Annotated in this window: 111 protein-coding genes, 2 tRNA genes and 2 pseudogenes (3 of these 115 only partly in view); 48 read left to right on the top strand and 67 right to left on the bottom strand. The window is 61.3% G+C overall.

Annotated elements, in window-relative coordinates:
• Positions 1-225: the end of a Crp/Fnr family transcriptional regulator gene (locus tag AC4GYV_RS10075; protein ID WP_491100577.1), read on the top strand. Its footprint begins 573 nt before the window's first position; only the last 225 of its 798 coding nucleotides appear in the window; the start codon falls outside the window, past its left edge; its stop codon occupies positions 223-225.
• A gap of 26 nt (positions 226-251) precedes the next feature.
• Here the strand turns inward: AC4GYV_RS10075 and AC4GYV_RS10070 are convergent, their stop codons facing one another.
• Positions 252-488: a DUF6894 family protein gene (locus AC4GYV_RS10070; protein WP_491100576.1), complete on the bottom strand. Its 237-nt coding sequence runs from the start codon at positions 486-488 to the stop codon at positions 252-254.
• 578 nt (positions 489-1,066) lie between these two features.
• On the opposite strand from AC4GYV_RS10070, the gene AC4GYV_RS10065 reads away from it, so the two are divergent.
• From AC4GYV_RS10065 to AC4GYV_RS10055, 3 genes are all read left to right on the top strand, one after another.
• Positions 1,067-1,369: an immunity protein TriTu family protein gene (locus AC4GYV_RS10065; protein WP_491100575.1), complete on the top strand. Its 303-nt coding sequence runs from the start codon at positions 1,067-1,069 to the stop codon at positions 1,367-1,369.
• A gap of 59 nt (positions 1,370-1,428) precedes the next feature.
• Entirely contained in the window at positions 1,429-1,680 is a 252-nt protein-coding gene (locus tag AC4GYV_RS10060; RefSeq protein ID WP_491100574.1) for a hypothetical protein, read from the top strand.
• 100 nt (positions 1,681-1,780) lie between these two features.
• Positions 1,781-2,032 carry a hypothetical protein gene (locus tag AC4GYV_RS10055; RefSeq protein WP_491100573.1) on the top strand — a complete coding sequence of 84 codons (252 nt, stop codon included), beginning with the start codon at positions 1,781-1,783 and terminating at the stop codon, positions 2,030-2,032.
• A gap of 34 nt (positions 2,033-2,066) precedes the next feature.
• Here AC4GYV_RS10055 and AC4GYV_RS10050 read toward each other — a convergent pair whose 3' ends face one another.
• On the bottom strand, positions 2,067-2,291 hold the full coding sequence (locus AC4GYV_RS10050; RefSeq protein WP_491100572.1) for a hypothetical protein: 225 nt from the start codon (positions 2,289-2,291) through the stop codon (positions 2,067-2,069).
• 1,117 nt (positions 2,292-3,408) lie between these two features.
• Between AC4GYV_RS10050 and AC4GYV_RS10045 the strand changes: the two genes are divergently transcribed.
• From AC4GYV_RS10045 to AC4GYV_RS10035, 3 genes are all read left to right on the top strand, one after another.
• Positions 3,409-3,600: a hypothetical protein gene (locus AC4GYV_RS10045; RefSeq protein ID WP_491100571.1), complete on the top strand. Its 192-nt coding sequence runs from the start codon at positions 3,409-3,411 to the stop codon at positions 3,598-3,600.
• 111 nt (positions 3,601-3,711) lie between these two features.
• The gene (locus AC4GYV_RS10040) at positions 3,712-3,885 is read left to right on the top strand and encodes a hypothetical protein (RefSeq protein ID WP_491100570.1); all 174 of its coding nucleotides are present in this window, start codon (positions 3,712-3,714) and stop codon (positions 3,883-3,885) included.
• 89 nt (positions 3,886-3,974) lie between these two features.
• Entirely contained in the window at positions 3,975-4,121 is a 147-nt protein-coding gene (locus tag AC4GYV_RS10035; protein ID WP_491100569.1) for a hypothetical protein, read from the top strand.
• A gap of 384 nt (positions 4,122-4,505) precedes the next feature.
• On the opposite strand, the gene AC4GYV_RS10030 is transcribed toward AC4GYV_RS10035, so the two are convergent.
• Entirely contained in the window at positions 4,506-5,567 is a 1,062-nt protein-coding gene (locus AC4GYV_RS10030; protein WP_491100568.1) for an amidohydrolase family protein, read from the bottom strand.
• Positions 5,568-5,701: 134 nt separating this feature from the next.
• On the opposite strand from AC4GYV_RS10030, the gene AC4GYV_RS10025 reads away from it, so the two are divergent.
• On the top strand, positions 5,702-5,968 hold the full coding sequence (locus AC4GYV_RS10025; protein WP_491100567.1) for a hypothetical protein: 267 nt from the start codon (positions 5,702-5,704) through the stop codon (positions 5,966-5,968).
• Between the two features lie 478 nt (positions 5,969-6,446).
• On the opposite strand, the gene AC4GYV_RS10020 is transcribed toward AC4GYV_RS10025, so the two are convergent.
• Complete coding sequence (locus AC4GYV_RS10020) at positions 6,447-6,593, bottom strand: hypothetical protein (RefSeq protein ID WP_491100566.1); 147 nt, start codon at positions 6,591-6,593, stop codon at positions 6,447-6,449.
• A 312-nt stretch (positions 6,594-6,905) separates the two neighbouring features.
• Here AC4GYV_RS10020 and AC4GYV_RS10015 point away from each other — a divergent pair, with 312 nt between their 5' ends.
• Entirely contained in the window at positions 6,906-7,457 is a 552-nt protein-coding gene (locus AC4GYV_RS10015) for a hypothetical protein (RefSeq protein ID WP_491100565.1), read from the top strand.
• Between the two features lie 146 nt (positions 7,458-7,603).
• On the opposite strand, the gene AC4GYV_RS10010 is transcribed toward AC4GYV_RS10015, so the two are convergent.
• Positions 7,604-7,780 (bottom strand): hypothetical protein, encoded by a 177-nt coding sequence (locus tag AC4GYV_RS10010; protein ID WP_491100564.1) that lies wholly within the window; start codon positions 7,778-7,780, stop codon positions 7,604-7,606.
• A 526-nt stretch (positions 7,781-8,306) separates the two neighbouring features.
• On the opposite strand from AC4GYV_RS10010, the gene AC4GYV_RS10005 reads away from it, so the two are divergent.
• A complete protein-coding gene (locus AC4GYV_RS10005; protein ID WP_491100563.1) occupies positions 8,307-8,801 on the top strand; it encodes a DUF3833 family protein in 495 nt (164 codons plus the stop codon).
• A gap of 369 nt (positions 8,802-9,170) precedes the next feature.
• Complete coding sequence (locus tag AC4GYV_RS10000; RefSeq protein WP_491100562.1) at positions 9,171-9,383, top strand: hypothetical protein; 213 nt, start codon at positions 9,171-9,173, stop codon at positions 9,381-9,383.
• A gap of 178 nt (positions 9,384-9,561) precedes the next feature.
• Here the strand turns inward: AC4GYV_RS10000 and AC4GYV_RS09995 are convergent, their stop codons facing one another.
• Positions 9,562-9,834 (bottom strand): UrcA family protein, encoded by a 273-nt coding sequence (locus AC4GYV_RS09995; protein WP_491101584.1) that lies wholly within the window; start codon positions 9,832-9,834, stop codon positions 9,562-9,564.
• 226 nt (positions 9,835-10,060) lie between these two features.
• Between AC4GYV_RS09995 and AC4GYV_RS09990 the strand changes: the two genes are divergently transcribed.
• Entirely contained in the window at positions 10,061-10,393 is a 333-nt protein-coding gene (locus AC4GYV_RS09990; protein ID WP_491100561.1) for a hypothetical protein, read from the top strand.
• Between the two features lie 315 nt (positions 10,394-10,708).
• Here AC4GYV_RS09990 and AC4GYV_RS09985 read toward each other — a convergent pair whose 3' ends face one another.
• The 7 genes and pseudogenes from AC4GYV_RS09985 to AC4GYV_RS09955 form a co-directional block, all read right to left on the bottom strand.
• Positions 10,709-10,915 carry a cold-shock protein gene (locus tag AC4GYV_RS09985; protein ID WP_491100560.1) on the bottom strand — a complete coding sequence of 69 codons (207 nt, stop codon included), beginning with the start codon at positions 10,913-10,915 and terminating at the stop codon, positions 10,709-10,711.
• A gap of 742 nt (positions 10,916-11,657) precedes the next feature.
• Positions 11,658-12,506 carry a fatty acid desaturase gene (locus AC4GYV_RS09980; protein WP_491101583.1) on the bottom strand — a complete coding sequence of 283 codons (849 nt, stop codon included), beginning with the start codon at positions 12,504-12,506 and terminating at the stop codon, positions 11,658-11,660.
• A gap of 33 nt (positions 12,507-12,539) precedes the next feature.
• A pseudogene (locus tag AC4GYV_RS09975) lies at positions 12,540-12,692 on the bottom strand (hypothetical protein); the annotation flags it as partial.
• Complete coding sequence (locus tag AC4GYV_RS09970) at positions 12,664-12,855, bottom strand: hypothetical protein (protein ID WP_491100559.1); 192 nt, start codon at positions 12,853-12,855, stop codon at positions 12,664-12,666. The pseudogene AC4GYV_RS09975 and the gene AC4GYV_RS09970, both read right to left, overlap by 29 nt.
• Positions 12,856-12,885: 30 nt before the next feature.
• Positions 12,886-13,086: a hypothetical protein gene (locus tag AC4GYV_RS09965; RefSeq protein ID WP_491100558.1), complete on the bottom strand. Its 201-nt coding sequence runs from the start codon at positions 13,084-13,086 to the stop codon at positions 12,886-12,888.
• A 1,861-nt stretch (positions 13,087-14,947) separates the two neighbouring features.
• Complete coding sequence (locus tag AC4GYV_RS09960) at positions 14,948-15,178, bottom strand: hypothetical protein (RefSeq protein WP_491100557.1); 231 nt, start codon at positions 15,176-15,178, stop codon at positions 14,948-14,950.
• A complete protein-coding gene (locus tag AC4GYV_RS09955) occupies positions 15,178-15,396 on the bottom strand; it encodes a hypothetical protein (protein WP_491100556.1) in 219 nt (72 codons plus the stop codon). The genes AC4GYV_RS09960 and AC4GYV_RS09955 overlap by 1 nt, the downstream gene beginning before the upstream one ends.
• Before the next feature lie 619 nt (positions 15,397-16,015).
• Between AC4GYV_RS09955 and AC4GYV_RS09950 the strand changes: the two genes are divergently transcribed.
• On the top strand, positions 16,016-16,282 hold the full coding sequence (locus AC4GYV_RS09950; RefSeq protein WP_491100555.1) for a hypothetical protein: 267 nt from the start codon (positions 16,016-16,018) through the stop codon (positions 16,280-16,282).
• Between the two features lie 2,395 nt (positions 16,283-18,677).
• Here the strand turns inward: AC4GYV_RS09950 and AC4GYV_RS09945 are convergent.
• Positions 18,678-19,199, bottom strand: coding sequence for a hypothetical protein (locus tag AC4GYV_RS09945; RefSeq protein WP_491100554.1), 522 nt, complete (start codon positions 19,197-19,199; stop codon positions 18,678-18,680).
• A 265-nt stretch (positions 19,200-19,464) separates the two neighbouring features.
• Here AC4GYV_RS09945 and AC4GYV_RS09940 point away from each other — a divergent pair, with 265 nt between their 5' ends.
• On the top strand, positions 19,465-20,532 hold the full coding sequence (locus tag AC4GYV_RS09940) for an extracellular catalytic domain type 1 short-chain-length polyhydroxyalkanoate depolymerase (RefSeq protein WP_491101582.1): 1,068 nt from the start codon (positions 19,465-19,467) through the stop codon (positions 20,530-20,532).
• Between the two features lie 57 nt (positions 20,533-20,589).
• Here AC4GYV_RS09940 and AC4GYV_RS09935 read toward each other — a convergent pair whose 3' ends face one another.
• The 3 genes from AC4GYV_RS09935 to AC4GYV_RS09925 form a co-directional block, all read right to left on the bottom strand.
• Positions 20,590-20,958, bottom strand: a complete 369-nt coding sequence (locus AC4GYV_RS09935; protein ID WP_491100553.1) for a response regulator — start codon at positions 20,956-20,958, stop codon at positions 20,590-20,592.
• Entirely contained in the window at positions 20,955-22,472 is a 1,518-nt protein-coding gene (locus AC4GYV_RS09930; protein WP_491100552.1) for a sensor histidine kinase, read from the bottom strand. The genes AC4GYV_RS09935 and AC4GYV_RS09930 overlap by 4 nt, the downstream gene beginning before the upstream one ends.
• A 400-nt stretch (positions 22,473-22,872) precedes the next feature.
• A tRNA-Gln gene (locus AC4GYV_RS09925) sits at positions 22,873-22,946 on the bottom strand.
• A gap of 157 nt (positions 22,947-23,103) precedes the next feature.
• On the opposite strand from AC4GYV_RS09925, the gene AC4GYV_RS09920 reads away from it, so the two are divergent.
• Positions 23,104-24,162 carry a Ppx/GppA phosphatase family protein gene (locus AC4GYV_RS09920; protein WP_491100551.1) on the top strand — a complete coding sequence of 353 codons (1,059 nt, stop codon included), beginning with the start codon at positions 23,104-23,106 and terminating at the stop codon, positions 24,160-24,162.
• The gene (locus tag AC4GYV_RS09915; protein ID WP_491101581.1) at positions 24,150-24,800 is read left to right on the top strand and encodes an RlmE family RNA methyltransferase; all 651 of its coding nucleotides are present in this window, start codon (positions 24,150-24,152) and stop codon (positions 24,798-24,800) included. Before AC4GYV_RS09920 ends, AC4GYV_RS09915 begins: the two co-directional genes overlap by 13 nt.
• Here the strand turns inward: AC4GYV_RS09915 and AC4GYV_RS09910 are convergent.
• The 4 genes from AC4GYV_RS09910 to AC4GYV_RS09895 all read right to left on the bottom strand — a co-directional run bounded on the left by AC4GYV_RS09910 (position 24,797) and on the right by AC4GYV_RS09895 (position 29,931).
• Complete coding sequence (locus tag AC4GYV_RS09910) at positions 24,797-25,225, bottom strand: SET domain-containing protein (protein WP_491100550.1); 429 nt, start codon at positions 25,223-25,225, stop codon at positions 24,797-24,799. The two genes, AC4GYV_RS09915 and AC4GYV_RS09910, sit on opposite strands and share 4 nt — an antisense overlap.
• Before the next feature lie 65 nt (positions 25,226-25,290).
• Entirely contained in the window at positions 25,291-26,016 is a 726-nt protein-coding gene (locus AC4GYV_RS09905) for a DsbA family protein (protein ID WP_491100549.1), read from the bottom strand.
• A complete protein-coding gene (locus tag AC4GYV_RS09900; protein ID WP_491100548.1) occupies positions 26,016-27,395 on the bottom strand; it encodes a M48 family metalloprotease in 1,380 nt (459 codons plus the stop codon). Before AC4GYV_RS09900 ends, AC4GYV_RS09905 begins: the two co-directional genes overlap by 1 nt.
• Positions 27,396-27,462: 67 nt before the next feature.
• Complete coding sequence (locus AC4GYV_RS09895) at positions 27,463-29,931, bottom strand: Rne/Rng family ribonuclease (protein WP_491100547.1); 2,469 nt, start codon at positions 29,929-29,931, stop codon at positions 27,463-27,465.
• Positions 29,932-29,981: 50 nt separating this feature from the next.
• Between AC4GYV_RS09895 and AC4GYV_RS09890 the strand changes: the two genes are divergently transcribed.
• The 5 genes from AC4GYV_RS09890 (at position 29,982) to AC4GYV_RS09870 (ending at position 35,785) form a co-directional block, all read left to right on the top strand.
• A complete protein-coding gene (locus tag AC4GYV_RS09890; RefSeq protein ID WP_491100546.1) occupies positions 29,982-30,152 on the top strand; it encodes a hypothetical protein in 171 nt (56 codons plus the stop codon).
• 227 nt (positions 30,153-30,379) lie between these two features.
• Positions 30,380-31,258, top strand: a complete 879-nt coding sequence (locus tag AC4GYV_RS09885) for an N-acetylmuramoyl-L-alanine amidase family protein (protein WP_491100545.1) — start codon at positions 30,380-30,382, stop codon at positions 31,256-31,258.
• Positions 31,259-31,300: 42 nt separating this feature from the next.
• The gene (locus tag AC4GYV_RS09880; RefSeq protein ID WP_491100544.1) at positions 31,301-33,922 is read left to right on the top strand and encodes a penicillin-binding protein 1A; all 2,622 of its coding nucleotides are present in this window, start codon (positions 31,301-31,303) and stop codon (positions 33,920-33,922) included.
• Positions 33,923-33,963: 41 nt separating this feature from the next.
• Complete coding sequence (gene prfB, locus AC4GYV_RS09875; RefSeq protein WP_491100543.1) at positions 33,964-35,091, top strand: peptide chain release factor 2; 1,128 nt, start codon at positions 33,964-33,966, stop codon at positions 35,089-35,091.
• Positions 35,081-35,785: a methyltransferase domain-containing protein gene (locus AC4GYV_RS09870; RefSeq protein ID WP_491100542.1), complete on the top strand. Its 705-nt coding sequence runs from the start codon at positions 35,081-35,083 to the stop codon at positions 35,783-35,785. The genes prfB and AC4GYV_RS09870 overlap by 11 nt, the downstream gene beginning before the upstream one ends.
• Here AC4GYV_RS09870 and AC4GYV_RS09865 read toward each other — a convergent pair.
• Complete coding sequence (locus tag AC4GYV_RS09865; RefSeq protein ID WP_491100541.1) at positions 35,777-36,181, bottom strand: JAB domain-containing protein; 405 nt, start codon at positions 36,179-36,181, stop codon at positions 35,777-35,779. The genes AC4GYV_RS09870 and AC4GYV_RS09865 overlap by 9 nt on opposite strands.
• Positions 36,182-36,296: 115 nt before the next feature.
• On the opposite strand from AC4GYV_RS09865, the gene AC4GYV_RS09860 reads away from it, so the two are divergent.
• From AC4GYV_RS09860 to AC4GYV_RS09850, 3 genes are all read left to right on the top strand, one after another.
• On the top strand, positions 36,297-37,091 hold the full coding sequence (locus tag AC4GYV_RS09860; protein WP_491100540.1) for a thymidylate synthase: 795 nt from the start codon (positions 36,297-36,299) through the stop codon (positions 37,089-37,091).
• Positions 37,092-37,169: 78 nt separating this feature from the next.
• Positions 37,170-37,313, top strand: coding sequence for an entericidin A/B family lipoprotein (locus AC4GYV_RS09855; protein WP_491100539.1), 144 nt, complete (start codon positions 37,170-37,172; stop codon positions 37,311-37,313).
• Positions 37,314-37,376: 63 nt separating this feature from the next.
• Positions 37,377-37,517, top strand: coding sequence for an entericidin A/B family lipoprotein (locus AC4GYV_RS09850; RefSeq protein WP_491100538.1), 141 nt, complete (start codon positions 37,377-37,379; stop codon positions 37,515-37,517).
• A gap of 80 nt (positions 37,518-37,597) precedes the next feature.
• Here AC4GYV_RS09850 and rpoC read toward each other — a convergent pair whose 3' ends face one another.
• From rpoC to AC4GYV_RS09835, 3 genes are all read right to left on the bottom strand, one after another.
• Positions 37,598-41,869 (bottom strand): DNA-directed RNA polymerase subunit beta', encoded by a 4,272-nt coding sequence (gene rpoC, locus AC4GYV_RS09845; protein WP_491100537.1) that lies wholly within the window; start codon positions 41,867-41,869, stop codon positions 37,598-37,600.
• A 52-nt stretch (positions 41,870-41,921) separates the two neighbouring features.
• On the bottom strand, positions 41,922-46,094 hold the full coding sequence (gene rpoB / locus AC4GYV_RS09840) for a DNA-directed RNA polymerase subunit beta (protein ID WP_491100536.1): 4,173 nt from the start codon (positions 46,092-46,094) through the stop codon (positions 41,922-41,924).
• A 312-nt stretch (positions 46,095-46,406) separates the two neighbouring features.
• Positions 46,407-48,746, bottom strand: a complete 2,340-nt coding sequence (locus tag AC4GYV_RS09835; RefSeq protein ID WP_491100535.1) for a TonB-dependent receptor — start codon at positions 48,744-48,746, stop codon at positions 46,407-46,409.
• Between the two features lie 124 nt (positions 48,747-48,870).
• Here AC4GYV_RS09835 and AC4GYV_RS09830 point away from each other — a divergent pair, with 124 nt between their 5' ends.
• Positions 48,871-49,509, top strand: coding sequence for a TetR/AcrR family transcriptional regulator (locus tag AC4GYV_RS09830; RefSeq protein ID WP_491100534.1), 639 nt, complete (start codon positions 48,871-48,873; stop codon positions 49,507-49,509).
• The gene (locus AC4GYV_RS09825; protein ID WP_491100533.1) at positions 49,506-50,384 is read left to right on the top strand and encodes an alpha/beta fold hydrolase; all 879 of its coding nucleotides are present in this window, start codon (positions 49,506-49,508) and stop codon (positions 50,382-50,384) included. Before AC4GYV_RS09830 ends, AC4GYV_RS09825 begins: the two co-directional genes overlap by 4 nt.
• Before the next feature lie 11 nt (positions 50,385-50,395).
• Here the strand turns inward: AC4GYV_RS09825 and AC4GYV_RS09820 are convergent, their stop codons facing one another.
• From AC4GYV_RS09820 to AC4GYV_RS09780, 9 genes are all read right to left on the bottom strand, one after another.
• The gene (locus AC4GYV_RS09820; protein WP_491100532.1) at positions 50,396-51,205 is read right to left on the bottom strand and encodes a L,D-transpeptidase family protein; all 810 of its coding nucleotides are present in this window, start codon (positions 51,203-51,205) and stop codon (positions 50,396-50,398) included.
• 202 nt (positions 51,206-51,407) lie between these two features.
• Positions 51,408-51,791: a 50S ribosomal protein L7/L12 gene (rplL, locus tag AC4GYV_RS09815; protein ID WP_491100531.1), complete on the bottom strand. Its 384-nt coding sequence runs from the start codon at positions 51,789-51,791 to the stop codon at positions 51,408-51,410.
• 59 nt (positions 51,792-51,850) lie between these two features.
• Positions 51,851-52,363 carry a 50S ribosomal protein L10 gene (gene rplJ / locus AC4GYV_RS09810; protein ID WP_491100530.1) on the bottom strand — a complete coding sequence of 171 codons (513 nt, stop codon included), beginning with the start codon at positions 52,361-52,363 and terminating at the stop codon, positions 51,851-51,853.
• A gap of 277 nt (positions 52,364-52,640) precedes the next feature.
• On the bottom strand, positions 52,641-53,450 hold the full coding sequence (locus tag AC4GYV_RS09805; protein ID WP_491100529.1) for a hypothetical protein: 810 nt from the start codon (positions 53,448-53,450) through the stop codon (positions 52,641-52,643).
• 78 nt (positions 53,451-53,528) lie between these two features.
• Positions 53,529-56,186 carry a M1 family metallopeptidase gene (locus AC4GYV_RS09800; RefSeq protein ID WP_491100528.1) on the bottom strand — a complete coding sequence of 886 codons (2,658 nt, stop codon included), beginning with the start codon at positions 56,184-56,186 and terminating at the stop codon, positions 53,529-53,531.
• Positions 56,187-56,389: 203 nt separating this feature from the next.
• Complete coding sequence (locus AC4GYV_RS09795) at positions 56,390-57,304, bottom strand: outer membrane protein (RefSeq protein WP_491100527.1); 915 nt, start codon at positions 57,302-57,304, stop codon at positions 56,390-56,392.
• 257 nt (positions 57,305-57,561) lie between these two features.
• Positions 57,562-58,257 carry a 50S ribosomal protein L1 gene (rplA, locus tag AC4GYV_RS09790; protein ID WP_491100526.1) on the bottom strand — a complete coding sequence of 232 codons (696 nt, stop codon included), beginning with the start codon at positions 58,255-58,257 and terminating at the stop codon, positions 57,562-57,564.
• Between the two features lie 3 nt (positions 58,258-58,260).
• Positions 58,261-58,692: a 50S ribosomal protein L11 gene (gene rplK / locus AC4GYV_RS09785; RefSeq protein WP_491100525.1), complete on the bottom strand. Its 432-nt coding sequence runs from the start codon at positions 58,690-58,692 to the stop codon at positions 58,261-58,263.
• Positions 58,693-58,873: 181 nt separating this feature from the next.
• Positions 58,874-59,740: a helix-turn-helix transcriptional regulator gene (locus AC4GYV_RS09780; protein WP_491100524.1), complete on the bottom strand. Its 867-nt coding sequence runs from the start codon at positions 59,738-59,740 to the stop codon at positions 58,874-58,876.
• Between the two features lie 618 nt (positions 59,741-60,358).
• Here AC4GYV_RS09780 and AC4GYV_RS09775 point away from each other — a divergent pair.
• From AC4GYV_RS09775 to AC4GYV_RS09760, 4 genes are read left to right on the top strand one after another with little or no spacing between them, the layout of a single operon-like run.
• The gene (locus AC4GYV_RS09775) at positions 60,359-67,960 is read left to right on the top strand and encodes a TonB-dependent receptor domain-containing protein (RefSeq protein WP_491100523.1); all 7,602 of its coding nucleotides are present in this window, start codon (positions 60,359-60,361) and stop codon (positions 67,958-67,960) included.
• A 53-nt stretch (positions 67,961-68,013) separates the two neighbouring features.
• Complete coding sequence (locus AC4GYV_RS09770; RefSeq protein WP_491100522.1) at positions 68,014-70,050, top strand: alpha/beta hydrolase family protein; 2,037 nt, start codon at positions 68,014-68,016, stop codon at positions 70,048-70,050.
• Positions 70,028-70,570 carry an energy transducer TonB gene (locus AC4GYV_RS09765; RefSeq protein ID WP_491100521.1) on the top strand — a complete coding sequence of 181 codons (543 nt, stop codon included), beginning with the start codon at positions 70,028-70,030 and terminating at the stop codon, positions 70,568-70,570. Before AC4GYV_RS09770 ends, AC4GYV_RS09765 begins: the two co-directional genes overlap by 23 nt.
• Complete coding sequence (locus AC4GYV_RS09760; protein WP_491100520.1) at positions 70,563-71,756, top strand: TIGR03032 family protein; 1,194 nt, start codon at positions 70,563-70,565, stop codon at positions 71,754-71,756. The genes AC4GYV_RS09765 and AC4GYV_RS09760 overlap by 8 nt, the downstream gene beginning before the upstream one ends.
• Before the next feature lie 14 nt (positions 71,757-71,770).
• On the opposite strand, the gene AC4GYV_RS09755 is transcribed toward AC4GYV_RS09760, so the two are convergent.
• The 8 genes from AC4GYV_RS09755 to AC4GYV_RS09720 form a co-directional block, all read right to left on the bottom strand.
• Positions 71,771-73,183, bottom strand: coding sequence for a TolC family protein (locus tag AC4GYV_RS09755; protein ID WP_491100519.1), 1,413 nt, complete (start codon positions 73,181-73,183; stop codon positions 71,771-71,773).
• A 116-nt stretch (positions 73,184-73,299) separates the two neighbouring features.
• The gene (locus tag AC4GYV_RS09750; protein WP_491100518.1) at positions 73,300-74,289 is read right to left on the bottom strand and encodes an HAD family hydrolase; all 990 of its coding nucleotides are present in this window, start codon (positions 74,287-74,289) and stop codon (positions 73,300-73,302) included.
• Between the two features lie 145 nt (positions 74,290-74,434).
• On the bottom strand, positions 74,435-74,935 hold the full coding sequence (locus tag AC4GYV_RS09745; protein ID WP_491100517.1) for a hypothetical protein: 501 nt from the start codon (positions 74,933-74,935) through the stop codon (positions 74,435-74,437).
• Between the two features lie 105 nt (positions 74,936-75,040).
• Positions 75,041-75,571 (bottom strand): hypothetical protein, encoded by a 531-nt coding sequence (locus tag AC4GYV_RS09740; protein ID WP_491100516.1) that lies wholly within the window; start codon positions 75,569-75,571, stop codon positions 75,041-75,043.
• An 85-nt stretch (positions 75,572-75,656) separates the two neighbouring features.
• Positions 75,657-76,175 carry a hypothetical protein gene (locus AC4GYV_RS09735; RefSeq protein ID WP_491100515.1) on the bottom strand — a complete coding sequence of 173 codons (519 nt, stop codon included), beginning with the start codon at positions 76,173-76,175 and terminating at the stop codon, positions 75,657-75,659.
• Positions 76,176-76,240: 65 nt separating this feature from the next.
• A complete protein-coding gene (locus tag AC4GYV_RS09730) occupies positions 76,241-76,603 on the bottom strand; it encodes a hypothetical protein (RefSeq protein ID WP_491100514.1) in 363 nt (120 codons plus the stop codon).
• Positions 76,604-76,654: 51 nt separating this feature from the next.
• Positions 76,655-76,957: a hypothetical protein gene (locus AC4GYV_RS09725; RefSeq protein ID WP_491100513.1), complete on the bottom strand. Its 303-nt coding sequence runs from the start codon at positions 76,955-76,957 to the stop codon at positions 76,655-76,657.
• Between the two features lie 54 nt (positions 76,958-77,011).
• Entirely contained in the window at positions 77,012-78,055 is a 1,044-nt protein-coding gene (locus tag AC4GYV_RS09720) for a rod shape-determining protein (RefSeq protein ID WP_491101580.1), read from the bottom strand.
• 287 nt (positions 78,056-78,342) lie between these two features.
• Between AC4GYV_RS09720 and AC4GYV_RS09715 the strand changes: the two genes are divergently transcribed.
• The gene (locus tag AC4GYV_RS09715; RefSeq protein ID WP_491100512.1) at positions 78,343-78,588 is read left to right on the top strand and encodes a hypothetical protein; all 246 of its coding nucleotides are present in this window, start codon (positions 78,343-78,345) and stop codon (positions 78,586-78,588) included.
• A gap of 161 nt (positions 78,589-78,749) precedes the next feature.
• Here AC4GYV_RS09715 and nusG read toward each other — a convergent pair whose 3' ends face one another.
• Together nusG and secE are read right to left on the bottom strand one after the other, a co-directional pair.
• Positions 78,750-79,289: a transcription termination/antitermination protein NusG gene (nusG, locus tag AC4GYV_RS09710; RefSeq protein WP_491100511.1), complete on the bottom strand. Its 540-nt coding sequence runs from the start codon at positions 79,287-79,289 to the stop codon at positions 78,750-78,752.
• A 23-nt stretch (positions 79,290-79,312) separates the two neighbouring features.
• On the bottom strand, positions 79,313-79,510 hold the full coding sequence (gene secE / locus AC4GYV_RS09705) for a preprotein translocase subunit SecE (protein ID WP_491100510.1): 198 nt from the start codon (positions 79,508-79,510) through the stop codon (positions 79,313-79,315).
• A gap of 140 nt (positions 79,511-79,650) precedes the next feature.
• Between secE and AC4GYV_RS09700 the strand changes: the two genes are divergently transcribed.
• Positions 79,651-79,726 (top strand) — tRNA-Trp (locus tag AC4GYV_RS09700).
• 5 nt (positions 79,727-79,731) lie between these two features.
• Here the strand turns inward: AC4GYV_RS09700 and AC4GYV_RS09695 are convergent.
• The 3 genes from AC4GYV_RS09695 to AC4GYV_RS09685 form a co-directional block, all read right to left on the bottom strand.
• On the bottom strand, positions 79,732-81,693 hold the full coding sequence (locus AC4GYV_RS09695) for a CocE/NonD family hydrolase (RefSeq protein ID WP_491100509.1): 1,962 nt from the start codon (positions 81,691-81,693) through the stop codon (positions 79,732-79,734).
• Between the two features lie 63 nt (positions 81,694-81,756).
• Entirely contained in the window at positions 81,757-82,140 is a 384-nt protein-coding gene (locus tag AC4GYV_RS09690; protein ID WP_491100508.1) for a hypothetical protein, read from the bottom strand.
• A gap of 111 nt (positions 82,141-82,251) precedes the next feature.
• A complete protein-coding gene (locus AC4GYV_RS09685) occupies positions 82,252-83,193 on the bottom strand; it encodes a LysR family transcriptional regulator (RefSeq protein ID WP_491100507.1) in 942 nt (313 codons plus the stop codon).
• Positions 83,194-83,360: 167 nt separating this feature from the next.
• On the opposite strand from AC4GYV_RS09685, the gene AC4GYV_RS09680 reads away from it, so the two are divergent.
• A complete protein-coding gene (locus AC4GYV_RS09680) occupies positions 83,361-84,188 on the top strand; it encodes a DODA-type extradiol aromatic ring-opening family dioxygenase (protein ID WP_491100506.1) in 828 nt (275 codons plus the stop codon).
• A gap of 2 nt (positions 84,189-84,190) precedes the next feature.
• Here AC4GYV_RS09680 and AC4GYV_RS09675 read toward each other — a convergent pair whose 3' ends face one another.
• The 5 genes from AC4GYV_RS09675 to AC4GYV_RS09655 form a co-directional block, all read right to left on the bottom strand.
• Positions 84,191-84,454, bottom strand: coding sequence for a YdeI/OmpD-associated family protein (locus AC4GYV_RS09675; protein ID WP_491100505.1), 264 nt, complete (start codon positions 84,452-84,454; stop codon positions 84,191-84,193).
• A gap of 56 nt (positions 84,455-84,510) precedes the next feature.
• Positions 84,511-84,726: a hypothetical protein gene (locus AC4GYV_RS09670; RefSeq protein WP_491100504.1), complete on the bottom strand. Its 216-nt coding sequence runs from the start codon at positions 84,724-84,726 to the stop codon at positions 84,511-84,513.
• A 134-nt stretch (positions 84,727-84,860) separates the two neighbouring features.
• Positions 84,861-85,418, bottom strand: a complete 558-nt coding sequence (locus AC4GYV_RS09665; RefSeq protein WP_491100503.1) for a hypothetical protein — start codon at positions 85,416-85,418, stop codon at positions 84,861-84,863.
• Between the two features lie 67 nt (positions 85,419-85,485).
• A complete protein-coding gene (locus AC4GYV_RS09660; protein ID WP_491100502.1) occupies positions 85,486-86,142 on the bottom strand; it encodes a hypothetical protein in 657 nt (218 codons plus the stop codon).
• A 281-nt stretch (positions 86,143-86,423) separates the two neighbouring features.
• Complete coding sequence (locus tag AC4GYV_RS09655) at positions 86,424-87,098, bottom strand: hypothetical protein (protein ID WP_491100501.1); 675 nt, start codon at positions 87,096-87,098, stop codon at positions 86,424-86,426.
• A gap of 267 nt (positions 87,099-87,365) precedes the next feature.
• Between AC4GYV_RS09655 and AC4GYV_RS09650 the strand changes: the two genes are divergently transcribed.
• The 5 genes from AC4GYV_RS09650 to AC4GYV_RS09630 all read left to right on the top strand — a co-directional run bounded on the left by AC4GYV_RS09650 (position 87,366) and on the right by AC4GYV_RS09630 (position 91,731).
• Positions 87,366-88,169: a 2'-5' RNA ligase family protein gene (locus AC4GYV_RS09650; protein ID WP_491100500.1), complete on the top strand. Its 804-nt coding sequence runs from the start codon at positions 87,366-87,368 to the stop codon at positions 88,167-88,169.
• Positions 88,170-88,339: 170 nt separating this feature from the next.
• On the top strand, positions 88,340-88,633 hold the full coding sequence (locus tag AC4GYV_RS09645; RefSeq protein WP_491100499.1) for a hypothetical protein: 294 nt from the start codon (positions 88,340-88,342) through the stop codon (positions 88,631-88,633).
• A gap of 77 nt (positions 88,634-88,710) precedes the next feature.
• On the top strand, positions 88,711-89,193 hold the full coding sequence (locus AC4GYV_RS09640) for an SRPBCC family protein (protein WP_491100498.1): 483 nt from the start codon (positions 88,711-88,713) through the stop codon (positions 89,191-89,193).
• A 243-nt stretch (positions 89,194-89,436) separates the two neighbouring features.
• Positions 89,437-90,708: a DUF1214 domain-containing protein gene (locus AC4GYV_RS09635; RefSeq protein ID WP_491100497.1), complete on the top strand. Its 1,272-nt coding sequence runs from the start codon at positions 89,437-89,439 to the stop codon at positions 90,706-90,708.
• 12 nt (positions 90,709-90,720) lie between these two features.
• Entirely contained in the window at positions 90,721-91,731 is a 1,011-nt protein-coding gene (locus tag AC4GYV_RS09630) for a DUF1214 domain-containing protein (RefSeq protein WP_491100496.1), read from the top strand.
• On the opposite strand, the gene AC4GYV_RS09625 is transcribed toward AC4GYV_RS09630, so the two are convergent.
• On the bottom strand, positions 91,716-92,237 hold the full coding sequence (locus tag AC4GYV_RS09625; protein WP_491100495.1) for a hypothetical protein: 522 nt from the start codon (positions 92,235-92,237) through the stop codon (positions 91,716-91,718). The genes AC4GYV_RS09630 and AC4GYV_RS09625 overlap by 16 nt on opposite strands.
• A gap of 230 nt (positions 92,238-92,467) precedes the next feature.
• Between AC4GYV_RS09625 and AC4GYV_RS09620 the strand changes: the two genes are divergently transcribed.
• On the top strand, positions 92,468-92,947 hold the full coding sequence (locus AC4GYV_RS09620) for a hypothetical protein (RefSeq protein ID WP_491100494.1): 480 nt from the start codon (positions 92,468-92,470) through the stop codon (positions 92,945-92,947).
• 7 nt (positions 92,948-92,954) lie between these two features.
• On the opposite strand, the gene AC4GYV_RS09615 is transcribed toward AC4GYV_RS09620, so the two are convergent.
• The 3 genes from AC4GYV_RS09615 to AC4GYV_RS09605 all read right to left on the bottom strand — a co-directional run bounded on the left by AC4GYV_RS09615 (position 92,955) and on the right by AC4GYV_RS09605 (position 95,851).
• Positions 92,955-93,446, bottom strand: a complete 492-nt coding sequence (locus AC4GYV_RS09615; RefSeq protein WP_491100493.1) for a L,D-transpeptidase family protein — start codon at positions 93,444-93,446, stop codon at positions 92,955-92,957.
• A 130-nt stretch (positions 93,447-93,576) separates the two neighbouring features.
• On the bottom strand, positions 93,577-94,482 hold the full coding sequence (locus AC4GYV_RS09610) for a hypothetical protein (RefSeq protein ID WP_491100492.1): 906 nt from the start codon (positions 94,480-94,482) through the stop codon (positions 93,577-93,579).
• A 121-nt stretch (positions 94,483-94,603) separates the two neighbouring features.
• Positions 94,604-95,851: an ArsB/NhaD family transporter gene (locus AC4GYV_RS09605; protein WP_491100491.1), complete on the bottom strand. Its 1,248-nt coding sequence runs from the start codon at positions 95,849-95,851 to the stop codon at positions 94,604-94,606.
• A gap of 241 nt (positions 95,852-96,092) precedes the next feature.
• Here AC4GYV_RS09605 and AC4GYV_RS09600 point away from each other — a divergent pair, with 241 nt between their 5' ends.
• Positions 96,093-96,620, top strand: a complete 528-nt coding sequence (locus AC4GYV_RS09600) for a PEPxxWA-CTERM sorting domain-containing protein (protein WP_491100490.1) — start codon at positions 96,093-96,095, stop codon at positions 96,618-96,620.
• Between the two features lie 17 nt (positions 96,621-96,637).
• Here AC4GYV_RS09600 and AC4GYV_RS09595 read toward each other — a convergent pair whose 3' ends face one another.
• Entirely contained in the window at positions 96,638-98,290 is a 1,653-nt protein-coding gene (locus AC4GYV_RS09595; protein WP_491100489.1) for a SulP family inorganic anion transporter, read from the bottom strand.
• Positions 98,291-98,486: 196 nt separating this feature from the next.
• Here AC4GYV_RS09595 and AC4GYV_RS09590 point away from each other — a divergent pair, with 196 nt between their 5' ends.
• Entirely contained in the window at positions 98,487-98,675 is a 189-nt protein-coding gene (locus AC4GYV_RS09590) for a hypothetical protein (protein ID WP_491100488.1), read from the top strand.
• A gap of 32 nt (positions 98,676-98,707) precedes the next feature.
• Here the strand turns inward: AC4GYV_RS09590 and AC4GYV_RS09585 are convergent, their stop codons facing one another.
• Entirely contained in the window at positions 98,708-99,100 is a 393-nt protein-coding gene (locus tag AC4GYV_RS09585; RefSeq protein ID WP_491100487.1) for a DUF2541 family protein, read from the bottom strand.
• A gap of 108 nt (positions 99,101-99,208) precedes the next feature.
• Here AC4GYV_RS09585 and AC4GYV_RS09580 point away from each other — a divergent pair, with 108 nt between their 5' ends.
• Entirely contained in the window at positions 99,209-99,868 is a 660-nt protein-coding gene (locus tag AC4GYV_RS09580) for a glutathione S-transferase family protein (protein ID WP_491100486.1), read from the top strand.
• On the opposite strand, the gene AC4GYV_RS09575 is transcribed toward AC4GYV_RS09580, so the two are convergent.
• Positions 99,858-100,196, bottom strand: a complete 339-nt coding sequence (locus AC4GYV_RS09575) for a hypothetical protein (protein WP_491100485.1) — start codon at positions 100,194-100,196, stop codon at positions 99,858-99,860. The two genes, AC4GYV_RS09580 and AC4GYV_RS09575, sit on opposite strands and share 11 nt — an antisense overlap.
• 233 nt (positions 100,197-100,429) lie before the next feature.
• Between AC4GYV_RS09575 and AC4GYV_RS09570 the strand changes: the two genes are divergently transcribed.
• On the top strand, positions 100,430-100,651 hold the full coding sequence (locus tag AC4GYV_RS09570; protein WP_491100484.1) for a hypothetical protein: 222 nt from the start codon (positions 100,430-100,432) through the stop codon (positions 100,649-100,651).
• Between the two features lie 4 nt (positions 100,652-100,655).
• Here AC4GYV_RS09570 and AC4GYV_RS09565 read toward each other — a convergent pair whose 3' ends face one another.
• The 7 genes from AC4GYV_RS09565 to AC4GYV_RS09535 form a co-directional block, all read right to left on the bottom strand.
• Entirely contained in the window at positions 100,656-103,811 is a 3,156-nt protein-coding gene (locus AC4GYV_RS09565) for an efflux RND transporter permease subunit (protein WP_491100483.1), read from the bottom strand.
• Between the two features lie 6 nt (positions 103,812-103,817).
• Positions 103,818-105,023 carry an efflux RND transporter periplasmic adaptor subunit gene (locus tag AC4GYV_RS09560; protein WP_491100482.1) on the bottom strand — a complete coding sequence of 402 codons (1,206 nt, stop codon included), beginning with the start codon at positions 105,021-105,023 and terminating at the stop codon, positions 103,818-103,820.
• Positions 105,024-105,177: 154 nt separating this feature from the next.
• Positions 105,178-105,984 (bottom strand): COG4705 family protein, encoded by an 807-nt coding sequence (locus AC4GYV_RS09555; RefSeq protein WP_491100481.1) that lies wholly within the window; start codon positions 105,982-105,984, stop codon positions 105,178-105,180.
• Between the two features lie 25 nt (positions 105,985-106,009).
• Positions 106,010-106,336 (bottom strand): DUF2218 domain-containing protein, encoded by a 327-nt coding sequence (locus AC4GYV_RS09550; protein WP_491100480.1) that lies wholly within the window; start codon positions 106,334-106,336, stop codon positions 106,010-106,012.
• A gap of 62 nt (positions 106,337-106,398) precedes the next feature.
• Positions 106,399-106,665, bottom strand: coding sequence for a PilZ domain-containing protein (locus AC4GYV_RS09545; RefSeq protein ID WP_491100479.1), 267 nt, complete (start codon positions 106,663-106,665; stop codon positions 106,399-106,401).
• 91 nt (positions 106,666-106,756) lie between these two features.
• Positions 106,757-107,089 carry a UrcA family protein gene (locus tag AC4GYV_RS09540; RefSeq protein WP_491100478.1) on the bottom strand — a complete coding sequence of 111 codons (333 nt, stop codon included), beginning with the start codon at positions 107,087-107,089 and terminating at the stop codon, positions 106,757-106,759.
• 107 nt (positions 107,090-107,196) lie between these two features.
• On the bottom strand, positions 107,197-108,963 hold the full coding sequence (locus AC4GYV_RS09535; protein WP_491100477.1) for a fatty acyl-AMP ligase: 1,767 nt from the start codon (positions 108,961-108,963) through the stop codon (positions 107,197-107,199).
• A gap of 92 nt (positions 108,964-109,055) precedes the next feature.
• Here AC4GYV_RS09535 and AC4GYV_RS09530 point away from each other — a divergent pair, with 92 nt between their 5' ends.
• The 4 genes from AC4GYV_RS09530 (at position 109,056) to AC4GYV_RS09515 (ending at position 111,181) form a co-directional block, all read left to right on the top strand.
• Positions 109,056-109,622: a regulatory protein RecX gene (locus AC4GYV_RS09530; RefSeq protein ID WP_491100476.1), complete on the top strand. Its 567-nt coding sequence runs from the start codon at positions 109,056-109,058 to the stop codon at positions 109,620-109,622.
• 88 nt (positions 109,623-109,710) lie between these two features.
• The gene (locus AC4GYV_RS09525; protein ID WP_491100475.1) at positions 109,711-110,265 is read left to right on the top strand and encodes a cold-shock protein; all 555 of its coding nucleotides are present in this window, start codon (positions 109,711-109,713) and stop codon (positions 110,263-110,265) included.
• A gap of 89 nt (positions 110,266-110,354) precedes the next feature.
• Complete coding sequence (locus AC4GYV_RS09520) at positions 110,355-110,744, top strand: DUF192 domain-containing protein (protein WP_491100474.1); 390 nt, start codon at positions 110,355-110,357, stop codon at positions 110,742-110,744.
• A 53-nt stretch (positions 110,745-110,797) separates the two neighbouring features.
• Positions 110,798-111,181 carry an NADH:ubiquinone oxidoreductase subunit NDUFA12 gene (locus tag AC4GYV_RS09515; RefSeq protein ID WP_491100472.1) on the top strand — a complete coding sequence of 128 codons (384 nt, stop codon included), beginning with the start codon at positions 110,798-110,800 and terminating at the stop codon, positions 111,179-111,181.
• Here the strand turns inward: AC4GYV_RS09515 and AC4GYV_RS09510 are convergent.
• A protein-coding gene (locus tag AC4GYV_RS09510; RefSeq protein ID WP_491101623.1) for a hypothetical protein crosses the window boundary here: on the bottom strand, positions 111,157-111,336 show its 3' portion. The gene runs 66 nt beyond the window's last position; the window shows 180 of its 246 coding nt (coding positions 67-246); the start codon falls outside the window, past its right edge; its stop codon occupies positions 111,157-111,159. The two genes, AC4GYV_RS09515 and AC4GYV_RS09510, sit on opposite strands and share 25 nt — an antisense overlap.
• A pseudogene (locus AC4GYV_RS09505) lies at positions 111,331-111,336 on the top strand (DUF2155 domain-containing protein); its annotated part runs 228 nt beyond the window's last position; the annotation flags it as partial. The gene AC4GYV_RS09510 and the pseudogene AC4GYV_RS09505 sit on opposite strands and share 72 nt — an antisense overlap.

Genomic DNA, 111,336 nt, shown 5'->3' with positions numbered 1-111,336 from the left:
GTTCATGTAAACCGCTCGATCCAGGAACTCAGGCGAACGGGCCTAATCCTTTTTGAGAAGCGCAGGCTGACGATTCCTGATTTGCTTGCCCTTCAAGGAATTGGGCTATTCAACCCTGACTATCTGCACATCAGGCGCCTCGATCGCCATACAGATATCGGCCGTCAGACGCGACGAACCTGGAGCGGTGACCCGGCTGAAATGAGGCGGCCTGAGACAATCTAATCGGTGAGCTGTCAGTTTGCCGAAGTTCAGTCCTGAACCTTGACTACGTCGCCGAAACGGATGGTGCTGATCGAGCGATTGTCCTCGGCACAAACGACGATGCGATGGCTAAGGACAAGGTGACCTTCCCGCACACTTTGAGCGGCCATTTCTCGCGCTGCGGTTGTTCCCCTTCGAACGGCCTCGGCATCATCGCTGAGTTCAAGGCCCTCACAGTCCCAAAAACTTTCATCGTCGAAGAGGTGAAAATAGAACGTGCGCATGAGGCATCAACGAATGTAGCGCTCCGATGGGTCCTATGGCTGATGGAGAAGCATGGAAATGAAGGGCATCTGCTCTTTTCTTGCTGTGGCCGTTGGCGGTGTCCGGTTTTCAGCCATTGTGGACACTGGTGTAGCGTCTGCTCCCGATGCAGCCGACGTTAAGAACCATTGCCAACCTTTAGTGCGGGGTCACTTACTCTTCAGCGTACGGTGACGGACTGTCAGGCCAGCGCGGGCAAAATGTCGGCGTTCCTGCACCGAATGGTTCGCTCATCCCAACCAGTCGATCTCTCTCCCAGATCTCACATCTACAGCCTTCACCAAAGTCGGCCGAGAGCTTCGCTGCATCTTGGTCGTCGCGTGCCTCGATCCATTGGGCGTCGGTAACGCAGCCGCCGGGTTCGAGCTTGAAGAGGCGATAAGTATGCATTCACCCTGCCTATAGAGCGATGACTGGTCACAGGTGCCGTTAATTTATGCGCGTTAGCCTCGGGTGAGGCAGTGCAGTTAACGGGAAGCTCACCGAATGTCCGTTTTCGACCCATTGCGGACGTTAGGCCCCCGTGAGACACGAGCCCATGTTCGCATTTGATGATTGGGCTGAGTGGCTAAGGTCGAAAGGCCACGACCTTAGTAGCGACGGCCTCGTGACCGAGTTTAACGATGGAAGGCCCTCCGGAGGCTCCAATCCATCCTTCGGGCTTGTTGTGGAAACGCCCGGACTACTTGGGAGCATTAGCTTCTGGCAGATCGGGCTGTGTGACTTCCTGGTCATCGACATGGATGAGCGGGAACTGGCGCGAGAGTTCATGCGCGACGCGAATGACGAGACCGTCCCGCTGCTCTTCGAAGAGTTCGTTTCGTTTTTTGGTCGAAGTTGAGCCGGAACGTGCGCTTTCGACCCGTTGCCGACATTGACCGCTAGCGTCATGTTCGAGCTATGACGGCATACAATCGGCTGCGTCGTTTCGTTGATCGCGACCTCGCGACGCAAGCGGGTCGCCCCGGCACGTTCGTAGTGCTCATTGCGATCCTGCCCTTCTTGGGCGTCCCCCTCATTGGGAACTGGTGGTGGATCCCAGCCACACTGTTCTTGGCTGCGTGGCTCGGCTTCGTCGTCTACCGCTTTTGGTGGGTTTTAAGAACGGGGCTCACCGACGCTGATCGGACGGATTGGGTCGAGCCAGAGTAACGTCCGCTTTCCACCCAAATGCGACGTTAGCGTTGCGTATGTTTCGACCCGTTGCGGACGCGAGAAACCAGGTTAGTTTACCCATGAAAGGGGAATAGCCTTGAGCACTGCACCGCAGACTAGAGGAGACGTGGCGCTGCTCGTGTTCCTCGTGGGCTTGTTGGTGGCATGGCTGCTCTGGGACGAGTTTTCCGAGCCGGGACAGCTGCTGTGGAACGTCATGTTGGCCGCTTTTCTAGTCGCACTCGTGATCGCAGCGTTCCTTGGCGTGCGTTATCTGCGGAAGAACCGCATCGAGGTTGGTGAGGCGCGGTTCTCTTCGAAAAACTGCGCAGATCGATCCGAGGGCTAAGGTCCGCTTCCCACCCAAAGCAGACCGTGGCGGCTTAGAGCTCTTCCACCCTAATCGGAACTTCCGCGTCGCCGTGTTCACGGTCCGGCCAGTTTCCCCAAATGACCTTGGCCTCGAACGCACGGCCATTTGCTGTGACAGTGAGTACGTCGCCAACGACTGGCGGAGGACCATCAAACCTGTTTTCGTCCGACGGTAGCTCGCGCTCCGTCAGCAGCTCTCCGTTTTTGAGCAGGATGCGCTTGACCCAGGAAGGCATGACGAGAGCCTATCGGCCCTAATGTCCGCTTTCCACCCATTGCAGACATTTTGGCGGGTCGCCCGAGCGTTCGCTTAGCTCACGTTCACGGCTCGCACACTGAGCACAAGCCGCTATCGCTGTATTCCAGAGCCATCATGAAGGACTTAGCGGATCCGAGGTTTTCAAATGGCGGGGACCAATATCCGTTAGCTTGGCCTTGCCCTCGCGAGCTGCCTTGGCCCTGGCGGCAGTACTCGCACCATTCTTCGTGAATACGCACCCTTCTCGCTTGTGGAATTACCTTCACAAAGTACGTCATCCAGGCTCCCAACCAAGGACGTATCACGTGCGCCACAGTAAGGTCCGGCGACCCGACCACCGGGAGGACAGCCGGGCCACCATTTAGGCTCCCTACCCTGGAAGGGGTGCATGAAGGCGAGCCCATCACGCTTATAAAGCGTCGGTGGGAAGCTCTCGATTAGGGAAATTCTGTAAGGTGTGAAGACGCCGATTAGGCGCGAAAGAACGCGAACAAAAATAGCATCGGTAGGACTGACGTGACGATGAGACCCGTCAAGCTCGCGCCGACACTCAGCCACGCAGCTCCAACGCCGAAGCCCAGAGTGACCGATCCGACGAAGAACGCCGCCTTCTGGATGTGGCGCCGACCTTCAGGCCGCTGCCAGAAGTGAACGGCGCGTAGCAGATGTATGTCTGAGACTTCGGAGTGGCATCGAAGATCGCCTTCAGAAACGCTGGCTACGAGCGGCTTGAACCTAGGCGACATCTGCCAGACCTTAGGCGGGGAAGCGATGCTCTACGCCTGAGTGCCCGCAGTCGCCATTCGTAGGTGTCCGTAGGTGAAACTTCGGAGACTTCGGAATGTAACGGCCCGACGCCGGGGGCCCCGGACGCCGAGCCGGAGACTGTCCCAAGTGGGGCAGCCTCAAAGTGGCAAGTACGAAGTGTCCAAGGCTCGTCAATCCGATCAGTATTAAGGAATTTGCACCAGACTTAAGAGTTTGACGCCTGACGCTTCATGTATGCTTTCGACCCATTGCGGACATTAGCGCCCGGCTTCGATTTCGATCCAGAAGTGTCGTATAAGCGGTCTCGGCAGCTGGGCCGAAAAGCAATGGCAGACTACCGAATCTATTGCTTGGACGCCGACGGAAGTATCGGTCTGGCGGATTGGATCGAGGCGAGCAGCGACGACGAAGCCATCGAAAAGGCCCGCGCGTTGAAGGCAGACGCGCACAAGTGTGAGTTGTGGTTGAAGAACCGACTGATTGGAACGCTCACGCCGGCGGGCTGGCAGGCGCGCTAGGCCGCATTGAGTCGAAAGCAGACATTCGCCCAAGGGCTTAGGTGCTCGAGAGCGCGTTCCTAACCTAAGTGGGATTTCGCAACGAACGTCATCTGAGAGCATTGGTCTCGCATGTTCACGCGCAGGGATCAGTGTACCGCTCTCGCCCGCATATTCCGCAGGCTCGCTGAATCCGAAAGCGACAGCGTGATGGTCGCTGTCTGCCTAGACTTAGCACACCAATACGAGGCCGAAGCGCGCCTTTCCGCACCCGTCATCAATAACGATCAAGCGCGGGCGACCTAACGTCCGGTTTGGTCGAAAGTGGACCCTTTGAAGACCGTATGGACTTCATAGTGTACTATTGCTATAATACACTAATGAGGAGCACGGCAATGCTTGAAAATCCAGTCCACAAGCGAGCGGCGATCGGTGCAGCAATCGGCGCGGTCGTGGCCATCCCGCTACCATTCGTGGGTCCGATCATTGGAGCACTTGTTGGCGGTGGTATTGGCTATTTCACGGCGGACAAGAAAGCCTGAGCTGATTCCGTCCATCCGGCGATAACCGCAATGGGTCGCGACCCGCCCATTTGGCATCGACGACCTACGAGTAACTGATGGGGACATTGGAGCGGTCGCCGACCAAACGAGTCGCTTGCCGTGATTACAAGACTGCCCAGCGTTGAAAGAGTATTGAGCCCGTGCTGGCTAGCAACTCTGCTCTATGCGCGCCGCTTCTCTCGAGCGCAGCACACGCCAGGCGCTTAGATTCCTCAAGAGATGCGTCCATCAGCTCGGTGCTGACGAGTTTGCCGTTGGAATAAAGGTTGAGGCGGTAGTCCATGCCCGCACTCTAAGACGAACCGGTTAAGAAGCTAAGCTGCCAATGCCTGCTTTGGGTCGAAGGCGGATATTGAGAAGGGACTAGCGAGACTTCCGGATATACGGCGCTTCGTTCCTACACAGCTCCGACCACTCCGCGTCGGTCAGAGGCAGCTTCTTTCGCATCAACGCATAATAAGGCGCTATCGGGCCGATCGCCGGCCAATCGCTGCCCACGACAAATCGGTCCAAACCAATTTTGCGCATCAAGCCGACGAACACCTTTAGCTGCGCGTCACTGCTTCCCAACGCTTTCGCGGTTTCGTCCGGCAAGACGACGCCAGAAATATCGAAGACCAGGTTTTCAGTGCCCGGCGCTTTGCGCACAATCGCGTCGCCAAACGCAGAGAGGGAGTCGATCGTTGCAGTGTCCGCACCGCCGTACCCGCCGCCATGCGCGATCTGCACCGGAAGGGTGCCCGCCTCTGGGAGCACCTTCGCAATGAACGTCTCAACCTCCGTTTTGGGAAATGGTCCTCCACCACGCAGGTGAATAGCCAATGGCAAACCCACCCGACGCACCTGAGCGACGAACTTCCGCAGCGTATCGACCTGCTCCGGGGAGCTTGCGTGGAACCCTGCTGCTCCGAGATGGAGCTTGACCCCACTGACGCCGGGCTTGCCTTTCCAGTAAGCCAATTCGTCAAGGGCATTCGGGTCGAGTGGGTTGATGTCGATGAACGCGATGAAGCGTCCTCGCGATGCCAGCGCAGTGTCGACGACAAAACGGTTCTCTGCTCGCAGCTCGCGCGCTTCTGTCGCCGTGTCCGAAACCTTGCCCCCGGTCAGGAATAGATGGCCGGACGAGATCAGAACCGCTCGTTTAACCCCTGCGTCATCGAGCATGCGGAGGACGGTGGTGGGAGTGGGCTTGCTGAAAACGTCAGTCGATAGGTGCTCGAAGATGCTCGGATCCAGCTTGTTTAGCTGCTCGACGTAAGCGCTAAGCGCAGGGCTGCCGAGGTGGAAGTGATGGTCCACGGTTGGCGCGACTACTTGGGAGTCCTGCGACGGCATTTGCGCTTCCGCGTGCGACGCCAATACCAAGGCAGCGACCAATTCCACCGCCAAGCTGGTCCACCAACCTAGGTTTCTCCGATGCATGCCCACCCCAATCAATCGCGCGGGAAGCTGGCATTGAACTCTAGTGTCCGCAATGGGTCGGAAGCGGACGTTCGCTTAGGTTCTCGATGGCCCACTCCGGCCAGTCGTTCGTTGAGGGCTTGACGGAGACAAGCATGATGCCGGGCAAGCCGCGAACGAGCGGTGACAATACGTTCTTTGACGTCTCCATAGACGGGAAGAGCCGACGCGTGTCGGTCTCTCGGAAAGCAATCGAAGACTTTCTGCACCTGTCGAAAGAGCAGGGCGCCGACATGACCGCGGACGACCGCCGGCACTTCGTTCAATTCCACCTAAGCTGGGTAATCGCGGCAGCGCGTCGGAAGCTTGCAACGACTTACCCGCTTGCCGACCTGATCATCATTGGTGCGGGTGAGATGTGACGTTGGCGGCAATACAGCCTGCGCCGGGCCTCCTGGGCACCTGACAAGAAAAGCGCAGACCTATGCCGCGAGGACTAGGCTGCTCTTTTCCGCTAAGCGCCGACCCAGGGGGGGGGAGTGCCGACGCGGATACCGAACCGGCCAAGGGGCGTGGAGTTCCGTTGTCGCCGAGCGACCTCAGCATAAGTGCGCCGGGCACGACACGTGGCGCGTGTGAGCATGCCCAATAGCCGTAGGAACACAGACCTAACGGCGAATGTTTCTGATGACATGAAACCCACCTCCCAGATCAATCGTGTGCTGCTTCAGCGATGCCGTGAGCGCTTGGCGCGAATGGAAAAGATGCTGCAGCGTCGTTACGCGATTGCCGCGCCCGCTATCGATTGACGGTCTTTCACTGCGTGAGGTGATCTACTCCGGAGTGGCTAATGTCTGAAATTAATCGAAAGTCTCGCGGATCGAGTAGTCTGGCCTTGGCTCAGGCCGAAGCCGCCAGCCGCTTCGCCGCGGCGATTGCGTCCTTAGCATTTGAATAGCGGTACCCACCCCAATCAAAAACGGTCAGCTGCATCGGCGTGATGCCATATCGCTTCAGTTCAGATTGAAGGTCGTCGCGCGACAGCATTTCGGGCGAACGGACCGGACCGCCTTCGATTTCCCAGCGATTTGTCGAGCCCTCGGAGGCGGGAACGGTGGGGGGTCATGACTGGTCTCCTGCTGTAGGCGGGAGCGCGTTGGTCTCTCAACCGCTGGCGCTTACGAGAGCGGAACCAGCGATGAATCCAAAATGGGTGTCAAACCGGCCGAATGCCAGGTCTGCGTGGGAAGACGCCAAGCTTCGATCTTGTTGTTTTAGGTTCATGCGTCTTAACCCCGTAGTGCGCGTTTGATGGTCGAGCTCCCCCGCGTTTCCGGGCGAGACCATAAGGAATTTCCCATGAAAATCCGTGCTTACTATCTCGCCGCTGCCGCGGCGATCGGCGCTCTTGCGGTTCCGGCCGCGGCGCAGAGCGCTTATCCCTACGACTACCAGCAGCAGGTCCCTCAGCCATACCCGGGCCAGCCCGGCTACGGCTATCAGCAGACCTATCCCGGCTATCCCCAGCAGGGCTATGCGCAGAACCCGGTTCAGCAGATTGTCGATGGCCTGCTCGGCAATCGCTACAACGTGACCGACCGCCAGGCCGTATCCCAGTGCGCCTCCGCGGCGATGACCCAGACTGCGGCGCAAAATGCGAACGGCTACAATCGCGGCTATGGCTACCATGGTGCGATGCGCGTGTCCTCGATCACTGAAGTCCAGCGCCGCAACAACGGCCTGCGCGTTTCTGGAACGATGAGCTCTGATTACGCCGGCCAGTACGGTAATTCGTACGGCTATCAGAACCGCAACTACCCCGCCGCCAGCGTCAGCTTCCGTTGTAACGTCGATTATCGCGGTGCCGTGACCAACATCCGGATCGGCCGCAACGTGGCGTACGGCCGCTAAGAAGAACCGATCGGGGCGGTCGCGCCAGCGTGCGATCGCCCTGTCGACGGCCCGAAGGGGACCTCTCCAATGTCCGCAATGGATCGAACGCTGAAGGAAAGCTGAAGTTAGAGCGGGGGGCGACTTCGTGCGATCGCCGCACTTTCTTATGCGGGCAGGTACCGAAAGATCCGCCGTTCGAGGTTTTCCAGCTCCTGCTGCAAAGCCTTCAATTTCGCGGGGTCCTTCTCTGCTTCGGAGAGCAAGCTGATCTGGATCGCGATGTGATCGCGTTCATCGTTCAAACTATCGAGAACGGCGTCAGTCCTCAGCAGCCTATCCATTGAGCCTCCATGTCTGAGACTCAGATGGGCCTTAGGTAGTCTGATTACATCACGTCCTTTATTCGTCCGCGCTTAAAGTCCGCTTTGGGTCGAAAGCAGACGCGAGCTCCATCCACATCCGACATTAGCAAGCCCGGCTGGATAGGAGTAAGAATGTCGGTATCGCCGACAGTGGCCTTCAGCGAGTCGGTGGCAGAGAGACCAGGCGTCGTGCTCCCGCTGTTCAAGGAGCATGGCTATGCCTCCAAAAGATCTCTCGTTTGGGAGCCCCGGGGCCCTGAGTACTGATGGGCCAACTGACGCTGTTGACATGATCCTCGTGTCTTTGGGCAAGAATCTCGACGCTGCCAGTTTCGGCGGTGAAGAGTTAGAAATCACTCAGGAGCTGCGTCGGCTCATGAACGAAATCCGAGTCAACCTGCGATAATCGGAGTGGCCGTTGGAGGTCCTAGAGTTAGCCGGGGGCTTAGGTCCGATAAGGGTCGGAAGCGGACATCGGGGCGTTAATTCAGCGATGGCTGTGTCATTGCATCTCACGATTGGATTGACGCTCTCAATTGCGGCAAGCGGATGCGGCACAGCCCACAAGCCTCCTTTAGCCCCCGCCGAAGCGCTCGATCCCATCGCTTTCTTTACGGGTCGGACTCACGGCCAAGGCCGGTTGGATAAGCTATTTAGCGACGCAACGAGTGTGACCGTCGACAGTATCGGGCGAAAGCAGGGTGAAACGCTCATTCTCGACCAGACAATTCGAGAAGGCGAGAAACCAAAGCGCGTGCGTCGCTGGACGATGCGTTTAGTTGGACCAAACCGGTATTCAGGAACTTTGACCGACGCAACCAGCCCGGTGGACGTCACAGTCGCCGGCTCAAGCGCTTATGTCAGCTACAAGATGAAAGGCGGCCTGCGCGTGCGGCAACGGCTTTCACTTCAGGGTGACGGAGAGATAATTCTGAATCACCTCGAGGTTCGCAAATTTGGAGCGCGTGTGGCTTCGCTCAACGAAACGATCCGCAAGTGAAGACCCACACCGCTAGTTCGGCAGTCCATCACTACAAAATAGGGGGTAAGGGCTAGATGGCATTCTCGCGCGCCTGGGGGAAAGTATTGTCTTGGATGGTTAGTCTTAAAGGTCGGCCAGGGCCTGAGAGAATCAAGCCTCAGTCAGGCCCGCTCACGACCCACTCTCACGACGCGGAAGATGTTCAAACGAAGCTTCCGCAAAATACTGTCGTTGGCTGTCGTGATCGAGCTGCCGCCGATTTACAGGACGCGGCAATCTCGACCAATCGAAACGAGCGCAAACGGCTTAGATTAAGCGCAAAGCGATGGACTCGTCGCGGGGACATGTTGGAGCGCATAGTGAAAAGCTTTCGGAAGCGAGCGTCGCTTGACGAAGCTTCAAGGCAATATCGACGCGATCGAAACCTCAACGGATCTTGACCAGATGTCCATGGCCCAACCCTACGGCGAAGGTTCTAATCGCATGAAACCCGCCACCCAGATCAGTCGTGTGCTGCTTCAACGGTGTCGCGATCGCTTGGCGGAAATGAAGAAGGTGCTCCAGCGTCGTGACGGGATTGCCGTTCCAGCCAACGACTGACGGAGGCTGGAATCGACATGGCCGTGCCGACGAGAGAGTATATGTCTGCTTTCGACCCCAACGGACATTCGGTGAACTGCATTGTGCGCGGTAAGGATCGCCTCGCCCTTGATATGACACTAAGGAAGCTAGTGGCCCCCGTTTCAGGGGGCCACCGTAGCGCGGCTGGGGAGGGGCGCTACTTCGCGAGAGTGATTGTGATCACTCCCGCGGCAATTGAAGAGTTGCTTGCCGACGCAATTTCGTGCGCTCGCTGAACGGCCTGTGCGACCTGCGGATCGGCCTGGCTCCATGCAGAGGCCTGGCACTTGCGGGTCTCTACATTCGGTAGAAAGCTAAAAGTGCCGCCACCAGTCGTTTCCAAACAAAGGCTATTGATTGCACCGCCGAGACGTCGATTGAGAGCCGACTTGCCGGTCAACGAAGCTAGGTCGAGATCTGCGTAGTTGATGTGCCTCGTCCACGATATGAATGCTTACGGTTCTTCTCACGTTCACCTGGTTCGCGATGAGGTCAGGCGGGGGCGTCTGATCGGATCAGCCAATGTCCGACTTCCACCCAGATGCGACCTTAGCAGCTCAGGTCTGATTTCGACCCATTCCTGCCATTGGCCGGCCCACTCGTTCTATTTGTGCTACACATGATGCGCCGAATCGCCCCTCGACAGGAGGAGCGCTGTGAAAAACACCACCAAGCAGACGATAACGGTGAATGGTGATCTGGAATTCACCGTCACGCCGTCGAAATTCGAGCCAAACTTCAACCTCGACCACATCGATGCCGACCGGCTTTCAAGGGGCCGAGCAAAGATCGAGGCTGGTGAATTCATCGGAGACTGTTGTTCGACCAAAGTTTACGGAATTGTCGAAGACGGCATCGTTCGGAAGCTCGAATTCACGAAATGCAAGGATGCAAAAAAAAACCGCCCAAGTTCCTCAAGGCTCCGCTTGCCAAGGCAATGGAAGCGATCAAGCCGGCAACCGGCGGCTCCTTCAAGCCGATGCCCGTAAAGGATTTTATGAGCCGCGCGGGGCGCGGGCTTATTGATGTCGGCGGTGGATGCATCACCATCTGCATCTTTCTACTGCTGCGTATTGGATAACGATGTGCTTTGCGGTGTGCCGATCATCGTAAAGGGCTGAATGAACCTATGGGCGAAGCCAGTCCTTGAGACTCGCGCCGTAACGTCCGCTTTCGACCCGAAGCTGACATTACGGGTAGTTATAATTCCACCGAATACGGCGACATAAAGAAGGGCGCCCAACCGAGGTCAGGCGCCCTTCCTTCGACGCGATGAAATTTCGCCCCGCGTCGCGTCGTTCGTCTTAGACGGTCTGAAGGTTCAACGCACACGGCGCGTTGTTGTAGGTCCCCGTCTCATAGGAGAGACGCTGGCCCACCGTAGGAAGGCGGTCCTTGGCCCACGCGATGGCGCTCTTATGGAAACGGATCAGGTCGCTTCCAACCTCAGGCTTGATTTCGCCACTGCCCTTGATCGTGTCGAATGACTGCACGGTTCCAAAAAGCTTCATGATGAGTTCCTTTCCGGGCACGCGCCGAAATTGGCGCCGTACCTGCTAGGAGACGTTAAAGAGGGAGGAAGGTGCGTCTTAGCGCCAAAAACCGTCGATCTCGACTGGTAGCAACGAGGGTTATAGGCCAGTTCCGAGGAAACGCAATAGACCGAAGTCAATTGTCTGCCAGTTTAAAGCCCAAATTTTATTATAGGGAAGATCTATCTTATTGGTATCGAGCTGATCGACGTGGCAATTTCTGCCCCGCGCATAATTTTTGATTTAAGGTCAGCTGATCCAATATCCTACGCTTTTTGGATTGGTCGCTAGGGCGATTGGCGCCGACAATCCGCCCGTCGGCTCTTTACGGACTGTGGAATGGCCCGCTTTCCAGCCAAAGCAGAAATTAAGCTCGAGTTGCCTTGGTAGGGGGGCTACGAGTTCGCGATCAGCTCGAGCTTGCCTGCTCGAGCATCATGTGCATCGGCCATTTCGATCAGCGCAGCCTTCGACGAGTCGGTCAAAGCCGTCGCAGCGTTCGCACGGCAGCGCCGGGCAAGTTCTCGATATCGTGCACCGGGTGGCCCCATGCTGTCTTAGCGTTTGGACGCTCCACCGAGTTCCAAAGCGCTAGCCTCCGCTTTCCACCCAAAGCAGACATTAGCGATAGCGGATCTAAAAGAAGTGCGGAAATTCGTGCGGGTTCTGACCGAGGCTGAGCAAACTCCAAAGCCAGGCTCAAACCCAAAAAGTCTGAAGCTTAGGCAGCTACCACGTCTTTCATATTGTCGGGCATCGGCCGCACGACACGATTGTGGAGCCTGAACCTGCGGCTAAAGAGGACGTGGAACAGCAACACTGTCCACGACCGATGGTGATAGAGGCTATCGTAGAACTCGGGCGCCGTGGCGCGCACCCTAGGAAGGCTTGACCACGGCACCTGCGGAAAGTCGTGATGTTCGTTATGATAGCCCATATTGAACGACACCTTATTGAGCGGGCCGTAGTAGGAGTATGTTTCCTGCCCTTCCCTGAACACGAAATGCTCCTGAACCCAGCGCGCACCCACCGGGTGCAGGCCAAGCGAGAATAAAGTCGAGGCGAACAGGTAGGCCACGGGCCACCATCCGAAGAACCAGACGATCGGCGCCATCGCTGCCATCATCGCCGCAGCGTTGAAAACCGACCAACCATCGACAGTACGGACGACCTTCACCGTCATCGGCCGCACGAAGGCCTGCACAGCCCAGTACATGCTGAGCCAGAGCGTCTTGCGCCACGAGCTGGTGCCAACCCATTGCGCTTCGCTTTGTGGCGGCACATCGGCATCCAGGCCGGGAATGCCGAGATATTTGTGATGCAGCAGGTGATGGTTCCGAAAGCCGATCGCTGCTGGAAAGACGATAGCGATATTGGCGAAAATCGAACCCAACCGGTTGGCGTTCGCTTTCCTGAACACGACGTTATGAGTGTAATCGTGAATCAACACGAAGAGCGCATGGTTGGCGAAGGCGCCGAACGCGTAGGCGACGAGGATGATGACCCACCAGGGCGCCTTGAATAACGTCAGTCCAATGCCGACGGCGATTTGCAGGGCGACCAGCAGCACTGTCCACAATGCCGACCGTAGATCGCGCTTGAAGAGCAGGCGCACTTCTGGGTGCGATGCGAGAATCTGTTTGGCCCGAGCCCGATGCGGCGGCGGAGTATCGCTGCGCGCGAAGGCCGCGCTGCGGGTTGTCCGAAGTCGGGTCCCTCGTGAGCGCTTAGCTGTTATTCGTCCCGTCCAGCTCATCGAGAATCCGTTCTGTCTCGGCGATCAGCCGTACGCGCTCTTCCTGATGGATTCCGGCCGACTTGAGACCCCCAGCCAGGACCGAAGCCGCATCCTCAGCTGACATTTGCCGCAAGCGCTGGTCAATGACCTTCAGTCTCGCGAGTATTTCTTCGTCGTTCATGCGTCTCTCCATGCGCTCAACCGACAATGCTTAAAGATCTGACGCGGGACGATCGTACAATGTAGAAAGTGTAGAACCGGAAATCGGGGTGTTCTCCCCGATGAAAGCCTCGGCCTCGCGCATCGTCGCGAAATGATGCTCCGTGGCTTCGCCAAGATGCCTCTGCAGGACCACGGTATAAGGAGACTTGGCGCTTCGGCGGTGCATGATGTGCCCGGCTACGGCGCTCATATGTCCGCCTTCATTTTCCCAAATCTCGCACTCGACCCGCATCGCTGCTTCCTCAGCTGCCGACCTGAAGATGCTAAAATACTTCCTGTGCGGGAGCGACATCTCAGAGGTCATTCGCGGAGCCCTTCCGTTACCGGAGTACGCCTGTGAGGCGGCCAAATGGCGCTAGGGATGGAAGGAAGCGCTCGCTGCGCGCTTGGAACCGTCAATAACGACAGGCGGCTATGCGTAGGTGGGGTGTCAACCCAGCATTTACTAGTCGCACGCCGGCCGCTCTACTTAAGGCTCAAGGCTCAGGAGAATGCGAAACCGAGGGCTGATCCGAAAACTACGGCTGTCAAAATAAGCGGAAGCGCCACACGCCAACTACTGCGAAATGTGTGGTCCATGATAATAATCCTATTGAAGCGTGAATTGAAACGCTGTGGCGTCGCTTCGTGAGGTCGAAGCGTCGTTTGACGATGGGTTTTGCTAATGCCCGAATGGGGGTGAGGTAGGATCTACATCGCGCCGTCGATGGCCTTTGTTTTCAACGGGTAACGAAAGACTAGTTCGTCGTCGACGTTGCGAATCTCAAGGAAGTCCACTGCTCCGTCCCTCACCGATTGGCAGTAAGCATCCTGCGCGTCTGTGAGTGTGTTGGGCCAGATCTCGTCCGTGAATTGTCCCTTCCTACAACGCCGGATTAGCAGCACCGCGGCGCCTCCCACGCTTCGGGGTGAGGGCAATTTTGACGTTTATTGCGTCGTGCATGGACTCGAAAGTGGGCGCGCCACCTGCGACAGTCGAGATGGGCCACAGCAGGCACCGCTGCCGCTATAACCTCCTTGCCGCCTCTAGAGCCGAACACGCTGGGCCTCAGGGTCCAGCGGATGCAATTTTGCTGCTAATCTCGCTTGGTCGCGTTCGAGCTGTTCGGCTCGGATGCTCCACATTGCGGCGCTTCGTTCGAGCAGAGCCCTTTCGTTGGCGGTGAGTGTGTTCATCGCCAGCACCAGGTTTTCCTTAGCCTTTGCACGACAATTTTCCGGCGTATCACGCTTTCTGCGCACATGTCCGCGCGACGCACTGAGCGGCGCAGCCTTGTTAGGTTTACTACTCATGGGAAGCTCCCTTCAGTAAGCGGGAGCGCAAATTGGTCTCTCAGGCGCGCGACGCTTACGGAATGAAGTTCGCGCGATGCCTCCTTGTACCACACTCCGCCCAAAGAACCTAAGAGTGCGTGACGTCTAGCGGGCTCGGTCCGAGACTCGCTCCTGTTGACTCGACTGCCTATTTGTCGCGCAAGGCGCTCCCAACGAAGCCGAATGGCTTCTTCGTTATCGACATATCGACACCAACGTCATGCAATAGCGGCTCAAGACTCTCAAACGTTTCATCGTGCGTGAACCAGTGCGGGTGGGCCGCGCGCGTGGCTGTTAGTGCCATGCCCCAGTCCGCCATGCCACGTTTCGACGCATTTCAATAAGCCGCTTAATCACGTCGCGTGCAGGCGAAAGGCGTCCTTGCGATACACAGGCGCAGTCTCGCTCATGGCGCTAATGTCCGCAATGGGTCGAAAGCCGACGCTTGAGGCTTAGACCGCATTCGGGATGCAGATAGTTGGCCATCGCGGGACGTCGCTCTCAACGAGGACGTTTAGCGATCGTATTCGTCCTCCGTTGGGAGTTCCTCAAACCTCGGCTCGTATTCCTTTTCGCGGTAGGAGCTTTCGCTGATGTAACTGGCCACGCTGCCAACCAGGACGTAAGCCATGGGCTCGTGATCCCCGCTGGGTTCAGTCCTGTATTGGCCCTGGGGCCTCTTAGTCGCCATTGTCACCTCCGACGTTTGCGCCGCGCAAAACACATGCGCAGGCTCCCTATGGTGCCGGTACAATGCGCAGTGCATCGATTGGAGCGCTGCTGGCGCGCATCAGTTCCGTCGCGTGATCGATCAGCTCGTCGAGTTGTTCGCGATTGAACCCAGCATAGCCCGGGCGAAGCTCCAGGGCAGTCTCAACACAAAGGACAATGCGGCGGTCTCGGCCGTTGATCTCCCACTCATGCCAGCAACGCAACACGCCTCGATCTTCATCTCTGGTTGGAGCCATCACCTCGCTCGCTTGGCGGCAGCGATAGCGTCACTCGCGTGCGTATAGCGAAAGCCGCCCCATTCGTAGACCGTCGTCGGGATGCACTCTATCCCGAAACGTTCCAGTTCCGAGCTGAGATCTTGCGGCGTGGTTCGTCTCGGCGAGACTTGTCCACCTTCGTTCTCCCAGCGGTCACTGGCATCGCGAGTTTGATCCGGCGTTGGTTTTCGAGCCATTTTAAAGCGCCTTGAGCCCGAGCTCGTGCCCGTCCGGTAAGCGGGAGCACATTTGGTCTCTCAGGCGCGCGACGCTTACGGGACGAAGTTCACGCGATGTCGCGTTTTAGCATATCGGCGCTTAGGGACCTAACGAAAGCCTAGCGGAGATATCAACAAGCCCGTTCACGGCCGGCGCTTCTCACCACGCGGCGTGTCTCCACGCTGCCCCCGGATCGCAAGATGTCTGCTTTGGGTCGAAATGGGCGTTGGACATCCGTCGCGAACTTAAACTCATTCGGTGCCCGGCACTTGCGGAACTCCGGCCCGCGCCCCATCCTGTAGATAGCGCACCAATCTGCCTGAGCACGATGCGCTTGAGAGATAGCCACTCCCGCTCGTTCAGGAGATCGCTATGTCGGCGCCAACCTTCCATCTATCAGACGAGCCTAGCGAATTAAGCCTGCGTCAGCTGACACGCAGCCTTAACGACTATTGTGCTAGGAACGAAATGAGCCCGAAAAACCGCGCTCATCGGTTACGCGTGATCCGGCAGCAAACGGAGTTAGCCGCTCGACAATCAGCTCCGGACGCCGGTGTCTCTGCCAATCGTTCGTAAAGGTGTTGGACGGAGACAACCATGATGCCGGGCAAGCCGCGAACGAGCGGTGACAATACATTTTTGGACGTTCCTATCGACGGGAAGAGCAGACGTGTGTCGGTCTCTCGGAAGGCCATTGAAGTCTATTTGCGCTTGTCCAATGAACAGGCGGTCGAGATGACCGCAGAGGACCGTCAGCACTTCGTTCAATTCCACCTGACCAAGGTGGTGGCCGCGGCGCATCGAAAGCTGGCGGCAACTTACCCGCTCGCAGACCTGATCGTTATCGCGGCCGGCGAGTTGTAGCATTGACGCTGCCGCCGCCCTGCGTCGGGCCTTCCGAGCAGCTGACAAGAAAAGAGCAGTCCTAAGCCGCGAAGTTTAGGCTGCTCTTTTCCTCATGGCGTCAGTCGGGGTTAGGACCGACGTCTGAATCCAACGAGCTCGCATGGGGGATGTTCCTACTGCCGAAAGACGTATCCGCCACTGACGGGCTGGACGAAAGCTCGGTAGGCAGCCTCGCGGGCGCGAGCTAGCCCCCGTTCCAGCGTTAGCTTTGGGCGAAAGCAGTCGTGGCAAACGGCGGAAAGCTCTAATGCTAATTGCATGGTTAGGCTGCTTTCCAAGTGGCCGCCCCGCTATGAAGTCGGCACGGATACCGGACCGACCGAGAATGGTGTTCACGACGTCCGAGTGGTGGTGCGCATGAGCATCGCCAATAGCCGTAGGAACATAGACCCTACCGCGAAGGTTTGGATGCTATGAAACCCACCTATCAAATCAATCGTGTGCTGCTTCAACGATGCCGCGATCGCTTGGCGCGAACGGAAAAGATGCTCCGACGCCGTTACGGGATCGCCTTGCCCGCCAACGATTGACGGGCTTCGCGGTGGATGACGAAAGACATGCGCGGAAGGCGATTGTCGTCTGACGACAACCAGCGGCCCACCTGGGCCGAGCTTGAGGGGTCGAACCGCGAACTTGGAGCAAGTCTGAAACGATCTGAGGATCTGGTTTCAGACTGTAAGGACGGATTCGTTGCAGCTTATGGGCTGCTGGTTCACGAACACCCTCCCCGCTAGCACCCCAGTAGCTTTCAGCACTCGGGAAATGGCTTCTCTAATGTCCGCGTCGGGTTAAACCGGACGTTCCGGTGCGGACGAAACAACTTCGAGAAGTGAAAGGCCGTTCAGCAGAGCGGTTGACCGACCGAGAGACTGACGGGCGATGGTTCACGGAAGCGGCGGCGCCCTATCTATTCTCGTCCCGACGGCGTATGTCCTCACAGCTACCAGTCGAGATCGACGGTTCTAAACGCCTCAGCGTTTCCCTCCATCCTTAGCGCCTCTTAGCCTCGGTGTGACCGCCCATGGTCAGCCGACGAGGAGATGCGCCCATGGAATCCAAGCGGACACCTAGGCCGAGGCACTTCTCAGTCTTCGCATCTGCGGCGGAAGAGCTTGAGATGAGCGTCGCGATGCAAAGGTGGGATAACGAAGGAGGTCGGGTTCGTATGAGAGCAGTTCGCATAAGGCACTGCTCGGACTCCGAAACTCCCTACATCGTCGTCCTGACGGACCGGGAAGGAAATTCGGTCGAGCGGTCGTTTGTTACGATGCGAGACGCTGAAGTTTTTCTGCGAACCCAAAGCCCGGCTTCAACACCGAGACTTTCTACCTTGTACGATCAACCGCCTCAAGTTGAGGCGAACCTCTAGCACGAAAGCTTTTCGATCATGGAACAGGCAATCAAGTTCAATTGGCGCACTGCGCTTCCGTTCGTTCTCACGGCGATTGTTATTGGCTCGGCTCTCGGGTTCGCGTTTGCTTGAGTGCATAATTAAAGGGCCGCACCCACCGATGCTAACTCGCCTTCGACTTCTCTGGTCGAGCGCACTCGTCGTGGCCGTCCTATCGCTGGCCGGCTGCGCCCAACCCACGCCCCCAAGCGCGTTCACGACTGTTTCAATCGAGCAATTGAAAAGAGATCCAAGCAACTGGATCGGTCGCCCGGTCGAGGTGGAGGGTGTGGTCAGCGCTGACACGGATTCCGCGAGCCTAAGGGAGAATTGCTCTTCGATGGCCAATTCGGTCCTTGTGCGCTGGCGGGATGTGCCCGGCTTCCGGCTGGGGGACGATGGCGCGAAAGTTCGGATTAGAGGCGTGTTCAGGAAGGGCGAAGGAGGCATGGGACGCCCGAGTGTGCAGAACGTGTCCATCCTTTGGCGCTTGCCACCCAATCTGCCACGTTGCCGGTATTGAGAGCGTGCGCTCCTCATAAACTCATACCCTGGGCGGGCAGTCCGCGTCGCTTCCTCCGCGTTGGTCCCGATCGTCGGCTCCAAGATCCCTTCGACAGGACACTACGACCAAATGAAAACAGTAAAAATTCGCTTTCCCAACGGCATTCTCGATTGGCCCGCGCGGAACCGGCTGCCGTCCCGCAACGAGCATCAGCTCCTGCCGATTCAATACGCTTTGGTGCCCGTTGCTAGCGAAGAATGGGTGTTCAAGCAGGTTATTGGGGGATGGTTCGCTCTGCCACGATGATATTGTGCGGACTTCTGAGGAAGTCCGGCTTGGGTCGAAGGCGGAGACCCCACTAGAGACGCAGCGAACTGCAGATTGCGAAAAGCCCGCGCCGAATGAACGACGCGGGCCTTGTAGGTAACAGGAGGTGAACCCTCCTCGTCAAAGCTCATTTATATTGCCGCGGTGCGCGCCTGCGTCGAATTGTGGCCGCCGTTGCGCAGTAGGATTTCCTGCGCGGTTTCCATCGGAACGCTCGATTGGTCCGCGTCGACCGACAGGAAGACGCCGCCGTCGTTAATGTGGCTCTCATAGTAGTTCGCATCCTCCTCACTGACGCCGTGGTGAGTAAACATTCCTGCGAGGCCGCCAGTAACCGCACCCGCGCCCGCGCCGATCGCCGCCGCTCCGGGAATAGCCCCTGAGGCGATCGCCCCGGCTGCGGCCAGCGGGCCGACGCCTGGGATCGCAAGGGCGGCTACGCCGAGTAGACCGCCGACGACCGCGCCGCCAAGCGCGCCCTTGACAGTGCCACTGTCGTTCATCCCGTCATCCCCCTCAACATTGTCCTGCCCGCCGTGGCGGCCGACGATGGAAATGCACTTCTGTTCGATACCCGCCGAGCGAAGCTCGGTCATGGCACGTTTGGCCTCTGCGCTACTGTCGAACACGGCCGATGCGATACGCTCGCTCATAAATTCTCCTGTGGGGAATGCGCGGAGCGATGAGCCGCCCGCTCACATGACCAAGCGCTTGAAGCTTCGTGGTGTTCCTCGGCTAACGTCAAAGCAATCTTTGTTTGGAATGCGGAATTTCAGCGACCAGATATCGCGGCCTGAGCATTGATACGCCCGGGACAGGGGCCATATTGTGCAGTGCAGCAAAATTCCGACGCTGTCATCGTTCTTACGGAGTTTGCCTGTGCGTAGCCTGTCCGACACTCTTTTCCGCCTGAGGCGGATGTCCAGCGGGTTGCCCCAACATTCGGCCACCAGCAAACGCCTGAGGCCCTTCGGTGGCTTTGGATCGAACCCCGGGCAACTCAGAGCCTGGATATACGTACCTGAAAGTGCCGGGCCGGGAGCCGCGCTCGTGGTCGTTCTCCATGGATGCACGCAGAACGTGGCGGGCTACGATGAGAGCTCCGGCTGGTCACGGCTCGCGGAGCAACATGGCTTTCTACTGCTCTATCCAGAGCAGCAGCGGGTCAACAATCCCAACCTTTGCTTCAACTGGTTCTCGCCCGAGGATGCAGCACGCGAAAAGGGTGAGGCCCTGTCGGTCCGACAGATGATCGAGAGTGTGCAGGGCCGATATGAAACGGACCCTCGGCTCGTCTTTGTTACTGGCTTGTCGGCTGGGGGTGCGATGGCAGCTGCCATGCTCGCGACCTATCCGGAGGTTTTCGCTGGCGGTGCAGTGATCGCGGGATTGCCGTTCGGTGTTGCGCACTCGGTTCCTGAGGCGTTTGACCGAATGCGCGGATATGGGGGCCCCCGTCCGACAGCGCTGGCAGACTTGGTGAGAGCGGCGTCGTCCCATAACGACAAGTGGCCCATCTTATCGGTTTGGCATGGAAGCGCTGATCAGACCGTAGACCAATCCAATGCATCGGCACTGGTCGAACAATGGAGGTCGGTTCACGGCGCGCCCAAGAAGCCTGCCAGGTCTGATCTGGTGCACGGACACGCTCATCGCGTGTGGGTGGACTCAAAGGGCCGCGATGTGATCGAGGAATACAGCATTGCCGGTCTCGGCCACGGAACGCCTCTGGACACATTTGGCACCCGGCATGGCGAAAAAGTCGCGCCATTCATGCTTGAGGCAGGCATATCCTCCACCCGCCTCATCTCCCGCTTCTGGGGCATCGTCCTGGATGACCCTGTCGAGAGCCGCTCCAGATCTCGACTAGTTCATGATGCGGAGCCCCGCCTCCCACAGTACGATGCCGGCGAGTGGGCTAATCAAGCGGGAGCCGTTCAGAAGACCATCGAGGATGCGCTCCGGAGTGCTGGAATGATGAAGTGATTAGGCACTGGCCTAACGTCCGCAATGGGTGGAAAGCGGACATTAGCTGGAGAGAGCTCACAGCTTAAGGAGGCTCACCACGGCAGCAATGAGGGCCTGCTCCTTCACTGGCTTCTGCAGCCGCGGTGCAGAGTTGAAATCATCTGGGATGACCTCTTCGTCATAGCCGGTGACAAACGCGAACGGCACACCACGTTCTTGAAGCGCCTCAGACACTGCGAATGACGGACCACTGCCGAGATTGATGTCGACCAGCGCGCCGTCGATGCGCTCGTTACTCAGGAAGTCGAGTGCTTTGTCGATGCTTCTGGTCGGACCGAGCACCTTTGCGCCTGCGCTTTCGAGCCAGTTCTGGGTATCGCTCGCAAGGTAGAAGTCGTCCTCAAGCACCAGGATACGTCTGCCAACCAGATCACTCCAGCTCATACCCGCCGGTCCTGATCTGCGGCGGATGCGGACTCGAGGATGCTCCCGGTGGATCTTAGCGGGAATGCGATCGTGGCCGTCATTCCTTTCGGACCGAACTCGATCGTGCCACTCCCTTCCAGCTCATAAGGGACCCGCCTGGTGATCAGCTCAGTTCCGAAGCCTTGCCGGGCGGTCGAACCGCTCGCTTGGGCCCCGGGCTCTTCCCAAAGAAGCCTCACCCATTTTTCCCCATCTCGCACTTCGCTGTCCCAACTGATGCTCAGTTCTCCATTTTCGCCGAGTGCTCCGTACTTGATGGAGTTCGTAGCCAGCTCATGCACAGCCAGTTTGAGCACTTCGGCAGCCTTGGGCCACAACAGGATGGCTGGGCCTTCAGGCCCCAGACGATCCTCGTCCGCCGCGTGAGCCAGTAGCTCTTCTCGGACAATACCCTCGATCTCGACTCCTTCGCCGGGGCGACGGGAGAGAATGGATTGCGTGCGGGCCATGGCCTCCAGCCTCGCGGACAGGTGTTGCGCGTAGTCGAACGCGCTCATGTCCTCGCTTGCGGTCCTTGTCATAACGGAGCGGATCATCGCGAGGATGTTGCGGACGCGGTGCTGAAGCTCGGTGAGTAGCAGCCGCGCACGGCCTTCGCTCTCGCGCAGCGATTCCTCGGCGCGCTTGCGTGTCGTTACGTCGAGCACAGCTCCAGTGAACAGTACCGGCTGACCGTCTTTGAATGCGGTTCGGCCACGGGAGAAAACCCAGCGCTCGATCCCATCCTCGATCCCGATGACGCGGTATTCGATGGAGTAGAGACCAGAACCAGCAGGATCGATGCACTCGGCGATGGCAGCCTCGACACGAGGTCGATCTTCGGGGTGGATTGCCGCCAGAAACACATTCTTGTCGACATGAGCATCAGGGGGCAGCCCCCACATCGCCTTGAGCCCGGCATCCCAATCAAGCGCCCCCGTGAGCGGATTCCAGGTGTACGGCGATAAACCGACGAGCTCTATGGCTGCCTGGAGCCGCCCCTGGGTCTCGTGCAAGGCGGTGGTGCGCTGCTCCAGTTCTGCCCGTTCCGTTGCGGCCTCGTCGAGGGCCGAGGCCATCTGGGATGCGGCTGCGGCGAAGCGGGCGAGGCTTTGGAGAACGCGCGCATCCTCTGCATCGAACCGTCCCTCAGGCGTGTGCTTGATGGCCCAGATGGTGCCGACCGGGTTGCCCTTCACATGCCAGGGAGCGAGCAGGTTCTCGTAGATGCGTGGCCGGACCTCCAGGACGGCGGGAAAGGACCGTCCCGCTTCCTGGAACAGAAGGACGCAGTTGCGTTCCATGACCATTCCACAGGGGCTCGCCTCCTGGGTCATCGTGGCATGAAGGTTGGCCGCAATCGCCCCTGCTGCGGCGTGCCAGCGGATAATGCCGCCAGGCTCCAGAACGCTGATGCCAGCCGAATCCGCATGGCATAGCTCCAACACAAGTTCGGCGCATTTGTGGAGCACGCCCCGGGGATTGGTGGTCATCTCCTCGGCCAGAAGCCCGAGCGCTCTGTTCTCCGCTTCGTGGTTGGGGGTCCGTGAGGGTCGGCTCCCTAGCTCAGCCGTGATCAGGACATCATCGACGCCTGTCATAGCCCTCGTGCGATCCTTCGCTGCATCGTGTCTTTACAGAGACGAGGATGCAGAGTTCCTGTCTGTAATCTAAGTGAATCAGATTGCGTGACACACGCCATCGAACGCTCGCCGCGCGCTCGAGCAAGCTTCGGCACAGGACGTGCCTAATGTCCGCAATGGGTCGAAAGCGGACATTACCAAGTTCCCGGCGACGGTGGCTCCGCAAACCCGATGGGGGAGCGAATGAGGGAGCAACTAACTTGACTCACAGCCTTTCCTAAACAATTTCAATTGCTTAGGAGCTTTTTAATGGATGCCCCGCGTGGATTCGAACCACGATTGACGGAGTCAGAGTCCGTAGTCTTACCATTAGACGACGGGGCAACGCCGGTGTGCGACGGAGGGCGCGAGATACGAATGCGGCCGCTGGGTGTCAACGGCGCCAAACTAACCTCTGAACTTGCCCCGCACCCACATCTTGTGATTTAACCACGATCAAGTCAGCCGCGTAATCCGCGCGGTGCAGAAGAACGGGCGTGTAATGGCGCAGGGAGTCGCCAGTGCGCCGGCCCCGCAACAGAACTATGTTGCGTCGGGCGGGCCATCAAATTCAAAACCGCAGTTGAAGCGGGATCCGCACCGTCACACCTATGGTGCCATCGATCTCGGCACGAACAATTGTCGCCTGCTGATCGCCCGGCCGAGTGAAGGCGGCTTCACCGTCATCGATGCCTTTTCGCGTATTGTGCGGTTGGGCGAGGGGCTGTCGCGCAGCGGTACTTTGTCCGACGATGCAATGGACCGTGCGGTGGGCGCTTTGGCGATCTGCGCTGATAAGCTGCGTCGCCGCAACGTCTCCCTGACGCGCTCTGTGGCTACCGAGGCCTGCCGCCGCGCCAAGAATGGTTTCGAGTTCGCGGAACGTGTGCGGGAAGAGACGGGCATCGTTCTCGACATCATCGAGCCTGCTGAAGAAGCGCGTCTCGCCGTGCTCGGCTGCCACAAGCTGCTGGAGCCAGGCGATGGGCCGGCGCTGATCTTCGATATCGGCGGCGGGTCGACCGAGCTTGTGCTGATCGATCAGGAGCAGGGGCATACCCAGATTCGCGCATGGTGGAGCGCGCCGTGGGGCGTCGTCTCGTTGACCGAGAGCGAGGGCAAGGAAGCGCTCGAAGGCCCGGACCGGCTGCTGGCCTATAAGCGCATGCGCGAGCGTGCGCGGCGTGCATTTGCCAATTTCGCGACTTTGCTGCCTGAGGGGAGGGAAGGCATCCGCCTGCTGGGGACGAGTGGAACGGTGACTACACTTGCCAGCGTCCATCTCGCCCTTCCTGCCTATGATCGGCGTGCCGTCGACGGGCTGCACGTTCCCATTGAGGCGATGCAGAAGATCAGCACGATGATCGCCACGATGGATTATGACGAGCGCTCGGGCCTGCCGTGCATAGGCAGTGAGCGCGCCGATCTGGTGGTCGCTGGCTGCGCCATCCTCGAAGCGATCATGGAAATCTGGCCGGCGAAGAATCTGGGAATCGCCGACCGCGGCATCCGCGAAGGAATCCTGCGCTCGCTGATGGCCCGCGACGGCTGGCAGTTGTGAAGCGGATCCGGACCGCCAAGGGCCGCAAAGTCTCGTCGACACGCTGGCTGGAGCGGCAACTCAACGATCCCTACGTCAAGCGAGCCAAGGCAGAGAATTATCGAAGCCGCGCGGCCTACAAGCTCCTTGAGCTCGACGAGCGGTTCGGCTTGCTGAAGGGCGTGAAGTCGGTGGTCGACCTTGGGATCGCGCCGGGAGGCTGGAGCCAGGTCGTGAGGCGTCGCTCTACGCAGTCGAATGTCGTCGGGATCGACCTGCTTCCGACGGACCCGATCGACGGGGTGACCATCCTCCAGATGGATTTCATGGACGACACCGCGCCCGAAAAGCTTCGCGACGCCTTGGGCGGCCCGGCCGACCTCGTCCTATCGGACATGGCCGCGAATACCGTGGGACATCAGCAGACGGACCACCTGCGCACGATGGCGTTGGTCGAGGCCGGCCTGGAGTTCGCTCGCGAGGTGCTTCGGCCGGGCGGCGCCTATGTGGCGAAGGTGCTTGCCGGCGGCGCCGACAATGATTTGGTCGCCGAGCTGAAGCGAAACTTCACGAGCGTGAAGCACGCCAAGCCGCCCGCAAGCCGCAAGGATTCCAGCGAATGGTACGTCGTGGCCCAGGGCTTCAAGGGTGAAGTCTAGGCGACAGCGGCGGGCCGCGATCCGCCATTGCTTTTGCCCAGATAGGACGCACCGCGGGTCCGGATCGCATCGCAGATGGTGTTATAATCGGTCGTAAGCTCCGTACCTGCAGGAAGGTCCTCGGCCGCGATATCGTCTCCGAAAGCGATCCCCATTGAGATGGTGTTCGGCCAGTCGGAATGATTGAAGTGCCGCCCGTTGTCGCCGCACAGGACCCACAGGCCAGACTCCTGCTGAAAGGTCGAATAGGTCATCAGGAAGTCGCGCAGCTGCTCCGGCATCTCCTGAAGCTCGGCGTCGGAAAATATGCGGTCGATGCGGCTGTCGAACCGCCAGATGAGTTGGCCCTTCTTCACGTCCTCGAGCAGGAACACGCCGATCCCATGAATATCGCTGGGACGAAGCTCCGTTTCGACCATCAACATGATACGCGCTCCTTTTTCGAGCGCGGCGGTAACGGCCTGCCGTGAACCTTGTTCCTGAGGGTCGGTCAGGCCTTCTTGCGAGCCTGCTCGATCGCCTGTTTGAGCGCGTCGTAGCCGACTGCGCCGTTCAACACCTTGTCGCCAACGATGAACAGCGGCGTGCCCGTCGCGCCGAGCTTGCTCGCGAGGGAGAAGTTGCGCTTCAGCTCTTCCTCTGCCTGCGGATCGTTCTGGGGCGTCGGCGCGATCCCCGCCGCCTGCGCAGCGCGCGCGTTGGTTTCGGGGGAGGGACGGCCGGCCGCCCAGAGCGTGTCGTGGAATTGTGCGAAGCGCCCGAGCTTCGAAGCTTCGAGCGACAGGCGCGCTGAGGTCAGGCTATCGGGACCCAGGATCGGAAGCTCGCGATAGACGACGCGCAGGCCTTTATCTTCCTTGAGCAGGCGGTCGACGTGCGGATTGCTCGCCTTGCAGTAAGGGCAGGCGTAGTCGAAAAATTCAACGAGCGTGACTTCGGGCTTGGCGGCACCGCGCCAGGAGCTCGCGAAGGGCGTCTCGATGTCAGCGCGGTTCGCTGCGAGGATCGGCGCATATTGCGCGTCATGCAGGGCGTCGGCGGCGTCTGTGAGGATGGCCGGGTCGGACAGAAGGCCTTGGCGGACGATGCGGCTGGCCAGGAAATCGGGTGCTGCGAAGATCAGGAGCGCAGCTGTCAGAAGCGCGCCGATGAGCCCCCCTGCGATCGCCGCCCCGAAATTTCCCCGCCTGGGCGGCGCCGCTGTGGTGTCGTTCACTAGTCTCTGTCTTTCTTCTTTTTCGCCAATTCGGTCTTCGACACCATGGCAATGTCCTGCGCCCGAAGCCAGTCGGGCGTTCCGGCGGGAATACCCTGCATCGCGATCTGGGCGCTTGCCAGCGCCAGCTTCGGATTGCCCTCCAGATTGTTGCGCTCGGCCGTCGCGAGCTGTGCCCGAGCCTCGTCGCCCTCGTGGTCGTAAATGATGCCGAGCTGATACCAGGCGAACGGGTCCTGATTGTCCTTGTTCACGGCGACCTTCAGGATCTGCTTGGCTTCGGTGAAGTTCTTCGGGTCCTCGGTCGCGACCAAGGCATGACCGAGCATCGCCGCGATCATCGGCGCATCGCCTGAGCGGTCGACGGCCTCGCGCAATATCGGGATCGCATCGTTGGGCTTCCCATCCTCGAGCAGGATTTGGCCTTTGAGCTCGAGGAAGAAGGGGTCATGCGGATCGGTCTTGAGCAATGCGTCGGCTTCGGACTGCGCCTTCGCCGGATAGCCGCCTAAGTGATAAGCGTAAGCACGCGCATAGTGAGCGGGCACGCTCTGGTCGCTCTCCGGATATTTCGTCACCGCCTGCCGGGGGTCGACGTAACCCAAGAGCTTGCCTTTCACCCGCTGGAAGCTGGCCTCAAGCTTGGGATCGGTCGGCTTGCCCCAGGCGGGATCCGCTTTCAGCTTCTGCTCAAGGGCCTGGATCCGCTCGGAGTTCAGCGGGTGGTCGCGGTCGAAGCTGTCCTTGGAGTAGATCGCCAGCCGGTACTCGTAATTCTGAAGCTTGCCGAAGAAATCGAGCATCCCCTTGCCGTTGACGCCCGCCTTCGAGAGGAAGCGTGCCGCGGATGCGTCGGCAGTCGCCTCCTGGACGCGGGTGAAGGCCATCAGGTTACCGACGGCGGCGCGCTGACCCGCCATCAGGACGCCCATCGCTGCCTCGCCAGCACCAGCGGCAGCGGCTGCAGCGGCGAGCACGAGCGACAGGATGCTGATTCCGGTCGCCTGCTTGGCGCCGCTTTCGGCCCGGATAGAGTCGCCGGCGACCACGTGGCCAAGCTCGTGAGCGACGACGCCCTGGACCTGGTTGATATTGTCTGCAGCCAGCAGCAGGCCCGTCTGGAGATAGACCGTCTGGCCCTGTGCGACGAAGGCGTTGATCTCGGGATCGTTGAGCAGGACAACGTTGACGCTGTTCGGGTCGAGCCCAGCAGCAACGATCAGCGGCCGCGACATCTGCTTGAACAGCAGCTCGGTCTCGGTGTCGCGGAGGACCTGAGGTCCTGAATCGCCTTGCGCCGTTGCCGGCGGCGTGACGGACAGAGCGAGCAGCAGCGCCATCATGAAGAGGCGCGCGAAGCGGGCGACCGGCGAGCTCATCACCGGTCGCTTACCATTTTTTCGCCTGAACCAACCATGAAAAGGCGGGGTTCAACGCCCGTCCGGCTCAGCCGAACGTGCGCTGCCACCAGCCGCGGCGCGGCTCGCCGTCATCTTCCTCGGCCGTATCGTTGTTGGCCGCAGGGACGGCCGCAGGCTCTGGAGCCGGTGCGGGCGCTTCCTCCTCAGCAGGAGCTGGTGCGGCAGCCGCCTTGGTGCGGCGCTTGCGCGCCGGCTTGGCGGGAGCAGCTTCCTCGACTGCGGTTTCGGCCGGCGGGGCCTCAGCTGGAGCGGGCTCCGGCACGGCAACTTCGGCTGCCGCCTCAGTCTTCTTCGAGCGGCGACGCTTCGGCTTCGCTTCCTTGGCAGGCTGGGTCTCTGCGATCGGCGGCTCTTCGTCGATCGGGCGCTCGACCATCGGCGAGCTGTCCGGCTCGACCGAAGCCTCGCTCGGCTCGACAGCTTCAGCGTCCGCACCGCCAGCCTTGCGGCGGCGACGACGGCGGCCGCGGCTCGGGGCCTCATCCTCCGTCGCTTCTGCCTCGACGGTAGCGACGGCTTCCTCGCTTTCGGCCACGGCCGGCTGCTCGTCCTCGCCCTCGGCGCCGCCTTCCTGCTGCGCTTCGCCTTCCCGGCGGCGTCCGCGGCCACCGCGGCGCCGGCGACGACGGCGACGGCCCTGACGCTCTTCGGAGCGCTCAGTCCTGTCCTCGGCCTCTTCTTCCTCATCCAGCTCTTCGTCGAGCGCTTCGATCTCTTCGAGATCCTCCTCGATCGGCGTTGGTTCCTGCACCGGTCGCGGCGCAACCACCGGACGCGGTCCGGAGCTGTCGACGGTCATCCGAGCGCCCTCGAAGCTCTCGTCGATCAGGATCTCGATGGAAACACCGTAGCGCTGTTCGATATCCGCGAGCTCTGCACGCTTCTTGTTGAGCACATAGACGGCAGCCTCGCGGCCAGCGCGCAGGCATACCTTCTCGCCACGGCCACGCGCGGACTCGTCCTCAATCATGCGAAGCGCTGAGAGGCCCGCCGAAGCGGCGGTGCGCATCAGGCCGGTGCCTTCGCAGTGCGGGCAGGCCTTGGTCGATGCCTCGAGTACGCCGGTGCGTAGTCGCTGGCGGCTCATTTCCATCAGGCCAAAGCTGGAGATGCGGCCGACCTGGATGCGGGCGCGGTCGTTCTTGAGCGCCTCCTTCATCGCCTTCTCGACCTTCCTGACATGGCTGTTCTGTTCCATGTCGATGAAGTCGATGACGACGAGGCCGGCCATGTCGCGCAGCCTCAGCTGCCGCGCGATTTCCTGCGCGGCTTCGAGGTTCGTGTTGTAGGCCGTCTGCTCGATGTTGTGCTCGCGGGTCGAACGCCCGGAGTTAATGTCGATTGAGACCAGCGCTTCGGTCGGATTGATGACCAGGTAGCCGCCCGACTTCAACTGGACGACCGGCTGGTACATGGCGCTGAGCTGGTCCTCGACACCGTAGCGCTGGAACAAGGGCGTGGTCTCGGTGTGGACCTTCACCCGCCGTACGTGGCTCGGCATCAGCAGCTTCATGAAGCCTCGGGCGGCTTTGTAGCCTTCCTCGCCCTCGACGATCACTTCCTCGATGTCGCGGTGATAGAGGTCGCGGATCGCCCGCTTGATGAGGTCGCTGTCCCGATAGATCAGGGCAGGGGCGGTGCTTCCGAGCGTCCGCTCGCGGATCTCGTCCCACAGACGCGCGAGATAATCGAAGTCGCGCTTGATCTCGACCTTGGTGCGCGACAGGCCAGCGGTGCGCACGATCAAACCCATGGTCGACGGCAGCTTGAGGTCGGTCATGATCGACTTCAGGCGCTTGCGGTCGGCACCGTTCGAGATCTTTCGGGAAATGCCGCCGCCGTGGCTCGTGTTCGGCATCAGCACGCAATAGCGGCCGGCGAGGCTGAGATAGGTGGTCAGCGCAGCACCCTTGTTGCCACGCTCTTCCTTCACGACCTGAACGAGCAGCACCTGACGGCGCTGGATGACGTCCTGAATCTTGTAGCGGCGGCGCAGCGCCTGACGCTTCTTGCGCAACTCGTCCGCCGCGGATTCATCCACCGGTGAGCGGTTTGAGCCCGTGCCGGCCTCTGCCGGCCCTTCGCCGCCTTCCCCATTTTCGTCCTCGGATACCTCCGAAGCTTCTTCGTCGCTCTCGACGACTTCCTCATCGGACTCGTATTCCGCGTCCAGCTCAGCGGCGCGGAGCCGCTCTTCCTCGGCTGCGTGCTCGGCTTCCTCACGGAGCAGCGCCTCGCGATCGGCCTTCGGGATCTGATAATAATCCGGGTGGATTTCGCTGAAAGCCAGGAAGCCGTGGCGGTTTCCGCCATAGTCTACGAACGCCGCCTGAAGCGACGGTTCGACCCTGGTTACCTTGGCTAGATAGATATTTCCTTTGAGCTGCTTGTGCTCGGCGGACTCGAAATCAAATTCCTCGATCCGGTTTCCCTTGACGACTGCGACCCGGGTCTCCTCCGGGTGGCGCGCGTCGATCAGCATGCGCATGGACATTGAATAGTCTCCGTGCGCGCCTGTGCATCCGGCTCTGCCGGCGGCGCGCGATGATTGTGGCCACGCCGGCTCGACTGGAGCCGAAGGCGGTGGCGATATTGTTTGAAAGCGCTTCTGCTGAATGGACCATCGCGCGTCTCGGCGCAGGGAACGCGTCTGCCGTCTCGCTGGAGATCGGCAAGAAAGCGTTCTGTGGCATCATTACAGCGTCAACCTCGTAGACCGCCGCGGACGCTTGCACTGGTCGCGGCATAGATTCTCCGGATACCGGAGATCGCATTCGGGTTAGCATCCCGACCGATGCGCCGCAACCGTTGCTGCGCCGCAACGCATCTTCGATATGGTGGCACGATCGCCGAACTGCCATAGGCTAAATTTCGCTTTAACCAGAATGGCGTGATAGGTTGGGCTCGGCTCAAGGGACTGGCGAAGCTTCGTGAATTTTTCAGTGACCAAAAGGACGGCTGTTGCAGGCGGAGCGGCGACTCTGGTCGCGCTTGTGGCGCTGAGCGTCGCCGTTGCTTCGAGCCGCAGCGGAGCTGCGTCTGCCGACGATGGGGTCGCGACAGCAGGGGAGGGGCGCCAGGCCAGCCTGACGGTCGATCTACCGCCGCCCGTGAACGACCGAATTTATGGCGCTCCGACAGCGCAGGGCCGCCCGATCGTCGTGATCGACGCGGGTCACGGCGGCCGCGACCCGGGCGCTCGGAGCGTGTCCGGAGGGGCCGCCGAGAAGGACCTCACCCTGGCTCTGGCGCGCGACCTTAGGGACAAATTGGTAGAGCGCGGCCGCGTCAGGGTCGCGCTGACCCGTGACGGCGACGATTATCTGACGCTCGACGACAGAGCGGCAGTAGCGCGAAGGCTCGAAGCCGCGATGTTCGTGTCGCTGCACATGGATAGCGCGCCAAATCCGCTGGCTCGCGGCGCGAGCGTCTATTCCCTGTCCGACATCGCTTCGGACGCCGAGGCTGCGCAACTGGCTGCCAAGCAGAATGCCGGGCTCGACATCGGTCAAAGCAACGGCTCGGTCGACTCGATCCTGTCGGAGCTGGGCATGCGATCGCAGATGAGTGCGTCGGCTGACCTGGCATCGCGTTTCGTTAAACGGGCGGCGGGTCGATTTGAGCTTCGGCCGGAGCCGCACCGCTTTGCCGCATTCCATGTGCTTCGGAGGGCAGGGACGCCGGCCGTCTTGTTCGAGGCCGGCTATCTCAGCAACGTGGATGACGAAGTGCTTCTGCGCGATCCGAAGCATCGTTCCGACATCGCGCTGGCGTTGGCGCAGGCAATCGAAGCAGACGTTGCTGCGCACGCACGCCGTTAATCACTTTTCGGTGGCAATCGAACAGGCTAGACGCGTCAACGAATGAAGTTCGAGCGCCTGAACGTTCCCCAGTGGCCGCTGCCCGATTTCGTCGCCTTCAATCAGAGGGTGCGCGATCGGCTCGATCCCTGGTGGGCACGCCGCTGGATTCGCTGGATCACCTACGCGATTGCGACCGGGTTTGCCCTGTTCGCCGCCATGTGGATCTATTTCGCCAGCGGCCTGCCTTCGTCCCAGACGTTGCTTGCCTATCAGCCGCCGCTGCCGACCAACGTCCGCGGCTATGACGGAACGCCGGTTCAGACATTCGCCCGAGAGCGCCGGGTCGAGCTGGCCTATGACGAGATCCCGCCGCTGGTCGTCCACGCCTTCATCTCGGCGGAAGATAAGAACTTCTTCCAGCATCACGGCATCGACGTCCCGGGCCTGATTGGCGCGGTTGCCGATTTCGCCTTTAAATCGGTCACCGGCGGCGGCCGCGCGAAGGGCGGGTCGACCATCACCCAGCAGGTCGCCAAATATCTGCTAAAGGATTCGAGCTACAACGTCGGCCGCAAGGCGCGTGAGGCGATCCTCGCCTTCCGTCTGGAATCGACGCTGAGCAAGGAACAGATCCTCGAGATCTATCTCAACTCGATCTTCCTCGGCCGCAACGCCTACGGCATCCAGGCCGCAGCCCGCGCCTATTTCGACAAGGACGTGAATGAGCTGACGCTGCCGGAAGCCGCCTATCTGGCGGTGCTTCCGAAGGCGCCGTCCAACTACGACCCCGTTCGCGCGACGCAGAAAGCGCTCGACCGCCGCAATTATGTGCTGCGGGAGATGTACCGGAATGGCTACATCTCCGAAGACCAGTGGAAGTCAGCCGCGGCGACGCCGCTCGGTACCATCCGCTACGGCAGCAATGAGAAGTTCCAGCAGCAGGGCGGCTACTTCATGGAAGAAGTGCGCCGCGAGTTGATCAAGCAGTTTGGCGAAGGCGCCGACGACGGGCCGAACAGCCTTTACGCGGGCGGACTATGGGTTCGTTCGTCGATGAACCCGATGATGCAGGATGCCGCGGCGCAGGCGCTTCGCGATGGACTAATCAAGTTCGGCGGCGGCACGAGCTGGAAGGATCTCGGCAAGAGCATCGACCTCAATGGGGATTGGGCAGGCCAGTTGGACCGGACGCCGGTCGGCACCGGCTATCCTGACTGGAAAAAGGCAGTCGTGCTGACGAAGACCAGTAGCGACGCGACGATCGGCTTCTCGAATGGTTCGCGGGGGAACCTGCCGGCCTCGGGCGCCTCGGTCCCAGTGCGCGGTGAGGGCGGCGTCGCTTTCGATTCCCTTAGACCCGGCATGGTCATTATCGTGAAAGAGGCTGCGCCGGGCTCATGGCAGCTGAAGTCGGCTCCGCAGATTTCGGGCGGCATGCTGGTCGAGGAAGTCCACACGGGCCGTGTCCTCGCAATGCAGGGTGGGTTCGACGTTGTCGGTTCAAGCTACAACCGTGCCGTCCAGGCGCTCCGTCAGCCCGGCTCTGCTTTCAAGCCGATCGTCTACGTGACGGCGCTCGAGAACGGCTTCACGCCCGCGACCATCGAAGAGGACGCGCCATTCTGCGTCTGGCAGGGCGCGGGCCTCGGCAACAAATGCTTCGTCAACTTCGACCGCCGGTCGGCAGGGCCGCACACGATGCGGTGGGGTGTCGAGCAGTCGCGTAACCTCATGACGGTCCGTGCGGCATCCACGGTCGGCATGGCCAAGATCACCGATACCGCGCGCAAGCTCGGCGTCGGCGACTACGGCAATTATCTGTCGTTCGCGCTGGGCGCCGGCGACACGACCGTTCTGCGCCTGACCAACGCTTATGCGATCCTCGCCAACCAGGGCCGCTCGGTGAAGCCGACCACCATCGATTATGTCCAGGACCGCAACGGCAAGGTCATCTTCCGCTCGGACAATCGCTGCGCGCTGATGGAAAATTGCAACGCGGCAGATTGGGACGGCAAGACGATGCCGCGCCCGCCGAGCCGGACCAAGCAGCTGCTCGACCCGATGGCGGCGTTCCAGATGGTCCACATCATGGAAGGTGTGATTCAGCGCGGTACCGCGACGGTGCTGCGCGATCTCAACCGGCCGCTGTTCGGAAAGACCGGCACGACCAATGGTCCGACCAATGTCTGGTTCGTCGGCGGAACGCCCGACATCGTTGCCGGCGTCTATCTTGGCTATGACCAGCCGAAGCCGATGGGCCATGCCGCGCAGGGCGGCAGGATTGCAGCGCCGGTATGGAAGCAGTGGGCACTGACCGCGCTGAAGGACCAGCCGAAGACGCCGTTCGTCGCGCCGCCAGGCATCCGCTGGGTGCGTATCGACCGCGCGTCCGGCAAGCGCGTGTTCGGCTCCTTCCCGACGCAGGAAGATCCGAAATCGTCGGTGATCTGGGAGGCATTCCAGCCCCAGACCGAGCCGCGCCGCAGCTTCGGTTCGGGGGGCGATCCATATAACCAGCAGGCCTATCAGGAGGCGCTGAAAGAGCGTCTTAGACAGATTCAGGAGATCAAGCAGCGGCAGGCCGGTGGCGGCAGTGCGGCGGCGGCTCCGGCGAGGACCGTCACGCAACCCGTTCCGCAGCCCCAGCCTGCAGCGCCCTTGCCAACACAGAACGCCCTCTAATAGGGCTGTTCTCCAAGTTAGCTTTCCAAGGGTTCTACGACATGCGCGCCGAAGCGCAGGCACATATCGACCAGATCAATGCAGCGACCGCACTGCTGCGCCGGTTCCTCGACTGGGACCGGGCGCTGAAGCGCCTGGACGAGTTGAACGCCAAGGTCGAAGACTCCACGCTCTGGGACAATCCCAAGGCGGCACAGGAAGTGATGCGCGAGCGGCGGCGGCTCGAAGAAGCCATCGGCGCGACGCAGACGCTGGAGCGCGAACTCGCCGACACGTCCGAGCTGATCGAGCTCGCCGAGAGCGAAGGCGACGACGCCTTGGTCGAAGAGGGGATCCGCAGCCTGGCCGAGCTTGCCGAGCGCGCCGATCGCGACAAGGTTGCCGCGCTTCTCGCGGGTGAAGCTGACGCGAACAGCAGCTATGTCGAAGTGAATGCCGGCGCGGGCGGCACCGAGAGCCAGGACTGGGCCGAGATGCTTCTGCGCATGTACACGCGCTGGGGCGAGCGGCACGGGTTCAAGGTCGAAATGATCGACCATCACTCGGGCGAGCAGGCCGGCATCAAGTCGGCGACGATCCTGGTGAAGGGCGAGAACGCCTACGGCAATCTGAAGGTCGAAAGCGGCGTGCACCGGCTGGTTCGCATCAGCCCGTACGACGCTAACGCTCGTCGCCACACCAGCTTCTCCAGCGTCTGGGTCTATCCGGAAGTCGATGACGACATCGACATTCAGGTCGAGGATAAGGACCTCAGGATCGACACCTATCGCGCGTCGGGCGCGGGCGGGCAGCACGTCAACACGACAGACAGCGCGGTTCGCATCACTCACGTTCCGACCGGCATCGTCGTCGCCTGTCAGAACGAGCGCTCACAGCACAAGAACCGTGCGTCGGCCATGAAGCAACTAAAGGCCAGGCTCTACGAAGCCGAGCTGCAGAAGCGAGAGGCCGAAGCCAATGCTGCGAATGCCGCCAAGACCGACATCGGCTGGGGCCACCAGATCCGTTCCTACGTGCTTCAGCCCTATCAGCTGGTCAAAGACCTCCGCACCGGCGTCACGTCGACATCGCCTAGCGACGTGCTCGACGGAGATCTCGACCGCTTCATGGCCGCGGCCCTCTCGCAGCGCGTGACCGGCGAGACCGTCGAGGTAGAGGATGTCGATTAGGGCGTTTGTTCTCACGTCCCTTGTCATCCTGGCCGGTTGCCGCGCGCAGCCGACTGCACCTCACTTTCCCAATGCACAGCGTGACGTCGCACCGATCGTCGGCGATACCTTCTCGACCGAAGACGCTCGGGATCGCGCGGGCGAGGCCGAAGAGGTCATGGAGCTTGCCCAACTGAAACCGGGCATGTCGGTCGCCGACGTTGGGGCGGGCGAGGGCTATTACACGGTGCGCCTGGCGCCTGTTGTCGGCGCGAAGGGTAGGGTGCTCGCAGAGGACATCCTGCCGAACGTCCGCGATTCCCTCATGGATCGGGTCCAGCGGGAGAGACTCGATAATGTCGCGGTAAAGCTGGGTACGCCGGACAATCCGATGCTGCCTGCGCAGTCGTTCGACCGCGTGTTCCTCGTCCACATGTATCATGAGGTGCAATCGCCCTACGCCTTCCTCTGGCACCTCCGCGATGGCGTGAAGCCCGATGGCCTGGTGGTGGTGGTGGATTCGAACCGGCCCGTGAAGCGGCACGGCATCCCGCCCGAGCAGCTCAAATGTGAGTTCGGCGCGCTCGGAATGGATTTGGTGAAATTTCGAATGTTGAGCAGTGGCGACGTCTACTTCGCGTCGTTCCGCGTCGCTCGGCCGAAGCCTGCACCTGACAAGATCGTGCCCTGTCCGGAACCCAAGGACCTACAATAGACCGATCTGACGGAAGCTGGTGCATTCCGTCCCTGCGAAGATGAGATGATCGAGGATCGTGCAGTCGAGCGCCTCTGCCGCAGTGGCAAGGCGGCGTGTCGATCGGCAGTCGGAGTCACTTGGGCGCGGGTCTCCGCTGGGGTGATTGTGAGCGAGGAGGATGCCTGCGCTTCGATGCAACGCGGCGTCGACGATGATTTCTCTTAACGGAAACTCAGCCCCGCTTTCGTCCCCTGGATGCCGTGAGAGATGCACGCATCGGGACTCTTCGTCGACATGCGCGACCCACAGACTCTCGCGTGAGCAGTCCTCGTCGGCCATGCACCCGGCCAAGAAATCTCGCGCGGCTGCAAGGCCGTCAAGCTTTAGGGGGAGTTCGACACGCTGGTACCGCATGATGGATCAATTACGCACAAGCTGTTGCTCCGCCCATTTGAATTGTGTCCGAAATGAACATTCAAAGCGGATCAATCTCCTTTGACGATCGCAGCGCCGCGATTAGGGTATCGGCATGCAGCAGTATCTCGACCTCATGCAGAGGATCCTCGACGAGGGAGTCGAGCAGCAGGACCGCACCGGGACAGGCACTTTGTCGACCTTCGGCGCGCAGATGCGCTTCGATCTGGCGAAGGGTTTTCCGCTGCTGACGACGAAGAAGCTGCATCTGAGGTCGATCATCGTCGAGCTGCTGTGGTTCCTGCGTGGCGACACCAACATTCGCTGGCTTAAGGATCGCAACGTCAGCATCTGGGACGAGTGGGCGGACGAAGAGGGCGATCTCGGCCCGGTCTACGGCAAGCAATGGCGTAACTGGGAGACCTCAGATGGCCGTCACATCGACCAGATCAAGAACTTGATCGAGCTGATCCGCACCGATCCCTATTCACGCCGACAGATCGTCACCGCCTGGAACCCGGGCGAGATCGACCGCATGGCCCTCGCGCCCTGCCACTGCCTCTTCCAGACGCAGGTCGCTGCGGGAAGGCTTAACCTCCAGCTGTATCAGCGCAGTGCCGACGTCTTCCTTGGCGTGCCGTTCAACATCGCGTCCTATGCGCTGCTGACCCACATGCTGGCCCGCGAATGCGGCCTGGAGCCGGGCGTGTTCGTGTGGACCGGGGGCGATTGCCATCTTTATTCCAACCATCTCGAGCAGGCGCGCCTGCAGCTGACTCGCGAGCTGCGCACGCTGCCGCGCCTCGTCATCAAGGATCGCGGGCAGGACCTTTTCAATTACGAGTCCGACGACTTCGTATTCGAGAATTACGAGCCGCATCCGCACATCTCGGCGCCAGTGGCGGTCTGACCGACGACAGATTGCGGCGCCGGAATGGAGCCGTTCCCAATCCGCTGCGTTACCCTTTGCCGTTAGAGGAGGACGCACATGTTCCAGAAAGTTACTACCGGCCTGCTTATCGGCACGGCACTTGTACTTGCAGCCTGTAACACGGTCCGCGGTGCTGCCCGCGACGTCAACTCGGTCGCAAACTGCACCGAGAATGCGATTAACGGCAGCCAGCACTGTTAAGCTGCTAGACAAATTACAGCCGTTAGCCATGATCGTTCCGGGCCTTTAATGGGAGGATCGATCATGGTTCGTAAGGTTGTGACGGTGTTGTTGATTGGCGGAGCCCTCGGGATCGCCGCCTGCAACACGGTCCGCGGAGCGGCCGCCGACGTCAATTCGGCAGCCACCTGCACCGAAAACGCGATGCACGGAGGCCGCTGCTAAGCAGCAGTCAAACCGAGGCAAAAGAAAAGCCCCGCCGGATTGCTCCGGCGGGGCTCATTCTTTGGGCCTAACGCCTACCTTCAGTCCTGAAGATAGTCGCCCGCGTCAGCGTCGAGGCCATGGCCGCTCGGCACGACCTCGGCGAGCGGGTCGTCACCAGTACCGGTGTCTTCACGCGGCGTGCGTGCCAGCTCCGCAGCGCGAAGCTCCTCGGCCGAGTCCGGAGCGATGAGCGCCTCCTGCATGCGGCGGTGAGCCGCGCGCAGGGCCGTGTCACGCGACGAGGCAGCGACGCGCAGGCGGTTCATGCCTGCACCCGTGCCCGCCGGGATCAGGCGGCCGACGATGACGTTCTCCTTGAGGCCGTCGAGCGTGTCGACCTTGCCCTGGACTGCAGCCTCGGTCAGCACGCGGGTCGTCTCCTGGAACGACGCCGCGGAGATGAAGCTGCGGGTCTGGAGCGACGCCTTGGTGATGCCGAGCAGCACCGGCTTACCTTCGGCCTTCTTCTGGCCCTTGGTGAGCTTGGAGTTGTTCTCGTCCATCTCCTCGCGATCGACCTGCTCGCCCGCCAGCAGCGTGGTGTCGCCGCCGTCGGTGATCTCGACCTTCTGCAGCATCTGGCGAACGATCACCTCGATGTGCTTGTCGTTGATCTTCACGCCCTGCAGTCGATAGACTTCCTGGATCTCGCTCACGAGGTACTCAGCGAGAGCCTCGACGCCGAGGACTTCCAGGATGTCGTGCGGATCAGGCGAACCGCCGACGAGGTTGTCGCCGCGCTTCACATAATCGCCTTCCTGGACCTCGATCATCTTCGACTTCGGCACGAGATACTCGACCGGATCCGAACCATCGTCCGGAACGATCGCGATCTTACGCTTCGCCTTGTAGTCGCGCATGAAAGTGACCTTGCCGGACACCTTGGCGATGATCGCATTCTCCTTCGGCTTGCGGGCCTCGAAGAGCTCGGCGACGCGCGGCAGACCACCGGTGATGTCACGCGTACGCGCCGCTTCCCGCGGCATACGAGCGAGCACTTCGCCGGCTTCGACATGCTGACCGTCCTCGACCGCGATGATCGCGCCCGGGGCAAGCCGATAAACGCCCGCTTCCGTCGCCTTGTCGCCCGTGAGCGTGAGGCGCGGGTGCGGAGTGTCCTTTTTCGACTTCGCCGCGTCGTCGGTGACCACGCGCTGCGTGATACCCGTCGACTCGTCGACCTGCTCCGACATCGTCCGGTTCTCGATCAGGTCCTGGTACTTCACGGTACCCGCCTTCTCGGTGATCACCGGGCTGAACGAAGGGTCCCACTCAGCAATACGATCGCCGCGGCTGACGATGTGGCCGCTCTCGCACAGCAGGTGCGCACCGTAAGGCACGCGGTGCGTGGAGAGCTCACGGCCGTCCATGTCGAGGATCGCGATCTCACCCGAGCGTGACAGCGACAGGTGCCGCCCACGCGGGTCGACAATTGTCGGCATGTCGCGAAACTCGATCGTGCCGTCGACCGGCGCTTCGAGATTCGACTGCTCGTTGAGCTGCGCCGCGCCGCCGATGTGGAAGGTCCGCATCGTCAGCTGCGTGCCCGGCTCACCGATCGACTGAGCGGCAATGACGCCGACAGCCTCACCGATATTGACCGGCGTACCGCGAGCGAGGTCACGTCCGTAGCACTTGCCGCAGACGCCCTGCTTCGCACCGCAAACCAGCGGGCTGCGGATCTTCACGCCCTGAAGACCGATTTCCTCGATCTTCGCGACCATCGGCTCGTCGAGCAGCTCGCCCTCGGCGATGATGACTTCACCGCTCTTCGGATCGACGACGTCCTCGGCCAAGGTACGGCCCAGCACGCGGTCGCCAAGCGAAGCGATGACCGCGCCGCCCTGAACGATCGCCCGCATTTCGAGCGCACGGTCGGTGCCGCAATCCTCCTCGATGATCACGGCGTCCTGCGACACGTCGACGAGACGGCGGGTCAGGTAACCTGAGTTCGCCGTCTTGAGGGCCGTGTCTGCCAGGCCCTTGCGGGCGCCGTGGGTCGAGTTGAAGTACTCAAGGACGGTCAGCCCTTCCTTGAAGTTCGAGATGATCGGCGTTTCGATGATCTCGCCCGACGGCTTGGCCATGAGGCCGCGCATACCCGCGAGCTGCTTGATCTGGGCCTGCGAACCACGGGCACCGGAGTGAGCCATCATGTAGATCGAGTTCAGGTCAGCCTGACGTCCGTCCGGACGCTTCGGAGTGGCCTGGATCTCCTTCATCATGGCGCTGGCAACCTGGTCACCGCAACGCGACCAGGCGTCGATCACCTTGTTGTACTTTTCCTGCTGGGTGATCAGGCCGTCCTGATACTGCTGCTCGTAATCCTTCACGAGCGCGCGAGTTTCCTCGACGAGGCCTTCCTTCGCCTGCGGGATGACCATGTCGTCCTTGCCGAACGAAATGCCGGCCGCGAACGCGTGACGGAAGCCGAGCTGCATGATCGCGTCCGCGAACAGCACGGTCTCCTTCTGGCCGGTGTGGCGATAGACGATGTCGATGACGTCGCCGATCTCCTTCTTGGTCAGCACCTTGTTGACGGTCTCGAAGGGCACCTTGTGGCTCTTCGGGAGCGTCTCGCCGAGCAGCATGCGGCCCGCCGTCGTCTCGAAGCGCTTCATGTAGGTGTTGCCCTGCTCGTCCGTCTGCGGGACGCGGCTGATGATCTTCGAGTGAAGAGTCACGGCGCCGGCGGCGAGGGCCTGGTGGACCTCGGCCATGTCGCTGAGCATCATGCCCTGGCCGGGCTCATCCTCCTTCTCGAGGCTGAGATAGTAGAGGCCGAGAACCATGTCCTGCGACGGAACGATGATCGGCTTGCCGTTGGCGGGCGACAGGATGTTGTTGGTGGACATCATCAGGACGCGCGCTTCCAGCTGGGCCTCGAGGCTCAGCGGAACGTGCACGGCCATCTGGTCGCCGTCGAAGTCGGCGTTGAACGCGGCGCAGACCAGCGGGTGAAGCTGGATCGCCTTACCCTCGATCAGAACCGGCTCGAACGCCTGAATGCCGAGGCGGTGAAGCGTCGGCGCGCGGTTCAGCAGAACCGGATGCTCGCGGATCACTTCGTCGAGGATGTCCCAGACCTCCTTGCGCTCTTTCTCGACCCACTTCTTCGCCTGCTTCAGCGTCATGCTGAGGCCCTTGGCGTCGAGGCGCGAGTAGATGAACGGCTTGAAGAGCTCGAGCGCCATCTTCTTCGGCAGGCCGCACTGGTGCAGCTTCAGTTCCGGACCGGTCACGATGACCGAACGGCCCGAATAGTCGACGCGCTTGCCGAGCAGGTTCTGACGGAACCGGCCCTGCTTGCCCTTGAGCATATCGGACAGCGACTTCAGCGGACGCTTGTTGGCGCCCGTGATCGTGCGGCCGCGACGGCCGTTGTCGAACAGAGCGTCGACCGCTTCCTGAAGCATGCGCTTTTCGTTGCGGACGATGATGTCCGGCGCGCGCAGCTCCATGAGGCGCTTCAGACGGTTGTTACGGTTGATGACGCGACGATAGAGGTCGTTGAGGTCCGACGTCGCGAAGCGGCCGCCATCCAGCGGAACGAGCGGGCGAAGCTCCGGCGGAATGACCGGAATGACTTCCAGGATCATCCACTCGGGGCGGTTGCCGGACTCGAGGAAGCTCTCAACCACCTTCAGGCGCTTGATGATCTTCTTCGGCTTCAGCTCGGACTTGGTGACAGCCAGCTCTTCGAGGAGCGCCTTGCGCTCGCCCTCGAGGTCGAGGTCCATCAGCATCTGCTTGACGGCCTCTGCACCGATGCCGGCCGAGAAGGCGTCTTCGCCATATTCGTCCTGGGCGGCGAGAAGCTCGTCCTCGGTCAGGAGCTGGTACTTCTCGAGCGCGGTCAGGCCCGGCTCGATCACCACGTAGCTCTCGAAGTAGAGGACGCGCTCAAGCTGCTTCAGCTGCATGTCGAGCAGAAGGCCGATGCGGCTCGGAAGCGACTTCAGGAACCAGATGTGCGCGACGGGAGCGGCGAGCTCGATATGGCCCATACGCTCACGGCGGACCTTCGAGACGGTAACCTCGACGCCGCACTTCTCGCAGACGATTCCCTTGTACTTCATGCGCTTGTACTTGCCGCACAAGCATTCGTAGTCCTTGATCGGGCCGAAGATACGCGCGCAGAACAGGCCGTCACGCTCAGGCTTGAACGTGCGGTAGTTGATCGTCTCCGGCTTCTTGATCTCGCCGAAGGACCAGCTGCGGATCTTGTCCGGCGAAGCGATGCCGATCTTGATCTCGTCGAAGGTCTCCGGCTTGGCGATCGGGTTCGCGAAATTGGTCAGTTCGTTCATTTTTTACTCCTGACCCCTCCCGCGAAGGGGAGGGGTGTTGGAACCTGTTCAGTTATTCGGCGGCGATGGCGGTCGGCTCCGCGTCGGGATCCTCGACACTGTCGAGTTCGACGTTGAGACCGAGGCTGCGCATTTCCTTGACGAGCACGTTGAAGCTCTCCGGAATGCCGGCCTCGAACGTGTCGTCGCCCTTGACGATCGCCTCGTAGACCTTGGTGCGGCCGATCACGTCGTCCGACTTCACCGTCAGCATTTCCTGAAGGGTGTAGGCAGCGCCGTATGCCTGCAGCGCCCACACTTCCATCTCACCGAAGCGCTGTCCGCCGAACTGAGCCTTACCGCCCAGCGGCTGCTGGGTGACGAGGCTGTACGGCCCGATCGAGCGCGCGTGGATCTTGTCGTCCACAAGGTGGTGGAGCTTCAGCATGTAGATGTAGCCCACGGTCACCTGGCGATCGAACGGCTCACCGGTCCGGCCGTCGTACAGGGTGACTTGTCCCGACGTGTTGAGACCAGCCTTCTCCAGCATCGCGCTGACGTCCGGCTCACGGGCGCCGTCGAACACCGGCGTACCCATCGGAACGCCTGCGGTGAGGTTGGAGGCAAGCTCCATCACCGCATCGTCGTCACGGTTGTCGATGTCCTTGGCGTATCCGTCGCCATAGACGTCCTTCAGCTTGGTGCGGATCGCCTTCACGTCCTTGCCAGCAACGTCCTTGCCGCGCTCGTGCATGCCTTCGAGCAGTTCCTGGATCTGACGACCCAGCCCGCGCGACGCCCAGCCAAGGTGCGTCTCGAAGATCTGCCCAACGTTCATGCGCGACGGCACGCCTAGCGGGTTCAGAACGATGTCAGCGTGCGTCCCGTCTTCGAGGAACGGCATGTCCTCGATCGGCAGGATCCGGCTGATGACGCCCTTGTTGCCGTGACGGCCGGCCATCTTGTCGCCCGGCTGAAGCTTGCGCTTCACGGCTACGAAGACCTTGACCATCTTGAGCACGCCCGGCGGCAGCTCGTCGCCACGCTCCAGCTTCTCGACGCGGTCTTCGAAGCGGCGATTGATGACGTTCGCTGCCTCGTCGTACTGCGCCTTCAGCGCTTCGATATCCGCCTGGCGCTTGTCGTCCTTGACGGCGATCTTCCACCAGTCGTGACGCTCAGCAGCCTCGAGCGTGGCGTCGTCGAGGGTCGAACCCTTCTTGATCGCCTTCGGGGCAGCAGTCGCGACCTGGCCGATGAGCATCTCGCGAAGACGCGAGAAGGTGGCGCGGTTGAGGATCGCACGCTCGTCGTCGGCGTCCTTCTTCAGCCGCTCCTTCTCTTCGGTCTGGATGGCGCGGGTACGGTCGTCGATGTCGATGCCGTGCCGGTTGAACACGCGCACTTCAACGACGGTGCCGCTGACGCCCGGCGGGAGCCGGAGTGACGTGTCGCGGACGTCCGAAGCCTTCTCGCCGAAGATGGCGCGCAGAAGCTTCTCTTCCGGCGTCATCGGGCTTTCGCCCTTCGGCGTGATCTTGCCGACCAGGATATCGCCCGGCTCGACCTCGGCACCGATGTAGACGATGCCCGCCTCGTCGAGGTTGCGGAGCGCTTCCTCGCCGACGTTCGGAATGTCGCGGGTGATGTCTTCCGGCCCGAGCTTGGTGTCGCGGGCCATGACCTCGAACTCTTCGATGTGGATCGAGGTGAAGACGTCGTCCTTCACGATCCGCTCGGAGATCAGGATCGAGTCCTCATAGTTGTACCCGTTCCACGGCATGAACGCGACGAGCACGTTCCGGCCAAGCGCGAGCTCACCATATTCAGTCGACGGACCATCCGCGATGATCTCGCCGGCCTCGACCGTGTTACCGACCTTCACCAGCGGACGCTGGTTGATGCAGGTGTTCTGGTTCGAGCGCTGGAACTTCATCAGCGTGTAGATGTCGACGCCGGACTCACCCGGCTTCAGCTCGCCCGTCGCACGAACGACGATACGCGAAGCATCGACCTGGTCGACCACGCCCGAGCGGCGGGCCGCAATGGCCGCACCCGAGTCACGAGCAACCGTCTCTTCCATGCCGGTGCCGACCAGCGGCGCTTCCGCCTTGATCAGTGGCACGGCCTGACGCTGCATGTTCGAACCCATGAGAGCGCGGTTCGCGTCGTCGTTCTCGAGGAACGGGATGAGCGAGGCCGCGACCGAAACGAGCTGCTTCGGCGACACGTCCATCAGCGTGATCTGTTCGCGCGGAGCGATCAGGAACTCGCCGTTGCGGCGGGCCGAGATGATGTCCTCGGCAAAGCCGCCGTCCTTGGTGATCTCGGCGTTCGCCTGGGCGATCGTGTGCTTCGCCTCTTCCATCGCCGACAGGTAGACGACCTCGTTGGTCACCTTGCCGTCGACGACCTTGCGGTACGGCGTCTCGATGAAGCCGTACTTGTTCACGCGGCTGAAGCTGGCGAGCGAGTTGATGAGGCCGATGTTCGGACCTTCAGGCGTCTCGATCGGGCAGATACGGCCGTAGTGCGTCGGGTGAACGTCGCGGACCTCGAAGCCCGCGCGTTCACGGGTGAGACCACCCGGCCCGAGCGCCGAAACGCGGCGCTTGTGGGTGACTTCGGACAGCGGGTTGGTCTGGTCCATGAACTGCGAGAGCTGGCTGCTGCCGAAGAACTCGCGGACCGCGGCAACCGCCGGCTTCGCGTTGATAAGGTCGTTCGGCATGACCGTCGACACGTCGACGCTGCTCATGCGCTCCTTGACCGCACGCTCCATGCGGAGAAGGCCGACGCGATACTGGTTCTCGAGCAGCTCACCGACCGAGCGGACGCGGCGGTTGGCGAGATTGTCGATGTCGTCGATCTCGCCCTTGCCGTCCTTGAGGTTCACCAGCTCCTGGACGACCGCGAGGATGTCTTCCTTGCGCAGCGTCGTAACGGTGTCCTCGGCATCGAGGCCGAGGCGCATGTTGAGCTTTACGCGGCCAACCGCGGAAAGGTCATACCGCTCCGGATCGAAGAACAGGCCGTAGAAGAGCGCATCCGCAGTCTCGCGCGTCGGCGGCTCGCCGGGGCGCATGACGCGGTAGATGTCGGCCAGCGCGCTATCGCCGTCCTCGCTCTTGTCCGCCTTCAGCGTGTTGCGGATCCACGGACCCGTGTTGATGAAGTCGATGTCGAGCAGCTCGAGCGTCTTCACGCCGGCCGCGTCGAGCTTCGCGAGATTGTCCTCGCTGACTTCGTCGCCGGCCTCGATGTAGATCTCGCCGGTCTTCTCGTTGATCAGGTCGTAAGCCGAATAGCGGCCGAAGATCTCTTCAGTCGGGATGATGAGGTTCTTCACGCCATCCTTGGCGGCCTGGTTGGCGCGGCGCGGCGTGATCTTCTCATTCGCCTTGAAGATGACCTCGCCGGTGTCGGCGTCGACCACATCATGGTTCGGCTTCTGACCGCGCCATGCTTCGGCCGAGTAGGGGATCTGCCAGCCGTTCTTGCCGCGCACGTAGCTCACGCGCTTGTAGAAGGTGTTGAGGATCTCCTCGCTCGACATGCCGAGGGCATGAAGCAGGGCCGTCACCGGCAGCTTGCGCTTACGGTCGATGCGGACGTTGACGATGTCCTTGGCGTCGAACTCGAAGTCGAGCCAGCTGCCCCGGTACGGAATGACGCGCGCGGCGAAGAGATACTTGCCGCTGGCGTGGGTCTTGCCGCGGTCATGGTCGAACAGCACGCCCGGGCTGCGGTGCATCTGGGAAACGATGACGCGCTCGGTGCCGTTGATGATGAAAGTGCCGTTCATCGTCATGAGCGGCATGTCGCCCATGTAGACGTCCTGCTCCTTGATATCGATCACCGACTTGGCCTCGGTCTCCGGATCGATCTCAAAGGTGGTCAGGCGCAGGGTGACGCGCATCGGCGCGGCATAGGTCAGGCCGCGCTGGCGGCACTCGTCGGTGTCGTACTTCGGCTCTTCGAGCTCATAATGATCGAAGTCGAGGTGCGCCGTGCCGGCGAAGTCCATGATCGGGAACACCGAACGGAGCGTCTTCTCGAGACCGGAGACGTAACCCGTTGACGGGTCCGAGCGGAGGAACTGCTCGTAGCTCTCGCGCTGAACCTCGATGAGGTTCGGCATGTCGGAGATTTCGTGGATGTTGCCGAAGATCTTGCGGATACGCCGCGAGTTGGTCTTGAGCCCGCTCGTGGTCTTCCGCGGTGCGTCGATCGCTTTGGTGGCCATGTGCTTCCCTGCGCTGCGCGGCAACGCAGGTGGCCCCGCGCTCCGCCTTTGTTTGCCGGCTGGTGCCGGCCATTGTCTGGAGCGCTGTCCCGCTACCCTCTCCAATGCTTGCGGTCCGTGCGCCGTTCGGACCCTGTCCCGGAGAGGACGGGAAAAGCCCCGGGCGCACGCCATGGTGCGGCCAGAGCCGATATGTGTTGGATTGGGCCGATATAGTCCTTTTCCTACAGATGAAAAGGGGTGCGGCGCCTAAAAAGTTAAGGGCGGCCCTTGTGGGAGCCGCCCTCACGTTTTCGGATGTTTTCGAACTCGTCAGTAGCGCGCGGTCAGGCGCACCAGGAACGTCCGCGGATTGCCGTAGTAGACGGTCCGGATCTGCCCGACGCTGGAGAATTCCTGCGCGTCCGTCTTGTAGCGCTGGTTGGTCAAATTGTAGCCGTAGAGCCCAAGGGTGAACTTCTTCGACGGATCTTCCCAGACGATGCGGGCGTCGTAGGTCCAGTAGGCGTTCTGGAAGAGCGCTTCGACTTCATCCTTGGTGCCCACGCCTTCCGTGTTTCCGGTCGGATAGACGATATACGTATTGTCCACCGCCAGCGCCGTGCGCGACTTGAAGCGCGTCTGCGCACCGACTGTCAGTCCGCCGGCACGGCCGAGCCCGGCTGAGTATTGAGCGCCGAACCGCATCGTCCACTTCGGTGAGAAAGCCGGCGTCTGGAAGGCGCGGCTGTCATTGGGGAAGCGGCGATCGAAGAACTCTGTGTACCTGGCGTTGAGATAGCCGATCTGGGTGTCGAGCAGCAGGCCCTGCAGCGGAGTCCAACTCGCTTCGAGCTCCGAGCCCCAGATCCGCATCTTGCCGGCGTTGAGCACGGTCAGCAGCGGCGTAGGGATTGGGGTGGTCGTATCTGTATCGCCGACGCGCGCCTGGAAGTCCTTGTAATTGTTGTAGAACACCGAGCCGTCCACGCGCAGGTGCGGCAGTGGGGTCGATTTGACGCCCGCCTCGTACGACAGGACCTTCTCCGGCTTATACTCGCTCGATTCCTTGAGGCTGTTCGAGCGCCCGTTGAAGCCGCCAGATTTGAAGCCCGAAGCCACGCGCGCGTAGAGCATGGTGGCAGGAGTCACCTGGTAGTCGATGGTCGCCATCGGCGCCAAGTTGTTCCACTTACCCTTGGGCGGATCGAAGGCGTAGGGCGGGAAGATCGGCAGCGGGAAGTTGGAATCGACCGTCGTCAGGCGGTCGTAGTTCTTCGTCTCGTGCGTGTAGCGCAAGCCCCCCGAAAGCCGCAGCTTTGGCAGGATCATGTAGCTAACGTTGCCGTATGCTGCGTAGCTGTTCGTATCGAGATCGTCGTCGATGAAGCGGGTGAACGTGTAGGCGAAGGTCGGCGTCACGCGCAGGTAGTCGCTCGCATAGGCTTCTTGATGCGACCTCACGCGCTCGTTCAAATAATAGAGCCCGAACACATAGTTCAGCCGGTCGCCCGATTGAGTGAGCTGGAATTCCTGGCTCGTCTGGTGCTGCCTAACGCCGACAAAGACATCGCCGACCTGCCACTTGCTGGCATCGATATCGATATAGTCATCGGTCTTGAGGTTGCGGTAGGCCGTGATCGACTTGAACGCCAATGCGTCGGTCAGATCGTAAGTGACGGTACCTGAGAACCCGTAGCTTTTCAGCCGGGTGGAGTTCGGAAGGGCCGGCGTGGTGGTACCCTTCCAATTGTAGCGGCTCGCGCCAACGGGATCGTCGACCACTTCGACGAAGCTGAACGCACTCACCAGATTGTTGACCGGACGGCCGACGTTCAGGGTGGTGTCGTCGTGGCTGTAATCGGCGGCCAGGTCGACGCGCAGCTTGGTCGAAGGCGTGAACGCCAGCATTGCCCGTCCGCCGATTGTGTCCTTATCGTTGTACCGACGGTCGAGGATCGTGTCGCGGACGTAGCCCTCGTGCGTGGCACGGATCAGCGCGACGCCAACGGCGATCGTGTTGGTGATGGGGCCGGACGCGGCGGCCTTGATCTCAAAGTTACGATAGTCACCCAAGTCCAGGGACGCGCTGGCGCGAGTATCCTGGCCGGGCTTGCGCGTGATGTACTTGATCGCACCGCCAATGGTGTTTTTGCCGTAGAGCGTTCCCTGCGGCCCGCGGAGAACTTCGAGCCGCTCGACATCGAGAAGGTCGAGCTGGTTGCCGCGAATGCGCGAGAGATAGACGTCGTCGAGATAGACGCCGACGCCCGGATCGAAGGTCTGCAGCGCGTCGGGCTGGCCGATGCCGCGAATGTAGATGTTGGCGGCGTTCGAGGAGCCGCGGCCCTGCACAATGTTGAGGTTCGGAACCGCGCCCTGCAATCCAGTGATGTCCAAAGCCTGGATGCGATCGAGCGCGCGTTCGTTGAACGCTGAAACCGACATCGGCACGCGCTGCAGGCGCTCTTGCGTGCGGCGGGCCGTAACGACGATCTCGGCATTATTGTCGGAGCCCTCCGCATTCGCCGCGCCAGTGGCTGCCGGAGCTGCGGGCTGCTGGTTCGCTTCTTGCGTCGTCTGCTGAGCGGTCTGGGCGAAAGCCGGAGTCGTGTAGAGCGCCGCGGCGGCAACCGTGCCGAACAGAGCGGCGCGTGCGGAAGTAACGCGCATTGTGATGTTCTCCCCCTTCAGGCGCTTGCTGCACCTGTAGTTGGTAGCGTCGTTACTGAAAGTTGAACCGCCTTTCAACTTTCAAATTTGTGGGATACACCCATCATCCACTAGAGGGGGACGGATGGGGGCACGCGTCGTTCAGGATGAAGCTGCAAGCGCGGCCAGCGATGGCAAGGCGCCGCGTACCGCGCGTGGAGAACGTACGCTGCGCAAGATTCTCGATGCCGCCCGCGACGAGTTTGGCGAGCGCGGCTATTCCGAAAGTTCGATCGTCGGAATCACGCAGCGGGCTGGCGTCGCGCTCGGCACTTTCTACACTTACTTCGATTCCAAGGAGGCGGTGTTCAATGCGCTGGTACGCGACATGTCCGCCCAGGTCCGCGACCGCGTCGCACCGGCGTTCAACGACGCGACGGACGCGATTGACGGCGAGCGGCGTGCGCTGGAATCGTTCCTAGAGTTCGCCCGGACGCACCGGCACGTCTATCGCATCATCGACGAAGCGGAGTTCGTAGAGCAGGGCGCCTATCGCGACCATTATGAAACGACCGCGAGCCGGATAGCCGCGAGGCTTGTCGCCGCGCGCGACGTGGGTGAAATCAGTGGCAACTATTCGAACGAGGAGCTTGAGATCCTGGCTTGGGCAATGATGGGTGCGAACGTGTTTCTCGGCCTTCGCTATTCGGTGTGGTCGAGTGCCGACCCCAAGGCGGTGGCCGAGGTCACGAGCCGAATGCTGCGTTCGGGGCTAGAGCCATGAGCGAGGAGGAGAGCGGCGCCGGCAAGCGATATGCCGACGGGTATGTGACCGTCTCTGACGGTCTGCGGCTGCATTATCGCGACTATCCGGGCAGCAGCGATAGGCCGCCTCTGCTCTGCCTCCCGGGCCTCACCCGCAACAGCCGCGATTTCGCACTCATCGGCGAACGCTACAACCCCCGTTTTCGGGTGCTGGCGCTGGAATTCCGCGGCCGGGCGCAAAGCGACTACGATCCGGAGCCGCAGCGTTACAATCCTCTGACCTATGCCAACGACGTCATTCAGCTGCTCGATCTGCTGAACATCCCGCAGGCCATTTTTGTTGGCACGTCCCTCGGTGGGCTAGTCACAATGGCCGTTGCCGCGATGGCGCCGCAGCGGATTGCCGCCGCAGTCCTCAACGACGTGGGGCCGCAGCTCAGCCAGGAAGGGCTGGAGCGCATCCGCGGCTATCTCGGTAAGGACGTGCGGTTCCCGAGTTGGGAAGATGCGGCCGACGCCATCGCCCGCAACAACAAATACACTCCCGCAGCCTACACCCCGGACGACTGGGTGAATGTGGCGCGCCGAGTGTGCCGCGAAGAGAATGGCGAGATCCGCTTCGATTACGACATGGCGATCGTGAAGCCGTTCGAAACGGCGGGGGCGACGCCGACGATCGACATGTGGCCCCTATTCGCCGCGGTCGCCCAGAAGCCTTTGCTCATCGTACGTGGCGAGCTGAGCGACCTGCTCAGCGCCGAAGCTGCCGAGAAGATGCAAGCGACGGCGCCTCAGGCGAAGATTGCACTGGTGCATGGCGTCGGCCACGCGCCCGAACTCGACGAGCCGGAAGCGGTGGCAGCGATCGACGAGTTCCTGAACTCGCTAGCCTGAAGCCGGCGATCCTACTGCAACATTGCGAGCTGCGTCCGGCTCTTCAGGTCCAGATAGCTGATCATGATCGGCACAGGCTGCGGCAGGGCGACATGTTCCTCGGGCTCGATTACCGCGGGTGGGTCTTTGCCGAGGAGCCAACGCGCTAGTCTCTGCGCATCTTCCAGACGGACACAGCCATGGCTCAAGGCGCGCTGATCCTGCGTGAAGAGCTCCTTCCTCGGAGTGTCGTGAAGGTAGATCCCATCGCTGTTCGGTATGTCGAACTTGTAATGGCCCAAGGAGTTCGCTGGGCCGGGACGTTGGCGGACGTAAACCTCCTCGCTGCCCGCCGCGACCGCTTTCCAGTCGACGCTGTCAGGAGAGAGAGTGGTTGCGTCCGGCCCCCAGCCAGTGCGGACTTCATACCCCTGCTGGATGAGGTAGGGATCGCCGTCCTTGAGAACGCGCGGAGCGATGATCGTCTTCGCCATCTCGGGCGTTACGTGCCAGTAGGGATTCAGCGTCTCGTAGTGGAGAACGCTCTTCAGCTCCGGCGTCGGGGTTTCAGGCTTGCCGACGATGACGCGCATTGAATCTCGAACCCGGCCGTCCTCGATCATGTAGAGCCGAGCAGACGCGGCATCGACCAGGATGTACCGGCCGCGCACCGGAATCTGCGCTCCGGGCAATGCATCGACATATAGTTGCGGCACGACCGTGCCCGCGATCGGGCCCAACGACGTATAGAAACTGGCAAGGCCGACCGCGCACAGGCCCACCGAAAGGACCGCTGCGCCGGCAATCAAATACCTGCGTTTGTGAGTTGCTTTTCTGGTCATTGGTGCTGCCCCCAATGACCCTTCATTACGGGAAAAACCGTTTCGGGGCGAATCAGTGTTAACCCTGTTACTGAGGCAAGCCGGTGCTGACGGGAGACGGCCGGTGACGATCCTGGCCGCGGAGCAGCCATTCGCCCCATGAGAAAAGGGCGGCTCCGAAGAGCCGCCCTTCCTTGTTTCTCAGCTGAGAAGCTGAAGAAGCTTACTTGAGTTCGACGGTGCCGCCGGCTTCCTCGATCTGCTTCTTGATCTTCTCGGCTTCGTCCTTGTTGACGCCTTCCTTGAGCGGCTTCGGAGCGCCTTCGACCAGCGCCTTCGCCTCGCCGAGGCCAAGACCGGTGATCGCACGGACTTCCTTGATCACGTTGATCTTCTTGCCACCGTCGCCCGTCAGGATGACGTCGAATTCGGTCTTCTCTTCAGCCGGTGCACCACCAGCGGCAGCGCCGCCAGCAGCTGGGCCGGCAACCGCGACCGCAGCCGCAGCAGAGACACCCCACTTCTCTTCGAGAGCCTTGGCGAGATCCGCGGCCTCGAGGACGGTCAGTTCGGAAAGCTGGTCAACCAGCGAATTGATGTCAGCCATTTGTTACTCCTTGTGGGGCCATTGCCCCGATTGTCGTGCGTTGATTGAAAAAGTGCGGCTTAAGCGGCCTGTGCTGCGTAAGCGCCGAAGACCCGTGCCAGCTGAGCGCCGGGCTCGTTGATCGTGCGGGCGATCTTGGTCGCGGGCGCCTGGATAAGGCCCACGATGGTCGCACGCAGTTCGTCAAGCGACGGAAGCTCGGCAAGCGCCTTGATCCCGTTCACGTCGAGAAGCGTGTCGCCCATCGCTCCGCCGACGATCTCGAACTTGTCGGTCGTCTTGGCGAAATCGACCGCCACCTTGGCGGCCGCGACGGGGTCTACCGACGTTGCAAGCGCGGTCGGACCCTTGAGAAGGTCGCCGATCGGCTTGTAACGCGTTTCCTCGAGCGCAATCAGGGCAAGCCGGTTCTTCGCAACTTTGAACTGAGCGCCTGCGTCGCGCATCTTCAGGCGCAGGTCCGTGGACTGCGCCACCGTCAGACCGAGGTTGCGAGTGATCACAACCACGCTCGTGTCGGTGAAGACTTGCTTCAACTCGGCGACCAGATCGGCTTTTTGCGAACGATCCATGCCAACTCCAACTTTTCGTCCGGATCGCTCCGAACGAGCTTCAACAAAACTCAGGCCCGAAAGCCTGAGCGGTTAAGTCCGTGGGGCTTGGATCGATGGCGTCGCCGCAGCAACGCACGACGAAGCGCCCAAAGCGCTTCGAATGATTCCTGTCCCCGTCTAGGCTGCAGATTAAGAGGCGAACCTCAGCAGCTGTCTCGGACGGCTGCGCCAGGCGAGCCCGGCGCGAAGCGCGGCCCTATAGCGAAATTACGGGCGCAATCAAGGCACTCGCTGTCTACTTGCTTGGTTTGACCAGCCTTATGTTCGCTTGACCGCTGTTCAGCTCGATCGCGTACATGCGCTTATCCTGAACCATCACGATGACCGAGACCCCACTCGCATAGACGTTAAAGACGTGAATCTCGGTGGGAATGGGGTCGAGCAGGTGCGTCACAGCCATGGCCACGGGCTGCTCGCCCTTAGGCACAGCCATTTGGAGACAAGATTTCGCGAATGCGCGCTGGCTGACAATCGCACCGTCCTTCACATCGATCCGATAATGCCCGCCAAAGGGATAGCTTCCGGTGATCGTCTGCGGTGTCAGGAAGTAAACCGAAACGGGGTCGGTACTCGTCTTGCCGGGCAAAACGACCGTATTGAAACGCGCATCGCTGCAGCGCGCCAGGTTGGCCGACGCGGGGGTGGCCACATCCAGTGCCGCCACGAGCTTCAGCTCTTGCACTCCCAGGTCTTCGTGACGCGTGGCTACCCGCCGGGCGATTACCTGCTTACCGTCCCAATCCGCTGAGTAGATCAAATACGGTTTGGCGCCATCGCGACCGAAATAGCTCACGCGTTCGACGTCGAGGCGTTCAGCCACGACCCAGCCTTTGACCAATGCCTGCTGCCCCGCTGGCAGGTCGTCGCGCATCGTGTTCGTTGTCTGCCAGGCAGCCTGGTCGAAGTCATACAGGCGCACTCCGCGATCGAGAATGTCCCGGAGTTGCGCTTGCTCGGCTGCAGTGATCGAAGGTTTGCCGGGCAAAGGCTGAGATGATGCGGGCGCCGAGGACAGCAAGGCTGCAGCGATAAACGCCGGAAGCATCAAACTCTCCAAGGATGGCAGCTTAATGGAAGCTGCCATCCTCAGCAAAGCTTCGCGATTGAACGCCTGTTTCGGCGATCAGGCTGGATGCGATTGCAGCCAGGCCGCCACTTCCGTCTTCACGCGGGGGAGGATCGACGACTGGAAGCGGAGCTTGTCGATCGCCTGCTGGATCGGCTTGCGATCCGTCGCCGCGAGATTAGCGTTAGCGTAGGCCTCAAGCGTCGGGATCAGGGTCGCGTCGTTGCTGCCCTGTACGAGCCTCTGCATGAAACGGGAGCGGCCGGAGATATCGATCAGCTGATTCACCTGCGCGAGGTGGGCGAGCACGAAGTCGACGGCCAACCGCGAATGCTGGTCGGCCACCGTGGTGATCATGCCGGCGCTGACCGTCGAACCGGGCTCCTTGGTAAGCGCCAGCTCGAGCGTGCGGCGAGCAAGTGCTTCGTCGCGGCTGGCACCGAGCAGCTGATAGAGTGACGTCCGCTCCACCGAGCCGGTGGCAGCCTGAGCCTTGGCGTGCAGCGCCTCCCAGGTCTTCGTGTCGGCATTGCGCGCGATGACGCGGAGCCAAGTCTGCTTGAGCGAACCGGGGATCGCGTTCGGATCGGTCTGCCATGCTGCGAAGAGACGATTGGCTTCGGCGAGCACCGCCGGATCGCGCATCTTGCCGAGTGTCCCGATCAAGGTGCCGCGAAGCAGGGCGTCCGTGGCCGGTTCCCCCTGCCGCGGTACGAAGCCAAGCTGCTGCAGGCGGGGGCCATAAAGGCGCGACACGCGCTGAGCGATCGTCGCCTGCGTGACGGGATCCTTGTCGAAATCGTCATAAAGTCCGCTCCAGACGCCGACCGCCGCCTGGACCAACTGGGCGTTCGCGTTGACCGGCACCTCACGAACGAAATTGAGACCGGCAGCCATCGGCTGATAGCCTGTCGCGCTCAGTTCCATCTGGTCGTTGAGCACGCCGTACTGGTCAACGGCGCTCAGCCGCTGGAAAGCGCCCTGAAGCGCCTGAAGCTGCGCCGGAGTGTACAGCGTGCGGTAGTAGCCGGTCTGACCGACGTTGAGCAGCAGCGGGCCGCAGCCGGGAGCCGAGATCTGCGCCGTCGGGCCGTTGGTCACGACCTGCGTAACGGCACCGCCCGCACTTGCGCGAACCGGAACGCGCCAGCGCAGAGGCTTGGCAGCGACTTCGGCGCGCTGGTCGCTGGAGAATTGCGACTGGGTGATGGTCGCGACGGTCTGTCCATTGACGCATTGCGATGCGCCGACCTGGATCAGCGGGACGCCGGGCTGGCTGGTATAGTCGCGGGCGATGGTCGCGAGACCGGTGGCGCCGGCGCTCTCCATCGCTGCCCAAAGGTCATCAGTCCGCGTGTTCTGATACTTGTGCTTGGCCATGTAGCCTCGGATGCCGGAGCGCCAGGTGTCGGAGCCGGCGAAACCTTCCAGCATCGTCAGGACGGACTCGCCCTTCTCATAAGTGATGGTGTCGAAGGCCTGGTTGGCCTGTTCGACCGTGCGGACCTCCTGGACGATCGGGTGAGTCGACTTGAAGGAGTCGAGGCCCATCGCGTCTTCGCGTGCCTGGACCCGGGCGATGTCGGCACCCCAATCCGGATGGAAGTGCTGCGTCGCCTTGTTCGCCATCCAGCTGGCGAAGCCCTCGTTCAGCCACAGGTCGTCCCACCACGCCATGGTGACGAGATCGCCGAACCACTGGTGAGCCATCTCATGCGCCTCGACGCCGAAGATCGCCTGGCGTTCGCCTTCGCTGGTGATCGCCGGGTCGTTGAGCAGGATGCGCTCGAAGGTGAAGATGGCGCCCCAATTCTCCATCGCGCCGAAGAATTGGGACTGGCCGGGCCCGGCAACGTTATCCAGCTTGGGGAGCGGGTAAGGGGTGCCGAAATAGTCGTTGTAGTAGGGCAGGATCTGCGCCTCGGCGTCGAGGGCGAGCTGGCCCTTCGGACCATTGCCGCGGCTCATCACCACACCGACTTCACGATCACCGACCTTCTTCGTGATTCGGTCGAAATCTCCGGTGGCGAAGAACAGCAGGTAAGACGACATGGTCGGCGTGGTCTGGAAGCGCACTTCCTTGAGGCCACCCGCGACATTCTTGCTGGCGGCGACCGGCATGTTGCTGACCGCCATTTCGTTAGCCGGGACGCGCGCCGTCAGGTCCCAGGTCGCCTTGTAATCCGGCTCATCCCAGCTCGGCACGAACCGGCGGGCGTCGGCCGCCTCGAACTGCGTAAACAGCGAGCGGGCGTCCTTGCCTTCCTTATTCTTGTAATCGAGCGCGAACAGCCCGTTGGCCTGCGTGTTGATCTTGCCCGAATAGACGATCTTCAGCTTGTAGCTGCCGGCCGCAAGCTGCCGCGGGAAGGTGAGCGTGACGTTCTGCGCCTTCGCGTCGGCCGCGATGGTGGCCGAAACGGCTGCGCCACCCTTGGCTGGAGTGATCGTCGCTGAAGCGAGCTTCAGGTCCGCGGCATTGAGCGTCAGTGTCCGGGTCGGCTGAACCACCTCAAGGTCGATCGCGACCGTGGAATCGAACGTCAGCTTCTGAGCGTGCGGCGTGACCGTGATGGCATAATGGTGCGGGACAGCAGTGCGCGGGAGCTGCGTCGGAACGCTCGTATCGACCGTGTCGGCCTGGGGCGTGGCGATAGAGGTGGAGGCCGCACAAACGAACGCGGCGGACGCAAGCAGGATCAGGGCACGCTTCATCGAAAATCCTCATGTCGGGGGAACTGCCGGAGGCAGCTGTTGTGGACTGTAAGGCAGCGGTTCTCACCCCGCCGCTGCGCCGTTTCGACGAACGGCCCGAAAGGTTCGATGGGCATACTCAAGAACGAAAGTCCCGGGCAAGGCGCAGGTGCCTTGCCCGGGACCGACTGGCGAATCCCGACCGAGGGTCGCGAACTGGCGGCTTAGCCGCGTTCACCCCGCTCGACGGGTGCTGGGGGCGGAGGCGGAGGCGGCGGAGCCGGGCAAGCAGCCGTGGCTTCGATCACCGATCCGTCCGGGCAGGTCTGGGTCGCCGGAGCCGCAGGGGGCGGCGGAGGCGGAGGGGGCGGGGGCGGCGGAGCCGCGGTCGCACCGCCAAAGTTGTAGACCAGGCTCGCCAGCACGCTGTTCGAGCTGAAGCGGCTGTCGGTGTCGAAGAACGCCGTTCCGCCGGAGCAAGTCGCCGTTCCGCAGGTCCCGGTTCCCGGATCAAACGCGAAGCTGTCGCTGCCATTCGTCTTGCCGGCGCGGAAGTAGCGGTACTTCAGGCCGATATCGATGTTGTTGCTGACCGGATAATAGACACCGGCAAGCAGCTGCCAGGCGAACTTGCCGTTGCTGCTTCCGAACTGCTTCACATTGGCATAGCCGGCGCCGCCGCCGACATAGGCACCGATGCCGGTGTTGCCGCCGAAGTCGAGCAGGCCGTTGACCATCGCCGAGAAGGTCTTGGTACGATCATCGATGTTGAAGCTGGTGTCGTTGGTAAACGCGGTCCCAGCACCGGCGTTCAGCCCATTGACGAACGTGTCGCTGAAGCGAACGCTCTTGGCCTTGGCGCTCTTGTAACCAAGCTCGCCCTCGAGCCGGAACATGCCGAAGTCGTAGCCGCCGATCAGGTCGAGATCATAGCCGGTCTTGTACTTGACGCTGGCGACGTCGCTGCGGGTGATGTCGGCTACGGCCGGGTCGGTGAAGTCCACGCTGCCGAAGACGTCCTGGCTCTTCGGAAAGAGGACACCCCCCTCGATGCCGACATAGGGCGATCCGTCTTTCGCTGCGGCGGGCACCGCAATGACGGCCGTGGTCGCTGCTGCGGCCAACAACAATTTTCTCATTACTCTATTCCTTCAACTGACTTTGGGTACGCCCCTCGGGGGCCCCGAACCCGCCCATCCCGTTAAGGTTTCTTAATTTCGGCCCGGAGCGGCCGGGGTCATCTGAAAGTGTGGCCAGGGGGCAACATTTATCTCCCGTTCAGGTAGGGCAAGCACCTGAAACACAAAGAAAAAGGCCGGAAAACGCCGTATCGGGCGCCTTCCGGCCTCTTCAAAATGTAGCGACCGCCAGAATTCACTTAGCGGTCATGTGACGTTCAGGCGCCGGCGACCTCCGTCAGGTCGACCTTCACGCCCGGGCCCATCGACGAGCTGACGGAAAGCTTCTGGACGAACTTGCCCTTGGCGCCCGACGGCTTGTTCTTGACGATGGCGTCCATGAACGCCGTGAAGTTTTCCTTGAGGTCGGCTTCCGAGAACGAAGCCTTGCCGATGCCGGCGTGGACGATGCCCGCCTTCTCGACGCGGAATTCGACCTGGCCCGACTTGGCGTCGTTGACGGCCTTGGCGACGTCCATGGTGACCGTGCCGAGCTTCGGGTTCGGCATCAGCCCCTTCGGACCCAGCACCTTACCGAGGCGCCCAACGACGCCCATCATGTCCGGGGTCGCAATGACGCGATCGAAGTCGATCTGGCCGCCCTGGATGGTCTCCATCAGGTCCTCAGCGCCGACGACGTCAGCACCGGCTTCCTTGGCCTCATCGGCCTTGGCGCCCTTGGCGAAGACGGCGACGCGGACTTCCTTGCCGGTGCCCTTGGGGAGGTTGACCACGCCGCGAACCATCTGGTCCGCGTGGCGCGGGTCGACGCCCAGGTTCAGCGCGACTTCGACGGTCTCGTCGAACTTCGCCGTCGCATTGCTCTTCACGAGCGCGATGGCTTCATCGACGCCGTAGAGCTTCTCGCGATCGACCGGCTGCAGAGCCTTCTGACGCTTGGTGAGCTTAGCCATCGGTTAGCCCTCCACCACGTTGAGGCCCATCGCGCGGGCGGAACCTTCGATGATCTTCGACGCGGCGTCGAGGTCGTTCGCGTTGAGGTCCTTCATCTTGACCTCGGCGATCTCACGAAGCTGCGAGCGCTTGATCGTGCCCGCAGTCGACTTGCCGGTTTCCGACGAGCCCTTCTGGATCTTCGCTGCCTTCTTCAGGAGGAAGGACGCCGGCGGCGTCTTGGTCGTGAAGGAGAACGAACGGTCCGCATAGACGGTGATCACGGTCGGGATCGGCGATCCGCGCTCGAGTTCCTGCGTCGCGGCGTTGAACGCTTTGGTGAATTCCATGATGTTGACGCCGCGCTGACCGAGGGCCGGGCCGATCGGTGGAGCGGGCGTTGCGGCGCCAGCAGGCACCTGCAGCTTGATATAGCCGGTGATTTTCTTTGCCATGTCTCACTCTTTAGTGGACCGAAGTCCGTTCAAGTTTAGCGGTCCAGACGAACGCCGAAGCGCTCTCCCGCAGCTTTTCCGATTTCCGGAAGCGCGCGCCTGTACCCCAAGGCGGGCCGAGAGGCAACCGGCCGGGAGAAGTCGCGAAAGTCAGACGCGATTACGCGCGATAGGTGCTTGTTCAGTTGACGAGCGCGGCCTTCGACATTGCATCGTCGTTAGCCCGGGTCCGCCAAGAGGCATTCGTCCGGTAGCGCTTCGGCGCTTCGCCGGTCCAGCTCTTGAACGCCATGCAGAAGCTGGCGTCGCTGTTGAAGCCGAGCTCCGTGGCGATGCGCTTCAGCGGCACGTTGGTGTGTTGGACCAATTGGATGGCACGCTCACGCCTTAGATCCTTCAGAATGTTTGTGAACGTAGTGCGTTCGTTGCGAAGCAGGCGCGTCAGCGTGCGCCTGTGGATGCGAAACGTTTCACACACCTCGTCCAGGGAGACTTCCGCGAAATTGTTGGAACGCAGGTGATATTTGATCTGGTCTTTCAGGCTGCCGTTGGCGGGCAGTTTTGCCGCCTTGCGCTGAAGCTCGTGATCGATCGCCGCGACCACCTGGTCGTCGACATCGGAAATGCGATGAGTCAGCACGTTTGGCGTCAGCTCAACCGCAATTTCATCGTCGCGGTAGTCGAGTGTGAGGAAGTCTAGCTCGCGACTCAACCGCTCCAGCAGATGGCCGAAAGATGGAGCCGCCAAGTCCACTTCCTTCTGCTTAGCGGACCCCGTGTAGATGTTGAACATACGGGCGAGTTTGCCGGCGACCGTCACTTGGAAGAGAAACCCAATAACCGGATCGTCGATCGATGCTTTACGGTGAATCACGGCAAGGTCGTTTCCGCGTCCAGCGCGATGGGCGACCGTCCGGATATTGGTGAACAGACAGTGGTTCGCCTGAATCGTTTCGAGTGCGTCGCCAATGTTCCGGGACGCCATGACCCTCGCCATGATCAGGTCCCTGCCGCTCGCTGCCAGGAATTCGCCCAGGCGCCATGCCATCGGTATTGGAGACCGAACTGACATCAGGCGTTCGACGCAGCAGCGAACGTCGCTCACAGGGGTCGGACGGAGCATTTCGGGCATGTCGACGCGCGAAGAGTTCGAGTGTCTGCCTGAACAAACCTCGCTCGCGAATTCGATCAACAAACCGCGGTAGTGATCCGCAATCACAAAGGTGTCTGCCATAGAGGTCCCGTCATGGCGAATTGTAGTCGTCAGTCGCTCAACTGAGCACGCAACGCAGCCACAGGTTCGGACCTGCCGAACTGATCACATTGGTCGGGGAGTGTCGGGGAGACGACACGGATTTAGTGTGGGGCAGTAACGAAATCAAGCGGGGGACTGGCGCTTCGAATGTGAGCGCTAACGGCAAATAGGTCGTAGCGACGAGTGCCCAATATTTAAAAGAATGGCGCAAAACTGAAATCTTCGCGGTCGCGGACGAACCTGAACGCCGCCAATTAACTGTCATTCAAACGCTGAGGCCGCCCGCAATCCGACCTGATCGGATCTGGCCGCATCAGCTGACGAAATTGGGAGAGTGGTCCGGCACACACGCCGGTCGATGATCACCGGGGCGACGAGCCCCTGCGGTCAGCGAACAGGGGAACAGACTAAATGACCAGCGTTTCGCGCGAAACCTCGCGCACGACGACCAGGCGTCGCGTGCGCCGATCAGCATTGATGCGGACTGCCGCTTCGGCACTCATCGCATCATCGCCGTTCCTATATTCGGGAGCGGCTGCTGCGGAACTCAAGAAGGTCGAACTGACTGCGCCGCTGATCGCTCCGACGAATGTTCCTGCGAAGCCTATATCGTTCTCGATCGGGTCGCTCGACCAGAAGCACCTCGACAGTCCTCGGCTGTGGACCGGAAGCGCGCGTAATCTTCTGACGGCGAGTCAAGCGAGCCGCCTAACGTTTGGGACGCCAGCGTTTAACCTGCACCCTGCTTCAGTCGGAAGTGTCACGAGTGGGCAGCGCGTTCAGAACCTGTTCGCGGTGCCGATGGCTGCGAAGGCTGGCTCCTCGTCCCCGATGGCCGCAACCATCGACTATTCGAACAGCAGCGACCTCACCGTGGGACCAGGCGAGACCGCAATCGACCTGGATGGCGGTGTCGACAGCGTTGTCGTCAACAACACCGGCGACCTCACCGGCGGCGGCGGCATCAGCGTTTCGACCAGCAAGTTCGATGCGGCCAATGCGAGCCTCTATGCGCACAAGAGCCTATCTTGGACGAGCAACTATACCGCGCCGCTGTATGACGATGCGGGCAATGCAATTACTCAGCCTTGCTACTCGGGCTCGCCTTATCTGTGCGGTGTCCAGGAAGTTTATGCGCATCTGAACAGCACCGCGTCCGTCGATGTCCTGGACGCTACGCAGACCGACGCTGAGATCACGATCAACAATGGCGGTCGAATCAATTTCTCAGGTCTCTACGGCATCAGCGCCGACAATGAGGCCGGCGCCGGCATCACAATCAACAACAGCGGCGACATCACTTCGACCGAAGATACGGCGCGCCGGGTGGGCATCCACGCGAACACCGCAACTTACTATCAGAGCGTCATCACTGAAGGTCCGATCGTAACCGTCCCGGGCCAGTATACGGTCAACGCGAACGACCAGCTCACCGGCGTAACGGTGATCGAGGAACGCGAGAAGAACTACATCACGAGCCTCCACGGCAACGATCTGGGTTCGATCAGCATCGTCAACAATGCGAAGATCGACATGGGCGTCGTCGACGTCAGCGAGATCCCGCAGGGCTACATCCCGGCTTACACTCAGTCCGAGGGCATTTACGCGCGCGGCTTTGGCGGGATCGACATCGTCAACAGCGGCAGCGCGAGCATTAAGGTCGGGGATTTCAGCAACGGCATCACCACCATCTCCGCCGGGAACGTCAATATCCAGAACGACGGCCGCATTGAGATCGGCAATCGTGCTTCAGGCATTTATGCCTTGGCGGGGTCGCAACCGTCCGGGGACACCTATTCGCACGGCGGTGATACGACGATCGTCAATACGGGCGACATCGTCGGGGGAATGACGAAGGCCGAAGCTGAAGCGAGCCCGAACACCAACGCTTTCGGCCCGCCCAATTACCAAACAGGCATTCGCTATTTGACCGGGGCAACCGGCATCCGCGCTTACAGCCTCGGCACGAACGTCGATGGCTACGGCGGCATGGCCGAATATGTCGAGATCCTGCAGGGTTACGGCTTCGATGCGAAGCTCTCAGACCTTCGCGGTAATCTGCCAGGTCATCCTGCGCCGCCAGCGGGTCTAACTCCTGAAGAAGAAGAGGCTTGGTGGGCAAGCTTCGAGCCGAAGCTCAAGAATAGCACGACGACGATCGCCAACCGCGGCAACATCAGCCTGAAGGACAGCGGACTCGGTATATATGGGACCGCCATGTACGGCGACATGCGCGCCTACAACAGCGGCTCGATCACCGTCGGCAATGGAAATTCCCGCTTCGCGGACAATGCTGATGCGCGTGCCATAGGCATTTACATGAACAATGCCACGATCAGCGGCGCCGCGGACTTTTACGCGAAGAACGAGGCCGGCGGCATCATCTCGACCGGTGACGATGCTGGCGGGATCATGCTGCGCAGCGCCGGCGGGTCGGTCACCGCGATCAACGAAGGCACAATCATTGTCGGAAACGGCGGCGTTGGTGACCACACATACCAAGGCGAGACATACGACTGGCTGTTCCCGAGTCTCGGAATGTCGGCAACGACGATCGGAACATCCCTTGGCCAGACTGCTATCGCCAGCAACAGTGGATTCATCACAACCGGTGATCTCTCGACCGGCATCAATGTACTTGGCAACAGCAACGTATTCGGCATTCCGTATCTGCCCTACCGGACCACTGCATATCTCATCAACAAGGGCTCGGTGACCACCGGCGACAACAGTGCCGGGCTTGTCGCAGGCGGCAACAATACGATCGTCTACAATAGCGGTTCAGTCACCGTCGGCGACAAAGATTTGAGCAGCTTCGACCTGCCGCCGAATCCGAAGAGTGCCTCTTCCTTCTATTTCGGTCGGACCGGGTACGGCATCATCGCCAGCGGCACGGGCTACAGCACCGTCTATAATGCCGGGTCGGTCACGACCGGCGACCACACAGTCGGCATTTCCAACAGCAATCGAAGGACTGATTGGGGCCTCACCGTCCACACCATTCAAACGGAGGACGGCATCGTTTCAACCGGTGACAATTCGGTCGGCATCAAGGGATCCAGCCATCTCTACACGGTGCTTGAGAACGCGGGCACCGTATCGGTCGGCAATGATTCCGTCGGCGTCGATCTGAAATCGGGCTCGGTCTACCACGACTATTACCACCAGCCCGTCGTAACCAACGGCCGCGTTGCCGCGGTCAACAGCGGCCTGATCCAGACCGGCGACAATTCGACGGGCATCCGCCTGATCGGCGCCGAGTTCGGTGCGGTCCACAATTGGGAGGAGTTCGACTTCAACACGGGCGAATATGTCCCGTACAGCGTGACCGGCGACATCCTAGGCGAGGTCAGCCTCTACAACACCGGCACGATCCGCGTCGGAGCCAACTCCACCGCTGTCGAGCTTGAGGGAATGGGCGTTGGGGCGGCGATGGGCGCTCCGGCCCCGCAGCTGATCAATACCGGCACGATCGACGCCGCAAGCGGCGTTGCGATCAAGGCCAATGTGGATACCGGGCTCGATGCGACGGTGTTCAACGGCGGAAGGATTGTCGGCGACATCCTGTTCGGCGACGGCAACGACCTGCTGTTCCATTCACAGGACATCGATCCGGAATCCGGAGCTGTGCTCAGCACCGGCAATATCGTGATGAACGGCAACACCATCGACTTCGGTGGTGGGACGAACAAGTTCCGCATCAAGAATGGCGTCATCAGCGTCGCTGGGGGTGACGACAATCTCGTCACCGGCGACAATCTGACGGTCGAGATGGAGTATGGCGAAATCGACGCGCGCGACGCGTTCATCGCCGGCCCAGCCATCGCGAGCCTAGTGGCCACTCCGTTTGCAAGCGGCGCCAACTTCAGCACGCTGACAATCAACGGCAACGTGACGGGCAACTTCCGCTTCGCAGCAGACGTCGACGCGGCCAACCATTCCGACAAATTGATCATCGGCGGGAACGTGCTCAGCGGCAGCACGATCGGTGTCATCCTCAATCCTGTCGAGCCGCTGCAAGGCGACTATGTCTTCCGACCGATCACGATCGCAGGAAGCAACGACGCGGACCTCGTCGAGTTCGCCGGAGCTACCGGCATTTACGGCGACAGCCTGGTCAACGCCGAGGCGAAGTACGACGCTGCAAGTCACGACGTCATCGTCTCTGCCACGTTCGGCATGGGGCATCTGGCGACCGCGGCTAGTACCGGTGCAATCGGAGCGCAGAACTGGCTCAGCACCTCGATCGCGAACTTCGAGACGCGGAACATCAACGCCTACACCAAGCATAAGGGTGATGGCGTTTCGATCTGGGGCTTTGCCTTCCAGAGCGAAGGCACGTCCAGGCCGCGCAACAGCATCCAGAACGTGGATTCCGCGCAAATCGTCTCTGGGATCCAGACCGGCGTTCACTGGTCGCAGCAGCTTGGCTCCGGCACCGTCACGTTCGGTCCGAACCTGACGTACGGAACGATCGAAGCGAACGTCAAAGCAAACACCGCCAGCAGCCGCGGGCACCCGTGGGCGGCCGGTATCGATGCGAACTACGTAAGCAACGGCGGCTTCTACGCGGAACTGGCCTACCAGCGGATGGGAACGGACCTGTCGCTGAAGGCGCCGGATACCATCACCAAGGCGACCGGAAACACGCACGCCAAGGGGCAGGCCTTCAACGCCGAGGCCGGTTATTCTTATGACCTCGCGAACGGAATGACGCTGCAGCCGCAATTGCAGCTCACGCACGTGAAGGTCGACCTCGACGACTTCACTTCGAGCGACGACTTCTACCAGATCACGAATATCGACTCGAAGACGTCGACGGTTCGTGCGGGCCTGAGCCTGTTCAAGGTGATCAACACGCACGACGGCACGATCACTCCACTCGTGAGCGTGTCTTACCTCAACGCGTTCAACGGGAACTCAGGCCTCCAGCAGAACGGCTTGAACTTCAACAGCGACCTGTCCGGTTCAGGCTACAACGCCGAAGCCGCGATCCTTGGTCGCTACAAGAGGTGGGATTTCGCAGGGCGCGTCGCCTTCTCGAAGACGGCTGCGACGGGAAGCATTTTCCATCCCAGCCTGAATGTTCGTTACAGCTTTGGCGGAGGCGGCACGCAGACTGCACCAGCGCTGGCCAACGCGCCGCGTCTGCCTGAGAACGTCACGCCGGGCGCGACGAATGCGTCGCCTTCGAACGCGGCGACCACGCCTCCATCGGACACGGCCGCCGTGCCGTCGGAAGGGGCGCCGGCAACGCCTGCGACGACCGGAGCGGCGCCCTCGGCGGCAGCACCGGCGGCCGGTGGAGAGACCACGTCTGCCCCTGGCATCCCCGGAATCGTCGATCAGACTACGGCGAATGCGGAAGCGAACGGAACGCCGGCTCAGGAAGGCGTGGCAGGAGCTCCAAGCGAGACCACGGCGACCCCGAGCGACGCCGGAGCTATCGTCGTCACCGGCACGCTCATCCGCCGCTCGACGAACTCCGAGATCACTCCGATGTCGGTGGTCAACGAGAAGGACATGGCCATTCGCGGCCTCCAGACCGTCGGCGACGTCATGAAGTCGTTCACTGAGAACAAGGGCTACACGGAAGGGAAGTCCAGCAACCTCTTGGGCCGGTTCACCGTCGGCGCCGAAGAGGTCAACTTCCGCGGCCTCGGCACTGGCCGTACGCTCGTGCTGGTCAACGGCCGCCGGGTCGCCGACTATCCGCTGCCGTTCGGCGGCGAGCAGAACGGTGTCGACCTCGGCACCATCCCGATGGCTGCGGTCGCCAAGATCGAATATCTCTCGTCCGGAGCGTCGGCGACCTACGGTTCCGATGCGGTTGGCGGTGTCGTTAACATCATCACCAAGCGCGACATGGAGCAGACCAACGCCGACCTGACTCTGGGCGGTTACCAGGGCGGCTTTGGTGAAGGGCTTCGTGCTTCTCTCGTGACCGGCAAGGCACTGCCTCGCGGCTCCTTCACCGTGGGCGGCGAGATTGCTTACTCGGGCGAATTCCTCGCCAGCGACGTCAAGTGGTTCAAGAAGAACGCGCCGTTCAACGCGCAGATGATCACGCTCACGGAGAATACAGCGACCGGTCAGAATTCGGTCTTGCCGTCTTCGGCTTGTGAGCCGCTCGGTTTCACGTTCGAAAACGGCAACTGCTCGGACGAGACGAGCGATACCATCTCGCTCAATCCAAAGTCGTCGCGCGCATCGGCATTCTTCGACGGACGCTACGACCTCACTGATGACATCGAGCTGTTTGCGACGGGCATGGTGTCCTTCGAGAGAGTCAAGAACCGCAGCAACGTGCTGTTCTGGGAAGGCGTCGTCGGCAAGGAAGACGGCACCGCCGCGACGTTCGTGACTCGCGGCTTCTCGACCGACGAACTCGGCAGCCAAGACACCACCGTAGACCAGAACATGGAAACCGCGGTCATCGGCGCCAGGGGCGGTTTCGATGTGTCGGGCAACAAGTGGTTCTGGGATACCGCGCTATCCTACGGCCGCTACGGCACGACGCAGAAGAGCACGAACCTCAAGGAAGAAGGGATCAAGAACTGGATCCTGGCAGGGGCGGGTACCGTCACCGATTCCCCGGATCAGCAGTACACATACCTGGTCGACAACGACTTCTACGACAATCAGCTGATCAACAACATCGTCCGAAAGGTGCAGCCGGGTGACGTGGACGACCTGATCGGCACGAATGTGCTGAAGGGCAAATCGTCTTCCACGACTCTGACCGCGACCCTAAACGGCCAGCTCAGTGATCTAGGCTTCATGTACAAGCCGGCCAAGTTCGCTGTGCGTGCCGAATTCGGGCACCAGATGACCAACATCATCCCCGACGAGCGGACGTTGAACACGACCGGTGAAGGCTGGTTCGGCATCGGTGCGATCGAGGCCAAGGGCACTCGCGATCGCTGGGCGCTTGCTACTGAGATCGACACGAAGATCCTGGCTAACCTCGATCTCACGCTCGCCGGTAGGTTCGATCGCTATTACGACGATTCCGATGTGAAGGGCCGCTTCAGCGGTCAGGCGAAGTTCCTCTATCGCGTCAACGATTGGCTGAAGCTTCGCGGCGGTATCGGGCAGACCTTCCGGGCGCCCGACATGTTCAACATCTACGGCGTATCGCAGGGCTTCGAATATGTGCCCGACCTCTCGGCCCCAGGCTGCGACGGCGGCACCGGACCGAGCTGCCAGTTCCAGCAGGTGGCGACGACCCGTAGGGGCGATCCGGGCCTAACGGATGAGCACGGGTACGACATGGGCTTGGGCGGGATCTTCAATCCGTTCCCGAACTTCACCTTCACCGTCGACTGGTACCGGATCAAGCTCAAGAACCTGGTCATCACGGAACCCGCGTACGACGTCGTGCTGAAGGAATATCAGTGCAACACCGGCGTGCTCGATCCGGCATCGAAGCTCTGTCACGACATCTACAGCCGCGTCATCCGCAACGGCTTCGGCGCGATCGAGGAAGTGATCATCCAGCCGATCAACCAGAGCAGCCTGCTCCGGACCGGCGTCGATGTCCGTGCCCAATACACGTTCGAGTCCGAGAAGCTTGGGCAGTTCTCGGCGTCGGTGTCCTGGTCGGGCGTTGGCAAGTTCCAGCTGACCCGCTTTGCCGGCGATGCTCCGATCGATCTGAGGTACGGCGAGCCCGGTGCTGCGACGCCGCAGAACAGCCTTGGTGCCTCGCTCAGCTGGTACCAGCCGCTCACGACCGGAAAGGCGATTAGCGCGGGTCTGTTCGTGCAGAGGACCGGTCGCGTGTACAACTACGACCAGACCCAGTTCCTGGACCCGTGGTACGACGTCAACCTCACGGTCGGCTACCAGCTGAATGCGACGACGTCGGCGCGGCTCAGCATCAACAACCTGATCAACACCAAGCCGCAAAAGAACGGCAGCGGGTTCTGGCCTTACTTCTGGGCGCAGCTGCAGACGCCGAACGCGCTCGGCCGGTCGTTCTACTTCTCGCTTGGCAAGTCCTTCAAATAACGGGGGAGGGGACGGCGGGAGCTCTCGCAGGGGCTCCCGCCGAATGCAAATCTATGAAACGATTCATCAAACTCATATTGTCAGCCGCGGTCGCGGCCGCGCCTCTGACCGCCACCTCAGCAAGGGACCTGGGCACGCATCCGGACTCCCCGCTCAAGCTAACCGAGATATGGGGAACGATGCGCCCGCAGTTCGCGAACCTGCGCATTTCGCCCGACGGCAAGTATTTCACCAGCGTCGCCAAGATCGATAACGATCACACGATCCTGCACATCATCGACCGTCAGAAGATGACGGTGATCGACAGCGAGACGTTCGATGGCGATTTCTCGGTCCAGTCGGCGACTTGGTTCGACAATGAAAACCTGCTGCTGACGCCGAATTACAAGAGCAAGCTGTCAGAAGGCCGGGGCGGGATCGGCGTCTTCATGCGCAACATCAAGACGCGCCAGATGCGCCCCCTGTTCGAAGGCACCGCCGACAATGATGCCGGCGGAGGATCGATCATCGGGAAGATCGACCACGACCACTATTGGATGGACGTCTATCCGTCCGGCGCGAGCTATTCCGAGTTTCCGTACAACTATCTCTACAAGCTCGACATCCGGTCGGGGATTGCAACGAAGGTGATGAAGGCGCCTTCGCGCACGGCCACCTTCGTGTTCAATCGCAAGGATGAAGTGACGCACGCCGTCGGGTCTCTGCCCGACAGCTTCGACGATGTCGTCGTTCACAAGCGCGTCGGAAACAGCTGGGTGCTCGAAAGCCAGTTCCGCAAGAAGGATGGCGGATGCATTCCGATGCGTTGGCACAAGATCGATCCAAACAAGATCCTATACATCTGCGACGATCAGATCCCGACCGGCGCTGCTTATTGGGTCGACGTGAAGACGGGCAAAAAGGAGCTGATCTACAGCAATCCGAAGGTCGAGATCGGCCACCTTCAAACGAATGCCGACGACAAGCCGACCTACGCGGAATTCGAATATGATTATCCGATCGTGAAGTGGCTCGACCCGCAGGACTACGACGTCAAGCTGAAGGAGCGGATCCATGCGACCTTCCCGAACAAGGTCGTCACGATCACGTCGAAGACCGACGATGGGATCGAGGCGGTTCTAAGCGTTGCCGACGAGCACGGACCCGGCAAATATTATCTCTACAACGAATATGACGGGAAGATCCGCTTCCTGCTCGATCCGATGCCGGGTCTCAATCGCGATGCGTTCCCCAACATGCACGCGGTGCACTTCACGGCTCGCGATGGCATGGAGATCGTCGGCTATCTGACCGTGCCCAAGCAGGCCAAGTCCATGAAGAGCCTGCCGCTGATCATCCACCCGCATGGCGGCCCATACGGCCCACGCGACATGTGGGGATACAACCCCGAAGTCGCGGCCATGGCCAACGCCGGATACGCGGTGCTGCAGGTCAACTATCGCGGCTCGGGCGGATATGGCCGTAAGTTCACTTACGATTGGTACGGCCATTGGGGTCTCGAGATGCAGGAGGATCTCGAGGACGCGACTTATTGGGCGATCAAGTCCGGCGTCGCCGATCCGAACCGGATCTGCATCTACGGCGCATCCTACGGCGGCTATGCGGCCCTAGAGGGCGTTGTGAAGACGCCCGACCTGTACAAATGCTCGATCGGCTATGTCGGCGTCTACGACCTGACGACCTTCATGAAATATGGCGACGTCAGCCGTTCCTCAGGGGGCCGCCGCTATCTCGCGGAGGCGCTCGGGACCGACCAGGCGGACCGCGACCGGCGCTCTCCGACGCCGAACGTCGACAAGATCAAGGTCCCGGTGTTCCTGGTCGAAGGCATGCAGGACGACCGCGTCTTCCCGAAGCATTACCTCGACATGAAGAAGGCGCTGAAGGACAGGGGTCACCGGTTCGAAACGCTGGAAATCCAGCGCGCGGCCCATGGCGCCCGCGATCCTGAAAGCGTCCTCGAAATATCATGCCGGATGATCGACTTTTTCGACCGCCACATCGGTCCCGGAAAGCCGATGGACAAGCCGGACGATTGTCAGTTCCCGGGCACGAAGGCTCTGAAATATGAATATTATGTCGGTAAGTAGGTCGGCGGTCTACGCCGTCGCGGCTCTGATCCCGCTGCAAGCCGGGGTGCCTGTATCCGCGCAGGTCACCGAGGCTTTCAGGCGCCCGGATTGCTCGGCCTACGCAGGCCAGCTCAAGGCGGAGAGCCGCTGCTTCCGCGATGTCGATCTTGCGTGGAAGCGAGCCAATTATGCGGCGCTCCAAAAGACGGGTCTCGAATTCATCTACATGGCTCGTCCCGATCTGAACTCGAACCCCGCCGCGATGAAGGCACGCAAGGACGACATCGAAGGTTCGTTCGACATCAAGTTCTCGGTCAACACGGACGGCAAGGTCTACGACGTGAAGCTCGCCAGCGTCACGACCGGCGGCATCCAGCCGGTCGCACAGCTTTGGATGGACACCATCCGGCAGTGGACATTTACCCGGATCGACAAGCCCGTCGTGGATCTCGACTACAAGCGAATCTACCTGCACTCGAAAGAAGCCGACGAGGATCAGGACGAGGACAAGAAGAAGCACGATTCAGACAATGACTGATCTGGAAGACGAGGTTCTCGGCGAAAGCGATGAGGGCATGACGAAGACCAACGGCGATGTCGCGACTCTGACGAAGGTTTCTGCACCCGAGGCCGGCAACGACGAAGTCCTGGAGGCGACAGCGGGAACTTCGGAGAAGGCGGCGGAAGAGACGCCAGTCGAGCCGGTCAAAAAGAGCTGTTCGCCCGGTCTGACCGGCTGGATGGATCGCAACCGGCTGTCGATCGCCTTCACTTCTTATCAGAGCGGACGCCTCTACCTGATCGGGTCGGATCAGAAGCACCGGCTGTCGTTCCACGAGCGCCTCTACCAGCGCGCCATGGGCGTCGTCGGTAATGGACAGCGCCTCTATATGGGCGGCCTTTATCAAATCTGGCGGTTCGAAAACATTTTAGCCGAAGGCCAGCTTGCGAACGGCATGTTCGACAAATGCTATGTGCCGCGTAACGCGCAGTTCACCGGTGCGCTCGACATCCATGAGCTCGGTATCCGGCCCGACGGAACCGTCGTGTTCGTCAATACCAAATACAATTGCCTGGCCGTTCCGAGCATCACGCATAGCTTCAAGGCGGTTTGGAAGCCGGAGTTCATCAGCAAGATCGTGCCCGAGGACCGATGCCACCTCAACGGCCTCGCAATGCGCGATGGCAAGGCGAGATACGTTACCGCCGTGTGCAAGTCGGACACCGTCGACGGTTGGCGCGACCGGCGTCAGGACGGCGGCATCGTGATCGACATCCAGACGAACGAGATCGTCTGCGAAGGTTTGTCGATGCCCCACTCGCCGCGCTGGGCGGACGGCGAGCTGTGGGTCCTCAACTCGGGCACGGGCTTCCTCGGCACCGTGGATTTCGAGACGAAGAGCTTTGTACCGCACACATTCTGCCCGGGCTTCCTTCGCGGCCTCGCGATCAAGGGCCGCTACGCCGCGGTCGGGCTGTCGAAGCCGCGTTACGAGCGGTTCGAAGGCCTCGACCTGCAGAAGAACCTCGAAGACAAGGACAGCGAGGCCTGGTGTGGTGTCCAGATCATCGATCTGGAGTCCGGCACGGTCGTCGAATGGCTACGCCTTGATGGACCCGTGACCGAACTGTTCGACGTGGCTTTCCTGGACGACGTGAAGTGCCCCATGGCGCTCGGCCAGCGAAGCCCGGAGAACCTGAGCCTGGTTTCGTTCGAGACATAAACGCCGTCTGGGCCTCACCGGCCGAACGCCGTTCCGATCGTCTGAACGGGCAGCTCCGCAGACGACTTGGCGGATAGCGCGTCGGTGTCGCCGATCAGGCGCTTCAGTCGGAATACGGCGTTGTTGTAGTCGATGTAGGCTTCGGCGGTCGCGGTTTCGGCGGAGCGCCACGCCTGTCGTGCGTTGGAAACCTGCGCGACCAGTCCCTGCGCCGTCTCGGGAGGTGCGGACAGCAGCATCTGCTCGGCGCGCTGCAGAGCCTGCAGCGCCTGCTTTGGATCGGGCAAGTTCCGGATCCTATTCTCCGCGCGTGATACCGCTAACAATTGTTGGCGCACGTCATAGGCGACGCGCTCCCGCAACTCCTCCAGATCGGCGTCGGCCTGCTCGCTCTGGATGCGCGCCACTTCCCGGTTCCGGCGCAGCTGCCCATTGTCCCACTGCACCAGCGGGAGATTGACGTTGACCAGACCGCCCTGGGTGCGGAGCCGGTCGTAGCGACCATCGAAGAACGCTCCACCCGCAATCTGCTGGCTGGCGAAGGCGCCGACGCGTACCGTCGGCTTGCGATAGTCGGAAACCTGCTGGACCGACGTCTGCGCCTGCTTCACGCGCAGTTGCGCGGACTGCACGTCCGGCCGTCGGTTGAGCGCCTGTTCGAGCAGGCCGTTTCGCTCGATCGGCTGCTTGCGACCGCGGAAGTCGCTGGTCAGGCGGAGGCGCGCTTCGGGCGGCACCCTCAGGATCTGCTTCAGCCCATCCTGGGCGTTGTCCGCATTCTCTCGACTGCTCTGCGCGGTCTGCTGCGCGTTGGCGAGCTCGACCTGAAGGAAGTTGCCGAGCGCCGAGTTCGGCCCTGCGCGCGTCAGCAAGTCGGCGATTTCCTTTGCGACACGCTCGTCGGCATCGGCATTGTTCTGCGCTCGTAGGGCGTTGAGATAGCTAGTCTGCACGTCGAGCGTGACGTCGAGCGCGGTGTTGGTCACATCATTCGCTGCGATGCCGCGCCAGATATCGGCTTGGCGCACCTGTCGCCGGATCACGCCGCCAATGTCGATCGGCATCGACAGGTCTGCGCTGGCGGTCGACTGAAACTGACCGAGGCTCGAAACCTGATACTCATAGGTATCGCCATGAGACACGAGGTCGCGTGCCTGCTGGTTGATCGCGACATTGGTCGTCAGTCTCGGCCGATATTGCGACTTCGCATTGTCGAGCCGCAACTCGTTCTGCCTCAACGAGCGATTGGCGCGCGCCGTCCTGAAGCTGCGCTGCTGAGCCAGAGATACCGCGTCGTCGATACTCAGATCGTAAGTGCGGCCGGCGACCTGCTCGGCCGAAAGCTCGCCTTGGAGCGGCGGCTCAGCGTTGGAGACAGCTGAGCCGAAAACGCAGAAGCCACACAACAAACGCAGATACAGACGCATTCGGCACTCCGACTTTCGGTTCGCTTGTCGCCGATCGCGCCCAAGCCGTCCGAGGGCAGCGCGCGATTCTCAACAATTGCTAAGCGATTGCCGCGGCGGTTTCGAGCGCCAATAGGTCATTGGTCGAAGGCGAAGATCCTTTTCCAGTCCTTCTTCATGTCGATGACGGTCCAGCGATTGGCAGCGGCTGCGTGGAGGGTCGTCTTGCTGAGCTTCCCGAACTTCGTGTCTTGGTCGTACGCATATTCGCGCGTCGCGTCGGTGTGATGGACGATCATCGCGAGGCGCGGATGGCCATTGCCGACCGTCGTCCACTGGAGCATTTCGAGGTCACCGTCGGAATTGCCGAACGCCGCGATCGGACGTCGTCCGATATGCTCGTTGATGCCGATCGGCTTGCCGCTCTTGTCGTCGATGAAGTCGACCGCCGGCAATCGCATGAGCGTGGGGACGCCGTCCTTCATCACCCATTGCGTCTTGATCGATGAGCCGACGACCTGCGCAGGCGGAACGCCATAGGCTTTTTCGGTCCACGGCCGCATGAACTCGATGCCGCCGCCCGACACGATGTAAGTCGTGAAGCCGTTCGCGCGGAGATAGGCGAGCAGCTCGACCATCGGCTGATAGGTCAGCTCGTTATAGTGGCGCTTGAACCGCGGATGGCGGGCGGTGGCGATCCATTGGGAAACGATGTCGGTGAAGTCAGCGGTGCTCATCCCGGCGTGCGTCGCCGCCATGATTTCCATCACGCCTTTCTCGCCGGAAGCCGCGAGCGCCTTCATGTCGCCTTCGAGCACGGCCTTGTAAGGCTGGGTCGTCTTCCATTCCGGATGCTGCGGCGCGAGCGCCTTCACCCGATCGAGCGCGAAGACGAACTGCGTGTACACCGGATGCTCGACCCACAAAGTCCCGTCATTATCGAACACGGCAATGCGATCGGGGGGCGGGACATAATCGGGCGAGCCCTTCCGTGTGACCTTCTCGACGAAGGAGATGATCGCAGCCTTGGGCGCGGTGTCGTTCCAGGATTTCAGCGGATCGGCAGCAGCCGCGGCAGCTTGAACAAGCAATGCCGCCGCGAGGAAAATGCGGACAAACTTTGACACGGCATCCCTCCTCGAACCACGCAAGTGCTTCCGGTATGGATGGACCGGCAGGAAGTGGCCTATCGGGTGAAGTCCCCATGGCCGTTGCCCGACAGCATCTGCGCTGGAAGTTCGCCAGGTTCGCTCCTCTACGCGCGTGCGCGGGTCAGCATTCGTTGCCGTCCTCCAGGGGCGCTTCGAATTCGATCCGGGTGAGGGGACCGTCGAGCGTGACGCCGTCGTCGCCGGCTTCAGGATCCGGCGCGAGCATTCGGTCCATCCACGTGCCGAACCGCTGCGCCCGGCGGTACCGCAGCAGGAACATGGTCAGCCGCTCGTCATAGTGGCGCGTCTCACCGACCTGCTCGCCCTTGTAGAAGATGGGGCGCGGAACGCCGTTGAGCGCGCGGCCGAGCGCCGCTTGCTCCAGCCGGTGCATTCCGCAATCCAGCGCCGCGTCCCACGCCCGGCGAAAGCCGACGCCGCACGGACGGTGGCGAAGCTTGTAGGCCGCGCTGTCGGACATGCCGACCCGCCGGCACGCTTCTTCGACGCAGGCGGTCTCCGCGAGCGCCTCGATGAAGGCGATCTGCTTGTCCGCCGTCCAGCCGTCGTGGCGGGGGCGGAGAGGGACGGGTTCGAATTCTATGGGGAGATTGGATGCCATCATGCCTCCGGAAAAAAGGAGGCGGGGCAGTTATCGCAAAGGAGGGTGTGTAGGACAGCGGGAAATGGCGACGAGCTAATGTCCGCAATGGGTGGAAAGCGGACATTAGCGCGGACTATATTTCAATCCTGTCGTTACCGCGTCCGCTTCTACGATAGTGAAGGTATCATGGCGGCTGGTGATGCCTTTGAACACGTAACCGCCGACCTGCACCGGCAAGGGATGGCTGGCTCTTCCCCACAGCATGTCTAACTGCTTGGCTCCCCAGGCGCGTTCGGCCTTAGAGCTTTCTGGAGCGGCGATTTCCATCAGCCGCTCGATGAATGCTCTTCTGTCCTTGACTGGTTCGTATGGCTCGACGTCTCGCTGGTTTACGACGAACTGCTTTAGCCTTCCGTCTTTCGAGAGCAGGTAGGTCGCAAAGCGACCAGTTGGCGCATCATAATGCACACTGATTAGGTCGCGCATTTTAGGCCCTGCCGCATGCTCAGAACCGGCCGTAACGTGGTGAACATCCAAGTGCGCCTGAGCGGCAGCAACTAGAGCTTCGCCGCGTTCCCGCCCAATCAGCTCAGCGGCGTGGCATGCAGTCGCAAGCAACATGGCGAAGGTGAAAGCAAGAACGCGCAAGAACATCTGCGTCGACTAATGTGGCCCCGAGCGTTTCTACAGTCCTAATGTCCGCAATGGGTCGAAAGCGGACATAATCCGAGCCACCGTTTCACTCACGCGACTTGCCACTCTCTCCAGCCCGGAAGTCTCTAAAGTAGAGTTGATCGATATCGTAGGGAGTGAAGTGAAGCTCGTCGGGGTAGAAGCCGTCACCGGAGGTCGGATACTCAGAGTTGTTGTGCCTGTAGGAAGATTTTAGGTCGAAGAACGCGCCGCAAAAAAGGTCCCGCATCTTAGTCAGGTGAACGCGGATTTCGTCCGCACGGTTGGAGAACAGGAGCACCCGATAGCGGTTGCCCAATGTCTCACTAAGCCGGTCACGGTATTCCCTCTGCTCAAATAGGCTGAGAGCAGCGTAATCAACGCCTTCTTCCTTTGCGTTATGTTCGTAGTGCCCAAGGGAAGCTTGGACGCGTGCCCAGATTTCGGCCCATCGCTCGTCCTGACGAACCCGGAATAGGTAGTTGCCACCCCCGAGATCGTGGCTCGTGTCGAGGCCCTCGTAGGCGATTGACCAAGACCCGTCGCAGCTCTCCACAAGATCTGTGTTGGGCTTCCGTAGGCGCATGGGGTCGTTCGTATCCGGCAGCGCCTAATGTCCGCAATGGGTCGAAAGCGGACATTCGCCTTCGGTCACTTGAGCCGGATACGGCGGGTCTTCCTGTCATCGTGCCATGTGGAAACTTCGGCTTCGTCCCCGACCACTCTCAATAACCGCATGTAGCCTGAGCCACGCCAAGTCACCCGAGTGACCTTCATCGTCGAGGGGTCAATGCGCACGAGATTAAAGCTAGGCTTCGTCCACATCGGGACCAAAATGTCGCCTTCATATTCTATGGGCGACTGGTGGAACCTGAGCGACACCGGCTCGCCCCACAGAAATCGCCGAACGACGGGCTCTCCGTCGATCGCCAGCGTGCAGGTTATCGGACCCGCCTGGCCGATCTGCCGACAATCCGAGAACTCAACATCGCACCCGGCAAGAACAATCCCCATGGCGGTGTTTTATCGGCCGGCCCAATGTCCGCAATGGGTCGAAAGCAGACGTTAGCTCACGGGCCTTACGTAGGCGCTCCAATGTTCCAGCACGTCGCTTTGGCGTTCGTCGTTCCAATTAAGGGGCATCAGACACTCGGTGCCATTTGCCATCTGCAATCCGAGCCACATTACGTCTTCGAACTTGTCGAAACCGGCACCTATGAAGTTCCAACGCTCACCTGCGCGGTGCGCGTCTCCATCCGCATCCACGAATGCCCGAATGACCTCTAGATCTTGGCCCCGCGTCGCATTCTCGGTTTCCCAAGGTCCGAAGGTTTCGGGATATTGCAAAGGTGCTTCAGCGACTTTCACGGGTCGAGCGATATTGCCGGGTCGGAACGTCCGCAATGGCTCGAAAGCAGACTGTCAGGCGCTTGCGACATCAACTCGGTATTCAGCATCGTCAAGCGCCCGACCGGCTCCGAGCGCCACGCAGGTTAGCGGTTCGGATGCCAAGTGAACCGGGAGGCCAACCTCGTCGCCAAGCATCGGACAGATGTCTCTGAGCAACGAGCCGCCACCGGTCATGGTTATCCCCTGATCAATGATATCGGCTGCGATCTCAGGTTCGCTGTGCTCAAGCGCTACCCGCACAATCTCTATGATCTGACCGATCGGCTCGCTCAGAGCATCTGCAATTTCTGCCTGGCTCAGACCGATCTCGCAAGGGTTGCCCGAAGCAACGTCGCGCCCCCCAGCGAAGCCTAAGACATGCATTGCTTCTGGTGACGGCACTGCCGATCCGATCTCCTGTTTTATACGTTCGGCCGTAGGGCCGCCGATCATTACGTTATGTCGGCGCCGGACGTGCGCCACGATTGCATCATCCATCTTATCGCCGCCCACGCGAATAGACGTGCTGAAGGTCGGCCTTTTCAGGGATATGATGCCGACCTCGGTTGTGCCGCCTCCAATGTCGACAACCATTGAGCCGACGGGCTCATCGACAGGCAGACCAGCTCCCAGGGCCGCAGCCATAGGCTCTTCGATCAGCCACACTTCTCGAGCGCCGGCATTGAAGGCGGCTGCTCGTATCGCTCTGCGCTCGACCTGGGTGGAAGCGGAGGGCACGCCAATCACGACTTCCGGGCCACGCGCCAACACGGAATGGGATCCAGAAGCCCTGGCGATGAAGTGCTTGATCATGTGCTCTGCAATTTCGAGGTCGTTGATGACCCCGTCATTGAGCGGGCGGTAAGTGTGGATGTTGTCCGGCGTTTTCCCAATCAGGATTTTGGCTTCGCTGCCCACCGCCCGAACGCGTTGAACTCCGTTGACGGTTTCGAGCGCCACAACCGAGGGCTCGTTGATTACGATGCCCTCACCCGGCACGAAGACCAACGTGTTCGCAGTTCCAAGGTCGATGGCGAGCTGGTGCGAGTTACCGGGGATAAAACGACTGAAATCCATCACACCATCGATTCTCACGATCCGTGGCCAAGCCTGGCCGCCGCACTGGCACTCGGGCATCCTGAATTTTGCCCATTTCTCAGACGGGTAGAACGGGGGGTTACGCTTCGGACCAGGCGAGCCCGTAAAGTCGGAAAGTCGTCCCTCCTCACTCCGCTGCTTTTCTCGAAGTCGTTCGATGAAGCGCCGCGCACGTGAGGTAAGTCGCTAAGAACTCGGGCAAAACACCGATGTCTGCAGGACCTTCAGAGTCGCAGCGTTGAGATCGCTGTCTGGGAATGGGGAAAATGCCGAAGAGGAGTGCCTACGCAGTAGCGCTCGGCTTGCACGCGGAAGTGAGGGCGACCGATGTTCCGCGTCGTCCTGCAAGTTCACGGAACGTCGCCGATGGCTTCTACTTTCAGCTTGAAGCCTTTCTCGACAACTGGCGCCACCAGGGCGTGGAAGAAGACGTCGTTCGCGCTGGCCTTGAGCGCGCCCGGCGGACATCCTTGGCGATGGAAGACTTCGGACGCCGACTAAAAGGCTGGTAAGCTATCGTCTGTCGACAGGCATCGAGGCGCGCAGCGCATTGCGCGGCGAGCAAAGCTCGCGCCCTGCAAAGGCTGGAAAAGAGAAGGGCCGCCGAAGCGGCCCTTGGCATTAGGAGCTGGACCCCTGCCTGCGCAGGGGCCAGGCGAATAGACGCAGCGGCCTACTTGACCCGCTCGACCTGCTCGAACTCCAGCTCGACCGGCGTCGCGCGCCCGAAGATCGACACCGACACCTTCACGCGGCCGCGGTCGAAGTCGAGTTCCTCGACCACGCCGTTGAAGCTCGCGAACGGGCCGTCCAGCACCTTGACCGCATCGCCTATCTCGTAATCGACGTTGACCTTCGGCTTGGCGCCGTGGGCCGCGGCCTCTTCCTTGGTGTCGAGCATGCGGGCGGCCTGGGCATCCGGGATCGGCTGCGGCTTGCCGCCGGGGCCGAGGAAGCCGGTCACCTTCGGCGTGTTCTTGACGAGGTGGTAGACCTGGTCGTTCATCTCGAGCTTGGCGAGGACGTAGCCCGGCATGAACTTGCGCTCGGCCTGGACCTTCTTGCCGCGCTTGATCTCGGTCACCGTTTCGGTCGGCACCTCGATCTGCTCGACGAAATTCTCGAGACCCATGCGGCTCGCTTCGCTCATGATCGCGTCGCGGACCTTGTTCTCGAAACCGGAATAAGCGTGGATGATGTACCAGCGGGACATGTTCGTTTCTCGTGCCTCGTTGCTTAGCCGAGCAGGCTCAGCAGCCATTTGACCAGCGTCGAGAAAAAGGCGTCGACGCCGAAGAAGAATACCGAAAGCAGAAGCGTCATGATGATCACCATGATGCCGGTGGCGACCGTCTCCTTGCGCGTCGGCCAATGGACCTTCGCCGTTTCGGCGCGGACCTGACGGATGAATTCGCCGGGGGACGTTTTAGCCACGTTTCGTACTGCTCTCTTGCGGATAGAAAAGCGCCCCGCGGACCTGACGGGCCGGCGGGGCTGAATGTCACTTAGCGGTGGACCGATGAGTCTTCAAGGTTGCGCGACGCGATTGCCGTAGCTACCTCGCGCGTCGGCCTAGGGGTATAGCTCAGTTGGTAGAGCATCGGTCTCCAAAACCGAGGGTCGTGGGTTCGAGTCCCTCTGCCCCTGCCATTTCCTCACTTCACAATCGGTAGCCCGACCCACGAGCCGTCAGGCCCCGTGAACACCTTCTGCGTGGCCGCGCGATAGTCCTCCGCCTTCGCGAAGAAGATGTTGGGGACATAGGTCTGCGGGTTGCGGTCGTAGAGCGGGAACCAGCTCGACTGCACCTGCACCATCAGGCGATGGCCGGGCAGCACGACATAATCGACATTGGGCAGCGCGAACTCGCACGTGACCGTCTGGTTCGCTGGGAGCGGCGAGGGGTGGGCGGCATCTTTGCAGTAGCGCCCGCGCATGATGTCCATGGAGATGCCAAGCTGGTAGCCGCCCATTTCCGGCTTTTGCGGATACTGGTCCGGATAGACGTCGATCAGCTTCACGACCCAGTCGCTGTCCGTGCCGCTCGTCGAGGCGCGCAGGTGGACGAGGGGCGTGCCGGCGAGCTTCAGCGGCTGGGTGAGCGGCCGGCTTTCGTAGGTAAGGACGTCGGTGCGGCCTTCCGCGAAGCGCTGGTCGTCTTCGAGCCAGGTGCGCCAGGTCGAGCCCTTCGCCCAGGGTGAAATGTTCGGACGTGCGCGGTAGGTGACCGGCTTGTTCGGGTCCGAGACGTACGTGTCCACGCCTTGGCCGGCGGGCGCCGTGAAGCTGACCCTGTTGCCCGCCGCGAGATAGAGCGGCGTCAGGTTCGCCGGGCAGCCGGTGGTGCAGGATTGCGGCCAGTCTGCGAGGCGCTGCCATTGGTTGGTGCCGGCCTGGAAAGCAGTGACTCGGGCGATGTCTGCTGGCGGGCCATCCTTCAGCTGCTGGTTGAGGAAGGGCAGCAACACGTTCTGCCGGAACCACTTGGCGGTGTCCGAACCCCACTCCAGCGCGCCGAGCGCCGAGGCCGAGCCATTCACCTGGCCGTGGTGCCATGGGCCGAGCGCGAGGTGGGCATTGGGGCTGCTCTTCACCGCGTTGAAAACGGCTGGCGCGCCGTAAATGTCTTCCTGGTCCCACAGGCTATCGATCAGCAGGGTGGGGACCGTGAGAGGCTTTGCACCGAGGATTCTGTCGACCGCCTGCAGCTGCCAGAATTCGTCATAGGCAGGATGTTCGGTGAGGCGGTTCCAGAAGGGCAGCTGCCGCATGCCCATCGCATCGCCATAGGCTCCGGCCGAGCCGTAATTCATGAACGCCTGATAGTCGTCGTATGCGTTCGAGAACCAATCCTCGTCGGAGGACTTGGTCGCCGTCTGGCCGTAGACGTAGCTGATCATCTCCTGCCGGAAAGCGCCGTTGTGGAACCAGTCGTCGCCTTTCCACACGTCGACCATGGGATTGATCGGCACGGACGCCTTCAGCGCCGGGTGCGGGTTCACGAGGCTCATCAGGGTGGTGAAGCCGTCGTAACTGGTCCCGATGGTTCCGACCCGGCCATTGGTTTCCGGCACGTGCTTCACCAGCCAGTCGATCGTGTCGTAGGCGTCGGTCGAATGGTCGACCTTGGTCGGATTGAGCGGCCCGACGAGCGGGCGGTTCATCACATACTCGCCCTCCGACTTATATTTTCCACGCACGTCCTGGACGGCGAAGATGTAGCCCGCACGCACCAGCTCCGCTTCGAGCGGGGAGAGGATGTTCTCCGGCAGCGGTCCGCCGTTGCCGCTGGTCGCGCTATTCGCCGAGTAAGGCGTGCGGTCCAGCATGATCGGGAACTTGCCCGCGGTGCGAGGGATGATGAGCACGGTGTAGAGCTTCGCCCCGTCGCGCATCGGGATCATCAGCTCGCGGCGGATGTACTGGAAGCTGGCGCGCGGCGGCGTGAAGCTCTTCGGAATATCGCCGCCGACGGGGTAGGGCGTCGAGAACGACGGGTGGAAGTTTCGGGGAATATCGCCGCCCGGCTGGACCGCAGGCTGGACGTGACTTTCTGCAAGTAGCGGCGCGGACAATGCCAGCGCCGCGAACGCGACTGCGAATTTCCTGAGACGCATGCGACTCCCTCTCCGGGCGGCTGTTTGGCACGCCCGGTCTGGGAGTATCAAGTGAACGCTGGTTTAGGCCGGCCAGGCCTCGACTTCGGGGATGAAGCCGCGCCGCTCGCCGATGTGCGCGAGCACGCGCCACACGTCGTTCGACGACAGGCCGACGTCGAACAGCTTGCGGATGTCCCTGGTCTTCAGCTCATCGCGGTACCAGGCACGGATCGCGAAGATGCGCAGCGCCTCGAGCCGCTCATTGGCAAGCGGGCGCTTGATGCGGAGGCCGAAGAAACGGGCAACACGCGCGCGTAGCGTGCCCGGCTCGGCATGCGGACCGTCGCGGCGGCCGATCTCGACCGCATCCCATTCCAGCTGTCCGAGCAAAGTCCCGGAACCCGAACTCGGAACTGGAGCGGTTGAATTGAGAGCCCGCTCGATCGCAGCGCTTTGAAACGTCATTGCCGTGTTTCCCTTTTTCGACACGGCTGATGTGGTTATGCTTCGCCGGGTTGAAAACGGCGTGCTTTATTGAAGTTCGCTTTCTTCTCAGTAAACGATGAGCGTTAATGCTCAGGCGGCAGTCCGGTGCTCGACCTGCTCCGACTGCTCCTTTTCGAACCGGAATTGCTGGATCTTCATCGTCAGGAAATCGATGAAGGCGCGAACCTTTGCCGAGAGGAACTTTCGGCTCGGATAGACCGCATACATGGTGGCCATGAACTGGGCGGTGCCGGGAAGCACGTTCTCGAGCTGCCCCTGCGCCATCTCCGCCTCGACCATCACCTGGGGCAGGAAGGTCATGCCCATGCCTTCGAGCGCCGCGAAGTGCAGCAGGCTCTCGTTACCGCTTTCCAGCACGGTCTTGAACTTGACCGTCTCGGGTCCGTCAGGGCCGTCGAAGGTAATCGAATTGCTGAGCTTGGCCTGGTTGTACATCAGCAGCGCATGGCCGTTTAGGTCCGACAATTTCTCCGGCCGGCCCGCGCGTTCGAGATAGGCCGGCGAGGCGACGAGATGGAATTGGACGTCGACCAGCGGCCTCGCGATCAGGCTGGCGTCAAGCTTGTCGGGCTTCGATGCCCTGAGCGCCAGGTCGAATCCTTCGTCCACCATGTTCACGATGCGGCCGCTGAGATCGAAGTCAAAGCAGACGTCGGGAAAGCGTTGCTGGAACTCGGCGAGGATCCTCGCGAAGCTCTGGCTGGCGATGAAGACCGGGGCGCTGACCCGCAACGTCCCGCGCGGCGTGACCGTGACATTGCTGACGGCGGCTTCGACCTCGTCGAGGCCATCGATCATCTGCTTGGCCTGGTTGAAGTAGAGGACGCCCGTTTCAGTCAGGCTGACGTGGCGGCTGGTGCGATTAAGTAGTCGGCTGCCAAGGCGATTCTCGAGGTGCATCACATGCTTGCTGGTCATGGCAGGGGAGAGGCCCAGCCGGTTCGCGGCGGCGGTGAAGCTCTTCAAATCGGCGACGGTGCAGAAGACGCGGATGCTGGTCAGGGTGTCCATTTGATCATCAACTCAGGTGAAAGGCTGTTTCAATGATAGGCGTGTTGATCAACTGAGGTCAAAGGTCGATATTCCGACTTATCGAATTTCGAACACCGGTAGCCGCGGCTTTCAGCCCCCTCCCCCTCGCCCCCTGAACGCGGCTACCGGAACCCACCGAGAGAGGCATGACCAGCACTCGACTGCCGACCTATTTCATCAGCCATGGCGGCGGCCCCTGGCCCTATATGGAAGGCCAGTTCCGCCGGAACTTCGACAAGCTGGAGCAGTCGCTGATCGACATGCGCCGTGAGCTTGGCGACCGGGTAAAGGCGGTGCTGGTGATCACCGGGCACTGGGAATCCGACGGATTCATGATCTCGTCGGGAGCCAAGCCGGGAATGGTCTACGATTATTCGGGCTTCCCGGAATTCCTCTACCATATCAAATACCAGGCCCCGGGCTCGCCCGAGCTTGCGCGGCGCATCCAGTCGCTGCTGAAGGCTGGCGGCATCGAGGCTGACCTCGATCCGTGCCGGGGCTTCGACCATGGCACCTTCAGCATCATGAAGCCGATGTGGCCGGAAGAGAATGTTCCGATCGTCCAGCTGTCGATCGACCGCAATTACGATCCGCAGCAGCACTTGCAGATCGGCCGCCTGCTAGCGCCATTGCGAGACGAGGGCGTGCTGATCGTCGGCAGCGGCTTGACCTATCACAACCTTGGCGAAATGCGGGACGCGCGCGGTATCGAGCCGTCGCGTCGGTTCGATGCGTGGCTGCAGGACACGTTGATCAAATCCGCGCCGGAGGATCGGACGGAGCGGCTGATCGACTGGGAGCAGGCGCCGCTAGCCCGCGCCGCGCATCCGCGCGAAGATCACTTGATCCCGCTGATGGCGGTCGTCGGCGCAGCCGAGGACGAGCCGGGCTTCACGACCTATCACCAGGACGATCTGATGGGCGGGATCACCGCATCCAGCTTCAGGTTCGGAGAAGTACCGGACGCTGATTGAAGTTAGCGGTGAGAGCAGCCCGGCCAACAGCATGGCCGCCGCTTCCCGTCCCGCAGGTTCGAACAGCCCCAATCGATCCGCTTGCGCCGGGTCTCATCCTTCTTCGCGGACTCAATCCAGCAAATCCACTCGTTCCGCGCCAGCGGAGTGATGTCGTGCCAGGTCGCCAGTGCGCCGGGATCGTGTGCAAGCGCGATCTTCAGGTCATCGGGCAAATCATGCACAACGCCGCCGGGCAAGTCTTGCTGGTCAGTCGCGGTCGTCATTGCGCCCAAGCTAAGCGGTTTAGCGGAATGTCCGCAATGGGTGGAAAGCGGACACTCTACTCATACGGATTGAAGCCCGAACGCATAAGCTCTCCCGCTTCTTTCCCAATGTGCGTCCCGCACCAAGGGCAGAACTGGATGAAGCAATCGTAACGACCACTCGGCGTTAGGAGCATTGCGCCTGCCACCTTCGGGTGCATTTCAATCAAAGCGTCCGGCAGGTCGGCCTCAGGCACACCCTTGTAGTGATCGCGCCCATAAGCTCGCATCATTTTACAGCAAGGGTCCAACATGCCTCATGGTCACATACGGCTCAAATGTCCGCAATGGGTCGAACTCAGACGTTCGCAGCTTGGGGCGCTTTGGGGTGGGAGTCCGGCAATTCGTTCCCGCAGGATAATCGCACCTACACGGCCCAGTTTTCGAGAAAAGTGTTGGCAACGTAGCCAGCGCACGCGATCCCGAGCAGCACCAAATCCTGCCACCTTCGCCGGGATACGAGCAGTAGTATGACGGGCGGCCAGTAGGTTGCCTGAGCGAACACGAAGATCGGGTCTACCTTTGCAGGATGATGAATGAGCGTTTGTGTGAAGCTGATGAGGTTGGGGATCAGGATGCCCAGGACGACCCACCTTTTGTGCTTCCAATAATAGTCGTCGAGGTTCGGCCACTCATCGATGTTTCGCGGGAAAACCAGTCCTGACGCGATGAAATAGACGAGCGCGATAAACAGCCCGAGGTACATTGTCCCCCAGCTGATCGTGATCGACGCACGGATTGCCCAAGCGAAGATCCAGAAGCTCGTGATGTCGAGAAAGATGAAGATCGCGAGCAGTGGAGTCAGCAGGCCGATCTTTACCCGGTGCCTCGCCCCGATGGCGTTCAGAAACCCGCTGGCAACCTGCGCGACCGAAAGGCCTAGGATCAGTCCGTAATACGAAAGATAGAAGCTGAAGCCGTCCATTCGCCCCCGTTACGCCAGCGTAACAGGCTCGCTGATGTCCGCAATGGGTGGAAAGCTGACATCAGCGTCAGAGATCCCGCCTCGCATCATAGCGATGCAACATCAGTTCACGGCGCATCTCTTCCACCGCCGAACGAATGAGGGACAGGGAGTCGGCAATTTCCGCGCCTGTTTCTAGGGCACCGACTGCTAAAGATATGGCCGCCAAGCGCTGCCCCAATTCTTCATCGATCTTGTCGATGCGCGCGGCGTGCCGGAACACATTCGTTTGCATCGTGGCAAGCGCCCGTTCCAACAGCATCTGTCGAGTAAGCGCGTCTTTCGCTCGTCGAGCGGCGCCCGATTGTTTCTCTCGCGGCACGCCTCGACGTGTTTGGTTCTCGTTTGCGGGTCTGGGCGAAACCGACAGCGGCTCGTGAAATCTCGCCATTGTGCCTTGCGGCAATTGACGAGACACGAGATCTGCCATCGCGGCAGTTGCATCGAGGTCGAAATTCAATCCGACAAATTGCGTTCTGTCCCTAACGGCGGCTCGTCCGACGCCCAGGATTTCGCAAACTGATCCATCGGGCCGGACGGCGCGGAACCGGGCAGTATAGATTTCGTCCAGGCGTCCAGCAGTTTCGAGCTCGCCCTCGACGACCGGAATGTCGTCGCGATGAATCCTTGGAAGCCAGTCGCCTTTGCTGAGTTTCTTAGGCGAGTCTCCATCGACACCCAGCATCTGACGACTTCGCGAGCATAGGACTAGCTCTTCGGATTGAAGGTCTAGGGTCCAATAACCTGCGAGTATCTGAACAGTCATTTGCTGTCCTACGTGCAAGAATGCGCGCTCAATTTTTTAAAGCGGGCTGGAGGAACTGCAACATTCAAGCCGATGGCTGCTCGAAAGCCTCCGGTCGCTAGAGTCAGCTTTGGGTGGAAAGCGGACGTTAGCCTTTGATCCTCTTAGGTGCTCTTAAACGTTGGTGATCCCGCTTCGCCAGCTGGAGACGCAGGCGCCTCTTAGCTCCGCGGGCGGTCGAGTATGGGCTCGCAAATCGTGGAATCGGGCTTTGGCCAAGTCGGATCCGGCACGGGGTGCAAGCCGATCGCTTCGGCACGTTTCATAAAGCGAGCGGCGTTGTTGGTCATGCGCTTGAGACGGAGGCGCGCCCGAGTGATCAGGCCCTGCAGGCGCATCAAATCCTGGTGATCGAGGCTGGTCGCCCCGTCATAATCGGAGAGGTTGATCCATGCTGCGCGCTCATCGAGGCGGTGGACCTCATTGTTCGCGAATTCCGTGTACAGGCTCGAATATTCAAGCTTCTCGGCAAGATTGATGTGAGAAACTGTCGCCGCGTCCCGACTGTCCCAAACGCCGGTGCGAATGACCAAAGAGTCGGGAATGCCGATTGGACCTTTAAGCTTCATCGGGCGGCCGGCACGCCAGCTATCGAGCCATTGCTGTAGTTCGTCGAGCCGCGCGGCAATGCACCGGTTCTCGTCAGCCCGGTAGGTGTAGGTCGCAAGATCGCCGCTGATTTCTGCCCGGACGGCTTTGCGGAATTCACGTACCTCGCCGCGCCAGTGAAAGTCGTCGGCGACTTGCTGGGCCGCGAGAGCGATAAGGACGCCCAGCGTGACGATCGCGAGATCCCACGCGACGTTTTCCCAGCCGTGCGGCGGACTCAATTTCATGTGGGCACAGTCCGGACGACGATCATAGGTCGCTCATCACGATGTCACCGCGGAATTGGGCAGGTGGATACGCCACTGGCCGCCCGGCGACCGGAGCCTAGCAGGCCGCGCTATGTCCGCAATGGGTGGAAAGGGCACTTGCGCACTTCGAGCTGGCAAGGCTGTTCGTCTCCAAACTCATGCGGAGACTAGCGCCCGCGTTTCCACCGATATCGCCGCAAAGACGCTCGCCCTAAGCGTTCGGGGTTTCAATTAGGGGTGCCCTACATGCCGAAGATTTCTGCGCTCTGCGGGGCAGCCATTTTGGGAGCCATCGTTATGACGACGGGCGACGTTGCAGAAGCTACTCCTAAGGCGGCAACCGGCCAGACGGACATTATCGCGATCGACGTGCTGCTCGATCCCGATGCCGCAGCGATCGCTGCGGCCACCGGCGTGAACGGCAAGGTGCGGGCGGCTTTCCCGGCGAGCTTTGCGCTTGGCGACACCCACGCGCCGCACATCACCATGATGCAGCGATACGTCCACGCCAATGATCTCGGTGCAATCGAAGCGGCTGTGGCTGGCGTGCTCGCGAAACAGGACCCGCGGTCGCTGAAGCTCCAGACTGTTCGGCTGCATGCGGTTTCGGCCGCTTCCCTCGGCATGCCAGCGCAACCCGGAATGGGCGACATCGGCCTGCTCTTCCTGCTGGTGCAACCGACTCCCCAGCTGCGCGCGTTGCAGCATTCGGTTGCCGAGGCTTTGGCACCCTACACGGCCGCGAGCGGGGACGCGAACGCGTTCGTTCAGGACCCGGGCCAAACGATCAACTTGCCGACGATCACCTACGTCAAGGAATTCGTGCCGAAAGAATCCGGCGACAATTACCTGCCGCACATTACGACCGGGATGGCGACGATGGACGTGCTGAAGAAGATCGAAGCCGAACCTCGCGCGCCAGTGACGTTCAGCCCTGCAAGCGTTTCGATCTATCATCTCGGCAATTTCGGGACGGCGCGGACTCGCTTGTGGACATGGAGCCCGAAAACGGCCCTTTCCGCGCCCATGTCGGTACGCCTGCAACAATAGCGAATGGGGGCAGGGCTTTTATCGCAAACGTGCTCTCATCCTCATGTCGGCGATCGCTCGAAAGCGGGCGCCGGCGGGATGAACGTCAAGCACCGAGATAAGTGTATCTCCCAATGGCAGGGATGGCTGGAAGCATCCAAAGCGGGCGGCCTTCATGAGGAGATATCAAGATGCGTCCTGCCTTGCTCTTGCTGCTGGTGGCCGGCTCTGCTGCCCAGGCCCAGCCTGGGTCACAATATCCGATGGTCGACCGGATCGCCGCGACGATTGTCCAAAAATATCAGACGTCGAGCTGCGAGCAGCTGGCGGCGGAGAGGCAGGCGCCGCCTAATGCGCAGAAGGAAGCGCTCAAGGAACGCATCGGCAAGCAGCTCCAAAATGATGCCGCGATGCGAGCACAGCTTGTCAGCAAGGTGGCCGCGCCGGTGGTCGACAAGATGATCGCCTGCGGCTTCGTACCTTAATCTTCGGGTGGCAGCATGCCCCGACGTCAGGGGTAATCCGGATAAAGTCGGCTGCCCGTCCGGCTGCAGATAGGCCGATGGGCCTCGTAGAGCAGAAAGATCTGGACTGGATCGGGCGCGCTCCGTTCTCCATCTCGGGTTCGGCAACGTCCACTGCGTCCCCGGAAGCGATCTTCGCTGTCTTGGCGGAACACGAGCGCTGGCCTGAATGGTTTCCCTTCATCAAGAAGATCGTGGTTGTCGGGCCAATCCGCGAAGGCGTCGGCGTTCGACGCATTACGACCGTGCCGAGCGGTCAACTCCACGAACTCTTCATCCTCTGGGATCCGGGGACGCGGTTTGCGTTCACATGCACCGCTATTAGCCCGCCGATTACGCGGGCGCTCCTCGACGACTGCCGCGTCGAGCGGACCGACGCGGGTACCACCCGCATCACCTATACGACTTATCTCGACCCGCCGCCTCTAGTGATGCCCTTCATGAAACTGATGAAGGGCTTCTTGGACAAGAAGTTCGACGAAGGCATGAGGGCGCTCGCGACCCGCGCGGAGCGGCGTTAGTCTACGCGGAAGCCTGATCTCCGTCGTGAGCATAACCTCGGGGGTTCATCCCGATACAACGGTCGATTCGCGTGTCTTACAGCCCGCCCTGAGACTTCAGGAGAAGGCAAAATGGCGGGTAATCAGACACTTGAACTGACCCTTACTCGTCCGGATTCCCTCTCCGAAAGTGCACCCTATTCAGAGCCCGAGCTTAATAGGCGGGCCATCCATCGAAGGTCGGTGGAGGCCGTTATCTGGGGAATGCCTGCGGTCAATTTCGACTTGATGCTTCAGGCCATGATCCAAGGCGGCGGCGCAGCCAATCAGATCGCACTCTGGTCGCGTCCACCCGACGGCAAGAACCGGACGCTGACGCCCAATCCGAACACGATCTACCTGATGCCGTTTTACGACACGAAGGAGGTGGGGCCGATGGTGCTCGAGATCCCGCCGGCAAACGGCGGCAAGATCACGGGCAGCATCGATGACCTGTGGCAATGCGCGCTGGAGGATGTCGGGCCGGCTGGTGCCGACAAGGGCGCCGGGGCCAAGTATCTGATCCTGCCGCCGGGATACGACCAGGCGGCACCCGCCGGTTACATCGCCCTGCAGTCACCAACCTATCAGGGTTACGCCTTGCTCCGCTCGGACGTTGGTAGCGGAAGCGACGCCGACATCATGAAAGCGGTCGCCTACGGACGGAGAGTCGGCTTCTATCCTCTGTCTCAAGCGGGAAGTCCCGCCACGCGGTTCGTCGATTTCGATGGCAAGCCATTCGAAGCGAACATCCCTTACGGCCGCTGCTTCTTCCGATCCCTGGCACGCGTCATCGAGCACGAACCTTGGCTCACTCGTGACAAGGCGATGATCGACCAGCTTCGCTCGCTCGGCATCGAGAAGGGAAAAGCCTTCAATCCGGACGCCGCTATCGAAGCGATCTTTGATGCCGCGGCCCCTGAGGCGCAGGCTTGGATCGACACTCGTCGTGAGGCGCTGTTCGATCCGCCATTCTATCCGGGAACGCGCTGGGCCGTGCCCGCCGATCAGGAGCTGATCGAGGCCAACGAAACGCAGTTTTCCGCGCCCGACAATTATCCCGTGGACGCGCGCTCGGTCACTTATTCGATGGGCTATTTCAGTGCCAAGAATTTGGGCGGCGGCCAATTCTATTTGATGGCCATCCGCGACCGTGACGGGCAGCCGCTCGCCGGTAAATCGACTTACCGCCTTCATGTACCGCCGGACGCACCCTTCGACCTATACTGGTCCGTCACGGCCTATGACCGCGAAACCCACGGCCTTGTACGCGACGTGGCGCGCGCCAGCCGCGGCTCCAATAGCCCGGAGATACAAGCTAACGGCGACGGCTCGGTCGATGTCTTCTTCGGCCCATCGCCGCCGTCAGGGAAGGACGGCAACTGGGTTCCGATCCGTCCCGACCGCAGCTTCGAAGTGCTGTTCCGAATCTACGGCCCGCAGAAGTCCTTCTTCGAGAAAAAGTGGACGTTGCCCGACATCGAGCAGATCGCCTGAGGAGAAAGACATATGCAGGAATCAGAGACGCTCGAGCGCCCAGCAACTAGCGGTGACACCGATCAAACTGTCCCCGTCACGGCGAACAATTTCGTTCGGGCGGAAACTGATCTCTATTTCGGGAAGGCCATCCAAGGCGCAGGGGGCATCGGTCGTTTCCACCATGTCCGCGAGCCAATGCCGATCGACAACCAGACGGTGATCCGCGGCAATCGGGATACGCTTTATACCTCGATCGTATTCGACCTTGAGGCCGGGGCCGTCACAGTGGTGAAGCCGGACGCGGGAGGCCGCTTCATGTCGATGCAAATCTTCGATGAGGATCAGTATACCCGTCCGACGATCTACGATCCCGGCGAATACACCCTCAGTCGCGATCGTTTCGATACTCGCTATGCGATGGTGGCTTTCCGCACCCTCGTCGATCCGACAGCTCCAGGCGACCTCGAAAAAGTCCACGCGCTGCAGGATTCAATTTCCGCGTCTCAACCGGAAGGGCCCGGCAAGTGGCAGATTCCCCACTGGGATCCCGTGAGCCAACAAAAGGTCCGCGACGCGCTCCTGGTATTGGCCAGCACGATCACCGACATGAGCAAGGCCTTCGGCACAAAGGAAGAGGTCGATCCTGTCCAGCGCCTGTTCGGAGCAGCATCGGCCTGGGGGGCTAATCCGCCTCGCGATGCCGTCTATCTCAACCTCACTCCGCAGCGGAACGACGGGCAGACCGTCTATCGGCTACGCGTTCCTGCTGAGGTGCCTGTCGACGGTTTCTGGTCCATCAGCGTCTACGGGGCCGACGGCTATTACAAGAAAAACTCACTCGATCGGTACACGCTTAACAATCTCACCGCGCAAAAGGAGTCTGACGGGTCCGTGACGATCCAATTCGGTGGCTGTGACAGCGGAGCGGCTAACTGCATCCCGATCATGGAGGGCTGGAACTATATGGTCCGGCTCTACCGCCCGCGGCCTGAGATACTCGACGGCAGTTGGGAGTTTCCGGAGGCTCAGCCAGTCGGTTGATTCTTCGATCCGGGCAGCGTCGATAGCTGGGCGTTCAATCGGCCGCTCATCTCCCTTAGCGCTTGGTGCACGGATTCGACCGTGTAGGGATCGTCCGGGCTTGGCAGTCTGCCCTCGCGTTCGAAGTGCGGCGGCTCATCCATCGATCTGCCCCATTCGACGTCCACCTGACGCACGAGTTCCCTCAGGACATGGTCTGTGGCGAGCAGGCGTTGCGAGAGTTTGGCGAGTGCGACGAGCGGCTGATCCAGGTGCTTCAGCAGCAGCTCGCTTCCTTCGATCTGGCGGTACAGCACGGTGTGAAGTGCGCCCGCCGGATCATCGACGTAATTGGTGAGCCAATAATGGATCTCGTTTTCGGCCTGCTGCTGAAGCGAGATCGCCGAACCGCCCTTCATCGCTCCCTCGCCAGCGAGGCGGCCGATCGCTTCCTGCGGCGTGAACTTACGTCGTTGGCGGATCTCGCGTTCGAGCCCCGCATCCGGATCTTCGATTTGCCTGCTCATCGGGGGCCGCCTCGTTCTGCGCGAGGAAGAACCTAGCGTCGGCGCTCGCCAGCGGGATTCAGGACTCCACCTGATTTTTCTTCAGGGTTTGCTGCTGCGCTGTGCTTCACATGCTCAATCAACGGCCGAGCGTGGTCGATAACGGACAATGGCAGCAACTAGCGTATATCGCGCCGTCACCGCTTTGAGTCGGGGGGCGGCGGCCTGTGATCCTGGAAAGGAGAAAGGCCATGAACAGACCAACCAAATTCGCTTTGATCATCGCCGGTGTGGCGCTTGTGATTCCGCAAGCTGCGCTTGCCCAAAAGGTGGATTCGAAAGCTTGGAACGGCGCGTGGCATCTCAATGCTGCAAAGTCGAAGTTCGAGTCAGACAACAAGGAGCAGAGCGAAACCCGCACCTATAGCGTGTCGGGCGACACGATCACGATGAAGTCGAGCTCGAAGGACGCCAAGGGCAAGGCGATGAATTTCAGCTACTCTGCTACGCTGGATGGGAAATGGTCTCCGATGCACGGGAACCCGGCGGCGGACAGCATCTCGCTTAAGCCGGTGAGCGACCGCGAGATCAAGGCAAGCTCCCGCCTGAAGGGCAAGCCGTCGGCTGAATCCACGGCGGCCGTGTCGGCGGACGGCAAGCATTTGACGCTCACGCGCAAGCTGGTGAGCCAGAAAGGCGCTCCGACGGACGTGCTACAGTTCGATCGCTAGTTGGACGTCATGCGCGGATCATGACCGGCGTGCCTAGCCTCGTGACCCCGTAGAGCAACTTGGCAAAGCCTCGCGGCAGCCGAATGCAGCCGTGCGAGGACCGATAGCCGGGGACGTGCCCGGCATGCATTGCGACGCCCTTCCAGGTGAGGCGCTGCATGTAGGGCATCGGCGCATCGTCATATGTGCGTGAGCGATGGACGACCTCCTTCTGGAGGACCGTGAAGACGCCCGTCGGCGTGCCGCGTCCCTTGCGCCCGGTCGATACCGTTGACGCCGCGACGACCACGCCGCCGCGGTAAAGCAGCGCGCGCTGCGTGCCGAGATCGATGACGAGAAAAACGGGTCCGCCTGGGGATGCCTTTGCTTCCCAGACATATTGGCCCGGTCGGAGGCGCGCTGCCTTTTCGATGATCGAAGGCTTCGCATGCCTAGCGGCATGTGCGGGGTTCGCCGCTGCGGTGCACACTACCATGACAAGTGGGATCAGCCGCTTCACGGACCTACCTCGTCAGGCGATTTGCTCCCCAACAGGCTCCCAGCTGCGCGCGCGAATTACCGCGGGGGCAGCGGCTGTCCCATAAGCAAAGTCATGTACCGTCAGCTAAGGAGGGCGCGGCGAGCTTGGTTCACTTCTTCTTGTTCTTTGGGAACAAGGCGGTGAGCGTGAAGCGAAAGCCGTTCTTGGGACCCTGAGGAGGAGTCACGAAGTAATGGCGATATCCAAGTTGCATCTGGATCGGAAACGGAAGCCCGGTCTTCTTCGGACCAAGTAGCTGGGCAACCGCGATATTCATCGGAACGGTCCACTGGTGAGCGACCCAGTTGTACGTGGATTCCGTGTTGAGCGAGAAGGTGGTTGCTTGCTTCGTCGTGTAGCTGAGGAACGGTTGAAGGAATGCGCTGCTGACACGCTGACGGTCGCTCGCGCCTGCAACTGACCAGATCTGGTTTGCAAGCATGCCGACGGTCCATGGCCCCATCTGTTTCAGGACGACGAAGGTGGGACCCGCGCCCCACTTGCCGGAGGTCAGATATTTCGACGTGCCGGTCCTGAACAGGAACACTGGACCCACGCCCCAGATGATCCCCAGCTTTCCCGGTTTCTGCGGAGACAGGAAGAAGCTCTGGGTCGTATCCGAAAGCCCGAACTGATTATTGTCGGATGCAGGCGGGGAGGGGATGATGTTCCTCTGCGCGATGACCGGCACGATGGTCCGCGAAATGAGGTTCCATTCCGAGTTGAGCGTGATCGGTATGACGGGCTGGATGTTCAGCTTGTACTGGACGCCATCATTCTTGGGCCCGGCCCCGAAATCCCAATTGTTCTGGAGCGGAACGCTGATCAGCGAGGCCACCGGATTGGACAATTGCTTGGCGAGATCCTGGCCTTCGGCATCCGCGGGAGCGGACGCTTCTGGACCTGGCGGGTCCGCATTGGCCCCTGTGGGGAACGCGGCGGCGAGGGTGAAAACTGCGAAGGCCGGAAGAAGCTGAGCAGCTCTGGCGGCCTTATCCGTGATCCCTAACGTCATCGGACACCCTCAGATTCCGCGGCGCAAATCCCAATCCGCGCCAGATGGTCAGACTAGGTACGTCCACGGCTGTTCGCCGAAATCGGTAGGATTCTGGAGTTTCAGAGTGCGCGCACCCGGGTCAGCTGCCGATGAAGTGCTGCAGCGCCATCATCCAAAGGGCAGCCAAAAGAAGCGCCGTGATTGAGGCGATTGCTCCGGCCTTCAGGAACTCGAGAAATGAGATCTTCACGCCCCGACGCGCCGCACTCTCGACCACGATAATCCCGGCGAGGCTTCCGAAGTTCACGATGTTGCTCGAGAAGCCCGCGCCCAAAGCAAGCGCCGCTGTCGAGATGATGGGAGTGCTCTTGTCGGCGAAGGGAGCCAGCAGCATCACTGCCGAGCTGTTGTCGGCCAGGTCGCTCAGTACCGAGATGACGACCAGAAGCGCGTAGGGATTGCTCAGGCTGAAGCCGTGCTTCGTCAGCCAATCCAGTGCGATCGTCGGATAGGCCGTGTGCGCGATTGCACCATTGATCACGAACAATGAGAAGACGAGGAGCAGAAGATTGCCGTCCACCCGTTCGAGCAGGTCCGAGGATCGCACGTTGATGGCTCTGCGATTCAGCAGCAAAGCACCCGCCGCTGCAAGGGCGACAATCGGGTAAGGCAAGCTAGAGAAGAGAAAGCAGCCGACGACCGCGAACAGCACGATCGCTGCCTTCACCAGTTCCAGTCGATTGATCACTGCGGTGTGCTGATCCGCAACCGACGCGCCACCTTCGAGCATCCATTTCTTACGGTACAGGGCGACGAGCGCGAGCCAGATAATCGGTAGCGAGAGAATGGCCGGCACCGCTCCGGCGAGCAAGAATTCCTGAAACGTCACGCCGGTTTGGCGTGCGATGATCATGTTCTGTGGGCTGCCGATCATGCTGCCCGCAGAGCCGGCGTTTGACGCCAACCCGAAGCCGAGAAGGAAGGGCTTCGGGTTGAGACCGCGCCTCATGGTCATTTCGATGACCAGGGGCACCATCGCTACGACTACCACGTCGTTCGTGAGCAATGACGAGAGCAAGCCGGAAATCGCGATGAGTATCGCCAACAGGCGACGCGGGGAGACGTTCAGTTGCTCAACCTGGATCGCGACCCAGTGGTAGAAGCCGGCGACGTAGAAGGCGCCGGAAACGATCATTAGGCCGAATAATAGAGCAAGCGTTCCGAAATCGGCCGCGCGCCATGCTTCCTCGAAGCCGATCCCTCCGACGAGGATCATGGAGATCGCGCCCAGGATGGCGCCGCCGGTGCGGTCGACCCTGAACCCCGGCAGATAGCCGATGGCGATGATCACATACGTGAGCAGGAAGACTAGAAGTACTGGGTCCATATATTCCCGAGGTTCCGAGCCGGACCATCCCTTCGGGGGACCGGAACAACCATCGGGGAATCTCCCAACCCTCAGCTCCCATTCCAACTGCTTACGCCGGAGCGCCGAAGTTGCGTCACGAGCAGGCGGGTCGGAAAAGAACGAAACAACGGTTGTGGTTCACGGTTTGGTTAACAAGTGTTATGAAGCTGCTGTCCGCGACCTTTGGGCGAGTGGTTTCACGTCAAAGAGGGGGTGTTCCATGAAAGCGTGGATCTTAGCGGCCGTCGCCGCGTCTGCGGCCGCCGTCGCTGGTCCTGCCGGGGCGCAAGACTATTCGATGTCCTTTACGTTCTCGGGCACGGGCGGAGGGAGCGGAACCGCCCTGTTCCACGTCAATGGCGACGCGTCCGCCGGCTTCGTGCTGATCGATTCACTGACCGGCACATTCAATGGCAATGCAATGACGCTGCTCGCTCCGGGAACGTCTCCGCCCAGTTTCCCGAACAATAATCTGTTCACCGACACCGCACCTTACTTCGACATGAGCGGGCTGTCGTTTGCCGCAGGCGGCGTGAACTACAACCTCTATGCTAACGCGAGCTCCATCAACAATTGGTGCAGCGGCAACTGCGACGGCATAGGCGGCGCAGCGACGGTCAGCGTTCAGGCTGCAGCGGCAGTTCCGGAACCTGGAACGTGGGCGATGATGATCGGTGGTTTCGCGGGTCTTAGCATTGCGGTGCGCCGGATTCGAAAAAAGGCGGGAGCGGCCGAACAACTCGCCTAAGCAGGCCAGTGATCTGACTATGCAGCCTGTTTGAGGTCGCGCAGGCCTTCGGCGGCGACCAACGCTTCGTGCGGCGTGGCGAAGACCCGGTCGCGCCCGATGAGATCGACGAGGCCGGAGCGTTCCAAGATATCCCGGAAGTCGCTGTGGCCGCCGCCGATCAGAAGCTCAACGCCCATCTTGTCGAGATCGGCCTTCAGCCCCTCCAGCGCGTCAACCGCGCCCGTATCGGCGTGGATCATCGCCGAAGCATCGATCACCAGCCACTTCGCGTCTCGATGATCGGCTAAGGCCGCGAGCGCCCTGTCGCGGAAAAACTGAGCATTGAGGAAGGTCAGTGACGCTTCGAACAGGTAGACGACGATCCGATTGGGCGGCACCGCGTCCGGATAACGCTGGGTCGAGACCAGCTCGCCGCTGCGTGGATGACGGCCCATGATCCGGTCCGGCGGCCGGGATGCGAGCCGGAGCATATTCGCGAGTGTCAAAAGCACGGCGATGAACACGCCCTCAAGCACACCAATCCAGATTACCCCCGCCATGGCGACCAGGGCGAAGGCAAGTTCGCGCCAGTCGACCTTCGCGAGACGCTTGAATGCCTTGACGTCGACCAGGTCGACCGCCGCCGACAGGATGATCGCTCCCAGCGCTGGCTCCGGCAGGAGCGATAGCGGCCCAGTGAAGGCGGTTATGACCAAGGCAATTGAAGCGGCCGCTGTGACCCCGACTAATGCCGTTTGCCCGCCAGAGGCGATTGCCACGGCAGTCCGGCTCGCGGTGCCGGCCACGGCGAAGCCCTGGAAAAGGCCTGCGGCCACGTCCGCGATTCCGAAGCCCGCCAGCTCGCGATTGGGGTCGCTCCTTGCGCCGATGCGGGCGCCGAAGGCTTGCTGGGCGAGTATCCCCGCGGCGAAACTGATCACAACTATTCCCGCGACCGAAAAGAGGAGCCGGCCGGAGTCTCCCGTGAAAGCCGGAAGATGAAGCGAAGGAAGGCCCGTTGGCAGCTTCCCGATCAAAGCGAAACCGAGAGCGCTGAAGTTCATCGCCGCTGACAGGATCAGCGCAATTGCCACGGCTACGGCTGGACCTGGAACGTGCGGCGTCAGCCGCTTCATAATTCTCAACAGAAGGAACAAGCCGGTCGCGAGTGCGACGCTCGGCCAATGAATTTCTGCGTGACGCCGAGCGAGTTCCAGGAAGGGACGGAGCAATCCCGGCTCCTTCAACGGGACGCGCGTCACGCTTGGAAGTTGGCTGATTACCAGCTTCAAGGCGATGCCCGCGAGATAGCCGATCAACACGGGCTTGGAGATGAGGTTGGCAATAAAGCCGAGCCGCAGCTTCGAAGCGACAATGCAGGCAATGCCGACCATCAACGAGAGCTCGGCCGCCACCGGCGCGCGCGCCTCGATCGCGACCACGCCGAGCCCGGTGATCGTCGTTCCGAGCAGGAGCGACGTCGCCGTGTCCGGCCCGACGATCAGGAAGCGCGAAGACGGGCCGAACAAAGCGTAAGCCAGCGTCGGGAAAATGCTCGCGTAAAGGCCGATTTCGGGGGGCACTCCGACGAGTTTTGAATATGCGAGGCCGATCGGAATGGCGACTGCGGCGACGCTCAGGCCGGCGCCGATCTCGCGCGGGATGGCCGACGGCTTTAGGGCGGCCATGGTGGAAAGGCCCGGTATCCAGCGCGTGACCATGGGGCGAGGGAGCTAACCGCGTTGAATGCAGCTGGTTATCGGTGGAATACGGTAGCTGCTGTTTCCGGGAGATCGCCTGAGACGACCCTCCGTGAAAATCCCCATTCCAGCCGCGCTTCTTCCCGCTGATGTTCTAAGCGATTGATTCCGTAGGCGCATTTGTATGCCGCGTGGTGAGGAAGACCTGGACTCCGCGCACCTGAGGGAGCTGGCTGCCAAGTGCCGCCGCCTTTCCGGCGAGATATATGATAAGGTCACCGTCGCCGCGCTTCGCCAGATGGCCGCCGAATACGACAGGCTGGCTCACTTCAAGGAAGAACAATCAAGACCACCGCCGCCGCGCATCATGTGATCGTTGCGGCGAGACGCGCAAGGCTCGTGAGACTAGCGCCCCTGGACGCGGATCCACGCCCTCGCGGTGCGCTGGTTCGGCTGGGACGTCGTCACCCGTACCGACGAGACGTTGCGGCGCGAGCCCGAAAGCCACAGCGAACGCGTGCACGATCCCCTGGGGACGGTCGAGCGGACCGACAGGGTTTGCGTCCGGTTATTGTTGAAGCGGACTCGGGCTTCCGTGAACCTGATCCGGTTTTGCTCGGCGCAGAAACGAAGCGCCGAGACGTCCGATCCGCGGCGAAGGGGGATGGTCACGTCTCTCCAGCCCGATCGGGTGACCTGACCGCCGCCGAGCGTTCGCCAGACGGCAGATTGGGCGGGGCTTGGGATCGACGTCAAAATCAATGCAGGAAATATGAGCGAAGAAATGGCCGTTCGCATGGCAGTCTCCGTCAGCAACCCGACTCTAGCGGGCCACGGGCCCATAGCATGGAAGGGCCGCGGGCGACTAAGGACGGTTCAGCTTCAGCGCAACTTGGAGACTTTTGCATGCGTCCCACAATCACCGCCTTTGCAGCCTCTCCCGATCGCGGCCGCGGTCTCGCCCGCGACCTGCATGTGCGCTGGGCATTGGAGGAGGTGGGCCAGCCTTACGACGTTCGTCTCGTCTCCTTCGCCGAGATGAAGCAGCCGGCATACAAAGCGCTCCAACCGTTCGGGCAGATCCCCGCTTACCAAGAAGGCGACCTGACCCTGTTCGAAACGGGGGCGATCGTGCTCCACATCGCGCAGCGTCATCCAGGGCTGTTACCAAGCGACCCCGATGCGCGGGCTCGCGCGATCAGCTGGATGTTCGCAGCGCAAACTACGATCGAGCCGGTCGTCGTCCAGCGCGAGGTCTCACTCCTGATGGAGAAGGACAAGCCCTGGCACGAGGAGCGCTTCCCGCTGGTGCTCGATCGGATCCGCAATCGGCTCAACGACTTGTCGGCGCGACTAGGTGAATCCGAGTGGCTCGACGGCGAGTTCAGCGCCGGCGACTTGCTGATGATTGAGGTGCTCCGTCGGCTGACGACCGGAGACCTCCTCAAGGAATATCCGAACCTTTCGGCCTATGTCGCCCGCGGCGAAGCGCGGCCCGCTTTCAAGCGAGCCTTCGACGCGCAATACGAGGTCTTCAAGGCGTCGGCGGCAGCGACTACTGATTAGCGCATGCGACGTCGTACTGAGACACGGAAGCCGTGTTTCGCGAGTTCTGCAGCTGCGATCCGGCGTAATGTGAGCCGGACGTGCTGTCTTCGCCGCTGAACGGTGAACCGCCGCCTGGTGCGTTGGCAGAGTTACCGGGCGTCGTACCTAGATCCTCGCACGACTGATTGGGCTGGCCCAGCGCCTGTCCCGAGTTGGTGTGATTGTAGCCTTGGCCATTGTACTGGCCGTTCCCTGGCGCGGTCGTCGGAGATGGCGGCGTCGGTGCTGCCATTGAGATCGCCGGCGCGAATGTGATCGCGGCCGCAGTGAGGATGACGCGTTTCATGGGGAAGTCCTTTCTGGCTTCGATTTCCCCTGTTCGCTTGGTGGTGGTGCCTCCGGGACGCGCATTGGTTCATCGCGGAAGCCCCGCGCGACTCAACCGCTTTGCCCAAACGCCGTTGCTCGGCTCGGCGCTTATCGCGGGGATATGGGCTTCTTTCAGGTAGTTGGCGAACCGATTTGACGAGAAGTTAACTGCAGCGCATGCGTTGGGGCGAACCTTGGGAGGGGTGCCGCATGACGATTGCCGCGAACCGCGTTGCAGAGCTGTGCGGGTTGACTGCGGGTGAGCTCAGCGAAGACCTGCAGCTGATGGAGCAAGGCATCATCAAGATCGAAATGTTCGGCATGGACATGACCAAGGAACTGGTCGAGCGCCTTCGCGCCAACCTCCATAGAATGCAGGAAGTGATTGATGGCTGCACGAGCGATTCCGCCGTGCAGCCGCTAGACAGCTGATCTGTTATTCCGCCGGGACCGGTTGCGGATCGGGCGTCCCGACTGGCTTCCCGTGACGGAACAGTTGCATCACCACGATGAAGAACAAAGGCACGAAGAAGATCGCGAGGAAAGTCGCGGTCAAAGCACCGCCCACGACCGCGCGGCCAATGGCGTTCTGACTGCCCGCGCCCGGTCCGCTTGCGACTGCGAGCGGAAATACGCCGAACACGAGGGCGAGGCTGGTCATGAGCATTGGTCGAAGGCGCAGCTTCGCCGCCTCGATCGCAGCGTCGACGAGACCAACGCCGGCCTTCAGTCGGTCCTCGGCGAATTCGACAATAAGGATCGCGTTCTTGGCGCCGAGGCCCATGGTGGTGATCAGGCCGACTTGTAGGTAAATGTTGTTGTCGAGGCCCGTGAGCTTCGCCGCCAGCAATGCGCCGATGATGCCCAGCGGCACGACCAGCAGCACCGCGACCGGGATCGACCAGCTTTCGTAAAGCGCAGCCAGGCACAGGAATACGATCAGTAGGGACAGGCCGTAGAGCGCGGGCGCCTGCCCGCTCGATTGCTGCTCTTCATAAGAAAGGCCGGTCCACTTCAGGCCAGTGCCTGGCGGCAGCTTCGCCTGCATTTCTTCCATCGCCTTCATCGCGGCGCCAGTGCTGACGCCGGGTGCGGGCGCGCCCTGCAGCTCCAGCGAGGGGACGCCATTGTACCGCGAGAGCTGAACGGGGGCGTTCGCCCACTTCAGCGTCGAGAAGGACGTGAATGGCGCCATGCTCTTCCCGTCGGCACCTCGGACATAGAGTTCCGTAATGTCCTCGGGCTGCTGGCGATACGGCTCGTCTGCCTGGATGTAGACGCGTTTCACGCGGCCGCGGTCGACGAAGTCGTTGACGTAGGAACCGCCCCACGCGGACGAGATGGTCTGGTTGATCTGACCGATGTCGAGGCCGAGTGCTCGTGCCTTGTCCTGGTCGACGTCGACGCTGAGCTGCGGCGCGTCCTCTAGGCTTACGGGCCTGACGCCCGCCACCCGCTTATCCTGCATCGCCATGCCGAGCAGCATGTTGCGCGCTTCGACCAGTTTGGCGTGACCGATATTGCCGGTGTCCACCAGCTGGAGGTCGAAACCTGTCGCGTTGCCGAGTTCAAGCGCTGCGGGAGGAATGACTGAGATGATCAGCGCATCGCGATAAGAGGCTAGCGCGCCCGATGCGCGCTCGGCGATCGACTTAGACGAGTTCGCCTTGCCCGGCCTGTCGTCCCACGGACGCAGTTGGATGAACGCGATGCCTGCGTTCTGGCCCTGGCCAGCGAATGAGAATCCGCCGACCGTAAATACGCCGTCGACGTTCGCCTTCTCCTTGGTGTCGAAATAGTCGCGGGCGGTATCGAGCGCTTTGTCCGTTCGCGGCAGGGTCGCGCCCGACGGCTCGGCGACGAGCGTGAACACCGCGCCGATATCCTCGTCCGGCATGAAGCCGGTCGGCAAACGCCAGAACAGGAACCCCATCACAAGGACGATCGCGAGATAGGCGAGGGCCGAGCGCTTCTTGCCGCCAACGATTTTCCGCACGCCATTCTCATGGATCACCCGGCCGCGATCGAAGGCATTGTTGAACCAGCGGAAGAAGCGCGACAGCGGTCCGTTGCCTTCATGCTCGAGCGGGTCGCCCGGTTTCAGGATTGTGGCCGCCAATGCTGGTGTGAAGATCAAGGCGACGAGGACCGACAGAATCATTGCGGAGACGATCGTCAGGGAGAACTGTCGGTAGACCACGCCGGTGGAGCCGCCGAAGAAGGCCATCGGCAGGAACACGGCGGCCAGCACCATGGCGATGGCGATCAGCGCGCCGGAAATCTCGTCCATCGACTTGCGCGCTGCTTCCTTGGGCGAAAGGCCCTCGGTTTGAATCAGGCGCTCGACGTTCTCGATGACCACGATCGCATCGTCGACGAGCAGGCCGATCGCCAGCACCATGCCAAACAGCGTCAGCGTGTTGATGCTAAATCCAGCCACCGCCATCACCGCGAAGGTGCCGAGCAACACGACCGGGATCGCAATCGTCGGGATCAAAGTCGCGCGCCAGTTCTGCAGGAACACGAACATGACGAGGAAGACGAGGATCATCGCCTCGAACAATGTCTCGACCACCTGCCGCATCGACGCCTTCACGAACGGCGTTGTGTCCCAGGGATAGATGACCTTCACGTCGGACGGGAATTGCTTGGCGATCTCAGCGATCTCAGCCTTCACCTGGCCGATGGTCTTCAGCGCGTTGGCCCCAGGAGCGAGCCGAAGAGCCGCCGCGGTCGCTGGGTGACCGTTGTACTTGGAGCTGAAGCCATATTGCTCAGCGCCGAGCTCGATGCGCGCGACGTCCCGAAGGCGCACAACCGAGCCGTCTTGCGACGTCTTGATGCGGATGGCGCCGAAATCCTCAGGCGTCTGCAGCCGCGACTGCACCGAGACGGTCGCGTTGAGCTGCTGCGTCGGTGGTGCTGGGAGGTTGCCGAGCTGACCCGCCGACACCTGCGCATTCTGCGCCTGCACGGCCGAGGTCACATCGGCCATGGTCAGCTGGTAGCTGTTGAGCTTCATGGGATCGACCCAGATGCGCATCGAGTACTGGGATCCGAAAGGCTGGATCCCGCCAACGCCATTGATGCGACTGATGGGTTCCTGGATCCTGGCCGCAAACATGTCGGCAAGGTCGAACTGATCGTGCGAGTTGTCGGCGGAATAAAGACCCGGGACGAGCGCAAAGTTCATCGACGACTTCTCGACCTTCACGCCCTGCCGCTGCACTTCTTGGGGAAGCAGCGGAAGCGCGGCCTGCACCTTGTTGTTGACCTGGACCTGAGCAGTGTCGGAGTTGGTGCCCTGTTCGAACGTCAGTGTGATGGTGACTGCGCCTGAGGACGACGACTGCGACGAGAAATAGCGCAGGTTGTCGATGCCCTGCAGCTGCTGCTCGATGATCTGGGTGGTCGTTCGGTCGAGCGTGTTCGCGTCAGCGCCCGGATAGACAGCGGTCACGCCGATCTGAGGCGCCGCAAGCTGCGGAAATTGAGCGATCGGCAGGCTGCGGACGGCGAGCAGGCCGAACAGCATCACCAAAATCGCGAGCACCCACGCGAAGATCGGGCGATCGATGAAATAGCGCGACATGAGCGATCAGTTCGCGCGGAAGGGCTGAGGCTTCACCGGCACGCCGGGCCGAAGCAACGGCCCCCCTTCGACGATCACCTGCTCACCCGGCTTGAGGCCGCCGATAACGAGCCAATTGTCGCCAATCGATCGGTCGGCCTGAATGACCCGAAGTTCAGACATATTGTTCTTGCCCACGACCAGCACGGTTGGCCGGCCACGCTCATCGCGGTTCACGGCGCGCTGCGGAACGAGGATGCCGCGCGACTGAACGCCCTGCGCCAGCTGGCCGCGCACAAACATGCCCGGGAGCAGGAGATGCTGGGGGTTGGGAAAAACTGCGCGGAGAGCCTGCGTGCCTGTCGCCGGATCGACGGTGACGTCGGCGAAGCTCAACGTCCCGGTGTGCGGGTACATCGAGCCGCTCTCAAGCTTCAGCCTGATCGGCGCCTTGTCGGCCGAAATCTGTCCCGCCAGCGTCTGCTCGCGCAGGCGGAGGAAGTCCGCACTGGATTCCTGAATGTCGACATAGATCGGGTCGAGGCGCTGAATCGTGGTGAGGGCATTCTCCTGCCCGGCCTGGACGAGCGCGCCGGTCGTGTAGACCGAACGGCCGATGCGGCCCGAGATCGGCGCGCGGACCGTTGTACGATCGAGATCGATCTGCGCGGTCTTGAGCGCGGCCGCCTGCGCCTGAACATCGGCGCGCGCTTCGCCTGCTGCGGACAGCGCATTCTCGTACAGCTGGCGCGAAACGAAGTTGCGCCTGACCAGCTCGGCATAGCGCCGGACCTGGCCTTCAGCGGCGATGGTCGATGCTTTAGCGCGGGCGAGTGCTGCGCGCGCATTGGCGGCACGCGCTTCATAGGTCGCCGGGTCGATGCGGTAGAGCGGCTGGCCCTGCCTGACGTAATCGCCTTCGGTGAACAGCCGCGCGCGGATGATGCCGTCGACTTGCGGCCGTACGTCTGACGTTTCGAACGGCGTGGTCCGGCCCGGGAGTTCGGTCGTCAGCGTGACCGGCTGCTCGGACACGGTGATTACACCGACGGGTGTCGGTCCTGGCGCAGGTGGCGGCGGCGCTGCCGGACGGCCGAAAAGCAGATAAGCGACAAGCAGCACCACCGCGAGCGCGGCGACGGCAAGCGCTATCTGTTGAGCAACAGGTCTCCGTCGAACGCGGACCAAAAGAGTTTCATGTTCGACGATCGGAATCGAGTCTACGCGGTTCACCCCGCCTCCATCAGCGTATGCACAAACGCCCACTGACGGCCCTAAAGCCGCTAACTCCCTCCGACGGCGGCTAAATGAGAGCGAGGCTAACGCGGATCAAGGTGAGTCTTTCAAACGGTTCATGTCCGTTGCCACCTTGCCACAGGAACAAAACTTATACCTGGGCGGGTACCTGACCGGGGTGGCTGCCGGGGCGCTGAGGCAAGACCATGATGAGGACAACGATCACGACCGCGAGCACCGCAGATGCAATTGGGCGGCTCATGTCCAGGCCGCCCTTGGCGAGGGGCTTGTCGAGCCAATCGCCAACTGTCGCGCCCAGCGGACGGGTAAGGATGAATGCGGCCCAGAACAGGAAAACGCGGCTTACCTTCGTGGTAAAGTAGAGGATGGCGAGCAGCGCGAGACCTGCGCCGAACACCAGTGCGCCGCCAGAGTAGCCAAGGCCCGCATCCGCGATCCAGTCGCCGAGCGCGGTGCCGAGCGTCTGCGAAAAGGTGATGGTGATCCAGTAGAAGGTCTCCTCGCGCGGTCCTGAGACGCTGTTCACGTCGACCGTACCGACAGCGCGATACCAGGCGAACAGGGAGGCGAGGACGCAGGCGAGGAGCAGGATGGAGCCGCCGGGATAGCCGATGCCGAGCGAGCGCGTGGAGAAGTCCGCAAGCGTCGTCCCGCAGGTCGTCGAAGCGACGATCGTTGCCCAGTAGAGCCAGGGATTGAACTTCTTCGCTCGGATCTGAGCGATGACGAGCGCCACCAGTAGGACACCGAAGATCGCGGTGCCGATCAGGTAACCGTAGGGAACGGGGTGGTCGGTGGTCTCACCGAGCCAGGTCATGGTGACGGTGTCGCCGCCCGTTTCTCCCAGCGTCGTCGCCAGGATCTTGATGATCCAGAATCCCAGCGTGACCGCCGGGACCTTTGCGAGCGCTTCGCGCCTGAGCTCCGTATCCGTCATTCGCCCCTAATAGGGGTCGGGCGGGTTAGTTCCACTCGTAGCGGAGCGGCCCTTCACGAAACGCAAAGCGGTCGAGGTGGCGTTCGACGGCTCCTTTCAGCCCTTCGAGTTGCTCGGGCGAGGTGGCATCGATCTGAATCTTGAGGCCGTCATTGGCCGCCTCGAATGTGACGAGCCCATCGCCGGGATGGTTCGCGCCACGGACGTCCTTAGGGAAGAGGACCGTGCCATGTTCCGGCGTGAATTCGACGCTCAGGTTGTGCGTCCAGTGTTTGCAAAGTTGCTGGAGGTAGCGGCTGGCGTTGGGCGTCGCAGCGAAGCCCGTTACGGAAATTCTGGTCAGTTCGGTCATGCCGCCAAGATATATCTTATGCGACCGAAGGCAAGGTTATTGCGAACTTCTCGCAATAAGAACTAGAAATCGCTTTCGGTGAGGAACCGCATGCCCGCAGCGCCCTGAAGCGACCACCGCACCTGCGCATTCCAATTCCCCATGCGCGGTACCGCAATCTGGAAGCGCTCGCCGATGCGGAAATTCTCATTGGCCTCCAGGCGGCAACCCTGTTCGGAGAAGTTGACGACCTTGACGGGAATCTTGCGGCCGTCCGTGCGATGTACGACACCTTCGATGTCTGCATCGAACCGGTCACGGCGACCGATCCAATCCGGCATACTGTCCATGTCCACGCCCCCTAGACCCCGTGGCGTGATAAGTACTCGCCCGTTGTAAATTTAGATTTAACGGCAGCGCCTTAGGGGCGCGGCTCCGTAGCTAATGGCCTATTCGCTGAGGCTTGGTGGCCCAATTCAGATTGGACAGCTGGTTCTTGACCTGTGCGCGTGCATCGCTCCAGCACACATCCATCTCCGGCCACTGGGAGTTCTCGATCGAGGCGTAGCTGCCGCAAACCGTCTCGATCGCACTGCCCACCCGAATGTCCAGCATTTTGCGTGCCTTGTTGGACGCGAGGTCCGCCCTGGTAACCTCAACCGTTGTTGTCGGGTCGCCGCCCAGGACTGTTACCGTGATGTTCTGGGTCTGCGGTTCCGCGACTGCTGGCGCCGCAAGAGTGAGCGTCAAAAGGCACAGCAAATGTGCTTTCACCTGGACCTCCGTCCGCGCCTTCAGAGCGCGGCTGTCAAAATCCCCAGGTCTCAAATGCTACGTTGAAATCGGTCTAGCGGTTATCCGGAGTGTACCGGACGATAACCTCAGGCGGCGATGTCGTAGGGCTGGATCTCGCCGCTCAGGTACAGATTGCGCGCCTTGGTGCGAGACAGCTTGCCCGAGCTGGTGCGGGGCAGGGTCCGCGGAGGCACCAGCTCGACGACCGGCGTGATGCCCGTAATCGCGCGCACGCGCTCGCGGATCTCGTCGCGCAGGCGGCCTCGCTCTTCCATATCGGACACGCGGCAGTGGACCAGCACGGCTGGCGTTTCCTCGCCGCTCGGGCCGGTGATCGCAAAGGCCGCGATGTCGCCGGACTTGAAGCCGGGCAGCTGCTCGACCGCCCACTCGATGTCCTGCGGCCAGTGATTGCGCCCGTTGATGATGATCATGTCCTTGGCGCGACCGACGATGAAGATGTAGCCGTTCGACATGTAGCCCATGTCGCCGGTGTCCAGCCAACCGTCGGCGCTGAGGCACGCGCGGGTGGACTCTTCGTCGCGGAAATAGCTGTGCATGACGCTGCCGCCACGCACGAACACTTTGCCGATACCGCGCTCGGCAAGCGGTTCGCCGTTGCCGTCGCGGATCTCGATCTCCATTCCGGTGACCGGCTTTCCGCAATTTACGACCGCACGATAGCGGCGAGGACGTTCCTCGCCTGACGGTGCACCGCCGGAAAGCTCATGCTCTTCGACCAGCTCGAGGCGGATGCCTTCGCCCGGCGGCATTAGCGACACGGCCAGCGTCGCTTCAGCGAGGCCATAGCTGGGGCAGAAGGCGTTGGCCTGGAAACCCGCGGAAGCGAAGCTGTCGACGAACGACTGCATCACGTCGGGGCGGATCATGTCGGCGCCGTTGCCGGCGATCCGCCAGCGCGACAGGTCGAATCGATCCTCGGCCCGCGTCTGCGAGCTCATCCGGCGCGAGCAGATGTCGTAGCCGAAGGTCGGTGAGTAGCTGACCGAAGTGCCCGGATTGCGCGTGATCATGTCGAGCCAGGCGAGGGGCCGGCGCGCGAAATCCTCGGTCTTCAGATAGTCGACCGAAATCTGGATCGCCATCGGCGAGAGGAAGCATCCGACAAGACCCATGTCATGGTACCAGGGCAGCCAAGAGATGCAGCGGTCGGTCTCTTCGACCTCAAGGCCAATCCCGTGCGCGCGCAAATTGTCGAGCAGCGCGCGGTGCGTGACTGCGACGCCATGCGGGAAACGCGTCGAGCCGCTGGAATATTGGAGGTAAGCGATGTCGTCGGGATGCGCGATAGGGAGGTCGGCAGATCCGACTTCGACCTCGTCGAGCGACTCCCAGTCGCGCGGCGTGACGCCGGCTTTGATCGCTGCTTCGCGGCAGAAATCCGCGAGCTCGGCCGGATAGAGGAACAGCACGGGATCGCAGCTTCCGAGCTGGACTCCGAGTTGGTCGACATAGGCTTCGCGGCCGCCGAAGCTGGTCGGCAGCGGAAGCGGTACCGGCCAGGCGCCGGCATAGACCGCGCCGAAAAAGCAGGCGCCGAATTCTGCGCCGGTCTCTGCAACCATCGCGATGCGATCGCCCGGCTTCACGCCGAGCGCGATGAACCGTTGGGCATTTACGAGCGAATCCTCACGCAGCTCTGCGTAGCTGTAGCTCTGGGTCAGCGACCCGCGCGCGTCGTGGAAGTTGAGGCCGCGCCGTCCTTGCGACGCATAGTCGAGCGCCTCGCCCACGGTGCCGAAATCGGCGAGACGCCTCGGCAACGTGTCGACAGTCGGTGTAGCGCCCGGAGGGGCAAGCTCGGTCTTTATCGAGGCGTTGCGATCGAGCACGCCGTCCCTTCCTTGATATTTTCTATTCGCGTTCGTGCCACAGCCGTGGCCGCTTTCCCCTTGGGTTCTGACTATGGCACAAAAAGGGCGTCATGGAACCGTCAAGAAGGCGAAAGGCCGCGCCGCCGCTCGATGAGAGCGGGCTGAATGAGCTCGCGATCCGCTACGTCGGGCGCTTTGCGACGACGCGCGCCAAGCTTCGTTCCTACCTAGCCCGCAAGGTCCGCGAGAGGGGCTGGGAAGGAGCGCGTGAGCCGGATTTCGCGCGGATTGCCGAGCGGTTTGCGGAGCAGGGCTATGTAGATGATTCGGCCTATGCACTCGCTAAGTCGCAGTCGCTGACAGGCCGCGGTTATGGGGCCAGGCGCGTCAGCCAGTCGCTACGGGCAGCAGGGGTCGATGAAGCAGAAGCGGCCGATGCGCGGACCCATGCGAACGTTGAATCCGTCAACTCCGCGCTACGCTTCGCCAAGCGGCGGAGAATCGGTCCCTACGCCGATTCTCCCACAAAAGACCCCAAAGAGCGCCAAAAAGCTCTTGCTGCGATGGTTCGGGCGGGACACGGATTTTCGATCGCCAAAGCCATCGTCTCTCTGACGCCTGACGACGAAGTTAACATTGATCAACTAACGGAGTTTACTCAACTCATCGACGAGTAAAGTCGGTTTGCCGACACTTCGGCGCGTGCTATTAAGGCGTGTGACGCACGCATCTGCAAAACTGGCTGAACCTTCTCCCCAACCCCTGATGGAACATGACGATTCTTCCGCAGCAGCAGAGCTGCCTGCGGTCACCGGTCGGGTGAAATGGTTCGACGCCACTCGGGGCTTCGGATTCCTCGTCTGCGACGGACTTGATGGCGACGTTTTGTTGCATTTCAGCGTCCTTCGCGAACATGGCCGCAGGAGCGTCCCCGAGGGTGCGATCATCGAGGTGATCCCGGTCAAGCAGGAACGGGGCCTTCAGGCAAAGCGCGTGGTGTCCATCGACCTCAGCGCGGCCTTGCCGCAGCAGCCGCGCTCGTCCATGTCTTCATCGGATCGTTCGGACCGCAAGGCGCTTGCCGATGCGGCCGGCGAATTTGAGCCGGTGGAGGTCAAATGGTTCAACCGCGTGCGTGGCTACGGGTTCGTGAAGAGGCCGGACGATTCGGGCGGCGAGGACGTGTTCGTGCACATGGAAACGGTGCGCCATGCCCATCTGGCCGATCTTCAGCCGGGTCAAACGCTGGAAGCCAGAATCGCACCGAGCGGCAAGGGACTGACCGCAGTCGAGCTGCGGCCCGCCGGGTCCTTCGACTAGCTGCCGCGGCCGCTGCGCTCGCTGCCTGCAGCCCCCAGACCGAAGCTCCCGCGCAGAATCTCGCCTCGGCTGAGACAACTCAAAACCCGGTGCCCGAGCTGGATCCGCAGGCGGGCCTCCGCGAAGTGCCGCTGACCATCAAGTCGAAGACTGGCGAGCACCGCTTTACGGTCGAGGTCGCCGCGACCCCGGAGCAGCAGGAAAAAGGCCTGATGTTCCGCCAGTCTGTGGCTCCCGAGCGGGGCATGATCTTTCCTTACGATCCGCCTCAGCAGGTCGCATTCTGGATGAAGAACACGATCATCCCGCTCGACATCATCTTCATCGATGAGAAGGGCCGCATCGCGCGGATCACCCATGCCAAGGAGCTAGACCTCACCCCACTGCCGTCGGGTGTGCCGGTCACGGGAGTCCTGGAGATTGCGGCGGGTCGCTCTGCACAACTCGGCATCAAGGAAGGCGATGCGGTTCACTGGTAACCTCGTCGCTAGTCGCTTGCGCTCCTCGCGCTGACGGGGCAATGCGCCCCCTCATGGGTGTCTTGTCGAAGATCTTTACCTGGTGGAACGGTGCAACCGTCGGGACCTCGCTTTTCACGCGAAGGTTCGGCGACGAGGTCGGCCGCGACGAGGAGGGTAACCTCTACTATCAGGACAAGAACAACCCGCGCCGCCGCTGGGTGATCTACAACGGCGACAATGACGGCAGCCGCGTGCCTCCGGCCTGGCAGCTTTGGCTGAAGGGCACGATCGACGAGCTTCCGGAAAAGGCGCTGCCGCCGGTCCGGAAGTTCCAGGTCAAGCCGACCAAGAATCTTACCGGCACGATGCAGGCCTTCCGTCCGGACGGAGCGTTCGGATCCGGCAAGATCCGCCCGGCTTCGACCGGCGATTACGAGCCCTGGATTCCCGAATAAGCGTGCGCGGACTCGCTGCACCGTTTCTGATCGCGCTCGCGCTCACCGCGTGCAATCGCGCGCAACAGCAACAGCAGCCGAAGGATCAGTCCCAAGCTGCGAGGAATGCTGCGGCTCAGCGGGCGGCCAATACGGCAGGCGTGACTCCGATGGCC

The organism is Sphingomonas sp. SP4, assembly GCF_058313375.1.
Note: the sequence above shows the minus strand (reverse complement) of the source record. Positions and strands in the feature narration are given on the sequence as shown.

Coding starts and splice junctions, on each gene's coding strand:
- AC4GYV_RS09900 (WP_491100548.1), bottom strand. CDS start 27,395: ATGAGCTCGCCGGTCGCCCGCTTCGCGCGCCTCTTCATGATGGCGCTG.
- AC4GYV_RS09720 (WP_491101580.1), bottom strand. CDS start 78,055: ATGGATTTCAGTCGTTTTATCCCCGGTAACTCGCACCAGCTCGCCATC.
- AC4GYV_RS09945 (WP_491100554.1), bottom strand. CDS start 19,199: ATGAGCGAGCGTATCGCATCGGCCGTGTTCGACAGTAGCGCAGAGGCC.
- AC4GYV_RS09920 (WP_491100551.1), top strand. CDS start 23,104: ATGGCGCAGGGAGTCGCCAGTGCGCCGGCCCCGCAACAGAACTATGTT.
- AC4GYV_RS09730 (WP_491100514.1), bottom strand. CDS start 76,603: ATGGGGATTGTTCTTGCCGGGTGCGATGTTGAGTTCTCGGATTGTCGG.
- AC4GYV_RS09635 (WP_491100497.1), top strand. CDS start 89,437: ATGCCTGCGGTCAATTTCGACTTGATGCTTCAGGCCATGATCCAAGGC.
- AC4GYV_RS09515 (WP_491100472.1), top strand. CDS start 110,798: ATGGGTGTCTTGTCGAAGATCTTTACCTGGTGGAACGGTGCAACCGTC.
- AC4GYV_RS10065 (WP_491100575.1), top strand. CDS start 1,067: ATGTTCGCATTTGATGATTGGGCTGAGTGGCTAAGGTCGAAAGGCCAC.
- AC4GYV_RS09805 (WP_491100529.1), bottom strand. CDS start 53,450: ATGCTTCCGGCGTTTATCGCTGCAGCCTTGCTGTCCTCGGCGCCCGCA.
- AC4GYV_RS09940 (WP_491101582.1), top strand. CDS start 19,465: ATGTCCAGCGGGTTGCCCCAACATTCGGCCACCAGCAAACGCCTGAGG.
- AC4GYV_RS09735 (WP_491100515.1), bottom strand. CDS start 76,175: ATGCGCCTACGGAAGCCCAACACAGATCTTGTGGAGAGCTGCGACGGG.
- AC4GYV_RS09800 (WP_491100528.1), bottom strand. CDS start 56,186: ATGAAGCGTGCCCTGATCCTGCTTGCGTCCGCCGCGTTCGTTTGTGCG.
- AC4GYV_RS09610 (WP_491100492.1), bottom strand. CDS start 94,482: ATGACGTTAGGGATCACGGATAAGGCCGCCAGAGCTGCTCAGCTTCTT.
- AC4GYV_RS09605 (WP_491100491.1), bottom strand. CDS start 95,851: ATGGACCCAGTACTTCTAGTCTTCCTGCTCACGTATGTGATCATCGCC.
- AC4GYV_RS09585 (WP_491100487.1), bottom strand. CDS start 99,100: ATGCGAACGGCCATTTCTTCGCTCATATTTCCTGCATTGATTTTGACG.
- AC4GYV_RS09860 (WP_491100540.1), top strand. CDS start 36,297: ATGCAGCAGTATCTCGACCTCATGCAGAGGATCCTCGACGAGGGAGTC.
- AC4GYV_RS09570 (WP_491100484.1), top strand. CDS start 100,430: ATGACGATTGCCGCGAACCGCGTTGCAGAGCTGTGCGGGTTGACTGCG.
- AC4GYV_RS09855 (WP_491100539.1), top strand. CDS start 37,170: ATGTTCCAGAAAGTTACTACCGGCCTGCTTATCGGCACGGCACTTGTA.
- AC4GYV_RS09950 (WP_491100555.1), top strand. CDS start 16,016: ATGATGCCGGGCAAGCCGCGAACGAGCGGTGACAATACATTTTTGGAC.
- AC4GYV_RS09930 (WP_491100552.1), bottom strand. CDS start 22,472: ATGACCACCAATCCCCGGGGCGTGCTCCACAAATGCGCCGAACTTGTG.
- AC4GYV_RS09565 (WP_491100483.1), bottom strand. CDS start 103,811: ATGTCGCGCTATTTCATCGATCGCCCGATCTTCGCGTGGGTGCTCGCG.
- AC4GYV_RS09675 (WP_491100505.1), bottom strand. CDS start 84,454: ATGACGACCGCGACTGACCAGCAAGACTTGCCCGGCGGCGTTGTGCAT.
- AC4GYV_RS09645 (WP_491100499.1), top strand. CDS start 88,340: ATGCGTCCTGCCTTGCTCTTGCTGCTGGTGGCCGGCTCTGCTGCCCAG.
- AC4GYV_RS09775 (WP_491100523.1), top strand. CDS start 60,359: ATGACCAGCGTTTCGCGCGAAACCTCGCGCACGACGACCAGGCGTCGC.
- AC4GYV_RS09985 (WP_491100560.1), bottom strand. CDS start 10,915: ATGAAGCTTTTTGGAACCGTGCAGTCATTCGACACGATCAAGGGCAGT.
- AC4GYV_RS10030 (WP_491100568.1), bottom strand. CDS start 5,567: ATGCATCGGAGAAACCTAGGTTGGTGGACCAGCTTGGCGGTGGAATTG.
- AC4GYV_RS09660 (WP_491100502.1), bottom strand. CDS start 86,142: ATGCTGGGTGTCGATGGAGACTCGCCTAAGAAACTCAGCAAAGGCGAC.
- AC4GYV_RS09820 (WP_491100532.1), bottom strand. CDS start 51,205: ATGACCAGAAAAGCAACTCACAAACGCAGGTATTTGATTGCCGGCGCA.
- rplK (WP_491100525.1), bottom strand. CDS start 58,692: ATGGCAAAGAAAATCACCGGCTATATCAAGCTGCAGGTGCCTGCTGGC.
- AC4GYV_RS09630 (WP_491100496.1), top strand. CDS start 90,721: ATGCAGGAATCAGAGACGCTCGAGCGCCCAGCAACTAGCGGTGACACC.
- AC4GYV_RS09755 (WP_491100519.1), bottom strand. CDS start 73,183: ATGCGTCTGTATCTGCGTTTGTTGTGTGGCTTCTGCGTTTTCGGCTCA.
- rplJ (WP_491100530.1), bottom strand. CDS start 52,363: ATGGATCGTTCGCAAAAAGCCGATCTGGTCGCCGAGTTGAAGCAAGTC.
- AC4GYV_RS09695 (WP_491100509.1), bottom strand. CDS start 81,693: ATGCGTCTCAGGAAATTCGCAGTCGCGTTCGCGGCGCTGGCATTGTCC.
- AC4GYV_RS09550 (WP_491100480.1), bottom strand. CDS start 106,336: ATGACCGAACTGACCAGAATTTCCGTAACGGGCTTCGCTGCGACGCCC.
- AC4GYV_RS09895 (WP_491100547.1), bottom strand. CDS start 29,931: ATGTCCATGCGCATGCTGATCGACGCGCGCCACCCGGAGGAGACCCGG.
- AC4GYV_RS09690 (WP_491100508.1), bottom strand. CDS start 82,140: ATGACGTTTCAAAGCGCTGCGATCGAGCGGGCTCTCAATTCAACCGCT.
- AC4GYV_RS09835 (WP_491100535.1), bottom strand. CDS start 48,746: ATGCGCGTTACTTCCGCACGCGCCGCTCTGTTCGGCACGGTTGCCGCC.
- rplL (WP_491100531.1), bottom strand. CDS start 51,791: ATGGCTGACATCAATTCGCTGGTTGACCAGCTTTCCGAACTGACCGTC.
- AC4GYV_RS09880 (WP_491100544.1), top strand. CDS start 31,301: ATGAAGTTCGAGCGCCTGAACGTTCCCCAGTGGCCGCTGCCCGATTTC.
- rplA (WP_491100526.1), bottom strand. CDS start 58,257: ATGGCTAAGCTCACCAAGCGTCAGAAGGCTCTGCAGCCGGTCGATCGC.
- AC4GYV_RS09870 (WP_491100542.1), top strand. CDS start 35,081: ATGTCGATTAGGGCGTTTGTTCTCACGTCCCTTGTCATCCTGGCCGGT.
- rpoC (WP_491100537.1), bottom strand. CDS start 41,869: ATGAACGAACTGACCAATTTCGCGAACCCGATCGCCAAGCCGGAGACC.
- AC4GYV_RS09650 (WP_491100500.1), top strand. CDS start 87,366: ATGCCGAAGATTTCTGCGCTCTGCGGGGCAGCCATTTTGGGAGCCATC.
- AC4GYV_RS09595 (WP_491100489.1), bottom strand. CDS start 98,290: ATGGCCGCCCTAAAGCCGTCGGCCATCCCGCGCGAGATCGGCGCCGGC.
- nusG (WP_491100511.1), bottom strand. CDS start 79,289: ATGTCCCGCTGGTACATCATCCACGCTTATTCCGGTTTCGAGAACAAG.
- AC4GYV_RS09665 (WP_491100503.1), bottom strand. CDS start 85,418: ATGGACGGCTTCAGCTTCTATCTTTCGTATTACGGACTGATCCTAGGC.
- AC4GYV_RS10060 (WP_491100574.1), top strand. CDS start 1,429: ATGACGGCATACAATCGGCTGCGTCGTTTCGTTGATCGCGACCTCGCG.
- AC4GYV_RS09640 (WP_491100498.1), top strand. CDS start 88,711: ATGGGCCTCGTAGAGCAGAAAGATCTGGACTGGATCGGGCGCGCTCCG.
- AC4GYV_RS10050 (WP_491100572.1), bottom strand. CDS start 2,291: ATGCCTTCCTGGGTCAAGCGCATCCTGCTCAAAAACGGAGAGCTGCTG.
- AC4GYV_RS09955 (WP_491100556.1), bottom strand. CDS start 15,396: ATGGCTCGAAAACCAACGCCGGATCAAACTCGCGATGCCAGTGACCGC.
- AC4GYV_RS09795 (WP_491100527.1), bottom strand. CDS start 57,304: ATGAGAAAATTGTTGTTGGCCGCAGCAGCGACCACGGCCGTCATTGCG.
- AC4GYV_RS09830 (WP_491100534.1), top strand. CDS start 48,871: ATGGGGGCACGCGTCGTTCAGGATGAAGCTGCAAGCGCGGCCAGCGAT.
- AC4GYV_RS10010 (WP_491100564.1), bottom strand. CDS start 7,780: ATGGATAGGCTGCTGAGGACTGACGCCGTTCTCGATAGTTTGAACGAT.
- AC4GYV_RS09620 (WP_491100494.1), top strand. CDS start 92,468: ATGAACAGACCAACCAAATTCGCTTTGATCATCGCCGGTGTGGCGCTT.
- AC4GYV_RS09760 (WP_491100520.1), top strand. CDS start 70,563: ATGACTGATCTGGAAGACGAGGTTCTCGGCGAAAGCGATGAGGGCATG.
- AC4GYV_RS09910 (WP_491100550.1), bottom strand. CDS start 25,225: ATGTTGATGGTCGAAACGGAGCTTCGTCCCAGCGATATTCATGGGATC.
- AC4GYV_RS09680 (WP_491100506.1), top strand. CDS start 83,361: ATGACCAGCACTCGACTGCCGACCTATTTCATCAGCCATGGCGGCGGC.
- AC4GYV_RS10035 (WP_491100569.1), top strand. CDS start 3,975: ATGCTTGAAAATCCAGTCCACAAGCGAGCGGCGATCGGTGCAGCAATC.
- AC4GYV_RS10070 (WP_491100576.1), bottom strand. CDS start 488: ATGCGCACGTTCTATTTTCACCTCTTCGACGATGAAAGTTTTTGGGAC.
- AC4GYV_RS09575 (WP_491100485.1), bottom strand. CDS start 100,196: ATGAAACGCGTCATCCTCACTGCGGCCGCGATCACATTCGCGCCGGCG.
- AC4GYV_RS09935 (WP_491100553.1), bottom strand. CDS start 20,958: ATGAGCTGGAGTGATCTGGTTGGCAGACGTATCCTGGTGCTTGAGGAC.
- prfB (WP_491100543.1), top strand. CDS start 33,964: ATGCGCGCCGAAGCGCAGGCACATATCGACCAGATCAATGCAGCGACC.
- AC4GYV_RS09545 (WP_491100479.1), bottom strand. CDS start 106,665: ATGGACAGTATGCCGGATTGGATCGGTCGCCGTGACCGGTTCGATGCA.
- AC4GYV_RS09850 (WP_491100538.1), top strand. CDS start 37,377: ATGGTTCGTAAGGTTGTGACGGTGTTGTTGATTGGCGGAGCCCTCGGG.
- AC4GYV_RS10020 (WP_491100566.1), bottom strand. CDS start 6,593: ATGCTGTCGCGCGACGACCTTCAATCTGAACTGAAGCGATATGGCATC.
- AC4GYV_RS09770 (WP_491100522.1), top strand. CDS start 68,014: ATGAAACGATTCATCAAACTCATATTGTCAGCCGCGGTCGCGGCCGCG.
- AC4GYV_RS10045 (WP_491100571.1), top strand. CDS start 3,409: ATGGCAGACTACCGAATCTATTGCTTGGACGCCGACGGAAGTATCGGT.
- AC4GYV_RS09655 (WP_491100501.1), bottom strand. CDS start 87,098: ATGAAATTGAGTCCGCCGCACGGCTGGGAAAACGTCGCGTGGGATCTC.
- AC4GYV_RS09970 (WP_491100559.1), bottom strand. CDS start 12,855: ATGAACGACGAAGAAATACTCGCGAGACTGAAGGTCATTGACCAGCGC.
- AC4GYV_RS09580 (WP_491100486.1), top strand. CDS start 99,209: ATGCGTCCCACAATCACCGCCTTTGCAGCCTCTCCCGATCGCGGCCGC.
- AC4GYV_RS09685 (WP_491100507.1), bottom strand. CDS start 83,193: ATGGACACCCTGACCAGCATCCGCGTCTTCTGCACCGTCGCCGATTTG.
- AC4GYV_RS09590 (WP_491100488.1), top strand. CDS start 98,487: ATGCCGCGTGGTGAGGAAGACCTGGACTCCGCGCACCTGAGGGAGCTG.
- AC4GYV_RS09670 (WP_491100504.1), bottom strand. CDS start 84,726: ATGATGCGAGCTTATGGGCGCGATCACTACAAGGGTGTGCCTGAGGCC.
- AC4GYV_RS10015 (WP_491100565.1), top strand. CDS start 6,906: ATGAAAATCCGTGCTTACTATCTCGCCGCTGCCGCGGCGATCGGCGCT.
- AC4GYV_RS10040 (WP_491100570.1), top strand. CDS start 3,712: ATGTTCACGCGCAGGGATCAGTGTACCGCTCTCGCCCGCATATTCCGC.
- AC4GYV_RS09965 (WP_491100558.1), bottom strand. CDS start 13,086: ATGAGCGCCGTAGCCGGGCACATCATGCACCGCCGAAGCGCCAAGTCT.
- AC4GYV_RS09740 (WP_491100516.1), bottom strand. CDS start 75,571: ATGTTCTTGCGCGTTCTTGCTTTCACCTTCGCCATGTTGCTTGCGACT.
- AC4GYV_RS09780 (WP_491100524.1), bottom strand. CDS start 59,740: ATGGCATGGCGCCTGGGCGAATTCCTGGCAGCGAGCGGCAGGGACCTG.
- AC4GYV_RS09745 (WP_491100517.1), bottom strand. CDS start 74,935: ATGGCATCCAATCTCCCCATAGAATTCGAACCCGTCCCTCTCCGCCCC.
- AC4GYV_RS09555 (WP_491100481.1), bottom strand. CDS start 105,984: ATGACGGATACGGAGCTCAGGCGCGAAGCGCTCGCAAAGGTCCCGGCG.
- AC4GYV_RS09890 (WP_491100546.1), top strand. CDS start 29,982: ATGATTGTGGCCACGCCGGCTCGACTGGAGCCGAAGGCGGTGGCGATA.
- AC4GYV_RS09825 (WP_491100533.1), top strand. CDS start 49,506: ATGAGCGAGGAGGAGAGCGGCGCCGGCAAGCGATATGCCGACGGGTAT.
- AC4GYV_RS09960 (WP_491100557.1), bottom strand. CDS start 15,178: ATGGCTCCAACCAGAGATGAAGATCGAGGCGTGTTGCGTTGCTGGCAT.
- rpoB (WP_491100536.1), bottom strand. CDS start 46,094: ATGGCCACCAAAGCGATCGACGCACCGCGGAAGACCACGAGCGGGCTC.
- AC4GYV_RS09525 (WP_491100475.1), top strand. CDS start 109,711: ATGGAACATGACGATTCTTCCGCAGCAGCAGAGCTGCCTGCGGTCACC.
- AC4GYV_RS09625 (WP_491100495.1), bottom strand. CDS start 92,237: ATGAGCAGGCAAATCGAAGATCCGGATGCGGGGCTCGAACGCGAGATC.
- AC4GYV_RS10025 (WP_491100567.1), top strand. CDS start 5,702: ATGATGCCGGGCAAGCCGCGAACGAGCGGTGACAATACGTTCTTTGAC.
- AC4GYV_RS09865 (WP_491100541.1), bottom strand. CDS start 36,181: ATGCGGTACCAGCGTGTCGAACTCCCCCTAAAGCTTGACGGCCTTGCA.
- AC4GYV_RS09600 (WP_491100490.1), top strand. CDS start 96,093: ATGAAAGCGTGGATCTTAGCGGCCGTCGCCGCGTCTGCGGCCGCCGTC.
- AC4GYV_RS09765 (WP_491100521.1), top strand. CDS start 70,028: ATGAATATTATGTCGGTAAGTAGGTCGGCGGTCTACGCCGTCGCGGCT.
- AC4GYV_RS09530 (WP_491100476.1), top strand. CDS start 109,056: ATGGAACCGTCAAGAAGGCGAAAGGCCGCGCCGCCGCTCGATGAGAGC.
- AC4GYV_RS09715 (WP_491100512.1), top strand. CDS start 78,343: ATGCCGAAGAGGAGTGCCTACGCAGTAGCGCTCGGCTTGCACGCGGAA.